At 71.7% G+C, this 115,343-nt stretch carries 96 protein-coding genes and 2 pseudogenes (2 of these 98 only partly in view); 50 read left to right on the forward strand and 48 right to left on the reverse strand.

Features of this window, described 5'->3' with window-relative positions:
- Positions 1–25, forward strand: partial view of a serine hydroxymethyltransferase gene (gene glyA / locus AB0P41_RS16785; protein WP_356711438.1) — the 3' portion only. The gene continues 1,235 nt to the left of window position 1, outside the view; 25 of the gene's 1,260 nt are visible here — the last part of the coding sequence; its start codon lies beyond the left edge, outside the window; the stop codon is at positions 23–25.
- A 156-nt stretch (positions 26–181) separates the two neighbouring features.
- Positions 182–1,567 (forward strand): L-serine ammonia-lyase, encoded by a 1,386-nt coding sequence (locus AB0P41_RS16790; RefSeq protein WP_356711440.1) that lies wholly within the window; start codon positions 182–184, stop codon positions 1,565–1,567.
- Here the strand turns inward: AB0P41_RS16790 and AB0P41_RS16795 are convergent.
- Genes AB0P41_RS16795 through AB0P41_RS16810 form a run of 4 tightly spaced genes read right to left on the reverse strand, consistent with a single transcriptional unit; the run spans position 1,564 to position 5,802 of the window.
- A complete protein-coding gene (locus AB0P41_RS16795; RefSeq protein WP_356711442.1) occupies positions 1,564–2,469 on the reverse strand; it encodes a class I SAM-dependent methyltransferase in 906 nt (301 codons plus the stop codon). The genes AB0P41_RS16790 and AB0P41_RS16795 overlap by 4 nt on opposite strands.
- A 56-nt stretch (positions 2,470–2,525) precedes the next feature.
- Complete coding sequence (locus tag AB0P41_RS16800) at positions 2,526–3,629, reverse strand: NAD(P)-dependent alcohol dehydrogenase (RefSeq protein ID WP_356711443.1); 1,104 nt, start codon at positions 3,627–3,629, stop codon at positions 2,526–2,528.
- Positions 3,630–3,631: 2 nt separating this feature from the next.
- Positions 3,632–5,038: an aldehyde dehydrogenase family protein gene (locus AB0P41_RS16805; RefSeq protein ID WP_365932834.1), complete on the reverse strand. Its 1,407-nt coding sequence runs from the start codon at positions 5,036–5,038 to the stop codon at positions 3,632–3,634.
- Between the two features lie 8 nt (positions 5,039–5,046).
- Positions 5,047–5,802, reverse strand: a complete 756-nt coding sequence (locus AB0P41_RS16810; protein ID WP_365932643.1) for a (5-formylfuran-3-yl)methyl phosphate synthase — start codon at positions 5,800–5,802, stop codon at positions 5,047–5,049.
- A gap of 395 nt (positions 5,803–6,197) precedes the next feature.
- Here AB0P41_RS16810 and AB0P41_RS16815 point away from each other — a divergent pair, with 395 nt between their 5' ends.
- The gene (locus AB0P41_RS16815; RefSeq protein ID WP_365932645.1) at positions 6,198–6,731 is read left to right on the forward strand and encodes an EF-hand domain-containing protein; all 534 of its coding nucleotides are present in this window, start codon (positions 6,198–6,200) and stop codon (positions 6,729–6,731) included.
- A gap of 161 nt (positions 6,732–6,892) precedes the next feature.
- Here the strand turns inward: AB0P41_RS16815 and AB0P41_RS16820 are convergent, their stop codons facing one another.
- The 6 genes from AB0P41_RS16820 to AB0P41_RS16845 form a co-directional block, all read right to left on the reverse strand.
- A complete protein-coding gene (locus tag AB0P41_RS16820) occupies positions 6,893–7,108 on the reverse strand; it encodes an EF-hand domain-containing protein (RefSeq protein ID WP_356711448.1) in 216 nt (71 codons plus the stop codon).
- Between the two features lie 103 nt (positions 7,109–7,211).
- Entirely contained in the window at positions 7,212–8,006 is a 795-nt protein-coding gene (locus tag AB0P41_RS16825) for a polysaccharide deacetylase family protein (RefSeq protein WP_365932647.1), read from the reverse strand.
- Positions 8,007–8,412: 406 nt separating this feature from the next.
- A complete protein-coding gene (locus AB0P41_RS16830; protein WP_356711452.1) occupies positions 8,413–8,928 on the reverse strand; it encodes an ATP-binding protein in 516 nt (171 codons plus the stop codon).
- Between the two features lie 251 nt (positions 8,929–9,179).
- Positions 9,180–9,947 (reverse strand): enoyl-CoA hydratase-related protein, encoded by a 768-nt coding sequence (locus tag AB0P41_RS16835; RefSeq protein WP_365932649.1) that lies wholly within the window; start codon positions 9,945–9,947, stop codon positions 9,180–9,182.
- A 79-nt stretch (positions 9,948–10,026) separates the two neighbouring features.
- On the reverse strand, positions 10,027–11,277 hold the full coding sequence (locus tag AB0P41_RS16840; protein ID WP_356711456.1) for an Ig-like domain-containing protein: 1,251 nt from the start codon (positions 11,275–11,277) through the stop codon (positions 10,027–10,029).
- A gap of 203 nt (positions 11,278–11,480) precedes the next feature.
- Positions 11,481–12,701, reverse strand: a complete 1,221-nt coding sequence (locus AB0P41_RS16845; RefSeq protein WP_356711458.1) for an Ig-like domain-containing protein — start codon at positions 12,699–12,701, stop codon at positions 11,481–11,483.
- Positions 12,702–12,969: 268 nt separating this feature from the next.
- On the opposite strand from AB0P41_RS16845, the gene glgX reads away from it, so the two are divergent.
- A complete protein-coding gene (glgX, locus tag AB0P41_RS16850; protein ID WP_356711795.1) occupies positions 12,970–15,090 on the forward strand; it encodes a glycogen debranching protein GlgX in 2,121 nt (706 codons plus the stop codon).
- A 15-nt stretch (positions 15,091–15,105) separates the two neighbouring features.
- Here the strand turns inward: glgX and AB0P41_RS16855 are convergent, their stop codons facing one another.
- The 4 genes and pseudogenes from AB0P41_RS16855 to AB0P41_RS16870 all read right to left on the reverse strand — a co-directional run bounded on the left by AB0P41_RS16855 (position 15,106) and on the right by AB0P41_RS16870 (position 18,772).
- A complete protein-coding gene (locus AB0P41_RS16855) occupies positions 15,106–15,762 on the reverse strand; it encodes a response regulator transcription factor (protein ID WP_356711460.1) in 657 nt (218 codons plus the stop codon).
- Positions 15,759–17,067 (reverse strand): annotated as a pseudogene (locus AB0P41_RS16860) (sensor histidine kinase). Before AB0P41_RS16860 ends, AB0P41_RS16855 begins: the two are co-directional and overlap by 4 nt.
- 20 nt (positions 17,068–17,087) lie before the next feature.
- A complete protein-coding gene (locus AB0P41_RS16865; protein WP_356711797.1) occupies positions 17,088–17,861 on the reverse strand; it encodes an ABC transporter permease in 774 nt (257 codons plus the stop codon).
- 2 nt (positions 17,862–17,863) lie between these two features.
- A complete protein-coding gene (locus tag AB0P41_RS16870) occupies positions 17,864–18,772 on the reverse strand; it encodes an ABC transporter ATP-binding protein (RefSeq protein WP_356711464.1) in 909 nt (302 codons plus the stop codon).
- Positions 18,773–18,924: 152 nt separating this feature from the next.
- Between AB0P41_RS16870 and AB0P41_RS16875 the strand changes: the two genes are divergently transcribed.
- The 3 genes from AB0P41_RS16875 to AB0P41_RS16885 all read left to right on the forward strand — a co-directional run bounded on the left by AB0P41_RS16875 (position 18,925) and on the right by AB0P41_RS16885 (position 25,116).
- The gene (locus AB0P41_RS16875) at positions 18,925–20,727 is read left to right on the forward strand and encodes an ABC transporter ATP-binding protein (protein WP_356711466.1); all 1,803 of its coding nucleotides are present in this window, start codon (positions 18,925–18,927) and stop codon (positions 20,725–20,727) included.
- Positions 20,724–22,595, forward strand: a complete 1,872-nt coding sequence (locus AB0P41_RS16880; protein WP_356711468.1) for an ABC transporter ATP-binding protein — start codon at positions 20,724–20,726, stop codon at positions 22,593–22,595. The genes AB0P41_RS16875 and AB0P41_RS16880 overlap by 4 nt, the downstream gene beginning before the upstream one ends.
- 472 nt (positions 22,596–23,067) lie before the next feature.
- Positions 23,068–25,116 carry a M4 family metallopeptidase gene (locus AB0P41_RS16885; protein ID WP_356711470.1) on the forward strand — a complete coding sequence of 683 codons (2,049 nt, stop codon included), beginning with the start codon at positions 23,068–23,070 and terminating at the stop codon, positions 25,114–25,116.
- Between the two features lie 103 nt (positions 25,117–25,219).
- Here the strand turns inward: AB0P41_RS16885 and AB0P41_RS16890 are convergent, their stop codons facing one another.
- Both AB0P41_RS16890 and glgP read right to left on the reverse strand, forming a co-directional pair.
- Complete coding sequence (locus AB0P41_RS16890) at positions 25,220–26,893, reverse strand: SpoIIE family protein phosphatase (RefSeq protein ID WP_356711799.1); 1,674 nt, start codon at positions 26,891–26,893, stop codon at positions 25,220–25,222.
- A gap of 326 nt (positions 26,894–27,219) precedes the next feature.
- A complete protein-coding gene (gene glgP / locus AB0P41_RS16895; RefSeq protein ID WP_356711472.1) occupies positions 27,220–29,898 on the reverse strand; it encodes an alpha-glucan family phosphorylase in 2,679 nt (892 codons plus the stop codon).
- A 729-nt stretch (positions 29,899–30,627) separates the two neighbouring features.
- Here glgP and AB0P41_RS16900 point away from each other — a divergent pair.
- From AB0P41_RS16900 to AB0P41_RS16925, 6 genes are all read left to right on the forward strand, one after another.
- A complete protein-coding gene (locus AB0P41_RS16900) occupies positions 30,628–32,724 on the forward strand; it encodes an alpha-1,4-glucan--maltose-1-phosphate maltosyltransferase (protein ID WP_356711474.1) in 2,097 nt (698 codons plus the stop codon).
- The gene (gene treS, locus AB0P41_RS16905) at positions 32,721–34,427 is read left to right on the forward strand and encodes a maltose alpha-D-glucosyltransferase (protein ID WP_356711476.1); all 1,707 of its coding nucleotides are present in this window, start codon (positions 32,721–32,723) and stop codon (positions 34,425–34,427) included. The genes AB0P41_RS16900 and treS overlap by 4 nt, the downstream gene beginning before the upstream one ends.
- A 261-nt stretch (positions 34,428–34,688) precedes the next feature.
- Positions 34,689–36,131: a maltokinase gene (locus AB0P41_RS16910; protein ID WP_356711478.1), complete on the forward strand. Its 1,443-nt coding sequence runs from the start codon at positions 34,689–34,691 to the stop codon at positions 36,129–36,131.
- Between the two features lie 49 nt (positions 36,132–36,180).
- The gene (gene glgB / locus AB0P41_RS16915) at positions 36,181–38,607 is read left to right on the forward strand and encodes a 1,4-alpha-glucan branching enzyme (RefSeq protein ID WP_356711480.1); all 2,427 of its coding nucleotides are present in this window, start codon (positions 36,181–36,183) and stop codon (positions 38,605–38,607) included.
- A gap of 183 nt (positions 38,608–38,790) precedes the next feature.
- Positions 38,791–39,183, forward strand: a complete 393-nt coding sequence (locus tag AB0P41_RS16920; protein WP_365932654.1) for a contact-dependent growth inhibition system immunity protein — start codon at positions 38,791–38,793, stop codon at positions 39,181–39,183.
- The gene (locus AB0P41_RS16925; RefSeq protein ID WP_365932656.1) at positions 39,180–39,806 is read left to right on the forward strand and encodes a hypothetical protein; all 627 of its coding nucleotides are present in this window, start codon (positions 39,180–39,182) and stop codon (positions 39,804–39,806) included. The genes AB0P41_RS16920 and AB0P41_RS16925 overlap by 4 nt, the downstream gene beginning before the upstream one ends.
- A gap of 14 nt (positions 39,807–39,820) precedes the next feature.
- Here AB0P41_RS16925 and AB0P41_RS16930 read toward each other — a convergent pair whose 3' ends face one another.
- Positions 39,821–40,291, reverse strand: a complete 471-nt coding sequence (locus tag AB0P41_RS16930; protein WP_356711486.1) for a hypothetical protein — start codon at positions 40,289–40,291, stop codon at positions 39,821–39,823.
- Between the two features lie 347 nt (positions 40,292–40,638).
- Between AB0P41_RS16930 and AB0P41_RS16935 the strand changes: the two genes are divergently transcribed.
- The 9 genes from AB0P41_RS16935 to AB0P41_RS16975 all read left to right on the forward strand — a co-directional run bounded on the left by AB0P41_RS16935 (position 40,639) and on the right by AB0P41_RS16975 (position 51,207).
- Positions 40,639–41,358 (forward strand): IclR family transcriptional regulator, encoded by a 720-nt coding sequence (locus AB0P41_RS16935; protein WP_356711488.1) that lies wholly within the window; start codon positions 40,639–40,641, stop codon positions 41,356–41,358.
- 306 nt (positions 41,359–41,664) lie between these two features.
- Positions 41,665–43,422: a hypothetical protein gene (locus AB0P41_RS16940; protein WP_365932658.1), complete on the forward strand. Its 1,758-nt coding sequence runs from the start codon at positions 41,665–41,667 to the stop codon at positions 43,420–43,422.
- Complete coding sequence (locus AB0P41_RS16945; protein WP_365932659.1) at positions 43,419–44,273, forward strand: hypothetical protein; 855 nt, start codon at positions 43,419–43,421, stop codon at positions 44,271–44,273. Before AB0P41_RS16940 ends, AB0P41_RS16945 begins: the two co-directional genes overlap by 4 nt.
- Positions 44,270–45,280, forward strand: a complete 1,011-nt coding sequence (locus AB0P41_RS16950) for a membrane dipeptidase (protein WP_356711494.1) — start codon at positions 44,270–44,272, stop codon at positions 45,278–45,280. The genes AB0P41_RS16945 and AB0P41_RS16950 overlap by 4 nt, the downstream gene beginning before the upstream one ends.
- A 169-nt stretch (positions 45,281–45,449) precedes the next feature.
- Positions 45,450–47,078 carry an ABC transporter substrate-binding protein gene (locus AB0P41_RS16955; protein ID WP_365932660.1) on the forward strand — a complete coding sequence of 543 codons (1,629 nt, stop codon included), beginning with the start codon at positions 45,450–45,452 and terminating at the stop codon, positions 47,076–47,078.
- 4 nt (positions 47,079–47,082) lie between these two features.
- The gene (locus AB0P41_RS16960) at positions 47,083–48,204 is read left to right on the forward strand and encodes an ABC transporter permease (protein ID WP_356711498.1); all 1,122 of its coding nucleotides are present in this window, start codon (positions 47,083–47,085) and stop codon (positions 48,202–48,204) included.
- Entirely contained in the window at positions 48,201–49,088 is an 888-nt protein-coding gene (locus AB0P41_RS16965) for an ABC transporter permease (protein ID WP_356711500.1), read from the forward strand. Before AB0P41_RS16960 ends, AB0P41_RS16965 begins: the two co-directional genes overlap by 4 nt.
- Positions 49,088–50,227, forward strand: coding sequence for an ABC transporter ATP-binding protein (locus AB0P41_RS16970; RefSeq protein ID WP_365932663.1), 1,140 nt, complete (start codon positions 49,088–49,090; stop codon positions 50,225–50,227). The genes AB0P41_RS16965 and AB0P41_RS16970 overlap by 1 nt, the downstream gene beginning before the upstream one ends.
- Positions 50,224–51,207 carry an ABC transporter ATP-binding protein gene (locus tag AB0P41_RS16975; RefSeq protein WP_365932664.1) on the forward strand — a complete coding sequence of 328 codons (984 nt, stop codon included), beginning with the start codon at positions 50,224–50,226 and terminating at the stop codon, positions 51,205–51,207. Before AB0P41_RS16970 ends, AB0P41_RS16975 begins: the two co-directional genes overlap by 4 nt.
- A gap of 84 nt (positions 51,208–51,291) precedes the next feature.
- Here the strand turns inward: AB0P41_RS16975 and trxA are convergent, their stop codons facing one another.
- The 4 genes from trxA to AB0P41_RS16995 all read right to left on the reverse strand — a co-directional run bounded on the left by trxA (position 51,292) and on the right by AB0P41_RS16995 (position 54,932).
- Complete coding sequence (gene trxA / locus AB0P41_RS16980) at positions 51,292–51,639, reverse strand: thioredoxin (RefSeq protein WP_356711506.1); 348 nt, start codon at positions 51,637–51,639, stop codon at positions 51,292–51,294.
- Positions 51,636–52,055, reverse strand: a complete 420-nt coding sequence (locus AB0P41_RS16985; RefSeq protein WP_356711508.1) for a MerR family transcriptional regulator — start codon at positions 52,053–52,055, stop codon at positions 51,636–51,638. The genes trxA and AB0P41_RS16985 overlap by 4 nt, the downstream gene beginning before the upstream one ends.
- Positions 52,056–52,199: 144 nt before the next feature.
- Positions 52,200–53,414, reverse strand: a complete 1,215-nt coding sequence (locus tag AB0P41_RS16990; protein ID WP_365932666.1) for a hypothetical protein — start codon at positions 53,412–53,414, stop codon at positions 52,200–52,202.
- A 153-nt stretch (positions 53,415–53,567) separates the two neighbouring features.
- Complete coding sequence (locus tag AB0P41_RS16995) at positions 53,568–54,932, reverse strand: cation:dicarboxylase symporter family transporter (RefSeq protein WP_356711512.1); 1,365 nt, start codon at positions 54,930–54,932, stop codon at positions 53,568–53,570.
- 154 nt (positions 54,933–55,086) lie between these two features.
- Between AB0P41_RS16995 and AB0P41_RS17000 the strand changes: the two genes are divergently transcribed.
- The 3 genes from AB0P41_RS17000 (at position 55,087) to AB0P41_RS17010 (ending at position 58,205) form a co-directional block, all read left to right on the forward strand.
- Positions 55,087–56,745 carry a sensor histidine kinase gene (locus AB0P41_RS17000; RefSeq protein ID WP_356711514.1) on the forward strand — a complete coding sequence of 553 codons (1,659 nt, stop codon included), beginning with the start codon at positions 55,087–55,089 and terminating at the stop codon, positions 56,743–56,745.
- Positions 56,742–57,416 (forward strand): response regulator, encoded by a 675-nt coding sequence (locus AB0P41_RS17005; protein WP_356711515.1) that lies wholly within the window; start codon positions 56,742–56,744, stop codon positions 57,414–57,416. The genes AB0P41_RS17000 and AB0P41_RS17005 overlap by 4 nt, the downstream gene beginning before the upstream one ends.
- A 165-nt stretch (positions 57,417–57,581) precedes the next feature.
- Positions 57,582–58,205 (forward strand): helix-turn-helix transcriptional regulator, encoded by a 624-nt coding sequence (locus AB0P41_RS17010; protein WP_365932837.1) that lies wholly within the window; start codon positions 57,582–57,584, stop codon positions 58,203–58,205.
- Between the two features lie 68 nt (positions 58,206–58,273).
- Here AB0P41_RS17010 and AB0P41_RS17015 read toward each other — a convergent pair whose 3' ends face one another.
- Positions 58,274–59,299: an ATP-dependent 6-phosphofructokinase gene (locus tag AB0P41_RS17015; RefSeq protein WP_073745343.1), complete on the reverse strand. Its 1,026-nt coding sequence runs from the start codon at positions 59,297–59,299 to the stop codon at positions 58,274–58,276.
- Positions 59,300–59,540: 241 nt separating this feature from the next.
- On the opposite strand from AB0P41_RS17015, the gene pta reads away from it, so the two are divergent.
- The 3 genes from pta to pyk all read left to right on the forward strand — a co-directional run bounded on the left by pta (position 59,541) and on the right by pyk (position 64,361).
- A complete protein-coding gene (gene pta, locus AB0P41_RS17020) occupies positions 59,541–61,613 on the forward strand; it encodes a phosphate acetyltransferase (protein WP_365932669.1) in 2,073 nt (690 codons plus the stop codon).
- A gap of 4 nt (positions 61,614–61,617) precedes the next feature.
- Positions 61,618–62,859, forward strand: a complete 1,242-nt coding sequence (locus AB0P41_RS17025; protein ID WP_365932671.1) for an acetate kinase — start codon at positions 61,618–61,620, stop codon at positions 62,857–62,859.
- Between the two features lie 74 nt (positions 62,860–62,933).
- Positions 62,934–64,361 (forward strand): pyruvate kinase, encoded by a 1,428-nt coding sequence (gene pyk / locus AB0P41_RS17030; protein WP_356711521.1) that lies wholly within the window; start codon positions 62,934–62,936, stop codon positions 64,359–64,361.
- 91 nt (positions 64,362–64,452) lie between these two features.
- Here the strand turns inward: pyk and AB0P41_RS17035 are convergent, their stop codons facing one another.
- The 4 genes from AB0P41_RS17035 to AB0P41_RS17050 all read right to left on the reverse strand — a co-directional run bounded on the left by AB0P41_RS17035 (position 64,453) and on the right by AB0P41_RS17050 (position 68,628).
- A complete protein-coding gene (locus AB0P41_RS17035; protein ID WP_365932839.1) occupies positions 64,453–65,760 on the reverse strand; it encodes a hypothetical protein in 1,308 nt (435 codons plus the stop codon).
- Positions 65,750–66,316: a DUF6114 domain-containing protein gene (locus AB0P41_RS17040; protein WP_365932672.1), complete on the reverse strand. Its 567-nt coding sequence runs from the start codon at positions 66,314–66,316 to the stop codon at positions 65,750–65,752. Before AB0P41_RS17040 ends, AB0P41_RS17035 begins: the two co-directional genes overlap by 11 nt.
- Before the next feature lie 92 nt (positions 66,317–66,408).
- Complete coding sequence (locus tag AB0P41_RS17045; RefSeq protein ID WP_104789203.1) at positions 66,409–67,050, reverse strand: DUF6230 family protein; 642 nt, start codon at positions 67,048–67,050, stop codon at positions 66,409–66,411.
- A 600-nt stretch (positions 67,051–67,650) separates the two neighbouring features.
- Positions 67,651–68,628 carry a tetratricopeptide repeat protein gene (locus AB0P41_RS17050; protein WP_365932674.1) on the reverse strand — a complete coding sequence of 326 codons (978 nt, stop codon included), beginning with the start codon at positions 68,626–68,628 and terminating at the stop codon, positions 67,651–67,653.
- A gap of 316 nt (positions 68,629–68,944) precedes the next feature.
- On the opposite strand from AB0P41_RS17050, the gene AB0P41_RS17055 reads away from it, so the two are divergent.
- Positions 68,945–69,580, forward strand: coding sequence for a TetR/AcrR family transcriptional regulator (locus AB0P41_RS17055; RefSeq protein ID WP_356711527.1), 636 nt, complete (start codon positions 68,945–68,947; stop codon positions 69,578–69,580).
- Between the two features lie 7 nt (positions 69,581–69,587).
- Here the strand turns inward: AB0P41_RS17055 and AB0P41_RS17060 are convergent, their stop codons facing one another.
- The 4 genes and pseudogenes from AB0P41_RS17060 to AB0P41_RS17075 all read right to left on the reverse strand — a co-directional run bounded on the left by AB0P41_RS17060 (position 69,588) and on the right by AB0P41_RS17075 (position 73,660).
- Positions 69,588–71,288 (reverse strand): methylmalonyl-CoA mutase family protein, encoded by a 1,701-nt coding sequence (locus AB0P41_RS17060; RefSeq protein ID WP_356711529.1) that lies wholly within the window; start codon positions 71,286–71,288, stop codon positions 69,588–69,590.
- Positions 71,289–71,372: 84 nt separating this feature from the next.
- Positions 71,373–71,705: a DUF3817 domain-containing protein gene (locus AB0P41_RS17065; RefSeq protein WP_356711531.1), complete on the reverse strand. Its 333-nt coding sequence runs from the start codon at positions 71,703–71,705 to the stop codon at positions 71,373–71,375.
- 63 nt (positions 71,706–71,768) lie between these two features.
- Positions 71,769–72,278 carry a MarR family transcriptional regulator gene (locus AB0P41_RS17070; RefSeq protein ID WP_356711533.1) on the reverse strand — a complete coding sequence of 170 codons (510 nt, stop codon included), beginning with the start codon at positions 72,276–72,278 and terminating at the stop codon, positions 71,769–71,771.
- 10 nt (positions 72,279–72,288) lie between these two features.
- Positions 72,289–73,660, reverse strand: a pseudogene (locus AB0P41_RS17075) (MFS transporter).
- Positions 73,661–73,729: 69 nt separating this feature from the next.
- Here AB0P41_RS17075 and AB0P41_RS17080 point away from each other — a divergent pair.
- Positions 73,730–74,716 carry a DUF5937 family protein gene (locus AB0P41_RS17080; RefSeq protein ID WP_365932677.1) on the forward strand — a complete coding sequence of 329 codons (987 nt, stop codon included), beginning with the start codon at positions 73,730–73,732 and terminating at the stop codon, positions 74,714–74,716.
- 45 nt (positions 74,717–74,761) lie between these two features.
- Here the strand turns inward: AB0P41_RS17080 and AB0P41_RS17085 are convergent, their stop codons facing one another.
- The 3 genes from AB0P41_RS17085 to AB0P41_RS17095 form a co-directional block, all read right to left on the reverse strand.
- Complete coding sequence (locus AB0P41_RS17085) at positions 74,762–76,144, reverse strand: glycosyl transferase (RefSeq protein WP_365932679.1); 1,383 nt, start codon at positions 76,142–76,144, stop codon at positions 74,762–74,764.
- A gap of 163 nt (positions 76,145–76,307) precedes the next feature.
- The gene (locus AB0P41_RS17090; RefSeq protein WP_015578763.1) at positions 76,308–76,601 is read right to left on the reverse strand and encodes an MTH1187 family thiamine-binding protein; all 294 of its coding nucleotides are present in this window, start codon (positions 76,599–76,601) and stop codon (positions 76,308–76,310) included.
- On the reverse strand, positions 76,598–76,948 hold the full coding sequence (locus AB0P41_RS17095; RefSeq protein ID WP_356711541.1) for a DUF3817 domain-containing protein: 351 nt from the start codon (positions 76,946–76,948) through the stop codon (positions 76,598–76,600). The genes AB0P41_RS17090 and AB0P41_RS17095 overlap by 4 nt, the downstream gene beginning before the upstream one ends.
- Before the next feature lie 213 nt (positions 76,949–77,161).
- Between AB0P41_RS17095 and AB0P41_RS17100 the strand changes: the two genes are divergently transcribed.
- From AB0P41_RS17100 to AB0P41_RS17115, 4 genes are all read left to right on the forward strand, one after another.
- Positions 77,162–77,794 (forward strand): AIM24 family protein, encoded by a 633-nt coding sequence (locus tag AB0P41_RS17100; RefSeq protein WP_365932841.1) that lies wholly within the window; start codon positions 77,162–77,164, stop codon positions 77,792–77,794.
- Entirely contained in the window at positions 77,794–78,444 is a 651-nt protein-coding gene (locus tag AB0P41_RS17105; RefSeq protein ID WP_356711543.1) for an AIM24 family protein, read from the forward strand. The genes AB0P41_RS17100 and AB0P41_RS17105 overlap by 1 nt, the downstream gene beginning before the upstream one ends.
- Positions 78,441–79,205 carry an AIM24 family protein gene (locus tag AB0P41_RS17110; RefSeq protein WP_356711545.1) on the forward strand — a complete coding sequence of 255 codons (765 nt, stop codon included), beginning with the start codon at positions 78,441–78,443 and terminating at the stop codon, positions 79,203–79,205. Before AB0P41_RS17105 ends, AB0P41_RS17110 begins: the two co-directional genes overlap by 4 nt.
- Positions 79,206–79,300: 95 nt before the next feature.
- Entirely contained in the window at positions 79,301–79,777 is a 477-nt protein-coding gene (locus AB0P41_RS17115; RefSeq protein WP_356711547.1) for a MarR family transcriptional regulator, read from the forward strand.
- 8 nt (positions 79,778–79,785) lie between these two features.
- On the opposite strand, the gene AB0P41_RS17120 is transcribed toward AB0P41_RS17115, so the two are convergent.
- Both AB0P41_RS17120 and AB0P41_RS17125 read right to left on the reverse strand, forming a co-directional pair.
- Positions 79,786–81,240, reverse strand: coding sequence for a HAMP domain-containing sensor histidine kinase (locus tag AB0P41_RS17120; RefSeq protein ID WP_365932682.1), 1,455 nt, complete (start codon positions 81,238–81,240; stop codon positions 79,786–79,788).
- A complete protein-coding gene (locus AB0P41_RS17125; RefSeq protein ID WP_356711550.1) occupies positions 81,237–81,896 on the reverse strand; it encodes a response regulator transcription factor in 660 nt (219 codons plus the stop codon). The genes AB0P41_RS17120 and AB0P41_RS17125 overlap by 4 nt, the downstream gene beginning before the upstream one ends.
- Positions 81,897–82,025: 129 nt before the next feature.
- On the opposite strand from AB0P41_RS17125, the gene AB0P41_RS17130 reads away from it, so the two are divergent.
- On the forward strand, positions 82,026–82,664 hold the full coding sequence (locus tag AB0P41_RS17130; RefSeq protein WP_365932684.1) for a PepSY domain-containing protein: 639 nt from the start codon (positions 82,026–82,028) through the stop codon (positions 82,662–82,664).
- 44 nt (positions 82,665–82,708) lie between these two features.
- Here the strand turns inward: AB0P41_RS17130 and AB0P41_RS17135 are convergent, their stop codons facing one another.
- From AB0P41_RS17135 to AB0P41_RS17150, 4 genes are all read right to left on the reverse strand, one after another.
- Positions 82,709–84,970 (reverse strand): PQQ-binding-like beta-propeller repeat protein, encoded by a 2,262-nt coding sequence (locus tag AB0P41_RS17135; protein ID WP_365932687.1) that lies wholly within the window; start codon positions 84,968–84,970, stop codon positions 82,709–82,711.
- Positions 84,967–87,435 carry a serine/threonine-protein kinase gene (locus AB0P41_RS17140; RefSeq protein WP_365932689.1) on the reverse strand — a complete coding sequence of 823 codons (2,469 nt, stop codon included), beginning with the start codon at positions 87,433–87,435 and terminating at the stop codon, positions 84,967–84,969. Before AB0P41_RS17140 ends, AB0P41_RS17135 begins: the two co-directional genes overlap by 4 nt.
- 155 nt (positions 87,436–87,590) lie before the next feature.
- Entirely contained in the window at positions 87,591–88,553 is a 963-nt protein-coding gene (gene meaB / locus AB0P41_RS17145; RefSeq protein WP_356711558.1) for a methylmalonyl Co-A mutase-associated GTPase MeaB, read from the reverse strand.
- A gap of 28 nt (positions 88,554–88,581) precedes the next feature.
- On the reverse strand, positions 88,582–89,784 hold the full coding sequence (locus tag AB0P41_RS17150; protein ID WP_365932691.1) for an acetyl-CoA C-acetyltransferase: 1,203 nt from the start codon (positions 89,782–89,784) through the stop codon (positions 88,582–88,584).
- Between the two features lie 134 nt (positions 89,785–89,918).
- On the opposite strand from AB0P41_RS17150, the gene mce reads away from it, so the two are divergent.
- The 7 genes from mce (at position 89,919) to AB0P41_RS17185 (ending at position 99,484) form a co-directional block, all read left to right on the forward strand.
- Complete coding sequence (gene mce, locus AB0P41_RS17155) at positions 89,919–90,347, forward strand: methylmalonyl-CoA epimerase (protein WP_365932692.1); 429 nt, start codon at positions 89,919–89,921, stop codon at positions 90,345–90,347.
- A 242-nt stretch (positions 90,348–90,589) separates the two neighbouring features.
- Positions 90,590–94,384 (forward strand): polarized growth protein Scy, encoded by a 3,795-nt coding sequence (gene scy, locus AB0P41_RS17160; RefSeq protein WP_365932693.1) that lies wholly within the window; start codon positions 90,590–90,592, stop codon positions 94,382–94,384.
- Between the two features lie 175 nt (positions 94,385–94,559).
- Positions 94,560–95,498: a cellulose-binding protein gene (locus AB0P41_RS17165; protein WP_356711566.1), complete on the forward strand. Its 939-nt coding sequence runs from the start codon at positions 94,560–94,562 to the stop codon at positions 95,496–95,498.
- 86 nt (positions 95,499–95,584) lie between these two features.
- Complete coding sequence (locus AB0P41_RS17170; RefSeq protein ID WP_365932694.1) at positions 95,585–96,595, forward strand: ATP-binding cassette domain-containing protein; 1,011 nt, start codon at positions 95,585–95,587, stop codon at positions 96,593–96,595.
- A 5-nt stretch (positions 96,596–96,600) separates the two neighbouring features.
- Positions 96,601–97,380, forward strand: a complete 780-nt coding sequence (locus AB0P41_RS17175) for an ABC transporter permease subunit (RefSeq protein ID WP_365932696.1) — start codon at positions 96,601–96,603, stop codon at positions 97,378–97,380.
- A gap of 113 nt (positions 97,381–97,493) precedes the next feature.
- On the forward strand, positions 97,494–98,624 hold the full coding sequence (locus AB0P41_RS17180; RefSeq protein ID WP_356711572.1) for an ABC transporter ATP-binding protein: 1,131 nt from the start codon (positions 97,494–97,496) through the stop codon (positions 98,622–98,624).
- Complete coding sequence (locus AB0P41_RS17185) at positions 98,621–99,484, forward strand: ABC transporter permease subunit (RefSeq protein WP_356711574.1); 864 nt, start codon at positions 98,621–98,623, stop codon at positions 99,482–99,484. The genes AB0P41_RS17180 and AB0P41_RS17185 overlap by 4 nt, the downstream gene beginning before the upstream one ends.
- A 14-nt stretch (positions 99,485–99,498) precedes the next feature.
- Here AB0P41_RS17185 and AB0P41_RS17190 read toward each other — a convergent pair whose 3' ends face one another.
- The gene (locus tag AB0P41_RS17190) at positions 99,499–99,828 is read right to left on the reverse strand and encodes an ATP/GTP-binding protein (protein ID WP_104789162.1); all 330 of its coding nucleotides are present in this window, start codon (positions 99,826–99,828) and stop codon (positions 99,499–99,501) included.
- Positions 99,829–100,042: 214 nt separating this feature from the next.
- On the opposite strand from AB0P41_RS17190, the gene AB0P41_RS17195 reads away from it, so the two are divergent.
- On the forward strand, positions 100,043–101,074 hold the full coding sequence (locus AB0P41_RS17195) for an LLM class flavin-dependent oxidoreductase (protein WP_365932697.1): 1,032 nt from the start codon (positions 100,043–100,045) through the stop codon (positions 101,072–101,074).
- Between the two features lie 89 nt (positions 101,075–101,163).
- Here the strand turns inward: AB0P41_RS17195 and AB0P41_RS17200 are convergent, their stop codons facing one another.
- The gene (locus AB0P41_RS17200; protein ID WP_104789158.1) at positions 101,164–101,556 is read right to left on the reverse strand and encodes an SCO5389 family protein; all 393 of its coding nucleotides are present in this window, start codon (positions 101,554–101,556) and stop codon (positions 101,164–101,166) included.
- Positions 101,557–101,813: 257 nt separating this feature from the next.
- Between AB0P41_RS17200 and nucS the strand changes: the two genes are divergently transcribed.
- The gene (gene nucS / locus AB0P41_RS17205) at positions 101,814–102,485 is read left to right on the forward strand and encodes an endonuclease NucS (protein ID WP_203182493.1); all 672 of its coding nucleotides are present in this window, start codon (positions 101,814–101,816) and stop codon (positions 102,483–102,485) included.
- 69 nt (positions 102,486–102,554) lie between these two features.
- Here nucS and AB0P41_RS17210 read toward each other — a convergent pair whose 3' ends face one another.
- The 4 genes from AB0P41_RS17210 to AB0P41_RS17225 all read right to left on the reverse strand — a co-directional run bounded on the left by AB0P41_RS17210 (position 102,555) and on the right by AB0P41_RS17225 (position 107,455).
- The gene (locus tag AB0P41_RS17210; RefSeq protein ID WP_365932698.1) at positions 102,555–105,023 is read right to left on the reverse strand and encodes an ATP-binding protein; all 2,469 of its coding nucleotides are present in this window, start codon (positions 105,021–105,023) and stop codon (positions 102,555–102,557) included.
- A gap of 248 nt (positions 105,024–105,271) precedes the next feature.
- On the reverse strand, positions 105,272–105,595 hold the full coding sequence (locus tag AB0P41_RS17215; protein ID WP_014154038.1) for an STAS domain-containing protein: 324 nt from the start codon (positions 105,593–105,595) through the stop codon (positions 105,272–105,274).
- 243 nt (positions 105,596–105,838) lie between these two features.
- Positions 105,839–106,687, reverse strand: a complete 849-nt coding sequence (locus AB0P41_RS17220; protein ID WP_365932699.1) for a 3-hydroxyacyl-CoA dehydrogenase family protein — start codon at positions 106,685–106,687, stop codon at positions 105,839–105,841.
- Positions 106,688–106,813: 126 nt separating this feature from the next.
- Positions 106,814–107,455 (reverse strand): helix-turn-helix domain-containing protein, encoded by a 642-nt coding sequence (locus AB0P41_RS17225; protein WP_356711582.1) that lies wholly within the window; start codon positions 107,453–107,455, stop codon positions 106,814–106,816.
- Between the two features lie 81 nt (positions 107,456–107,536).
- Here AB0P41_RS17225 and AB0P41_RS17230 point away from each other — a divergent pair, with 81 nt between their 5' ends.
- From AB0P41_RS17230 to AB0P41_RS17240, 3 genes are read left to right on the forward strand one after another with little or no spacing between them, the layout of a single operon-like run.
- The gene (locus tag AB0P41_RS17230; protein WP_356711584.1) at positions 107,537–108,316 is read left to right on the forward strand and encodes an ATP-binding cassette domain-containing protein; all 780 of its coding nucleotides are present in this window, start codon (positions 107,537–107,539) and stop codon (positions 108,314–108,316) included.
- A 7-nt stretch (positions 108,317–108,323) separates the two neighbouring features.
- Entirely contained in the window at positions 108,324–109,073 is a 750-nt protein-coding gene (locus tag AB0P41_RS17235; RefSeq protein ID WP_356711587.1) for an ABC transporter permease, read from the forward strand.
- A 51-nt stretch (positions 109,074–109,124) separates the two neighbouring features.
- Positions 109,125–109,697, forward strand: a complete 573-nt coding sequence (locus AB0P41_RS17240; protein WP_356711589.1) for a cob(I)yrinic acid a,c-diamide adenosyltransferase — start codon at positions 109,125–109,127, stop codon at positions 109,695–109,697.
- On the opposite strand, the gene AB0P41_RS17245 is transcribed toward AB0P41_RS17240, so the two are convergent.
- Entirely contained in the window at positions 109,698–110,255 is a 558-nt protein-coding gene (locus tag AB0P41_RS17245) for a hypothetical protein (RefSeq protein WP_365932701.1), read from the reverse strand.
- Positions 110,256–110,405: 150 nt separating this feature from the next.
- Between AB0P41_RS17245 and AB0P41_RS17250 the strand changes: the two genes are divergently transcribed.
- From AB0P41_RS17250 to AB0P41_RS17260, 3 genes are all read left to right on the forward strand, one after another.
- Entirely contained in the window at positions 110,406–111,602 is a 1,197-nt protein-coding gene (locus tag AB0P41_RS17250; protein WP_365932703.1) for a histidine kinase, read from the forward strand.
- Positions 111,599–112,240, forward strand: coding sequence for a response regulator transcription factor (locus AB0P41_RS17255; protein ID WP_365932705.1), 642 nt, complete (start codon positions 111,599–111,601; stop codon positions 112,238–112,240). The genes AB0P41_RS17250 and AB0P41_RS17255 overlap by 4 nt, the downstream gene beginning before the upstream one ends.
- A gap of 163 nt (positions 112,241–112,403) precedes the next feature.
- A complete protein-coding gene (locus tag AB0P41_RS17260) occupies positions 112,404–114,284 on the forward strand; it encodes a glycoside hydrolase family 18 chitinase (protein ID WP_356711596.1) in 1,881 nt (626 codons plus the stop codon).
- 229 nt (positions 114,285–114,513) lie between these two features.
- Here AB0P41_RS17260 and AB0P41_RS17265 read toward each other — a convergent pair whose 3' ends face one another.
- Both AB0P41_RS17265 and AB0P41_RS17270 read right to left on the reverse strand, forming a co-directional pair.
- On the reverse strand, positions 114,514–114,960 hold the full coding sequence (locus tag AB0P41_RS17265) for a DUF2550 domain-containing protein (protein WP_014154045.1): 447 nt from the start codon (positions 114,958–114,960) through the stop codon (positions 114,514–114,516).
- Between the two features lie 142 nt (positions 114,961–115,102).
- Positions 115,103–115,343, reverse strand: partial view of a F0F1 ATP synthase subunit epsilon gene (locus AB0P41_RS17270; protein WP_104789137.1) — the 3' portion only. 134 nt of this gene lie beyond the right edge of the window; only the last 241 of its 375 coding nucleotides appear in the window; its start codon lies beyond the right edge, outside the window; its stop codon occupies positions 115,103–115,105.

Below are 115,343 nucleotides of genomic sequence, written 5' to 3' on the forward strand. Positions count from 1 at the left end.
CCCGCTGTACCCCGGCATCAAGTAGTCACCCGCAATTTGCACGCAGGGTGGGGGCACCGCGCACACTGAACACAGTGAGCCCGGTGCCCCCACCCCTTTGCCCCGCGCTCCCGGGCCCACCGGCCCGTCCCCGCACCACCCGGCGGACAACGACGTCCACCAACGCCTTAGGAGTACTCCCGTGGCCCTCTCGGTCTTCGACCTCTTCTCGGTCGGCATCGGCCCTTCCAGCTCCCACACGGTCGGTCCGATGCGCGCGGCCCGCATGTTCGCCCGCCGCCTCAAGAACGAGGGCCTGCTGGCCCACACCGCCTCGATACGGGCCGAGCTGTACGGCTCGCTCGGCGCGACCGGTCACGGGCACGGCACCCCGAAGGCCGTCCTGCTGGGTCTGGAGGGCGAGTCGCCGCGCACGGTCGACGTCGAGGGCGCCGACGCCCGCGTCGAGGAGATCCGCGCCTCGGGGCGCATCAACCTGCTCGGCATGCACGACATCCCCTTCGACGCCGACGAGCAGCTGGTCCTGCACCGGCGCAAGGCCCTGCCGTACCACGCCAACGGGATGACGGTCCTCGCGTACGACCGCGACGGCGCCCCGCTCCTGGAGAAGACGTACTACTCGGTGGGCGGCGGCTTCGTCGTCGACGAGGACGCGGTGGCCGGCGAGAACCCGATCGTTCCCGACGACACCGTCCTGAAGCACCCCTTCCGCACGGGCGACGAGCTGCTGAGGCTCGCCCGGGAGACCGGCCTGTCCATCTCCTCCCTGATGCTGGAGAACGAGAAGGCCTGGCGGACCGAGGACGAGATCCGCGCCGGGCTGCTGGAGATCTGGCGCGTCATGCAGGCCTGCATCGCCCGCGGCATGTCCCGCGAGGGCATCCTGCCCGGCGGCCTGAAGGTCCGCCGCCGCGCCGCGAACACGGCCAGGCAGCTGCGCGCCGAGGGTGACCCCCAGACGCACGCGATGGAGTGGATCACCCTCTACGCGATGGCCGTCAACGAGGAGAACGCCGCCGGGGGCCGTGTGGTGACCGCCCCGACCAACGGCGCGGCGGGCATCATCCCCGCCGTCCTGCACTACTGGATGAACTTCGCGGCGAGCGGCTGCACCGAGGCCGAGAAGGACGACAGCGTCGTCCGTTTCCTGCTGGCCGCCGGCGCGATCGGCATGCTCTTCAAGGAGAACGCCTCCATCTCCGGCGCCGAGGTCGGCTGCCAGGGCGAGGTCGGCTCCGCCTGCTCCATGGCCGCCGGCGCCCTCGCCGAGGTCCTGGGCGGGTCCCCCGAGCAGGTGGAGAACGCCGCCGAGATCGGCATGGAGCACAACCTGGGCCTGACCTGCGACCCGGTCGGCGGTCTCGTCCAGATCCCGTGCATCGAGCGCAACGGCATGGCGGCGGTCAAGGCGGTCACGGCGGCCAAGATGGCGCTGCGCGGCGACGGCAGCCACAAGGTCTCCCTGGACAAGGTCATCAAGACCATGAAGGAGACGGGCGCGGACATGAGCGTGAAGTACAAGGAGACCGCACGCGGCGGGCTCGCGGTGAACATCATCGAGTGCTAGACCGACGGCCGGAGCTTGTTCGCGAAGACCCACCGGTTGCCCGCCAGGGCGTCGTTCGGCTCGGGCAACGGGCCGCGGCCGTGCCGGCGGGTGAAGTCGAAGGGGGTGTGGACCGCCGTGGACCAGCCCCTGCCCTCGAGATCACCGGCTGAGTCCGGCCGCGGCTCCCTGTCGAACAGGGTGAGCAGGTCGATGCCGATCTGCTGTGCCGTCGACGTGTAGAGCGGGCTGTCGCGGTACTCCAGCAGGTCCTTCTCCAGCTTGACCTCGTACGCCAGGGCGCTCCCTTCCGGGCTCATCCGGTCCACCATCTCGATGAGGTACGTCTCGGCGGCGGCGGGGAGGTAGAACAGCAGGCCCTCGGCCAGCCACACGCTGGGGGCGGCCGTGTCGAAGCCGGCGCCGGTGAGCGCCTCGGCCCAGTCGGCGCGCAGATCGACCGGGACGGGTACGCGCGCCGCCTGCGGGGTGGCCGACAGCCCGTCGAGCACCCCGTGCTTGAACTCCAGCACTCCTCCCCTGTCGATCTCGTAGACCACGCAGCCGGGAGGCCAGTCGAGCCGGTACGCGCGCGAGTCCAGCCCCGCGCCGAACAGCACCACCTGGCGGGCCTCCCCCGTGCGCACCGACCGGAGGAGAAAGTCGTCGAGGACTCTCGTCCGCAGACCGAAGTAGCGCGCGAATCGTCCCCACAGCGGGTTCGCGTCCCCGTCCGGGACCTGTTCCATCCGGACCGGCCAGCCGTCGGAGGCCGGTGCGGCGCGCACGAAGTGCTCCGCGTACACGTCCTGTGCCAGGGCGTCGTGGCGGTGGGTCTCGATCGCCCGTGCCGCGGCGACCAGGAGAGCGGTCACACCCACCCCTCCTTCCACACCGGTGCTGCGATGCGTCGCGCCGTTCACGTCTCCTCCATCGGTGGGTCGGGCCACGGGGCGGTGAGGGACTGGGGGTGCCTCACTCATCGGCTTCCTCCTCCTGGAATCAGTACGGGTTTGACCACGCGCCCCGCTTCGCAGTCGCGTTCGGCCTCGTTGATCCCGGCGAGTGGGTACGTACGGATCAGCTCGTCGAAGGGGAACCGCCCGGCCTGCCACAGCCCGGTCAGCCGCGGGATGAGCAGTCCCGGCACCGCGTCGCCCTCGCAGATGTGGGAGATCGTCCTGCCCTGGTCCAGCGCTCCCGGTTCGAGGGGCAGCCTGGTGCGGAGCCGTGCCACCAGGCCGAGACGGCCGGTCGGGCGCAGAGCCCGGAGCGCGTCGTTGATCAGCTGGGCGGAGGCTGTGGTGTCCAGTGCGTAGTGCGCGCCGCCGTCGGTCAGTCGCCGGATCCGGCCGGGCAGGTCGGGCGAAGCGGCGTTCAGCGGGGTCGCGCCGAAGCGTTCGGCGAGGGCCAGCCGTTCGGGGTACCGGTCGACGGCCACGGTCACCGCTCCGGAGGCGGCTGCCGCCATCACCGCGGCCAGGCCCACCGCGCCCGCGCCGAAGACCGCGAGGGTGTCGCCGGGTGCGACGCCGAAGGAGTTGAGGACCGCACCGGCGCCCGTGAGGAACCCGCAGCCGAGCGGGCCGAGCAGTTCGACGGGCAGCGAGGGGTCGACCCGCACGGCATTGCGCGCCGGGACCAGCGCGTACTCGGCGAACGAGGACTGCCCGAACCACCGGGGGGCCAACTCGCCCCCGGCCGCGTCGGTGAAGCGCGCCGCGTTCTCCTTGCGCCCTCCGAAGAGGTTGAGCGAGGCGAAGGAGTCGCAGTAGGCGGAGGCGGCGGCCAGGCAGTTCCGGCAGTGGCCGCAGGAGTCGAAGCTCAGCACGACATGGTCACCGTTGTTCAGGCCGGTGTGCGGGCCGCCCGTCTCCACCACGACCCCGGCGCCTTCGTGCCCGAGTACCGCCGGCAGCGGTGAGCGGCCCGCGGAACGCCTGACCGCGAGGTCGGTCCGGCACATTCCACAGCCCGCGATCTCGACCAGGACCTCGCCGGCGGCCGGCCCCGTGTCCAGGAGCACGTCCTCGATGGCGAAGGGGCTCTCGTACGAACGCAGCACCGCCGCGCCGAACCTCATCCTCACGCCTCCTGCGGACGGTGCACGACGAACGGCGCGAGGTTGCCGTACAGCCCCCATGGGCCGCCCGCGACGCCGACACCGCTCTCCTTGGATCCTGCGAAGGGCTGGTCGAGGGACAGTTCGGCGTGGTGGTTGATCCATGCCGTTCCGCACTCCAGCCGGCCGGCCACCTCCTCGGCCCGGTCGAGGTCGGTCCCCCATACCGAGCCGCCCAGCCCGAAGCCGGTGTCGTTGGCCGCCTCGACGGCCTCGTCGGTGCTCCCGTACGGCAGCACCGGCAGGACGGGCCCGAACTGCTCCTCCGTCACCACGGGGCTGGCCGCCGGGACATCCGCCAGGATCGTCGGGGCGAAGAAGTAGCCGGGCCGGTCCAGCCGGTGCCCCCCGGCCACGGCCCGGGCGCCGTCTGCCAGTGCCCGCGCCGTGTAGTCCCCGACCCGGGCCAGCTGAGGAGCGTTGTTGACCGGGCCCAGCTGCGTCGCCGGATCGAGGCCGGCTCCGAGGACGACGCTCTTCGCGCGCTCCGCAAGGGCCTCCACCACCTGGTCGTAGAGCCGGACGGGCGCATAGACGCGCTTCACCGCCATGCAGACCTGCCCGCAGTTGCGGAACGCCGCCCAGAACAGCCGGTCCGCGATCCGCTCCACCTCCACGTCGTCCAGCAGGACGGCCGCGTCGTTGCCTCCCAGCTCCAGGGTGACGCGGGCGAGTGAGGCCGCTGCGCCCTGCGCGACGGCCCGACCGGTGGGAACCGAACCGGTGAAGGTCACATGGCGGATGCCCGGGTGGGCCGCGAGGCGGGCGCCGAGAGGCTCGGGACCGGTGACGATGGTCAGTACGTCCTCGGGGAGGGCGGTGGAGACGACGGACCCCAGCAGGCGTGTGGCGAGGGGTGTGAAGGGTGAGGGCTTGAGCACCATCGTGTTGCCCGCGGCGAGTGCGGGCGCGAACTTCGCGGCGGCAAGCTGCAGGGGGAAGTTCCACGGGGTGATCGCGGCGACCGGCCCGAGGGGCCGCCAGCGGATCTCGCTGCGCATCGGACGGCCGTCCGTGAGGAGCCGGGGCCGGGGGGCCGTCCGCTCGGCGAAGTAGCGCAGGCGCGCCGCCGTGCGGGCGATCTCCGCGTAGGACTCGGCCAGGGGCTTGCCCTGTTCACGGGTGAGCAAGGGGGCGAGGTCCGTCCCTGCCTCCTCCACGGCGTCGGCTGCCGCGAGCAGTGCGGCCGAGCGGACGGCGGGGTCGGACCGCCAGCCGAGCCACGCCTCGTGGGCCCGGCCGACGACGGCGTCCAGTTCGCCCGGCTGCTGCCGGGGAGCCTCGTCGAAGACCTCGCCGGTCGCCGGATCGAGGACGTCGAAGCGCTCGCCGGGGGTCGCGGGCCCGTGCCGGCGCTGCTGCGCGGCCATCCTGGCGGTCAACGCGCCGCGCTGACGGCAGCCGTGTGCTCCCGGGCGTGCCGGTCCATCTCCGCGCGGAAGGCGGCCACCAGCTCCGGCTTGATCCTTCCGGAGTTGCGGTCGCCGCCCTCGCAGACCGCCCCGCGCACCCCCACGATGTCCGTACCGATGCGGTGCAGCACACCGAGGTCTCCCACCTTCACGCTGCCCGCGAGGGCTGCGAGCAGACCGGCTTCATGGGCCAGTCGCACGAAGTCCGCGCAGACATCGGGCGGCAGGTGGTCGAACAGCCGTGTCCCGTCCTTGACCGCGGTGTCGAGCATGGCCGCGTCGGAGCCCGAGCGCAGGGCGATGTCGGGCAGGGCGAGCGGGTTGACGCAGCCGATCCGGTGGGCGTCGGCGTAGCCCGAGGCGACGACGAAGGCATCCGGCCGGTAGTCCTTCACCGCGCGGACGACCCCTCGCATGACGTCGACCGCCTGCTCGGGCGTCGTGCATCCGTAGAGGCCGACCTTGATGTAGGTGGCTCCGGAGACGGCCGCACCGAGTGCCGCCTGCGCCACTGTGCCGGGCTTGTACGGCACGTCTCCCACGGTGGCGGACACCGGCTTGTCCGCCGGGACGGCCTCTCGGATCTCCCTGATGACCCACGGGAAGTTCGCGCCGAGCGAGCCCTCGTCGGGCTTCTTCACGTCGACGATGTCGAGGTGCTCCGCCGCCTTCGCACAGTCGAGGGCCTCCTCGACGCCGTCCGGGGAGATGAGAAGCAACAAAGTGGGCTCCTTCCACCGCGTGTCCACCTGACCGGGAAGCAGGTGTGCGGAGTCGCTCGGATTTCTTGCGGTCGGCTCATCTTCGGCGCGCCCCCTGACCGCCGGTAGGGCGCGGGGAGATCGAACGGGGCACTGCCGTATCCAGTGCGCCGTGCACGCCGGTTCTCAGCGGATCCCATCGGAACCGCACGGTCCGGCGGCCCGGCGGGCGTCGTGGGACACGGTGCCGGCAGTCGGCGGAGCGGCCGGTGTATGCGCGCCGGGCGGCAGGTTCATTCCTTCTGCTGAACGGCTGTTCCTTCCCGGAGATCCGGATGCCGCAGCCCGCATAGTGACAACACGACGGCCGTGCGACCGGCCGTCCCGTCTCCCGGTCCGACGAAAGGCGAGCACCCATGCGGAACGAAGCCATCAACCGAGTCAAACTCGTGTTCACCCTGTTCGACGCCGACGGCAACGGGGTCCTGGAGTCCGACGACTTCGAGCTGATGAGCAGCCGGGTCGCCGCTGCCGTACCCGGGGCCGACGAGGCACGGAAGCACGCCATGCGGGCCGGGTTCACGCAGTACTGGAACACGCTGGCCGGTGAGCTCGACGCCGATCACGACGGCCGGATCACCTACGACGAGTACCAGGCGTGCGTCCTCTCGCCCGAGCGCTTCGGCATGGCGATCGACCAGTTCGCGGCCGGCTTCGCCCGCCTCGGTGACCTGGACGGCAGCGGCACTGTCATCCGGCCGGTGTTCATCGGCATGATGAGAGGGGTCGGCTTCGACCTGCCGAACATCCACGCGCTCTTCGACGCCTTCGAGCCCGATGACGACGACCGGGTCCGGGTGGACGTCTGGGAGGCCGAGATCAAGAACTTCTACGCCCCCGACAAGGGCGGCATCCCCGCGGACCTGCTGGCAGCGACTCCGGCTGCCTGATCCGGCCGGCGACCGCGGCGACGCGGTCTCGCGGGGAGGCCCGCGGCGCGGACGGACGGCGCTGCGCACGCCGGTTCCGCCCGCTCCGCGGGCCGGGGGGCGTCGGCGGATCCGAGGCCCTTCGCCGGCGCGAAGGGCCGGACCGTCAGCTGCCGGGCGGGTCAGGCCTTGTTCTGCGAGGCCCAGAACTCGTCGAACGTGAGCTCGCCGTCGCCGTTGCCGTCGTGGGCGTTGATGACGGCCTGGGCGACCGTCTCGGTGACATAGGGGTCGCCGAGCTGCGCCATGGCGCTCTTGTACTCGGCGGCCGTTATGCTGCCGTCGCCGTTCTGGTCGAAGCGCTCGAATGCCGCTCGTGCCGACTCGATGTCCGCCACTGTTCCGCCCCTTCGTTAAGCGTCGTTGACGGAGGTCAGATTATCCGGCACCCCTGAGGGCGGATCCGGCGGGCGACCGCACCGGGCGAGGCTTCGGGGCGGATCAGGACAGCAGCTCCGTGGCGGTCACCGCACGCAGCCGGCGGCGGTCGATCTCGGTGAGGAGGAGGGGCAGTGCGGCGACGGTGTCCCGGTAGCCGAAGTGCAGGCTCACCACGGAGCCGTTGCGGAGTTCGCCGGCGACCTTGCGTGTGACGGCCGCGACCCCTGGTGAGGTGAAGTCGAGGGACTCGACGTCGTAGGAGAGGACGTGCGGGTAGCCGGCCCGGCGCGCGAGGTCCTGGACGAGCGGGGTGGCGTACCGGGCCCGCGACGGCCTGAACCAGGTGCCGATCGAACCGGTGAGCCGGCGCAGGCGCTGTGCGCAGCCGGTGATCTCCTCGTACGCCCGCGCCTCGTCCATCGCGTTGATGTCGAGACGGCTCTGCGTGTGGTTGCCGAGGTCGTGGCCCCCGTCGAGGATCCGGCGGGCCATGCCGGGGTGCCGGTCGAGCCAGCTGCCGACGGCCAGGACGGTGAGCCGGGCGCCGGCCCGTTCCGCTTCGGCGAGGACGGCCAGGGCCAGCGCCGGGTCTCCCTGGCCGTGGAAGGTGAGGGCGACCCGAGGTCGGCCGCGGGGGCCGTGCTCGATCTGCACCGGCTGCCCGGGGAAGCGCCGCGGGGTGGCGGCAGGACGGGCCGCGCTCCGGGTGCTCTCGCCGTTCCGCGCGGCCGCCGGGGCCGGGGACCGCGCTGCGCCGTCCTGTGCGCAGCCCGTCGCGGAGGTGCCCGCCAGGAGCGCTCCGGCCGCCGTACGCAGCGCACCGCGCCGGGGCACCGGTGTCCTGCGACCGCTCATGGGCGTCCACCTCGCGGGTCGGTTCGGGTGCGATTTTCGCCGGGACGCGAGACACAGTAAGGCGGAGCACGTGGAGATTCCGGGGCGGCGAGGTGTGGTCGCCTCCAGGAGGTGATCGATGAATCACCGAGCGAAGCGGACCGACACTGAGAGAATGCCAGGCGAGTGAACCATCACACCTGCGATTCAGAAACCAAATGGATGGCTTTATTGCGTAATGCCCGCTTTGAGGCTTTGGCTCCGAGGTCGCCCATCTGCCATAGTCGGGGGCACGACCTCCTCCGACCCGAGCCAGGTCCCCTGTGCGGCCGTGGACACACCCCCCATTCCACGGCCCCCTCAGAAGCCCCCGACACGCCACCACCCAGGCGGAACGGGGGCTTCTGCGTGTCAGAGGTCCGACGCGTCAGCGGTCGGCGGTGCGCATCTCGAACCAGGTGGTCTTCCCGCGCGGTAAGAGATCCACACCCCACCGGTCGGAAAGCTTGTCGACCAGGAAGAGACCCCGTCCGCTCACATCCATCTCACGGACGGGCATCAGACACGGCAGCCCGCGCGAGGGGTCGCGCACCTCGATCCGCACCCAGCCGCGGCGGCGCAGCATCCGCAGGCCGAAAACCCGCGCCCCGGTATGCCGCACCGCGTTGCCCACGAGCTCGGAGACCAGTAGCACACCGTGTTCGGCGGCCTGCGGAGGAAGCTGCCACTGACGCAGCATCACGCACGAGGTGATGCGCCGGGCGGTGGCGGCGGACTCCGGACGGGAGGGCAGACGGACTTCACCCTCCGTCGGATTTCCGAACAACTCCAGTGCTTTGAACGCCTGTTCGTCTTCGACGGCAGTCGTCCACCGCGCCGCTGTCGCGCCGCCGCGCTGTCGCGGCTGCTCCACACCCTCCAGGCCCGCCATGCCACCCATCATGGACGCACAGAACGCTCTCCGTGACCGTTCCGGCAGAATCCCTCTGCCGGAACCAGTCATTCCGCGCCGGTTCTCCGGCATATGCCAGCGGCAGAACGGACCCCTGTTCAGCCGTGTCCACCTGGGACGGGAGCAGGAGGCCGGGTAATTGCACGAGCCGAGCGGGCGGCACGCCTTAAGGTTCTCTTAAGGTCCCGCTAATCCGCCCGCACGGATGAACGTACGCGCCCCTGTACGCAACTCACGCTGGGTCAGAGGAACTCGGCCTTGCCGGGGCCCTCCTCCACGAAACTGCGCATGCCGCGCTCGCGGTCCTCGGTGGCGAACAGCCCTGCGAACCAGGTCCGCTCGATCGTGAGCCCGGTGTCGATGTCCGTCTCCAGCCCGGCGTCCACGGACTCCTTGGCGGCCCGCAGCGCCAGCGCGGGCCCCTTGGCGAGCCGTGCCGCCCAGGCGCGCGCCTGCTCGTACACCTCGGCCGCGGGCACCACGCGGTCCACGAGGCCGATCGCCAGGGCCTCCTCGGCCTTCACCTGACGACCGGTGAAGATCAGGTCCTTGGCCTTGGACGGCCCCACCAGCCGGGCCAGGCGCTGGGTGCCGCCGGCGCCGGGGATCAGCCCCAGCAGGATCTCCGGCTGGCCGAGCTTCGCGTTCTCCGCGGCGATCCTGAAGTCGGCGCAGAGCGCGAGCTCGCAGCCCCCGCCCAGGGCGTAGCCGGTGACAGCGGCGACCACGGGCTTGGGGATGCGCGCCACGGCGGTGAACGACTCCTGCAGGGCCCGGGAGCGTACGACCATCGCCGCATGGTCCATCGCCTGCATCTCCTTGATGTCCGCGCCCGCCGCGAACACCTTCTCGCCGCCGTAGAGAATCACCGCCCGCACGTCGTCGCGCCGGCCCGCCTCCTCGGCGAGCTCGCGCAGCCGGTCCTGGACGGCGACGTCCAGAGCGTTCATCGGCGGCCGGTCCAGCCGGATCGTGCCGACGTTGTCCTGTACTTCGAGGGTTACGGTCATAGGAGGCAGGTTAACGAGGACTAACGGCTGCGGGCCCGGTGCCGTTGGTCACAGCACCGGGCCCGCACCTGGAACGGATCTACTTGATCCACTCCGACCAGTCCATGTTCCAGCCGTTGAGGCCGTTGTCCGGCTGGATCACCTTGTCGTGGGAGTTCTTCACGATGACGACGTCCCCGATCAGGGAGTTGTCGAAGAGCCACGCGGCGGGCGTCTTGCTGTCCCAGGCGCCGCGCACGTCCCGCAGACCGACACAGCCGTGACTGGTGTTGGTCGAGCCGAAGATGCTGGAAGCGCCCCAGTAGTTGCCGTGGATGAAGGTGCCCGACGTCGACAGACGCATCGCGTGCGGCACGTCCTTGATGTCGTACTCGCCGCCGAAGCCGACGGTGTCACCGTTCATCCGGGTCACCTTGAGCTTCTCGCTGATGACCATCTGACCGTTGTACGTGGTCGTGGCGGGGGCACCCGCCGAGATCGGGATGTCCTTGATCTGCTTGCCGTCACGCACCACCTTCATGCGGTGGGAGCTCGCGTCGACCGTGGAGACCTGGCTGCGGCCGATGGTGAACTTCACGGTCTTGGCCTGCTTGCCGTAGACCCCCGGCCGCCCCTCGACACCGTCGAGGTCGAGCCGCACGGTCACCTTCGTGCCCGCCGCCCAGTACTTCTCGGGGCGGAAGTCGAGGCGGTCGTTGCCGAACCAGTGGGGCTCGACCCGCACGGCGGGCTCCGCCTTCACGCTGATCGCCTTCTCCACGGCCGCCGGGTCCGTGATCCCCCGGGTGAAGTGGATCGACACCGGCATGCCCACGCCGACGGTCGAACCGTCCTCGGGCGTGTACTGACCGATGAAGGTGTTCTGCGGTACCAGCGTCGTGAAGGTGGTGTCCTTCGCCGACTGACGGCCCTCGTCGTCCTTGGCGACCGCGTGCACGGTGTACTTGGTGGCGGCGGCCAGGTGGCGGTCAGGCACCCAGCTGAGACCGTCCGCGGCTATCTTGCCCTCGACCGCCTTGCCCTTGGGGTCCGCCACCTTCACCGTGCTCAGCTTGCCCTTGGCCGCCGAGACCTTCAGCGCCCCGCTGGTCGCCACGTCGTCGGCGCCGTCCTTGGGCGCGATCGTCACCACCGCCTGCGAGGCGCTGGTGTCGTCGACCTTCCCGCCCGCCTTGCCGCCGTCCTTGTCGGCGGCGTTCCCGTCGCCGCCGCACGCGGTCACCAGCAACAGCAGCGCACCCAGTCCCAGCGCGAGGACGCCCCGGGTTCCGCGCCCGCGCCGTCCCCCGCCCGCGTCGGTCCATGCCCCCGATATCGGCTGCCCGTTCAATGTGGTCGTCTCCCCTCGCACGGCCTGGCCCCGCCAGTGCCCGCACCCCCGCGCGCTGTACATGCACGCTCGGCGCAAGATAATCACACCGCACGTAAGGAGGAGTTCCCCGGAATGTCACTGTTCGGTCCCAAGTCGCGCCGCACTGCCCGAGGGTGGTCCCGGAGGGCTCACCTCCGGGACCTTCCCTGGTCGGGCGGGGGTCAGCGCAGGGCGGAGCCCGCCTTCCACCGGGGCCAGTCGATGTTCCAGCCGCCGAGGCCGTTGTCCGCGGCGACGGTCCTGTCGGTGGAGTTGACCACCTCGACCACATCGCCCACGAGGGTGCGCTCGAAGAACCAGCCGGCCGGGGTGTCCGAGCTGCCGCCCTTCACGTCACGCAGTCCGATGCAGCCGTGGCTGGTGTTCTCGGAGCCGAAGATGTCCGGGGACTCCCAGTAGTTGCCGTGCAGGAAGGTCCCCGACTTCGTCAGCCGGATGGCGTGGGGCACGTCCTTGATGTCGTACTCGCCGCCGAAGCCCACGGTGCTGCCGTCCATGCGGGTCACGTCGTGCAGCTCGGAGACCACCATCTTCCCGTTGTACGTGGTCGTCTTCGCGGCGCCCGCGGTGATCGGCACCGTGCTGACGACCTCGCCGTCGCGGCGTACCTCCATGGTGTGCGCCCGGGCGTCCACCACGGACGTCTGGGAGCGGCCCACCCGGAAGGCCACCTTCTTCCGCTGGCTGCCGTACACCCCCGGCGCGCCCTCCACATCGCGCAGGCCCACATCGACGGTGACCTCGGTGCCCGGCTCCCAGTAGCGGGCCGGGCGGAAGTCGAGCCGGTCCTCGCCGAACCAGTGGCCGACCACCTCGACGCGGGGTTCACTGGTGATCCTGATGGCCTTCTCCACCGCGGCCCGGTTCTTGACGGGCCGGTTGAAGTCGAAGGAGACGATCATCCCGGTGCCCACGGTGGACCGGTTCTCCGGCTTGAAGTAGCCGATGAACCGGTCCTTGGGGACCAGAGTGGTGAACGTGGTGCTGCGGGCCGAGCGATGGCCGTCCTCGTCGACGGCGACGGCCTCCACGCTGTACTTCCCGGCCAGCCCGAGCCGGTATCCGTCGTCCCGGGGGGCCCACGAACGGCCGTCCTCCGAGATCCGGCCGGGCACCTCCTGGTGTTCCGCGTCCTCCATCCGGGTCACCTTCACCCGCTCGATCCGTCCGTCGGGGACGGTCACTCCGAGCCGGCTGTCGGCGCCGACGTTCTCGGCGCCGTCCTTCGGGACGATCCGGATGGCGTCGCCGGGTGACCGGTCGTCCCCGAAGAGCGACGTCGCCTCGGTGCAGCCCGTCAGTACGGCCCACACGGTGAACAGTCCTGCCCATGTCAGCACGGCGGCCGAACCCGCCCGTGCTCTCTTCGCTACGTGGTTCACGCTCCCCCCAACGACGTGGCCGCCCCGGGGAAACGTGAGTGCGGGCCCGCCGATGGGCAGAACAGAGGGGAGGACACCGCTCGGAAGGCCGCGGCCGGGACGCCGCGCACTCCTACGGCGGGTGGCCGCTCCCACGAGCCGCAGGAGGCTAGAGGTGTCGAGCACAGCCGAGCAGGAGGAAACGCCGCGTACGACGGGGAGGCCGGAGCCGACCCGGCAGCCACGGATGGACGAACGGGACGAACCACCCGTATGGCCGGGTGCCCCGATGCCGTTGGGAGCACGCTTCCGGGTCGGTCCGGACGGTGTGGCGGGCACCAACTTCGCCCTCTGGGCGGGCGGCGCCGAGGCCGTCGAGCTCTGCCTCTTCGACGAGCGGGGCGCCGAGACCCGTCTCCCGCTGACCGAGCTGACGCATGAGATCTGGCACGGCTTCGTTCCCGGCGTCGGCGCGGGACAGCGCTACGGCTACCGGGTGCACGGCCGCTGGGACCCCTGGACCGGCGCCCGCTGGAACGCGGCGAAGCTGCTCCTCGATCCGTACGCCCGTGCGGTGGACGGATCGTTCACCCTGCCGCCCGAGGTGTACGGCCATGTGAGGGACTGGCCAGAGCAGCACGTCGCCGACACCGTGCGCGACGACCGGGACTCCGCGCCGTACGTCCCCAAGTCCGTCGTCGTGCATGACGACGACGACTGGGCGGAGGACCGCAGGCCCAAGACCCCGTGGGCGGACACGGTCATCTACGAACTGCACGTACGCGGTTTCACCCGGCTCCACCCGGACATCCCGCCCGAGCTGCGCGGCACCTACGCCGGACTCGCGCATCCCGCCGCGATCGGACACCTCCGCCGCCTCGGTGTGACCGCCGTCGAACTCCTCCCGGTCCACCAGTTCGCCCACGAGGACCATCTGCTGCGGCGCGGACTGCACAACTACTGGGGCTACAACTCGATCGGCTACTTCGCCCCGCACGCGGACTACGCGGCGAGCGGCACGGCGGGACAGCAGGTCGGCGAATTCAAGCAGATGGTGCGCGCCCTGCACGACGCCGGGATCGAGGTGATCCTCGACGTCGTCTACAACCACACGGCGGAGGCCGGCGAACTCGGCCCGATGCTGTCCCTGCGCGGCATCGACAACCGCGGCTACTACCGCCTCCAGCAGGACGCCCGCCGCTACGCGGACTACACCGGCTGCGGGAACACCCTGCACGTGGTGCAGCCGCAGGTCCTCCGGCTGATCACGGACTCGCTCCGCTACTGGGTGACGGAGATGGGCGTCGACGGCTTCCGCTTCGACCTGGCAGCGGCGCTCGCCCGCTCGATGCACGACGTGGACATGCTCTCCCCGTTCCTCGCGGTGATCGCCCAGGACCCGGTGCTGCGCCGGGTCAAGCTGATCGCCGAACCCTGGGACGTCGGCAACGGCGGCTACCAGGTGGGCGCGTTCCCCCCGCTGTGGACGGAGTGGAACGACCGCTACCGCGACGCCGTACGCGACTTCTGGCGCGGCGCCCTGCCCGACGTACGCGACATCGGCTACCGGCTCACCGGGTCGAGCGACCTGTACGCCTGGGGCGGCAGACGGCCGTACGCCTCGGTCAACTTCGTCACCGCGCACGACGGTTTCACCCTGCGCGACCTGGTCAGCTACGAGAACAAACACAACGAGGCCAACGGCGAGGGCAACCGGGACGGCACGAACGACAACCGCGCCTGGAACTGCGGCGCCGAGGGCGAGACCGGCGATCCGGAGGTCGACGCCCTGCGCCTGCGGCAGCTGCGCAACCTCCTGACCACGCTGCTCCTGTCGACCGGGGTGCCGATGCTGGTGGCGGGCGACGAGATGGGACGGACGCAGGGCGGGAACAACAACGCCTACTGCCAGGACAACGAGGTCAGCTGGCTGGACTGGTCGCTCCTGGAGGAGCCCCGCTGGCGGGAGCTGACCGAGCTGACCGCCCGGGTCCTGGCCCTGCGCCACCGCCATCCGGTGCTGCGCCGCCGCGCCTTCTTCGCGGGTACGCCGCAGGCCCCGGACGGCCTGCGGGACCTGGCCTGGTTCACCGCGCAGGGCACGGAGATGACGGAGGGCGACTGGTACGCACCGGCCGCGACGCTCGGGCTCTACCTCTCCGGGCGCGACATCCCGGGCCGGGACGCCCGAGGCGAGCAGATCACCGACGACAGCTTCCTGGCGGTCCTGCACGCGGACCACCGGCCCTGCGCGTTCCGGCTGCCCGGCCCGCCCTGGGCCCAGGCCTACGAACTGGTGCTGGACACCTCGCGCGAGGAGCAGGCCACAGGCCCCGGCACGCTCCACCGGGGCGGCACGGAACTCAGGGTGGAGGGCAGGTCGGTGCTGCTGCTGCGGGTGGCGGAGTGAGGGGCCGGGCAGGTATCAGCCGAGGATGCCGCGCTCGTAGGCGACGGCGACGGCCGCCGCGCGGTCCTTCGCGCCCAGCTTGGCGAAGACATGGGTGAGGTGGGTCTTCACGGTCGCCTCGCTGATGAACAGCTCGGCGGCGATCTCCCGGTTCGAAGTGCCCTTGGCGACGAGCCGGAGCACCTCGCGCTCACGCGTGGACAGCGACTCCTGACCGGGTCCGCCCGGGGCGCGCACCCGTGAGACGAGCCGGGAGGCGACGGCCGGCGACAGCACGGTGCGGCCGTCGGCGGCGGCGCGTACGGCGGTGAACAGCTCGTCGCGGGGCGCGTCCTTGAGGAGGTAGCCGGTCGCGCCCGCCTCGATGGCGGGCAGGGTGTCGGAGTCGGTGTCGTACGTGGTGAGGACGAGCACCTTGGAGCGGGCGCCGAGCCGGGCGAGCTCGGCGATGGCGGCCACACCTCCGCCGCCCGGCATCCGCAGGTCCATGAGGACGACGTCGGGGTCCAGGCGGGTGGCGAGCTCGACGGCGGCCACTCCGTCGGCGGCCTCGCCGAGCACCTCGAAGCCGGGGGCCGAGGCGAACATGCCGCTCAGGCCGTCCCGTACGACGGGGTGGTCGTCGACGAGCACGAGGGTGATGACGCGTGTGGTTCCGGTGGCCTCGTTCATATCGGCTCCAGATTATCGGTCGTGGGGCGCCGGACCAGCGGTACCCGGGCGGAGACGGCGGTGCCCAGGCCGGGCTCCGTCTCCACCTCGACGGTGCCCGCGATCCGCCCGGCGCGGGCCCGCATCCCGCCGAGGCCGAATCCGCCCGTGCCGCTGTGCGGGGGCAGGGCAGTCGGGTCGAAGCCGCAGCCGTCGTCGCGTATGTCCAGGGTGATCTCGTCGCCCATGTAGGAGAGGGTGACGCCCACCCGGGTCGCCCCGGCGTGCCGGGCGGCGTTGGCGAGGGCCTCCTCCGCGATGCGGAGCAGTGTGGCCCCGACCTCGTCGTGCAGCGGTTCGACAGTGCCGGTGACGGTGAACTCCGCGCGTATGCCGGCACGTTCGGCCCAGCCGGTGACCGTCTTCTTCAGCGCCCCGGGCAGGTCGTCGTCCTCCAGCGCGGTGGGCACCAGGTTGCGCACCGAGCGGCGCGCCTCCCCGAGACTGTGGCGGGCGAGCCCCGACGCGCGGTCGAGGTGCTCACGGGCCCGGGCGGGGTCTGTGGGTGGAGGTGCCGGCCTGGAGCTGGGCGATGATCCCGGTCAGGCCCTGCGCGAGGGTGTCGTGGATCTCGGCGGCGAGCCTGCGCCGCTCGTCGGCGACCCCCGCCTCCCTAGCCTGGAGCAGGAGTTGGGCGTGCAGGGTCGCGTTCTCGGCGAGGGCCTGTTCCAGCCGGGTGTTGGTGCGCTCCAGCTCGACGATGGTCTCGGCCTGGATCCGGGCCTTCTCCTCCTCACGCATCCCGACGTACCAGAAGAAAAGGGCGAGAGCGGTGTTGATGACGTACAGTGCGCCGAAGGCGAACCAGTTCATCAGAGAGGCTGGCGGCAGCCCTCCGCTCTGTGAGCCGGCCAGGGTGGCGGCGGTGGTGAGCAGCCCGATGCGGATGGCGCGCTTGGGCAGGAGAGGCTCGACGTCGAAGTAGCCGAGGGCCGCGTAGATCGCGAAAAACGGGTTGAGCCATGACAAGGCGAAGGCCAGGACGGTCCGCAGAGCGTAGTAGGCCACTGCGGCCGGCGCTGCCGGCGCGGTACGCGGGCGAGCCCAGCCCCATACGGCCTGGAGCCCGTACGCCGCCGCGACCAGCGCCCCGGTCACGTACATCTCGCCACGGGTCATGAGCAGGTCGGCGGCGACGGCCGAGACGAGGGTGGCCAGGGTGAGGACCGCGTAGGGCCCGTACCGGTAGAACTGCTCCCACCTCTGCTCGACCGTGGTCCTCCCGGCCACCCCGCTCCGCAGCGGCGGCGTACGCGCTTTCGTCATGCCGTCAGTCTCCTCGCCGGTCACTCCCAACGGAACAGACGCGTTGCCACCTTGCCCAGCACGGCGGTCCACAGGGCCATGACCAGCAGATGCGTCCAGCCGGGCCAGTTCCCCGAGGCCGCCTGGTCCATGGCCTGGGAGGCGGCACCGAACGGGGTGAGCTCGACGATCCGGCGCAGCAGGTCCGGCATGGTCTGGACGGGCACCCAGACCCCGGCGGTGAACATCATCAGCAGGTAGGCCACCGAACCGACGGCGGTCGCGGCCTTGGACGTCCGGGACAGTGCGCAGATGGTCGCGCCCAGGGCCAGGACGCACGCGACGGCGAGGAGGAGTGCCAGCAGGTAGCCGGGCACCTGCCCGGGCAGCCGCACGCCGAAGGCGGTCCGTCCGACGGCCATGACCAGTACCGCCGAGCCCAGTGAGGCCGCGCCGTGCAGCACGATCTGCGCGGCGAGCAGGGCCGAGGGGCGCACCGGGGTGGCCGACATCCGGCGCAGGATGCCGCGTTCGCGATAGCCGGTGAGGACCGGCGGCATGGCCTGCAGACCGGCCATGATCATCGCCAGCAGGACGGCCACAGGTACGTACAGGTCGATGACGCTGCGGCCGCCGAGGGTGTCGTCGGCCTCCCGGAACGACGGGATCAGGCCGAGGATCGTCATCAGGGCCGTCGGGAAGACGAGGATCCAGAACAGGCTGCCGGGTTCACGCAGGAAGAGCCGGGTCTCCGTCCTGAGGACGGCGGCGAGCGGGGTGGGGCGGGAGGCGGTCGTGGTGACGGTCGTGGTCATGGTCATGAGGCCTGTTCCGTGAGGTCGAGGAATACGTCGTCCAGGCCGGCCTCGACGACGCGCAGCTGCCGGGCGGTGACGTGGTGGCGGGCGAGCAGCGTGATCACGGCGTTGGCGGTGTCGTCCGTGCCGTGGATGACGACCCGGCCGCCGGGATCGGTCACGTCCACGGAGACGGCGCCCGGCAGCGCCTCGAGTTCGGCGTACGCGATCGGCTCCGAGGGTGTGAAGGAGATGGCCGTCGATCCCGCGGCGCCGCCGATCAGCCCGCCGGGAGTGTCGAGCGCCACGACGCGGCCCTTGTCGATCACCGCGACCCGGTCGCAGAGCCGCTGGGCCTCCTCCATGAAGTGGGTGACCAGCAGGACCGTCACCCCGCTGTCCCGGATCTCCTCGATGAGCCGCCAGGTGTCCCGGCGGGCCCGGGGGTCGAGGCCGGTGGTCAGTTCGTCCAGCACGACCACGCGCGGGTTCCCGATGAGGGCCAGCGCGATGAACAGGCGCTGCTTCTGGCCGCCGGACAGCTTGGCGAACCGGCGGTCGAGGTGGTCGTCGAGACCGAGCCGCGCAGCGAGCGCCAGGGGATCGGCGGGGCGCGGATAGAAGGCGCTGTAGAGCTCCAGCGCCTCGCGCACGGTCAGTTTGGGCTGGAGCTCGCTCTCCTGGAGCTGCGCGCCCAGCAGCCGGGTGACGGCCCGGCGGTCCACGGCGGGGTCGAGTCCGGCGACGCGGACGCTGCCGGAGTCGGGGATCCGCAGTCCCTCGACGCATTCGACGGTGGTGGTCTTGCCGGCCCCGTTGGGGCCGAGGATCCCGAAGATCTCCCCCTCGTCGACGGTGAAGCCCACCCCGTCGACCGCGGGGCGGCCGCCGTAGGCCTTGTGCACCCCGTGTACTTCGATGATTGCCATGTCCGTAAGAATTCCGGCGGGCGGGCGGCGCCGGTATCCGCCGTCACGCCCGTACGGCATCAGCCGATCGGTTGACCGGTCACTGCGACCAGCGGCGTGTGACCGGAAAACCACGTGAGGGATGTCAGTGGTGAACCATAGGGTCGGTCCTGATGCCCGAAACACTTGCAGAGCCCACGGACCGGTCCGCCGTGCGCTCCCTCCTGCGCCTGTGGCCCTATGTCAGACCGGTGCGTGCGCGCTGGATCAGCGCGGCGCTCGTCGCGGTTCTCGCGTCCTGTCTCGCACTGGTGATCCCGCTGGTCCTGAAGTGGATGGTGGACGGTCCCGTCGCGGACCGCGACCCGGGCGGCGTATGGCTGGGGGCGTTCTGGCTGCTGCTGCTGGGGATCGTCGAGGCCGGGCTCTTCGGGCTCCGCCGGTGGCTCGTGGCCCGGCCGCTGGCCGGCGTCGAGGCGTCGATGCGTGCCGACCTCTACCGCCATCTCCAGCGGCTGCCGGTGGCGTTCCACGACCGCTGGCCCTCGGGGCAGCTGCTTTCGCGCGGCACGACGGACCTGATGCTGCTGCGGATGTTCCTGGCCTTCCCGCTGACGTTCCTGCTGGTCAACGCCACGACGATTCTGGTCGGTTTCGTCATCCTGTTCGCCCAGGAGTGGTCACTGGGGCTGGTGCTGCTCGCGCCGGCCGTCCCGCTGATGGTCCTGTGCTCGCTCTTCGAGACGAAGTACGCCCTGGTGGCGCGCAAGGCCCAGGACCAGGTCGGCGATCTGACGACGGTCGTCGAGGAGAGCGTGCTGGGCATCCGGATCGTCAAGGGCTTCGGCCGCAACCGCAGCCAGGCGCTGGCCTTCCGGGCGCTCGCGCGGCGGCTGCGCACCACCGAGCTGGGCAAGGCCCGGCTGCTCGCGGGGATCTGGGCGCTCATCACGGCCATCCCGGAGCTGGCGATCGGTGCGGCGCTGGTGCTCGGCACGATCGAGGTCGCGGACGGCAGTCTGTCCGCGGGCACCCTCGTCGCGTTCCTGTCGACGGCCCTGGCGCTGCGCTGGCCGGTCGAGTCGATCGGCTTCCTGCTGGCGATGAGCCAGGAGTCGGCGACGGCAGCCGACCGCTACTTCGAGGTCATGGACGTCGCGGAGGAGCCGGAGTCCGGGGCCCCGGGGGAGGCGTCCCGGAAGGCCGGTGAGGGCATGGTCTTCGAAGGCGTGGAGTTCCGCTACCCCGACGCCGAGCCCGGTTCACCGCCGGTCCTGGCCCGCATCGACCTCCGGATCCGGCCCGGCGAGACGATGGCCCTGGTGGGCGCCACGGGCTCCGGGAAGACGACCCTGACCGCTCTCGTCCCCCGGCTGCACGAGGTCACCGCCGGCCGCATCCTGCTGGACGGCGAGGACATCGCGGCCATCGAGCGGCCCCGGCTGCGCGAGCTGGTGTCGGTGGCCTTCGAGGAACCCACCCTCTTCTCGGCGACCGTCGGGGAGAACGTACTGATGGGCGCGGAGGGCGCGGGCGAACAGGAGTTGCACCGGGCCCTGTCGGTCGCGCAGGCCGACTTCGTGCACGAGCTGCCGCAGGGCGTCGACACCCAGGTCGGCGAGCAGGGGCTGAGCCTCTCCGGCGGTCAGCGTCAGCGCCTCGCGCTGGCCCGCGCCGTGGTCGGCCGGCCACGCTTCCTGGTGCTCGACGACCCGCTCTCCGCCCTGGACGTCCATACGGAGACGCTGGTGGAGGCGGCGCTGCGGCGGGTGCTGGAGGAGACGACGGCCGTGGTCGTCGCCCACCGGCCGTCCACGGTGATGCTGGCGGACCGGGTGGCCCTGCTGTCCGAGGGCCGGATCAGCGCCGTGGGTACCCATCAGGAACTCCTGCGCACCAACGCCGAGTACGCCTGGCTGATGTCCGGCGACCGGAACACCGGTGTTCTCGTCCCCGAGGAGGGCAGCACCCGATGACCAGTACGACTGCCGACGGCCCCGCCCTCGCCGACGAGGACCTTCCCGGGAGGGAACCCGGTCCCGCCGGGGGCGACGGGGACGCGTTCGACGCCGACGCCCTGCCCGCTCCCCCGGGCGCCACCCGGGCGCTGCTGACCTCCCTGCTCGCACCGCTTCGGGCCAGGGTGCTCGTGGCCTCCCTCCTGCTGCTCGTCCAGCAGGCCGCCGTGCAGGCGGGGCCGCTGCTCGTCGCGTACGCCATCGACAGCGGTGTGCCCGCGTTCCGCGACCACGACTACGGCCCGTTGGCCGCCGTGGGCATCGGGTACGCGGTGTGCTCGGTCGGTGCGGGACTGCTCCAGTACGCCTTCATCCGGGCGGCCGCCCGGATCAACCAGGACGTGCTGCTCGATCTGCGCGGCCGGATCTTCCGGCACGCGCAGGCGCTGAGTGTGGACTTCCACGAGCGCTACACCTCGGGCCGGCTGATCTCCCGCTCGACCACGGACGTGGAGTCCCTCCGGGAGCTGCTGAGCGAGGGCCTCCAGGAGCTCATCGGCGTAATCCTGTCGTTCGTCTCGATCTCCCTGATGCTGCTCTGGCTCGACCTCGGCATCGGCGCCATCGCCGTGGCGTCCTTCGCCCCGCTGTACCTGCTGGTGCGCACCTACCGGCGCCGGGCGGCCAAGGCGTACTCGGCGCGTTCGTCGGCGATCGCGGCGGTCATCGTGAAGTTCGCCGAGACGATGAACGGGATCCGCCCGGTGCAGGCGTTCCGCAGGGAGCGCGCCAACGACGAGGACTTCGCGGTGTTCAACCGCCGTCACGAGCGGCGGAACGGCGACGCGCTGCTGGAGATGGCCCGTTACGTCGTGGGCTCCCGGCTCGTCGCCAACACGGCGGTGGCGGCGATGGTGCTCTGGGGCGCCCACCGGGTGGCGTCGGACACGCTGGCGCTCGGTGTGCTGGCCGCCGCGGTGCTCTATCTGCGGCGGCTGTACGACCCGATCGACCGGCTCGCGATGTTCCTCAACTCCTACCAGTCGGCGGCGGCTTCGCTGGAGAAGATCGCGGGTCTGCTGGCGCAGACACCCTCGGTGCCCGAGCCCGTGGCCCCGAAGGCGCTGCCGGCCCTCGCCGGCGAGCACCCGGGCCGGGAGGTCGTCTTCGAGGGGGTGCGGTTCGCCTACCGCACGGGCGGCGAGGTCCTGCCGCGCTTCGATCTGACCCTGCCCGCCGGCCAGACCGTGGCCGTGGTCGGTTCGACGGGTGCGGGCAAGTCGACGCTGGCCAAGCTGCTGGCGCGCTTCTACGACCCGACGGAGGGCCGGGTCCTCCTGGACGGCGCCGATCTGCGCGAGCTGGCGACGGCCGAGCTGCGGCGGGGCGTGGTGATGGTGACCCAGGAGGCGTTCCTGTTCTCCGGGACCATCGCGGAGAACATCGCGATCGGCCGCCCGGAGGCGACACCGGAGGAGATCGAGCACGCGGCCAAGGCCATCGGGGCGCACGACTTCATCAGCTCCCTGCCCGACGGGTACGACACGGATGTCCGTAAGCGGGGAGGCCGGATCTCCGCAGGCCAGCGCCAGTTGGTGGCCTTCGCGCGGGCGCTGCTCGCGGACCCGGCGGTGCTGATCCTCGACGAGGCCACGAGTTCGCTGGACATCCCCGGTGAGCGGGCGGTGCAGCGTGCGATGGACACGGTCCTGCACGGCCGCACGGCGGTCGTGATCGCGCACCGCCTGTCGACCGTGGAGATCGCGGACCGGGTCCTGGTGATGGAGCACGGCCGGATCGTGGAGGACGGCTCACCGGCCGAACTCATCGGCGGTACGGGGCGGTTCGCGGGCCTGCACCGCGCGTGGCGGGAGAGCCTGGCCTGAGGGCTTCGACGACGACGGCGCCGCGCCGCGCCCCGGCCGTGCCTCCCCGGCCCGGGGGCTCGCGGCGCCCGCCGGCCGGCCTGCCACGCCCGGCCCCATGCTGCACGCACCGGGCCACTCTCCCGCTCCGGCCCGGAACCGGCCATACCCTCACGCCGTCTCAGCCCGTGGTCCCGTCCGCTTCCGCCCGCACGCGCCGGGTCCGGAGGCTACCGACGGAAACCCCTCTCTGCCCTGCGATGTACGGCGGATGACGATCCCAGCAACCTCCTGCGCCACACAGACGACACACGGCGAAACGTCCGCTTAACGAACATGACCATTCCGGCAACGGACGACTTCCGGCCAATGTGTTGACGCGGTCCTGACATACCCCTGTTCCGGCTGACACTCTTCCCCCGTTCCACGCACCGCCTGCTCTGCCCGGCCGGCTCACCCAGTCGACCGGCTCCCCCTCGCAGAAGGAGTCCGCGTGAGACCCACGCCCAGCCGTCGTGCCACCGCGACCGGCGCTCTGATCGCAGCAGCAGCCCTCCTCGCCGTCGGAATGCAGGGCGGTGCCGCAACGGCCGCCCCCGAAGCCGCGAGCGCCGCCCCGGCGGCCGCGGTGAAGGGCGCCGACCCCGGCGCGCTCCCCGCGAAGCTCTCCCCCGCCCAGCGCGCCGAACTGCTCCGCGAGGCCAACTCCACCAAGGCGGCCACCGCCGAGGAGCTCGGTCTCGGCGCCACGGAGAAGCTCGTCGTCCGCGATGTCGTCAAGGACGTCGACGGCACCACGCACACCCGCTACGAGCGCACGCTCGGCGGCCTCCCCGTCCTCGGCGGCGACCTGGTCGTGGCCGAGTCGAAGTCCGGCACGACCGAGGGCGTCAGCAAGGCGTCCAGGGCGACCGGCGCGCAGCTCAAGGCGGTCGGCACCACCGCGGACGTCGCACCGGCCGCCGCCGAGAAGCAGGCGATCACCGCGGCCCGGGCCGACGGATCGAAGAGCACCGAGGCGAGCAAGGCCCCGCGCAAGGTCGTCTGGGCGGCGAGCGGGACCCCGCAGCTCGCCTACGAGACCGTGGTCGGCGGCCTCCAGCACGACGGCACCCCGAACGAGCTGCACGTCATCACCGACGCCTCCTCCGGCGCGAAGCTCTACGAGTGGCAGGCCATCGAGAACGGCACCGGCAACACGCAGTACAGCGGCACGGTCACGCTGGGCACCTCGGGCTCGGGCAGCTCGTACAACCTGACCGACTCCGCGCGCGGCAACCACAAGACGTACAACCTGAACCGGGGTACCTCGGGCACCGGGACGCTCTTCTCCGGCACCGACGACGTCTGGGGCAACGGCAGCCCGTCCAACGCCGAGACGGCGGCGGCCGACGCGCACTACGGCGCCGCGGAGACCTGGGACTTCTACAAGAACGTCATGGGCCGAACCGGCATCAAGGGCGACGGCGTCGGCGCGTACTCCCGCGTCCACTACGGCAACAGCTACGTGAACGCCTTCTGGTCCGACAGCTGCTTCTGCATGACGTACGGCGACGGCAGCGGCAACGCCGCGCCGCTCACCTCGCTCGACGTGGCGGCACACGAGATGACGCACGGCGTCACCTCCAACACGGCCGGGCTGAACTACAGCGGTGAGTCGGGCGGTCTCAACGAGGCCACCTCGGACATCTTCGCGGCGGGCGTCGAGTTCTACTCGGACACCGCCGAGGACCCGGGCGACTACATGGTCGGCGAGAAGATCGACATCAACGGCGACGGTACGCCCCTGCGTTACATGGACAAGCCGAGCAAGGACGGCGCGTCCAAGGACTCCTGGTACTCCGGCCTCGGCGGGGTCGACGTCCACTACTCCTCGGGGCCGGCCAACCACTTCTTCTACCTGCTCTCCGAGGGCAGCGGCGCCAAGACCGTCAACGGTGTCTCGTACGACTCCCCGACGTCCGACGGGCTCCCGGTGACCGGCATCGGCCGGGACAAGGCGCTGCAGATCTGGTTCAAGGCGCTCACCACGAAGTTCACCTCCACCACGAACTACGCCGCGGCCCGCACCGGCACCCTCGCCGTGGCCGGTGAGCTGTACGGCACCACGAGCGCCGAGTACGCCGGAGTCGCCAACGCCTGGGCCGCCATCAACGTGGGCTCCCGTCCCGGCGGCGGCACCGACCCCGACCCGGGCGGCACGGTCTTCCAGAACACGACCGTCAAGGCCATCGCCGACCGGAGCACCGCCAGCTTCCCCGTCGTCGTCAGCGGAGTCTCCGGCAAGGCGCCCAGCGACCTGTCGGTGGCGGTGAACATCAGCCACACCTACCGCGGTGACCTCGTCCTCGACCTGGTCGCCCCGGACGGCACGGCCTACCGCCTGAAGAACTCCTCGTCGAGCGACTCCGCGAACGACGTGGTGGCGACCTACACGGTCAACGCGTCGTCCGAGACGGCCAACGGCACGTGGAACCTCAGGGTCCAGGACGTCTACTCGGGCGACACCGGCACCTTCAACAGCGTCAAGCTCACCTTCTGAGCCCCGTACGGGGACGCTGACCAGGGCGTCGCCACGGAACGCGCGCAGGCAGCAGCGGAACAGCCCCGGGGAGTGCCTCCCCGGGGCTGTTCCACCTCTCAGTTCAGTGCGGGGGGTTCCCGTCCCGGCCGGGGATGTTCTGCTCGGCCCAGACGATCTTGCCGGTCGCCGTACGGCACGAACCCCAGCTGCGGCACAGCAGGTTGATGAGCTGGAGCCCTCTGCCTCCCTCGTCGCTGAGGTCGGCGTGCTGGATCTGCGGCAGGTCGGGCCCGGTGTCGGCCAGCTCCACCTGGAGCCGCTCGTCGCAGAGCAGCCTGAGCCGGCCGGGTCCGCCGCCGTAGCGCAGGGCGTTGCCGACCAGTTCGCTGACCACCAGCTCGGTCACATCGGCGAGTTCGTCCAGCCCCCAGCTCGCGAGCTGCTCGGTGACCAGCTTGCGGGCGGTGGAGGCGGGGTTGCCCTCCGTCGGCAGGTCCCACTCCCGCAACCGCACGTCGGGGGTGAGCTCGTGGCCCCCCGCGACCAGCAGGACCGCCTCGTCGAACCGGCCGTCGTCCTGGCGCGGCGAGGTGAGCGGGCCGCCGGCGTCCAGTTTCGCGGGCGCCATCGCCGCCACGGAGGCACGCAGGCCCTCCAGTTGTACGTCCACGTCGTCGGTGCGGGTCTTGATCAGCCCGTCGGTGTAGAACACGAGCCGGCCGCCGGCCGGTCCGCGCAGTCTCAGCGGGTCGTACGGGATGACTCCGGCGCCCAGCGGCGCTCCCACCGGCACGTCGGGATAGCGGGCGGTCCCGTCCGCCTCCACGAGCAGCGGCGGCGGATGCCCGGCACTCGCGATCGTGTAGCTGGAGTCCGCCGGGTCGTAGACCGCGCACAGGCACGTGGCGACCTGGTCGTCCTCCAGGTCGCGGGTGGCCAGGTCCAGCCGGGCGAGCAGCCGGTCGGGGGCGATGTCCAGCATCATGAGCGTACGGGCGACGGTCCGCAGCCGGCCCATCGTGGCGGCGGCGGGCAGACCGTGTCCGGTGACGTCGCCGACGACCAGCGCCGTGCGCCCGCTGGGGAGCGCGACCACGTCGTACCAGTCACCGCCCACCCCGTGCGCGTCGACGGCCGGGGCGTAGTGGGCGTGCACCCGCAGCCCCGGGGTGTGCGGTGTGGCGCGCGGGAGCAGGGAGCGCTGGAGCGAGACGACGTGCTCGCGCTCGCGTCCGTAGAGCCGGGCGTTGTCTATGAACACCGCGGCCATCGAGGCGAGTTGGTTCGCGAGTTCCAGGTCGGCCCGGTTGAAGGGCGGGCTGTCACCGGCGCGTACGAAGTCGGCGGAGCCCAGCAGGACCCCGCGGGCTGTCAGCGGCACGGCCATGTAGCTGTGGACACGCTGCCGGCGCATCGCCTCCGCCGCGCTGGGCGTCGGCGCGACGCGCTCGTAGTCCTCCGGGGTCATCCGGCCGACCAGCACGGGCCGGCCGTTGCGCAGGCACTCGGTGGTCAGCAGCGTCTCGCGGCGTTCCCGGCGGTCGACGACCTCGCCCACCGGGGCGGGTTCGAGTTCGTCCAGCGCCGCGATGGCGCGCACGGCCATCGCGCGGGTGACGGGCACCGCCGCGCCGGTGACGCGCTCGCCCTCCTCGCCGCGCAGCACGGACTCCAGCAGATCGACGGCCGCGGCGTCGGCCAGTCGGGGCACGCTGTACGCGGCCAGTTCGCTGGCCGTCCGCTCCAGGTCGAGCGTCGTGCCGATCCGGGTGCTGGCCTCGTTGAGCCAGCGCATCCGGGCCGCGGTGGTGAAGCGGTCGGCCCTCGGCGGTCCCGCGGGTTCGGGCCGGCGGAGGTGCAACTGCCGTGATGTGCCGTTCTGCGCGGCCAGCCGACGGGTCAGGCGTCTCGCTCGGCCTCCGCCGCCGTTCACCGTGCTGACCTCCACTCGCGCCCGGGGGGACGCCTCGCTGTCGTGTCGGTGGCCTCGGGGCCACACCGGCAGGGCTGTCATGTTAGCGAGATCACGCCGGATGCACCCCTGCCGGTACCCGGTGGACCGCAGGGCACGCGGGTGGGCCCGGTGCGCGAGCACCCCGGGCCCACCGTGAGCGGGGGGAGTCAGCGCAGGAGCACCCCGCCGCCGTCGCCCGTGGTCGCGTTCGGCACCGCGACCAGACCCAGCTCCGCCCCCGAGGCGAGCAGCCGGTGCGAGGGCAGGACGCGCACGGTGTAGCCGTAGGGGCCCGTACGGTCGAGGGCGAGCGGGCCCTCGTACAGCCAGCGGTCCTCCAGGTCGTGGCCGCCCGCCGGTTTCAGTGGATACGTCTGGGCCTCCGCGATCGCGTCCGCGGAGTCGACCCGGCCCGCGACCACCTGGACCTCCACGTCCTCCGGGTCGAGGCCGCCCAGAGCGATCCGGACCCGGAGCGCCAGGGTGGAGCCGAGCTCGGCGGAGCCACCGACGACCGTGTCGGCGGAGGCTTCCACGTGGTCGACCGCCACCTGCGGCCAGGCCGCGCGGACCTTGGCCTTCCAGGCGGCGAGCTCGCGGGCGGCCGCCGGCTCCAGCACCCGGCGGGACCGCGCCGCGGGGGCGTAGAGCCTCTCGACGTACTCCCGCACCATGCGGCCCGCGAGGACCTTGGGCCCCAGGGTGACCAGGGTGCGGCGGACCATCTCGATCCACCGCTGCGGCAGGTCGTCGGCGTCGCGGTCGTAGAAGCGGGGGGCGACGCGGTCCTCGATCAGCGCGTAGAGGGCGTTGGCCTCCAGCTCGTCGCGCCGCTCCTCGTCGGTCGCGGAACCGTCGGCGGTGGGGATCGCCCAGCCGAAGTCGGGTTCGAACCACTCGTCCCACCAGCCGTCGCGCACCGAGAGGTTGAGACAGCCGTTGAGCGCCGCCTTCATGCCGCTGGTGCCGCAGGCCTCCAGGGGGCGCAGCGGGTTGTTGAGCCAGACGTCGCAGCCGGGGTAGAGCTTCTGGGCCATCCCCATGCCGTAGTCGGGCAGGAAGACGATGCGGTGGCGGACCCGTGGGTCGTCCGAGAAGCGCACCAGCTCCTGGACGAGCCGCTTGCCGCCGTCGTCGGCGGGGTGGGCCTTGCCGGCGACGACGATCTGGATCGGGTGCGTCGGGTGGAGCAGCAGCTCACGGAGCCGGTCGCGGTCGTGCAGCATCAGCGTCAGCCGCTTGTACGAGGGCACCCGGCGGGCGAAGCCGATGGTCAGCACGTCCGGGTCGAGCACACCGTCGATCCATCCCAGTTCGGCGGTGCCGGCACCGCGGCGGCGCCAGGAGGCGTAGAGACGCTTGCGCACCTCGGTGACGAGCTGCTCGCGCAGCCCTCTGCGGAGGTCCCAGATCTCGCGGTCGGGGACCGCGGTCACGGCGTCCCAGCGCCTGGGGGTGCCCGCCGCCCCGCTGTCGCCGCCGGCCTCGGTGCCGACCTCGGCCCCGGCGAGGGCGTTCTCCGCGCGCTCCGCGCCGAATGTGCCGGCGCCGAGCCGGAGGACCTCGGGCGCGACCCAGGTCGGGGCGTGCACCCCGTTGGTCACCGAGGTGATCGGCACCTCGGAGGGGTCGAATCCCGGCCACAGCCCGGAGAACATCTCCCGGCTGACGGCCCCGTGCAGGGTGGAGACCCCGTTGGCGCGCTGGGCGAGCCGCAGCCCCATCACCGCCATGTTGAAGAGGTCGGGCTCACCTCCGGGGTAGGTCTCCATCCCGAGGCGCAGGATCCGCTCCACGGCGACCCCGGGCAGCTCGCCGTCGTCACCGAAGTGACGGGCCACGAGCTGCCGCTCGAAGCGGTCTATCCCGGCCGGGACCGGGGTGTGCGTGGTGAAGACCGCGCCGGCCCGCACGACCTCCAGGGCGGCGTCGAAGTCCAGACCGGTCTCGGAGAGTTCCCGGATCCGCTCCAGGCCGAGGAATCCGGCGTGCCCCTCGTTGGTGTGGAACACCTCGGGGGCCGCGTGCCCGGTCAGCCGGCAGTAGGTGCGCACGGCGCGCACCCCGCCGATGCCGAGCAGCATCTCCTGCAGCAGCCGGTGGTCGCTGCCGCCGCCGTAGAGCCGGTCGGTGACGTCACGCTCGCCCGGCGCGTTCTCCTCGACGTCGGAGTCGAGGAGCAGCAGGGGGACACGCCCGACCTGGGCCTGCCAGACCGCGGCGTACAGGGACCGGCCGCCCGGCAGGGCGAGCACCACCTTGCTGGGGGTGCCGTCGGCCTCCCGCAGGAGGGTGAGGGGCAGCTCGTTGGGGTCCAGGACGGGGTAGTGCTCCTGCTGCCAGCCGTCCCGGGACAAACTCTGGCGGAAGTAGCCGTGCCGGTAGAGCAGGCCGACCCCGATGAGCGGTACGCCGAGGTCGCTGGCGGCCTTGAGATGGTCGCCGGCGAGGATGCCGAGCCCGCCCGAGTACTGGGGCAGAGCGGCGGTGACGCCGAACTCGGGTGAGAAGTAGGCGATGGCCGCGGGGAGCTCCGCGCCCTGGGAGAGCTGGTTCTGATACCACCTCGGGCCGGCGAGGTAGTCCCGGAGGCCCTCGGACACCTCGGTGAGCCGGCGCATGAAGTGCTGGTCCCCGGCCAGCTCGGCGAGGCGTGCCGCGGGGACGGCGCCGAGCAGACGGACGGGGTCGGCGTCCGCGGGGCGCCAGCCCTCCGGGTCGGCCGCCTGGAAGAGCTGTTGGGTCTCGGTGTGCCAGGACCAGCGCAGGTTGCGGGCGAGGTCGCTGAGCGGTCGCAGGGGTTCGGGGAGGACGGGACGCACGGTGAATCGACGAATGGCCTTCACGTATCCCACCTTTACAGGGGACGTACGGATCCGAGGGGACGCACGACGGTGGGCGCCCTCTCCGTCACCCTCGACGGTAGCGGCGTGCCGCCGTACGCGACCACGGCGCGCGACCGGCTCAGTGGGTACGGCGCGGGGCGGCCCACCCGCTCCGGGTCCCCGTGCCGCACCGCGCGCGCCCTCCCTCCGGCGGCTCCTGGATCTCCCTTGTCACGGGGGCCCCGCCGCCCTCTCGGGACCCTCCCGCCCCATGGGCCAGATGCGCCAGTTACGTACCCTTCTGTCACGGGCGATATGGCTGATTTCCTCACCTCACGCGGACTTGTGGCACCCAGCACCTCAGGGAAGGCTTCGGAGGTGCCCGCTCGTCGGCCGGGGGACCGGCGCGCGGCCCACAGCGCGTGCTCCGGTTGCACCCAGGAGTTGACACACCGCCGGGTTGGCCGCCCGAAAACGGTGGGAAGGCTCCCCCGGGAACGACCTGGCACCAGGTCGAGAGCCCCGCGCTGCACATCCTCAGGTGCCCCGGTCGGAGCACGGATCCCCCGCGCGCCTGCCATTCGAGTGCCATTCGAGTGAACGCGGACAGGAGCGGCCATGCCCACAGCCCGCCAGCCGACAACCGAGCAGCTACAAAGGACGCAACCCCACCATCGCGGCGCGCGCGGTCAGCCCTTCACGCCCACGTCGCACGCCGTGCATGCCGAGCTCCGACCCCCAGGTGATTCCATGATCGGTCGCATTCCCGTCCTGGACGTCCGTCCGCTCGTCGACTGCGGCAGGCGGCCCGCCAAAGCCGTCGCGGGCGAGACCTTCGAGGTCAGCGCCACCGTGTTCCGCGAGGGTCACGACGCCGTGGCCGCCAATGTCGTCCTCTGCGACCCGGCCGGACGGCCCGGCCCCTGGACGCCGATGCGCGAGCTCGCCCCGGGCACGGACCGGTGGGGCGCCGACGTCACCCCGGGGTCGGAGGGGCACTGGACGTACACCGTCGAGGCGTGGAGCGACCCGGTCACCACCTGGCGCGCCCATGCGCAGATCAAGATCCCGGCGGGCATCGACACCGCGCTGGTGTTCGAGGAGGGGGCCGAGCTCTACGCCCGCGCCGCCGAGGGCGTGCCCAAGAAGGACGGCCGCGAGGCGGTGCTGGCCGCCGTCGACGCGCTGCGCGACACGCAGCGCCCGGCGGCCTCCCGGCTCGCCGCCGCGCTGACCGCCGAGGTGGACGAGGCGCTCGGCCGCCACCCCCTGCGCGAACTGGTCACCGCGTCCCGGCCGCTGCCGCTGACCGTGGAGCGCCGGCGCGCCCTGTACGGCTCCTGGTACGAGATGTTCCCGCGCTCCGAGGGTGCCCGGCCGGAGCCGGTGGAGCCCCCGAAGCCCGCCCGCAAGCCACGGGCCACGAAGACCGCGAAGACGGCCGCGACCGGCAGGAAGGCCCCGGCTGTTGTCACCGAGCAGCTCCCGGCGCCGGCTCCCCGGATGCTCAGCGGCACGTTCCGGACCGCCGCCGAGCGGCTTCCGGCCGTCGCCGCGATGGGGTTCGACGTCGTCTATCTCCCGCCGATCCACCCCATCGGCACCACCCACCGCAAGGGCCCCAACAACAGCCTCACCCCCGGGGCCGACGACCCGGGCGTGCCCTGGGCGATCGGTTCGGCCGAGGGCGGGCACGACGCCGTCCATCCGGATCTCGGCACGATCGAGGACTTCGACCACTTCGTCGCGACGGCCCGCACGCTGCGGATGGAGATCGCGCTGGACTTCGCCCTCCAGTGCTCCCCGGACCACCCGTGGGTGACGGAGCATCCGGAGTGGTTCCACCACCGCGCCGACGGGTCCATCGCCTATGCCGAGAACCCGCCCAAGAAGTACCAGGACATCTATCCGATCGCGTTCGACAAGGACCTGCCCGGGATCGTCGCGGAGACCGTGCGCATCCTGCGGTACTGGATGGGGCACGGCGTACGGATCTTCCGCGTCGACAACCCGCACACCAAGCCGGTGGTCTTCTGGGAGAAGGTGATCGCCGACATCAACCGGACCGACCCGGACGTGATCTTCCTGGCCGAGGCGTTCACCCGGCCCGCGATGATGCGCACGCTGGCCTCGGTCGGCTTCCAGCAGTCCTACACGTACTTCACCTGGCGTAACACGAAGCAGGAAATCACCGAGTACGTCATGGAGCTTTCGGGCGAGAGTTCCTCGTACATGCGGCCCAACTTCTTCGTGAACACGCCCGACATCCTTCCCGGTTACCTGCAGGACGGCGGCCGTCCCGCCTTCGGTGCCCGGGCCGTGCTGGCCGCGACCCTGTCCCCCTCCTGGGGCGTGTACGCGGGCTTCGAGCTGTACGAGAACACCCCGGTGCATCCCGGGAGCGAGGAGTACCAGGACTCCGAGAAGTACCAACTCAGGCCCAGGGACTGGGAGTCGGCGGAACGTGAGGGCCGCTCGCTCGCTCCCCTGATCACCTCCCTCAACAGGATCCGGCGTCGCCATCCGGCGCTCCAGCAACTGCGCGACGTCCACTTCCACTCGGTCGACAACGAAGCGCTGATCGCATACAGCAAGCGCTCGGGTTCGGACATCGTTCTGGTGGTCGTCAACCTCGACCCTCACCACACCCAGGAGGCCACGGTCTCGTTGGACATGCCGCGTCTCGGCCTCGACCGGCACGAGAGCGTGCCGGTGCGCGACGAGCTCACCGGCGACACCTATCACTGGGGCAGGACCTTCTATGTGCGTCTGGAGCCGGGCGTCACACCCGCGCACATCGCGGTCCTGCGACCGTCCCCGCCGACCGGAGGGTCACCCACACCATGATCGTCAATGAGCCTGTCCACGACCTGTTCGAGGACACTCCCGCCAAGGACCGCGATCCCGACTGGTTCAAGCGCGCCGTCTTCTACGAGGTACTCGTACGGTCCTTCCAGGACTCGAACGGGGACGGCGTCGGTGACCTCAAGGGCCTCACCGCCAAGCTGGACTATCTGCAGTGGCTGGGCGTCGACTGCCTGTGGCTGCCGCCGTTCTTCAAGTCACCTCTGCGCGACGGTGGTTACGACGTATCCGACTACACGGCCGTGCTGCCCGAATTCGGCGACCTCGCCGACTTCGTGGAGTTCGTCGACGCCGCGCACCAGCGCGGCATGCGCGTGATCATCGACTTCGTCATGAACCACACGAGCGACCAGCACGACTGGTTCCAGCAGTCCCGCACCGACCCGGACGGGCCGTACGGCGACTACTACGTCTGGGCCGACGACGACAAGCAGTTCCCGGACGCACGGATCATCTTCGTCGACACGGAGACGTCCAACTGGACCTTCGACCCGGTACGCAAGCAGTACTACTGGCACCGGTTCTTCTCGCACCAGCCCGATCTCAACTACGAGAACCCGGCGGTGCAGGAGGAGATCATCTCGGCCCTGCGCTTCTGGCTGGACCTCGGAATCGACGGCTTCCGCGTCGACGCCGTGCCCTACCTCTACCAGCGCGAGGGCACGAACTGCGAGAACCTCCCGGAGACCCACGGCTTCCTCAAGCGGGTCCGCAAGGAGATCGACGCCAACTACCCGGACACCGTGCTGCTGGCCGAGGCCAACCAGTGGCCGGAGGACGTCGTCGACTACTTCGGCGACTACACGGCCGGCGGCGACGAGTGCCACATGGCGTTCCACTTCCCGGTGATGCCCCGCATCTTCATGGCCGTACGGCGTGAGAGCCGCTACCCGGTCTCGGAAATCCTGGCGAAGACCCCGGCGATCCCGTCCGGCTGCCAGTGGGGCATCTTCCTGCGCAACCACGACGAGCTCACGCTCGAGATGGTCACGGACGAAGAGCGCGACTACATGTACGCGGAGTACGCCAAGGATCCGCGGATGCGGGCCAACATCGGCATCCGCCGGCGTCTCGCGCCACTCCTGGACAACGACCGCAACCAGATCGAGCTGTTCACGGCGCTGCTGCTGTCGCTGCCCGGCTCCCCGATCCTCTACTACGGGGACGAGATCGGGATGGGTGACAACATCTGGCTGGGCGACCGTGACGCCGTGCGCACCCCGATGCAGTGGACGCCCGACCGCAACGCCGGTTTCTCCTCCAGCGACCCGGGGCGGCTCTACCTCCCCACGATCATGGACCCGGTCTACGGCTACCAGGTCACCAACGTCGAGGCGTCGATGGCCTCGCCGTCGTCGCTGCTGCACTGGACGCGTCGGATGATCGAGATCCGCAAGCAGAATCCCGCCTTCGGACTCGGTTCGTACAGCGAACTGCCGTCGTCGAACCCCGCGGTGATCGCGTTCACGCGTGAGTACAAGGACGACCTCGTGCTGTGCGTCCACAACTTCTCGCGGTTCGCGCAGCCGACGGAGCTCGATCTGCGGGCCTTCGACGGGCGTCATCCGGTGGAGCTGATCGGCGGGGTGCGCTTCCCGGCCGTGGGTCAGTGGCCCTACCTGCTGACCCTCGCGGGGCACGGTTTCTACTGGTTCCGGCTGCGGAAGGACGCTCCGGTCGCCTGACCGGAGACGGTGGACGGCTGACGGCGCCTCACCTCCGGGGCGCCACCCGCGGGGCGGTTTCCGCCGCCCCGCACGGGGCACTCTCCCCGATATCGAGCACTTCCTGGCTCTTCCGGGCACTTGTGGCCCATTGATCGAGCATTGATCGAGTCCATACGGACATTTCCTCACCCGACACGTCCCGCACAGCCGGACAGCCATTGCCGCAATCCGGGACACTCTTCGCATCCTGTGGTGTGCCCGGGGAAAGGACGCGATGCCATGTCGGAGGCTGCATCCACTCGAGTCGCCCTGGCGAAGAGCACAACATCAAGAAAGACGACAAGAAGACATTCGACGAGCGACACGGGCACCACCGCCCTGCTGCCGTCGCTCGCCCCGCTGCTCCACGAGTGGGTGCCCCGGCAGCGCTGGTTCGCGGGCAAGGGGCAGCCCGTCACCGGCTTCTCCCTCGTCGCGGCCACCGAGATACTGCCTCTGGACGCCGCGGGCGCGGGCCCCGGTCTGCTGCATCTGCTCGTCCGGGTGCACCAGCCGGGCGGCCGCCCCGCCCCCGCCCAGGGGGACTGCTACCAGCTGCTGCTCGGCGTGCGCACCACGCTGCCCCCGCGCCTGGCCGGAGCCCGCATCGGGCAGGTCACGGACGGGCCGCTGGCCGGCCGCACCCTGTACGAGGGGCTGCACGACCCGCGCGTCGCCGACCTCCTGCTGGAACGATTCCGTAACCCCGGGTCACTCGGCCCCCTCCGCTTCGACCGGGCGGAGCCGATCCCGCCGGGCCTCACCCCGCGCGTCCTGGACGCCGAGCAGTCCAACTCCTCGCTCGTCTTCGGGGACGCCTTCATCCTGAAGATCTTCCGCAGGGTCTTCCCCGGCACCAACCCCGATCTCGAACTTCCGCTCGCGCTCGGCCGCGAGGGCTGCGGCCGGGTGCCCGCCCCGGTGGCCTGGTTCGAGGCGACGACGAGCCCGGAGCCGCTCACGCTCGGGGTGCTGCAGCCCTTCCTGCGCGGCGCACAGGACGGCTGGCAGCTGGCGCTCGCCGCGCTGGCCGCCGGACGGGACTTCGTACCGGAGGCGCACGCGCTCGGCCGGGCCACCGCCGAGGTGCACACCGCCCTCGCCGCCGCGTTGCCGACGCCGCCCCTGGCCCACGACCGGACCAGGGACCTGGTGGCCGGGATGGTGGAGCGGCTGGAGGCCGCCGCCCAGGCGGTCCCCGCCCTCGTCCCGTACGTGCCGGGGCTGCGCACCGCCTTCGACGCGGTCGCGGCGCTCGGGGACGCGGAGTGCGGCTGGGCGGCGCAGCGGATCCACGGGGACCTGCACCTCGGCCAGACCCTGCGGGGGGACGACGGCTTCTGGTCGCTGATCGACTTCGAGGGCGAGCCTGCCAGGCCGCTGCCCGAACGGCGCGCCCCGCAGCCGACCGTGCGTGACGTCGCGGGGATGCTCAGGTCCTTCGACTACGCGGCCCGCTCGCACCACCCGTGGAACCCCGAGTGGGCGGCCCGCTGCCGTGCCGCGTACTGCGAGGGCTACGCCCGCGCGGCGGGTTCCGACCCACGCGCCGAGCCGGAGTTGCTGCGCGCCCACGAGACCGACAAGGCGGTGTACGAGGTGCTGTACGAGGCCCGCCACCGTCCCGACTGGCTGCCGGTCCCGATGGCGGCCATCCAGCGCCTGGCCGGCACGACCGTGTGACCTCCGCTCCCACCACCCACCCCCCGAGCCTTTCGAGGAGGCAGTCTCTGTGACCGCCCGCAAGCCGTCCCGCAAGCCGTCCGATCCCATCGAGGTCCCTCCCACGGCCAAGCCGGTGACCACCGAGGTCACCGCGCCCGCCGCGGCTCCCGTCCCCGCCGAAGCGTCCGCGGACGCCTCCGCGGACGGGCCCCCGCCGCCCCCGGCTCCCCCGGTGAAGCGCGCCCGGGCCAGGAAGACGACGGCCGCGGCCGCCGGCGCCCCGCCCCGCCCCCGGCGCGGCGGGGGCAGCAAGAGCGTGCTGCCCGCCACCGCCCTGGACGAGGCGGACCGGGGCCGGCTGCTCGCCGGTGAGCACCACGATCCGCACGGGCTCCTGGGTGCGCACCCGACGTCGGGCGGCGTCCTCTTCCGGGCTCTGCGCCCCTACGCCCGCTCGGTGACGGTGCTGGCCGGGGGCAAGCGGGCCGAGCTGCAGAGCGACGGTGACGGCTTCTTCTCCGGGATCCTGCCGCTGCCCGCCGTGCCGGACGGATACCGCCTCCAGGTCGCGTACGACGACAACACGATCGAGGTGGACGACCCGTACCGCTTCCTGCCCGCCATCGGCGAACTCGACCTGCACCTGATCGGCGAGGGCCGGCACGAGGAGCTCTGGAAGGCGCTCGGCTCGCAGCCGATGGAGCACCAGGGGGTGTCCGGCACCCGGTTCACCGTCTGGGCGCCGAACGCGCGCGGGGTCCGCGTCACGGGCGACTTCAACTACTGGGACGGCACGGCCTTTCCCATGCGCTCGCTCGGCTCCACCGGTGTCTGGGAGCTCTTCCTCCCGGGCGTCGGCGAGGGCGCCGTGTACAAGTACGACATCTGCCGGCCCGACGGCTCGCACACCCAGCGGGCCGACCCGATGGCCCGGCACACCGAGGTCCCGCCCGCCACCGCCTCGGTGGTCACGGCCTCGCGCCACGAGTGGCAGGACGCGGACTGGATGGCCCACCGGGGCGACCGGCCGGTCCACGAGTCCCCGTTCTCCGTCTACGAGATCCACCTCCCCTCCTGGCGGCCGGGCCTCAGCTACCGCCAGCTGGCCTCGCAGCTCCCCGCCTACGTACGCGAACTCGGCTTCACGCACGTGGAGTTGATGCCGGTCTCCGAGCACCCCTTCGGCGGCTCCTGGGGCTACCAGGTCACCGGCTTCTACGCACCGACGTCCCGCATGGGCACCCCGGACGACTTCCGCTTCCTGGTCGACGCGCTGCACGCGGCGGGCATCGGCGTCCTCATGGACTGGGTGCCGGCGCACTTCCCGCGCGACGACTGGGCGCTCGCCGAATTCGACGGCCGCCCGCTGTACGAGCACTCCGACCCGAACCGGGCCGCACACCCGGACTGGGGCACCCTGGAGTTCGACTACGGCCGCAAGGAGGTCCGTAACTTCCTGGTCTCCAACGCCACTTACTGGTGCGAGGAGTTCCACATCGACGGGCTGCGGGTCGATGCCGTCGCCTCGATGCTCTACCTCGACTACTCCCGCGAGGACGGCCAGTGGTCGCCGAACGAGTTCGGGGGCCGGGAGAACCTTGACGCGGTCGCCTTCCTCCAGGAGATGAACGCGACGGTCTACCGGCGCAATCCGGGCGTCGTCACGATGGCGGAGGAGTCGACCGCCTGGGACGGGGTCACCCGCGCCACGGACCACGGCGGTCTGGGCTTCGGCCTGAAGTGGAACATGGGCTGGATGCACGACTCCCTCGTGTACATGTCCAAGGAGCCCATCCACCGCAAGTACCACCACAACGAGATGACCTTCTCGATGGTGTACGCCTACAGCGAGAACTACGTGCTGCCGATCTCGCACGACGAGGTGGTGCACGGCAAGCAGGCGCTGGTCACCAAGATGCCCGGCGACTGGTGGCAGCGGCGGGCCAACCACCGCGCCTACCTCGGTTACATGTGGGCCCATCCGGGCAAGCAACTCCTCTTCATGGGTCAGGAGTTCGCCCAGGGCGCGGAGTGGTCCGAGGGCCACGGCCCCGACTGGTGGCTGCTCGACGAGACGTACGAGGCCTCCGGCGACCACCGGGGCGTGCGCTCCCTGGTCACGGACCTCAACGCGGTGTACGGCGCGCTGCCCGCGCTCTGGCAGCGGGACACCTCCCCGGAGGGCTTCAGCTGGATCGACGGCGGCGCGGCGGAGGACAACGCGTTCGCGTTCGTCCGCTACGACGCGGACGGATCACCGCTGATCGCCGTCTCCCACTTCTCCCCGGTGGTGCGGCAGGACTACCGGATCGGTGTGCCGGACGGCCCGGAGACCTGGGTCGAGGTCCTGAACACGGACGCGGCCCGATACGGCGGCAGCGACGTGCGCAACGAGGAGCCGCTGAAGCCGGAGGCCGTACCGGCGCACGGCAGGGACACCAGCATCACGCTGACGCTCCCACCGCTGGCGACGGTCTGGCTGCGGCCGGCCTGACGGACGGGGAAGGGGCGGTGCACCCGGAGGCTCGGTGTACCGCCCCTCTTCCCTCGACAACGCCTCCCCCTCGTCGCGTTACCCTTCGGCGTGCACAAATCAGCAGCAGCGGCCCGTGGAACGAGCGGTCCACGCGCCCTCCGCGGGCCCGGTGGGAAGACGGCCGGGCCGACGTTCCCCGCCGTGCACGAGCGCACCCTGGAGCAGCTTGAGGGCGCCGTGTGGCCGGACCCGCCACCTCGTTCGACCGGGCTCGCCAGGGCCGTGCACGCCCTACGCCGCCGTCCGGTCGGCGAACTCACTCCGCACGAGCCGGCCCGTCTCATCGGTCAGCAGGTCAGCCTGCCGTGGCTTCTTCCATCGGCCGTGCGTCACCTGCACGAAACAGCGCCCGGACAGGCGACGGGCGGTTTCTACGACGACGATCTGCTCACGGCGGTCCTCGCGGTGAGCCCGGAGATCTGGTCGGCCGAGCCGGAACTTGCCCGCGGGCTCAGGGACGCTCTCGGGTCGCTGGCCGACCTCGGCCCGCACTTGACCGAGGCGGCGGAAGATTTCCTCCGGGCGAACCCGTGACACGCCCCGGTGAAGCGCCACCGCACGCCCGGGTGCGCTGCACGCTGCAGATCTACGAAGTCGAGTACGGCGACGATCACGGAGGCGTCTGCGTGGTGCGGTGCCTCGGCGGAGTCGTCCGGACCGGTCAGGTGTTCCTCGCCCCCACCGCCACCACGGAGCCCGCGCCCGCTGTCACCCTCACCACAACGAGGATCGAGTGCTACGGCCGCGAGGTCCCGTTCCTGGACCCTCCCCACACCGCTCGCGTCACGCTCTCCGGAGGGCCGGTCGCCGGCCTCGCGAGGGGAACGGTCCTCTCGGCTGCCCTGTGGCCCGTCGGCCCGCCGGTCTCCTCAGCGCTGGTGAACGACCAGGAGGCCGACGTCACCGTGACCGCGGTGGCACCGGTCGGTTCCGCGGTGGAGGTGGCCGGGGTCGCCGTCCCCGGCTTCATCGACCAGGCGAAGCACCCCTCGTGGTGGTCCGAGGAGGTGCCGCCGCCACGGGTCGGCGACCAGCTGCGGGTGGTCGTGCTGGACGATTCGCGGAGCCCGGTGCGCCTCAGCGCCCTCCGGTCCGACATCGGGATCGCGCGCGGACGTCGCGAGACCGCCGCCGCGCACCCCGCACCCCCTGACTGAGCGCGTCCCCCTGCCTACTTGAGCGTGTACGAGCAGGGCTTGCCCGTCTTGCCGCCCTTGTTCTCGACGACCGTCCTACCGTCGACGGTGATGGAACACCCCGCCGCGACGAGCATCCCGTCGGCCGCGGTCGTGTTGCCCGGCGTCACGAGCACCAGCCGGCCGACCTCTCGCTCCGCGCCCCGCGGGGCGATGGTGGCCGTCTTCGTCCACGGCAGTTCCACCTCCGCGAAGTCCGAGTCGTCGAGGGTGTACATGACGGTGCTCTTGCCCGTCCCCTCGACCTTGATCGTCACCTCGTGCGAGGCGCCTTCCGCGACGGCGCCGCCGCCGGCCTCCTCCGACTTCGCGGGCTCCTGAGCGGCGGGGCTGCTCCCCTTGCCCGTGTCGGCGGGCTTCTCCGCGTCACCCCCGCAGCCGGTCAGCAGAGCGGCCGCCAGTACGAAGGCCGTCGCCGTGAGCGTCTTGCGCATTGCTTCCCCCATGATCGGTTTCCCCCCGGCGCGCTCGACACGCCCCGGGTCCGGGAAGATCGTAGTCAGCCGCGCCACCAGGCCTCCCGACGGCCTCGGCCGAAGGCACGAGGTGATGCGCGCCCCACGACGTCTCCGTATGGAAGACAGGTGTAGATGGCGTGCCGGACCCGCCGGATCCTCATATTCGCAAGCCGGGCGGGCTTGTGGGGATGAAATCGAAGGCACAGGCAGGTGAACAGAGCATCTGATGGGGTGTCTGTTGTTTTTCTTCGGACAGCCATTGACGGCCCGCCGAGCTCGGTGTTTTAGTGACGCATCCCGATCGGAGACAGTGTCCTCTTATAGGAGACAGCGCATTGGCCACCCAGATTCTCACCTCCTCGCTCAAGACGCTGGAGGTCCTCGCCGCCCTCGCCGACGAGCCGCAGGGCGTGGGGGTCTCGGAGCTGGCACGTCGTACGGGCGGCAGCCGGGGCTATGTGCACCGGCAGCTGGTGACCCTGTGCGCGGGTGGGTGGGCCGAGCAGGCGGAGGACGGGACCTACCGGCTCAGCCTCCGGGTCTCCCGGCTCTCCGACGCCGCGTTCGCCCAGGCCGGGCTCGGCCACCGCGCCACCGCCGCGATGGAGGAACTGGCCGCCCTGGTCGACGAGACCGTGTCCCTGGCCGTCCTCGACGGCGACTCGGCGCGGATCGTGCAGCGGGTCGAGGTGGACCGGCTGCTGCGCGTCGACTCCCGGATCGAGGCACGGATGCCGATCTCCGACACCGCCTCCGGCCGGGTGCTCACCGCCTGGGCACTGCCGCACGATCTCGCAGCGCTGCGGGAGGCGGGCGTGTCCACCGCCGGTGACGCGGAGTTGGAGCACATCCGGGAGATCGGTTACGCGATCTCGCTGCCGAACCGGCTGGAGCCGACGGTCGCCGTGGCGGCCCCCGTGTTCGACGCGAGGCGCCGGGTGATGGCGGCTCTGTCGGTGGTCGGCCCCATGGTCCGCTTCGACGCCGAGGCGGCTGCCGGTGACGCCGTGGCCTGCGCGGCACGCGTCACCAAGATCGTCTCCGGGAGCAGGTGACCGCCGCCGTCCGACCCACCGCTGCCAGGCCCTGATCCCCTGCTCCCGTAGTTCCGGCCCTCGTCCGCCCGGACCCGGCCGCCCACGGCTCCCCGGCGCCGCCGCCCCCGACCGGGGCGTGCCCCGCCGCGCCGCCAGCCTCGTGCACCACCTCTCGACCGGACCTCACCCCCTGCCGGCCGCGCCCCCGTACCTCCGCATGCCTGGCTCCGGGCTGTCCTCCGCCCTGCCCCGGAGCCTCCCCCTCGCCTCAAGAAGCCGGATCACCGGCACCGCACAGCGTGACCCGCACGAAAGGAACCATCCGTGGCACCACAGCCCAGTCCGGCCGGGCCCTCCGGCCGGCCGGCCGCCGAGATCATGACCTCGACCGCTCTCGCCTCCCTGCAGGCCGGGCGCCTCTCGTCGGCCCGATCCCTGGTCAACCGGATGCTCCGTGAGGGCTGGCGCGTCGAGCGCCGCTCACTGACCGTCGAGGCGGACGGCAGCGGCGAGGCGGTCTACCGCGTCCACACCGCGGACCGGGTGATGGACTTCGTGGCCTTCGCCTTCCCCCCGTCGTCGCAGGAGCGCACCCTGCGCATCTTCGACCTCGGCTGGGACATGATGGGCGCCCTCCTCGACGGTCCCGCCACGGCCGAGGACGTCGAGCACACCCGCAACGAGATGCCCCGCCTCTACCACGGCCGCGCCACCGCGCACACGCTCACCTGGTGCCGGGCCAACCGTTCGCTGCGCGTCTTCGAGCACGTCGTGGAGGCGCTGGCCGCCGGCCGGCAGCCCGACACCGTCGCGCTCGCCCGCGTCGGGTATCTGATGCGCAACATCGGCCTCGACGGCAACGGCACCTTCGGCACCCGTACGTTCCTCGCGTACGGCGACGACCACCCGCTCGCGGTGCCGTACCACGCCCAGTTGCTGTCCGCCTACCTGATGCGTGAGCTGAGCGCGGACCTGGTCGAGGCGCTGGCCGCCCGCCGTTCGAAGACGGCCGTGGCCCTGGATCCGCAGGTGCGCCGCTTCCTCGGCGTCGGCAACAGCTCCGCGCTCGGCCTGGTCCTGTGGGTCGGCAACCACCCGGTGCTGGTGGACCGTTGGATCTCGCTGCGCGAGCAGGCCCTCGCCCACGCCCGTGGTCTCGCGGCGGCGCCCGGCTCCGGTGTGGCGGACACGCTGGTCGCCCTGCTGGAGCGGGCCGCTCGCTACCAGAGCGAAGACGTCAACGAGTACACCTGCTTCACTCCCGCCGCACGGATCGTCTCCGACCTTCGCCGTGTCCTCGACGCGGTACCCGTACGCGCCGCGGCGGCCGGGGCGGACGGCCGGGTGCCGACGGTGGCCGAACTGGTCGACGGTGTCGAGGGCGTCTGCGACGAGGCCGCCGAGGTGGTCAACTCGGTGCTCACCGAGCTGGATCCGGCGGAGTCGGACCGGCTGGCGGCCGGGCTCACGGTCAACGAGACGTTCCGGCGGGACGGTTCGATGTCCGCCGGTGAGCTGCGCGCCCTGCTCGCCGACCGGTACGCCTGGGCGCTCGCCGTCGACCGGACGGCGCCGGGCGCGGTCGCCAACACCTGGTACAAGTCCCGGTCCGCGGAGGAGCCCCGGTGCGGCGCCACCGCCGAACTGCCCGAGGGCACCGTCGATCTCACCGTTGACGTCCCCGGCATGGTCCAGCACCTCGACGGCGTACTCGCCGCCGAGGACCCCGCCCTGCCCGTCGGACGCCTGCTCGCCCGCCGGCCCGGCCTGCGGGGAGCCGTCGAGCGCCTCCAGTCCCTCGCCGGACACGCGTACGCCGTACCGCACACCAACATCCGTGACGCCGACTTCGTGCCCGCGCGGATCATCCGCCTGGCGAACGCCGCCCTCTACGGCCTGGAACGCACCAAGGACTACCTCGGCCGTGACCTGCGCGGCGTGATCTTCCAGGGCGCCCCCACCGCGGCCGACCTGGGAGGTGCCGGCACCGGCCCGTGGTTCTGGCCCGCCGTGCCGCGCCCCGCCGGCACCGTCGTCCTCGACCCGTCCGCACCCGCCCCCTCGAACGGAGCCGCCCGATGACCTCCGCCACGCTCACCAGCGGCCCCGGGAGCGACGGCGCCGCCGACCGCCTCGGCCGCACCTGGCAGAACGCCTCCGACGCCGAGACCCTCCGCCTGTCGTTGCGCGAACTGCGGCTCATCACCGAGCGCCTGCTCCAGGCCCAGGGCCTCGCCCTCGGCGCCGTACCCGCCGTGCGCGACCTGGTGCTGCACGCCCAGGCCGCCGGGCTGCCCGCGCTGCGGTTCCTCGCCGAGGGGCTCAGCGCCGCCGACCGTGCCGGTTCGGGCCGGGTGGAGATCGCCGCCGAGGCCCCGGGCACGCTCGTGGCCGACTGCCTCGGACAGAGCGCCCTCGTCGTGGCCCCCGCGCTGCTCGACCTGCTCCAGGCCGAGCCCGGCGAGCGGGTCACCCTGTGGGCGGGGCGCGTCGAGCGCGCCGGACTCGCCGCCGTGCTGGAGCACCAGGGCACCGACCGGGGTGTGGTCCTCACGGTGACACCGACGACTTCGGACGCCGCACAGGCGGCCGGGCTGCCCCCGCTGCCCGAGGGCCTGGCAGGTGAGAGCGTACTCCTCGTCATGGAGCGCCGCGCCCCCGAGCTGCCCGACGACCCCGAGCTGTTGCGTCTCCTGCCGCTCGTGGGCTCGCTGCCCGCCGCCCGCGCGGTACACACCGGGGTGGAGGCCCCTGCCGCTCTGTGGTGGTCGCTGTTCGAGGACTCCGCACGTGCGCTGGCCACGGAGTCGGTGACCTCTCTCAAGCACGCGGGCGCCACCGCCGTCGACGAGAACGGCGTGATCGAACCCGACCTCACCGACGACGTTGACTTCGTCGGCGGCACGGCCACGAACAACGAGGAGCAGCGATGAACATCGACGGACTCGAGTGCGGCGTCTTCAACCGGACGGTCTTCGAGGAGCTGCGCGCCGGGCGCGTGGACTGCGTGACCAACACCATCGCGTTCTGGGAGAACGCGGCCGAGACCATGCAGGCCCTCGCCGACTGGTACGGCATGGAGCGCGACAACGCCGATCTCATACGGATCGCGTACTCCACGGCCGACATCGAGGCGGCTGCGGCCGAGGGCCGTACCGCCGTCCTCATGGGGACCCAGAACGCGTCCCCGATCGAGGACCGGCTCGACCACATCGAGCTGTTCGCCCGCATGGGCCTGCGGGTCATGCAGCTCACCTACAACATCCAGAACACCCTGGGCGCGAGCTGCTACGAGACCACCGACGCCGGCCTGACCCGCTTCGGCCGCAACGCCGTCGAGGAGATGAACCGCTGCGGCGTCGTCGTCGACTGCTCTCACGTCGGCGACCGGACCTCGTACGACGCGATCCACGCCTCGGCCGTGCCGGTGGCGATCAATCACGCCAATCCGCGCGAGTTCTTCGACCACGCCCGCAACAAGCGGCCCGAGGTCATCGACGCACTCGCGGAGCGGGGCGGGGTTCTCGGCCTGACGATGTATCCGAACATCGCCGGTGAGTGGAGCGAGAGCGTCGAGAGCTGGTGCGAGCTGGTCGCCCGCACGGTGGAGCGGATCGGCGTCGATCACGTCGGTGTCGGTTCCGACCTCGGGCGCTTCCTCACCGAGGAGCACATGGTGGAGATGCGCAAGGGCCACTGGACGCGGGGCCCCGAGTACGGGGCGGGCAAGCCCGGCCAGTCGCCTGTCGTGCCCGACCCGGAGTGGTTCGAGACGGCGGCCCAGTTCGGCAACATCCCCGACGGGCTGGCCAAGGCCGGCTTCTCACCCGCCGAGGTCGAGAAGCTGTGCGGCGGCAACTGGCTGCGCCTGTACCGGCAGACCATCGACGTGGACCTCCGGGGCGGCCCGCCGGCCGTACCCGTGACCGCCTCGGCCTGACCGCCTCGGCCCGGCGCGGTCCCGGACCCCGCCGGGCCGTGGCCGGGCCCGTACGCCGAGGGCACCCGCAACCCGCCGAACGCACCCGGTGCGAGCCACGCCCCGGGACGCCACCAGGAGTGACTTCCCCGACTCCTCCCCCTGCCGTCTCTCCGAGCGGAGACCCCCGATGCCCCCTCGCTCCCTGCCGCCCCGGCCCCGGCGGCGCCCCCTCGCCGCCCTCGCTCTGGCCGCCGCCCTGACCGCCTCGCTCACCTCCTGCGCGACCGCGGGTGTGTCCGTCGAGGCCGCACGCCACACCCTCGTCGTCGACACGGCGTTCAACGCCAAGTCCATCGACCCGGCGCGTGTCTACCAGCCCACCGACTACCTCGTCGACCACGCGCTGTACGAGACGCTGACCACCTACCGGGGTGACGACCTCCGCACCCCGGTGCCCGGTCTGGCCGCGTCCTGGTCCGACTCCGGGGACGGACAGTCCTGGACGTTCACCCTGCGGGAGGACGCCCGCTTCTCCGACGGCACCCCCGTCGAGGCGAGCGACGTCGTCTTCTCCTTCGACCGGCTGCGTCACGTCGAGGCCAGCCCGGCCTATCTGATGGCCGGGATCACCGTGGAGGCCGAGGGCGCACACACCGTCGTCCTCACCACCGAGACACCCCGCGCCGACGTGCCCGCCATGCTCGCCACCCCGCAGTTCGGGGTGCTCAACGCCGACGCGGTGCGCGCGCACGGCGGCACCGACGCGGAGGACGCGGTCACCGAGGACAAGGCGGAGACCTGGCTGAACACGGCGTCGGCGGGCTCCGGTCCGTACCGGCTGAAGAGTTACAGCAACTCCTCGCAGATCGTCCTGGAGGCCAACCCGGAGTACGCCGGTGACGCACCGGCGTACCCCAGGGTGATCATCCGGAACGTGCCGTCGGCGCAGCAGCAGCTGCTCGGGGTGCAGTCCGGTGACTCGCAGATCGCCCTCGACATCTCGGCGCTGCAGACCAAGGGCCTGCACGGCGACAACCTCACGGTCGACAACAGCCGGGCGGCCGAGGTGCTCTACCTCGCGGTCAGCCGCGCGAAGAACCTCCCCACCGCCTCCGACGACGTGCGGAAGGCGATCGGGCTCGGCATCGACCACGAGGGCCTCGTCGAGATCGCCGGGCCGGGTTCCTCCCAGGCCACCGGCATCCTGCCGACCGTCTTCACCGGGGGTCTCGGCAAGGCGGACGCCACCGCGTACGACCCCGGGGCGGCCCGCGCCCTCGTCGAGAAGGCCAAGAAGGAACAGGGTCTGCGGAAGATCGAGCTGACCCTCGACTACGCCAGTGACTACCACCGGCTGGCCGGCCTCGACTACGGCGTGATCGCCCAGCGCATCCAGAGCGACCTGGGGAAGATCGGCATCACGGTGACGCTCCGGCCCTCGCCGACGTCGACGTCCCTTCAGCGGTACGTGGACGGTGAGACTCAACTCGCCCTGTGGTCCTACCCCCCGGACTACCTCGACCCGCAGAACGTCCTCGGCTTCGCGCCCGGCGACTTCCTCTCCAAGCGGGTGCACTGGCCCGCGAAGGACGCCCCCGGGCTCGCCGCCCTCACGGAGAAGGCGTACGGCTCGGTCGACGAGAAGGACCGGCTCACCGCGTACACGGCCTGGAACCGGGCGATGAACGAGGACGGCCCCTTCGTCCCGCTGCTGGAGCCGAACTTCGTCACCGTCGCCTCGTCCGAGGTCACCGGACTGGTCCGCAACCCGCTCTACTACCTCGATCTGGCCACGCTCGGCCGCTCGGAGGGGTGAACTCATGACCGACACCGCCCCCGGCACGGCCCTCGCCGGACCGGCCCCCGCACCGGCGGGCCCGCCGGACCCCGCGAAGGACGCTCCCCGTGCCCGCCGCAGGATGCCGCCCCTGGCGGCGTACGCGGTGCGCCGCGTCGCGTCCTCGGTGCTGATCGTCCTGGGCGTCACCCTGGTGACCTTCCTGCTCAGCTCCGTCGTACCGGCGGACCCCGCCACGGCCAACCTCGGCCAGCGCGCGCTCGACGACCCCGAGATCGTCGCCCGCTACCGAGCCGATCAGGGCCTCGACCGGTCGTTGCCCGTGCAGTACGCCTCCTACCTCGGCAATCTGATCACCGGAGACCTCGGCACCTCGCAGCAGACGCAGCGCCCGGTCCTGGACGACCTCGCCGAGAAGCTGCCCGCCACCCTCGAACTGGTCGTCGTCGCCACCGTGATGGCCCTCGTCGTCGGTGTGCTGTTCGGCGTACTCGCGGCGAAGGGACGCGGTGGCCGCCTCGACCGGATCGCCCGCACCCTGTCGCTCACCGGGGTCTCCCTGCCGACCTTCTGGATCGGCATGGTCGCCGCCGTGCTGTTCGTCAAGAACCTCGGCATCCTGCCCGGTTCCGGGCGACTCGCCCCCGCCCTCGACCCACCGGCCCAGATCACCGGCTTCTACACGGCCGACGCGCTCCTGGCCGGGGACCTGGACGCCTTCGCCTCGGCGTCCGCCCATCTCGTCCTGCCGGCATCGGTCCTGGCCCTGTCCGTCATCGGCATGGTGCTGCGCTTCACCCGCAGCGCCGTACTCGAAGCGCTCTCCTCCGACTTCGTGAAGGCCGGGCGCGCCAAGGGACTCCGGGCGCGCGCTGTCCTGTGGGGCTATGCGGTGCGCTCGGCGTCCGGCCAGCTGATCACCGCCACCACCCTCTCCTTCAGCCTGCTGCTCGCGGCGACCGTCTACATCGAGCAGCAGTTCTCCTGGAACGGCATCGGCCAGTACGCCTTCCGCAGCTCGACCAACCTCGACCTGCCCGCCGTGATGGGCGTATCCATCCTCATCGCCCTGGTCTTCGTCGTGGTCAACCTGGTCGCCGACCTGCTGTACGCCGCCTTCGACCCGAGGATCCGCCTGTCATGACCGCCACCCTCACCCCGGTCACCGCACCGGGCCTCCGTACGGGCCGGGTGGCCGGCGCCTGGCGATGGGCACGCCGCAACCCGGCCCAGGGCGCCGCCGTCGGCGTGCTGCTCCTGTGGCTGCTCGTCATCGTCCTCGCCCCCGTGCTCGCACCGTACGACCCCCTCGACCAGAGCGCGGTGCCCCTCGAAGGCGCGTCGTCCGCACACTGGCTGGGGACCGACCCCGCCGGGCGCGACGTGCTCTCCCGGGTCCTGTACGGCGCCCGGCTCTCCGTCCCGGTCGGGCTGCTGCTCATCACCGCGACCGCCGTGATCGGCACGGTCGTCGGTCTCGTCGCCGGCTTCTTCGGCGGCTGGGTCGACGAGGTCCTGATGCGGATCACCGACGTGGTCTTCGCCTTCCCCGTGATCATCCTGGCGATGGCGGTGGCCGCCTCGCTCGGCCCGTCCCTGCCCAACTCCGTCCTCGCGGGCGCCCTCGTCTGGTGGCCCGGGTACGCGCGCACCGTGCGCTCCACCGTGCTCTCGCTGCGCGAGTCGGACTTCGTGCACGCCAACCGGCTCGCCGGGGTCGGCTCGGTCCGCTCGATCCTCGTGGACCTGCTGCCCGGCGTCGCCGGCTCGCTGCTCGTGCTCGCCATGCTGGACGTCGGCGGCGCGATCCTGCTGCTCGCCGGGCTGTCCTTCCTGGGGCTCGGCGCCAGGCCGCCGGCCGCCGAGTGGGGATCGATGATCTCCGAGGCGTCGCAGTACTTCAACCAGTGGTGGCTCGCCGTCGTCCCCGGCCTCGCCATCGTCACGGTCGTGGTCGCCTTCAACGTCCTCGGCGACGCCCTGCGCGACCGGCTCGACCCCAAGCTCTCGACGGCTGGAGAACGATGATGAGTGGGGACAACGTCCTCGGCGCGCGCACCCCCCTGGATTCCCGCGCGGGTACGGGCACGGCCCGCACCGGTACGACTGATCCCGGTACGGCAGTGGAACCTCTGCTGCGCGTACGGGACCTGACGGTCACCCTGCCCCGCGCCGGACGGGACATCCGGCTCGTCGACGGCGTCGGTCTCGACGTCCGTCCCGGCGAGGTGCTCGGCATCGCCGGGGAGTCCGGCAGCGGCAAGACCGTGACCGGCATGACCCTGGTCGGCCTCGGCCCCGACCGGGCCTCCGTCACCGGCTCGGTCCGCTTCGACGGACGGGAGCTGGTCGGGCTCCCCGACAAGGAGTGGGAACGCGTACGCGGCCGGGACATCGCGGTCGTCTTCCAGGACCCGTCCTCCGCGCTGCACCCGATGCTCACGGTCGGCCGGCAGATCACCGACCATGTCCGCCGCCACCAGGGCGTCAGCCGCAAGCAGGCGGCCGCCCGCGCCGCCGAGCTCCTCGACCTGGTACGGATCCCCGGCGGGAACTCGGCAGCCGCCCGCTACCCGCACCAGTTCTCCGGCGGCATGCGTCAGCGCATCGCCATCGCCTCCGCCCTGGCCTGCGGCCCGCGCCTGCTCATCGCCGACGAGCCGACCACCGCCCTCGACGTCACCGTCCAGGCCGGGATCGTCGAACTCCTCGACGAGCTGCGGCGCGAGACGGGCATGGCCGTCGTCATGGTCACCCACGACCTCGGCGTCCTGTCCTCCGTCGCCGACCGGATCTCCGTCTTCTACTCCGGCCGCGTCATCGAGACCGGCACCGTCGGCGAGGTCATCGGCGCACCCCAGCACCCGTACACACGCGGCCTGTTGCAGGCCCTCCCGCACGCCTCGCTCGGCGAACGCTCCGCCGTCGGGCACGCCGTACCGCTGCGCCCCATCCCCGGTTCGGCCCCGGCCGCCGACGCGCCGCTACCCGGCTGCCCGTTCCACCCGCGCTGCTCGTCGGCCGTCGACGGCTGCGCCCGTACGCGCCCCGTACCGGTCAGCATCGGCCCGGCCCGTACGGTCGCCTGCGTACTGGCCGAGCCGGGCACCGCCCGCCCCGCCGACAGCCCTGCCACCGCCCCCGCCCCCGCCAGGAGGAAGGCATGACCGTGACCACCGTCCACCCGGCCGCACCACTGCTCCGCGTCGAGGACGTGGTCGTCGAGTACCCCCGTAAAGGGCTGCCCCCGATGCGCGCCCTGGCCGGGGTCGGCCTGGAGATCGCCCCCGGTGAGATAGTCGGCATCGTCGGCGAGTCCGGCTGCGGCAAGTCCACCCTGGCCCGCGCCGTCACGGGGCTGGCCGCCGCGCACACGGGCTCGGTGACCTTCGACGGCGCTCCGGTCGGCGCCGTGGGGCGGCGTCGCCGCGCCCCCGGCCTGCTGCCGCTGCAGATGGTGTTCCAGGACCCCAACGCCTCGCTCAACCCGCGGCGCACCATCGGCGCGCAGATCCAGGAAGTCGTGGTCGCCCGCGAGCGCGCGCGGGGCGTCAGGCGCGGCCGCCGCGACCCGGAGACCGCGCGCGAGGCCGTCGAGGCGTTGCGCCGGGTCGGCCTTCCGGACGGAGCCGCGGAGAAGTACCCGCACGAGTTCTCCGGCGGCCAGCGGCAGCGGGCGGCGATCGCGCGGGCGCTCGCCTCCCGCCCGAAGATGATCGTCGCGGACGAGCCGGTGTCGGCCCTCGACGCCTCCGCGCAGGCGGCGGTGGCGAATCTCCTGCGGGACCTGTCGCGCGAGGAGGGCATCGCCCTCGCGTTCATCTCGCACGACCTGGCGGTGGTCGGCGCGCTCGCCGACCGGGTGGTCGTCATGTACCTGGGCCGCGTCGTCGAGACGGGCACCGTCGAGCAGATCTTCAACACACCCCGGCACCCGTACACACAGGCCCTGCTGGCCGCCGTACCGGTACCGGACGGCACCGGCGCCCGCCCACAGGCGCTGACCGGCGAGGTCCCGGACCCCGGCAGCCCCCCGCCCGGCTGCCGCTTCCACCCGCGCTGCCCGCTGGCCGTCGACCGCTGCCGGACGGACGAGCCGGCCCTGCGGCCCGCCGCCGGCTCCGAGGCCGCCTGCTGGCTGGCCTGATCCGGTCGGTGGGAAGCTACGGACGTCCAAATCGGGACATACAGCCCCGCGAGGTGTCCGTAGCTTCCCAATGACCGGCCCTGGTCACACCGCGGCCGGGAGTACGTCCTCCAGGTCCTGGAGGAGGCGGCGCTTGGGGCGGGCACCGACCATCGACTTCACCGGTTCGCCGTCCTGGAAGACCATCAGCGTCGGCATCGACAGCACCGCGTACCGGGCGGCGATCCCCGGGTTGTGGTCCACGTCGATCTGGACCACCTTCACGCGGCCGGCCTCCTCCCGGGCGATCGCGCTGAGCACCGGGGCGAGCTGGCGGCAGGGGCCGCACCAGTCGGCGGTGAACTCGACCAGGACCGGCAGGCCGGCGGCGCTCAGGACCTCCGCGTCGAATGTGGTGTCGGTGACCTCGGCTACGCCTTCTGCGTGGATCATCGGTTCCCGTCCTCCCAGTTCAGTTCACATCGTGGTTCGGGGCCGCCGGGCACCTCGGCCGACGCCTCCAGTTCGGCGCGGGCCAGCTGTGCGCCCACCTCCGTACGGACCGACCGGAGCCGGCCGATGAGGGCGTCCAGTTCGCCGAGCTTGCGCCGGTAGACGGCCAGCGAGGCAGGGCAGGCGTCACCCGCCGGGTGGCCGGCGCGCAGGCAGTCGACGAAGGGGCGGGTCTCCTCCAGGTCGAACCCGAAGTCCTGAAGGGTCCGGATCTGCTGGATCAGCCGCAGGTCGGTGTCGTCGTACGTGCGGTAGCCGTTCTCCGCGCGGCGTGCGTGCAGCAGGCCCCGTGACTCGTAGTACCGCAGCGTCCGTGTCGTCGTTCCGGCGCGTTCGGCCAGTTCCCCGATTCGCATACCGCGACGGTAATCCTTGACGTCGGCGTCAAGGCAAGCACCGTGGGCGCCGGGAAGCAGTCGGTCGTCCGGGAACCAGTCCGTCGTCCGGGAAGCAGTCGGTCGTCCGGATTACGGTCGGCCGACGGCTGAGCGGGCCATGGCTCAGCGGGCCAGGGTGAGGAAACAGGTGTAGTAGCCCTTCACCGTCGTCTCCGTCCCGTTGCCGGGTTCCCCGTCCATGGCGACCGACACGCTCACCTCGGGCTCTCCCAGCACGCTGAACCCGTCCGCGTAACGGCCGCCGCGCCGCCAGTCCTCCGGCGCGGCGGCATCGACGCTCCGGCACTCCTCATTCGCGTAGCGGCCACCGTTCCCGACGTCCGGCTGGCCGGGGAAGACCCGGTCCACCTCCACCTGGCCCAGTACCCGGATGTCGTGCCGGTCCGCGCAGTCCACGGGCCGGACGATCTCCTCGGTGCCCAGTCCCGTGCCGCCGGTGGTCGCGCACCGGCCGGGCGTCAACGTGTCGACGGTCGCCAGCACCTCGACCGCGTCCTCGACCGGCTCGTCGTCAGCGAACGGCCTCTTCACCGGCTTGCCGAAGGCGGTGAGTTCGTACGTCGCCCGCAGCCGCTTCACCTCCGGGAGCATCCCCTGGTCGTGCAGCGCGGCCAGCACGGGTGCGAGGTCGGCGGAGGCCGAGGTCAGTCTGCCGTCGGCGTCCAGCCTCACCGTCAGCCCGACGGACTCCGTCCCCCAGGCGTCGCCGGCGCCCCGCAGGTGGCGCGGGAGGAGTTCGCCCGCGACCTCGGGCAGCAGGTCCACCCGGTAGACCCGGCTGCCGTCCGCGCGGCGCTCGGGGGCCTCCCGGGGGATCGTGCGCGGAACGAGGTCCGCGAGCGTCCCGCTGTAGGGCGCCGCGTCCCCGGCCGCGTGCCCGGCGACGTCGGCCGTGGCCTCGCCGAACCTGCTGACGGCCGCGGGGCCGTACTTCAGCCAGGCGGAGCGGCCGTGGCGGACGTAGACGTCGTCGTCCTCGGTGGCCAGCACCTGCCTGCCCTCCGGAGCTGCTCCCCTCAGGAGCCCCAAGGTGCCCTCCGGAAAGGTCCGGGGAGCGTCGAGGGCGACGTCCGCACGTGAGGTTCCCCGCCCGTAGTCCTGGCTCCCCCGCGCGCGCTGCACGGCATCACCGCCCGCCGCCCCGTAGGTCAGCGTCGACACGAAGGCCGCGGTGCCGGCCTCGCGGGTGGCGTCCGTCGCCGCCTGGAACTGCTCGGCGAGCGGCAGAGCGTAGACCGCCTCCCCCGCCGGGGCCTTCTCGCCGGCGCCGCAGCCGGCCGTGCCGACGAGGGCCGGCAGCGACAGCAGCGCGGTCAAGGCTCTTCGGCGTCGTACGGTCTTCAATGTCCCCACCCCTTGTGCCTGGTCAGGACATTGATGTTCCACACATCCGTCTCACAGCGCCAGCACGGAACGATCACGGGAAAGCGGCCGGTACGGGATTCCCGTACCGGCCGCTCCGAGCGGTCCTTACGCCTTGACGAGCGAGGGCTGCTCCTCGCCGCCGTCCCTGGCGTCCGGGACGTGCGGCTCGCCGCCGTGGGCGTCGTCCGTCATCGTCTGCTCGTCGAACGGGAGGGCGCCGGAGAGGACCTCGTCCACCCGGGCCCGGTCGATCTCCTTGGTCCAGGTGCCGACCAGCACCGTGGCCACCGCGTTGCCCGCGAAGTTGGTCAGGGCGCGGGCCTCGCTCATGAAGCGGTCGATGCCGACGATCAGTCCGACACCGTCGACCAGTTCGGGGCGGTGCGACTGGAGGCCGCCCGCGAGGGTGGCCAGGCCGGCGCCGGTGACGCCCGCCGCACCCTTCGAGGCGATCACCATGAAGACCAGCAGCGAGATCTGCTCGCCGATGGACAGCGGGTCGCCCGTCGCGTTGGCGATGAAGAGCGAGGCCATCGTGAGGTAGATCGCGGTGCCGTCGAGGTTGAAGGAGTAACCGGTCGGCACGGTGATGCCGACGACGGGCTTGCTGACGCCCATGTGCTCCATCTTCGCGATCAGCCGCGGCAGGGCCGACTCGGACGACGAGGTGGAGAGGATCAGCAGGAACTCACGGCCCAGGTACTTCAGCAGGGAGAAGATGTTGACCCCGGCCACCAGGCGCAGGATGGCGCCCAGGATCAGGAAGACGAAGAGCGCGCAGGTGACGTAGAAGCCGATCATGATGATCGCGAGGGACTTCAGCGCGTCCACGCCGGTCTCGCCGACCACCGCCGCCATCGCACCGAACGCACCGACCGGCGCCGCCCACATGATCATGGCGAGGATGCGGAAGACGAGGCGCTGGATGTGGCCGATGCCCCGCAGGACGGGTTCGCCGGCCGAGCCCATGGCCTGCAGCGCGAAGCCCGCGAGCAGGGCGATGAGCAGGGTCTGCAGGACCTCGCCCTCGGTGAAGGCCGACACCATGGTCGTGGGGATGATGCCGAGCAGGAAGTCCACGGTGGACTCGCTGTCACCCGCCTGCGCCTCACCCGCGGCGCGCGTCGCCTCCGTGATGTGGAGGCTGGAACCGGGCTCCAGAAGGTTGCCGACGACCAGGCCGATGGCCAGGGCGACGGTCGACATCACCAGGAAGTATCCGAGGGCCAGACCACCGACGGCGCCGACCTTGGCGGCCTTCCGTACGGAGCCGACCCCCAGCACGATCGTGCAGAAGATGATCGGCGAGATCATCATCTTGATGAGGTTGACGAAGCCTGTGCCGATCGGCTTCAGCTCCACGGCGAAGTCCGGAACCACCAGGCCGACCGTGATGCCGAGCACCACGGCGGCGATCACGGCGATGTAGAGATAATGGGTGCGGTCCCGTCGTGCGGCTTTCTCTGCCACGGGGGTCTCCTCGGGTATGCGGCTGCTCCCCGTCCCTGGGGGCCCCGGTGACTATTCACTTCCCTGTGACGGCCGTCACCCTTGCGTTCATATCGTTCACGGACGTTTTCGAGCCACCTTGGGCGCGCGGCCCCCGCCAGGCAGACTGTGAGGCATGCGCCTGCCCCGTACCCTTCCCCGCAGCCTGGCCGGCCAGCTCTTCGCGATGCAGGCCCTGCTCGTGGCCGCGGTGGTGGCCGGGTGCGCGTTCTTCGCGTACGCGTCGGGCCGTTCGCAGGCGGAGGAGACCGCGGCCCGCCAGGTGCGGGCGGCCGCCCTCGCCATGGCCGAATCGCCGTCGGTGCGGGAGGCGATCCGTACCCCGGATCCGTCCGCCGTACTCCAGCCCTACGCGGAGCGGGTCCGCGAGGACACCGGGATCGCGTTCGTCACGATCATGAATCCGGAGGGGGTCCGCTGGACCCACCCCGACCCCACCCAGATCGGCAGGAGCTTCATCGGGCACACCGAGCGCGCGCTGCTCGGCGAGACGTTCGAGGAGACCTACGCCGGCACCCTGGGGCCCTCGATACGGGTCGTCACGCCCGTCCGGGACGGTGACAGGATCGTCGGCCTGGTCAGCGCGGGCATCACCGTCGAGCGGGTCTCCACCCAGGTGCGGGAGCAGCTCGGGGCCCTGGGGACGGCCGCGGGCGCCGCCCTGGCGCTGGGCGCGCTCGGGACGTACGTGATCAACGCCCGGCTGCGGCGGCACACCCACGGGATGAACGCCGGGGAGCTGAGCCGGATGCACACGTATCACGAGGCCACGCTGCACGCGGTGCGCGAGGGGCTGCTCATGCTGGACGGGCAGCGCCGGGTCGCGCTGATCAACGACGCGGGCCGGGAGCTGCTGGGGCTGGCTCCGGGGTCGGTCGGGCGCGGGGTGGACGAGCTGGCGCTGCCGGCGGCGCTGACCGGGGCGCTCCTGGCGTCCGAGCCACGGGTGGACGAGGTGCACCTCACGGCGGAGCGGGTGATCGTCGTCAACACCAGCCCGGTGGTCGGCGGCGAGCGGCGCGGGACGGTCGTGACGCTGCGGGACCACACGGAGCTGCAGGCGCTGTCGGGCGAGCTCGACTCGGAGCGCGGCTTCACCCAGGCGCTGCGCTCGCAGGCGCACGAGGCGGCGAACCGGCTGCACACGGTGGTGTCGCTGATCGAGCTGGGCCGGGTCGACGAGGCGGTGGACTTCGCGACGGCGGAGCTGGAGCTGGCGCAGGTCCTCACCGACCGGGTCGTCGGTGCGGTCGCCGAGCCGGTGCTCGCCGCGCTGCTGCTCGGCAAGGCGGCGCAGGCCAACGAGCGCGGTGTGGAGCTGGTGCTCGCCGAGGACAGCCTGATCGACGACGGCGCCCTGCCGCCCTCGCTGGCGCCGCGGGATCTGGTGACGGTCCTCGGCAATCTGATCGACAACGCGGTGGACGCCGCGTCGGAGGCGGCGACGGGCCAGGCCGGCGCCCCCGTCCCCGCGCAGCGCACCGCGACGCGGGCCCTGGTCACCGTGACCGCGCGGACGGACTCCGGCGAGCTGCTGCTGCGGGTGGCGGACACGGGCGCGGGGATCGGCCCGGACGAGGCGGACGAGGTGTTCCGGCGCGGCTGGACGACCCACGGCACGGGCCGGGGCCTGGGTCTGGCGCTCGTCCGGCAGGCGGTGCACCGCAACGGCGGGACGGTGGCGCTGGGCCGGGCGGAGGGCGGCGGCGCGGAGTTCACGGTGCGGCTGCCGCTCGCCGGCCGTACGGCGACGACGGAGGTGGTGGCGCCGTGATCCGGGTGCTGGTCGTGGAGGACGATCCGGTGGCCGCGGACGCCCATCAGCTGTACGTGGGCCGGGTGCCGGGTTTCGAGGTCGCCGCCGTCGCCCACTCCCGGGCGGAGGCCGTACGGGCTCTGGACCGGACGGAGGTGGACCTGCTGCTGCTCGACCTGTACCTGCCCGACGGGCACGGGTTGCAGCTGCTGCGCTCACTGCGGGCGGCGGGGCACGGCGCGGACGTCATCGCGGTGACGTCGGCGCGCGATCTGGCGGTGGTGCGGGAGGGTGTCTCGCTCGGCGTCGTGCAGTACGTGCTCAAGCCGTTCACGTATCCCACGCTCCGGGACCGGCTCGTCCGGTACGCCGAGTTCCGTGCGGCGGCCGGTGAGGCGAGCGGCCAGGAGGAGGTGGACCGGGCTCTGGGGGCGCTGCGGGTCTCGGACCCGGCCTCGCTGCCCAAAGGGCTGAGCGGTCCCACGCTGGAGGCGGTGACGCGGGCCCTGCGGGAGGCGCCCGAGGGGGTGACCGCGGCGGCCGCCGGGGAGGAGCTGGGGATCTCCCGGATCACCGCCCGCCGCTATCTGGAGCATCTGGTGACGGTGGGCCGCGCCGTGCGGCGGCCCAGCTACGGTCAGGTCGGCCGGCCCGAGCTGCACTACCACTGGGTGGCTGAAACCCGCTGATGGTCCTGCCCGCCCCCGGGGCGGCACACTAGGAGGATCATACGAAGGGTGAACTGATAGGAACAGCCTGTAGCCAGGCCGTTCCCGGCCTTCTACGGTGGGGCCGTGCACCCCACCCCGCCCTTCAACGCCCCCGCCGCGCGCCGCCTCCGCGAGGCGCTGGGAATGGCTCCCGGACATGTTGCGTACGGGCTCGGCGCCCAGTACGGACTTCAAATCACCGCCGAGACCGTGATGGCCTGGGAACGCGGCACGGCGCTGCCCGGCGAACGCGAACTGATGGCGCTGGCCGGAGTGCTGTGGTGCGCGCCCGGCGAACTGCTGGCCGCGGCGAGCACCTTGCGCGAGCACCGGATCGCCCGGGACGTCGCGGTGGACGATCTGGCGCGGACCCTCGGGATGACGGCCGCCGCGTACCAGCGGATCGAGGAGTCGGGCCGCTGGCGCGGCAACGAGCGCCAGGCCCTGGCGCTCTGCGTCGCGCTGGACATGTCGGCCGCGCAGTTCCTGACGGCGACCGGCCGGAACGGGGAGCTGGCGGACCTGCTGACCAGGGCGGTCACGACGCGTTGGCAGGCGTACGTACGCCCGGTGGACAAGCTCGTGCCGCTGGACCGCATCCTGGTCCAGAACGTGCTGGAGCAGTTGCACACCGACTACCAGTCGCTGATGGTGTCGACGCTGAGCTGGAACACCACGGGCCGGGACCGGACGGGGACGGCGGGCGAGGAGGGGCGTGAGTTCCTGGACCGCGTGGTCGAGGAGTTCTGGCGCACGGCCGGCATCTGAGAGCGTCCGGACGTACGCGTGGGACGGCCCCGGCCGTCCGGGGAGGACCGGCCGGGGCGGGCGGAGCGTCAGAAGACCGACTCGGCCTCGTACATCCGGTCGCTGGGGACGGTCTTCAGCCGGGTCACGGCGTCCGCCAGCGGGGCCATCACGATCTCGGTCCCGCGCAGCGCCGTCATCCGGCCGAAGTCGCCTCGGTGCACGGCCTCCACGGCGTTCCACCCGAAGCGGGTCGCGAGCACCCGGTCGTACGCGGTCGGCGTGCCGCCGCGCTGCACATGACCGAGAATGACCGGCCTGGCCTCCTTGCCGAGGCGCAGTTCCAGCTCGGCGGCGAGGCGGTTGCCGATGCCCTTGAAGCGCTCGTGGCCGAACTGGTCGATCTCACCCTTGGCGTACGGCATGGAGCCCTCGGCCGGGTGCGCCCCCTCGGCGACGCAGATGACGGCGAACTTCTTGCCGCGTGCGAAGCGTTCCTCGACCATCTTGACCAGGTCGTCGACCTGGAAGGGCCGCTCCGGCAGGCAGATGCCGTGGGCACCGCCGGCCATGCCGGACTCCAGCGCGATCCAGCCCGCGTGGCGGCCCATGACCTCGACGACCATGACCCGCTGGTGCGACTCGGCGGTGGTCTTGAGCCGGTCTATGGCCTCGGTGGCGACGCCGACGGCGGTGTCGAAGCCGAAGGTCCGGTCGGTGGCGGAGATGTCGTTGTCGATGGTCTTCGGGACGCCGACGACGGGCATCCCGGCGTCGGACAGCATGCGGGCCGCGGTGAGCGTGCCCTCGCCACCGATCGGGATGAGCGCGTCGATGCCGTAACGGAGGGAGAGTTCCGCGCAGTTCTCGGCGGCCTCGCGCAGCCGGTCGCGCTCCAGCCGCGCCGAGCCGAGGATCGTGCCGCCGCGGGCCAGGATGCCGCTGACCGCGTTCAGGTCGAGGGGCCGGAAGTGGCCGTCGAGCAGCCCCTTGAAGCCGTCCTCGAAGCCGATGACCTCATCGCCGTGGCCCACCACGGCGCGGTGCACGACCGACCGGATCACAGCGTTCAGGCCTGGGCAGTCGCCGCCTGCGGTGAGAATTCCGATGCGCATCCTGCTCTGTCTCCTGCTCGCTAGTGCCATGCATTCCGGGGACCGTCGTGAAACCCCCGTACCGTGAGCCACGACGATTGTCCCACGCCGAGCCGGGCCCCCGCGCTTCCGACCGCGTCGCACGGAACCGTACGGGCCCGGTGCCGGCCCGTGGCGGGCACCCTGCCCGGCGGGCGGCTCACCTGCCCCGGTAGGTATCGTCAAAGGGACAATGCCAGCCAAACAGGACGGGAGACCACGCGTGGCGCGCAGTGTGTACGTGACCGGGATCGACCGGGGAGACGGCCGCCAGGTCGTCGATCTGGGAGTCATGGAGCTACTGACGCGTCAGGTCGACCGGGTCGGTGTCTTCCGGCCGCTCGTCCACGACGGACCCGACCGGCTGTTCGAGCTGCTCCGGGCCCGCTACCGGCTCTCGCAGAGTGCGGAGACGGTCTTCGGTCTCGACTACCAGGAGGCCTCCGCCGTCCAGGCCGAGAAGGGGACGGACGAACTGGTCTCGCTGCTCGTCGAGCGCTTCCACCGGGTGGCCCGCGACTACGAGGTGGTGCTGGTCCTCGGCAGCGACTTCGCCGCCACCCAGCTCCCCGACGAGCTGGCACTGAACGCGAGGCTCGCCAACGAGTTCGGCGCCTCGGTGATCGCGGTGGTCGGCGGCAAGGACCAGGACGCCGAGTCCGTACGGGCCGAGACGCGCAACGCCTACCGGGCGTACGCCGGCCTCGGCTGCGACGTCCTGGCGATGATCGTGAACCGGGTGGCGTCCGAGGACCGTACGGACATCGCCGAGCGCCTGAAGGCGCAGCTTCCGGTCCCCTGCTCCGTGCTGCCGGACGATCCCGCGCTCTCCGCGCCGACGGTCGCCCAGATCACCACCGCACTGGGCGGAACGGTTCTGCTCGGCGACGACTCGGGCCTGGCCAGGGACGCGCTGGACTTCGTGTTCGGCGGCGCCATGCTGCCGAACCTCCTCAAGGCCCTGACGCCGGGCTGCATGGTGGTGACCCCCGGCGACCGCGCGGACCTGGTCATCGGCTCGCTGGCCGCGCACAGCGCCGGCACCCCGCCCATCGCGGGCGTCCTGCTGACCCTGAACGAGCGTCCCGGCGAGGAGATACTCCGGCTGGCCGCCCGCCTCGCGCCGGGCACCCCGGTCGTCGCGGTGACCGGCGGGTCCTTCCCCACGGCGGGTGAACTCTTCGCCCTGGAGGGAAAGTTGAACGCGGCGACGCCCCGCAAGGCGGAGACCGCCCTCGGCCTCTTCGAGCGCCATGTGGACACCGGTGCGCTGCTGGAGCGGATCTCGGTGGCCCGCAGCGGCCGGGTCACCCCGATGATGTTCGAGCACGAGCTGCTGGAACAGGCGCGTTCGGACCGGCGCCGGGTCGTCCTGCCCGAGGGCACCGAGGAGCGCGTCCTGCGCGCCGCGGACGTGCTGCTGCGCCGCGACGTCTGCGACCTGACCCTCCTCGGGGACACCGACGTCATCCGCAAGAAGGCCGCCGACCTGGGCATCGACCTCGCGGAGACACAGCTCGTCGATCCGGGAACCTCCGAGCTGCGCCAGAGCTTCGCCGAGCGGTACGCCGTGCTGCGCGCGCACCGCGGGGTGACGGTGGAGCTGGCGTACGACGTCGTCTCGGACGTCAACTACTTCGGCACCCTGATGGTCCAGGAGGGGCTGGCCGACGGCATGGTCTCCGGCTCGGTGCACTCCACGGCGGCCACGATCCGGCCGGCGTTCGAGATCATCAAGACCAAGCCGGAGGCGTCCATCGTCTCGTCGGTCTTCTTCATGTGCCTCGCCGACAAGGTCCTGGTCTACGGCGACTGCGCCGTCAACCCGGATCCGGACGCGGAGCAGCTCGCGGACATCGCGGTGCAGTCGGCGGTCACCGCCGCCCGCTTCGGCGTGGATCCCAGAATCGCGATGCTCTCGTACTCGACGGGCACCTCGGGCACGGGCGCCGACGTCGACAAGGTGCGGGAGGCCACGGAGCGGGTACGCGCCTCACGGCCGGACCTGAGGATCGAGGGCCCGATCCAGTACGACGCGGCGGTCGAGCCGACCGTCGCCGCGACCAAGCTGCCTGCGTCGGAGGTGGCGGGCCGCGCGACCGTTCTGATCTTCCCGGACCTCAACACCGGCAACAACACCTACAAGGCGGTCCAGCGTTCGGCGGGCGCGGTCGCGGTCGGCCCGGTCCTCCAGGGGCTGCGCAAGCCGGTCAACGACCTCTCCCGCGGCGCGCTGGTCCAGGACATCGTCAACACGGTGGCCATCACCGCGATCCAGGCCCAGGGCGAGGAATGACGCGATGACCACCGACCCGACCAGCGGAGGTTCCCGCTCCATGAATGACGCGCACCGCGTACTCGTGCTGAATTCCGGCTCCTCGTCGGTGAAGTACCAGCTGCTGGACATGCGCGACCGGTCGAGGCTCGCCACCGGCCTCGTCGAGCGGATCGGCGAGTCGTCCTCCCGGCTGGTGCACACACCGATGAAGGGCGGGGAGACCCGCGAGCGCACCGGCAGGATCTCCGGCCACGACGAGGCCCTGAAGGCGGCGGCCGACGAGCTGGCGGCCGACGGTCTTGGCCTGGACTCCCCCGAACTGGCGGCGATCGGCCACCGGGTGGTGCACGGCGGGCTGAAGTTCAGCGAGCCCACCGTGATCACCGACGAGGTGCTGAAGGAGATCGAGCGGCTCGTCCCCGTCGCCCCGCTGCACAACCCGGCGAACATCACCGGGATCCGTACGGCGCGGGCACTGCGCCCGGACCTGCCGCAGGTCGCCGTCTTCGACACGGCGTTCCACACGACGATCCCGGAGCACGCGGCGCGGTACGCGATCGATGTCGAGACCGCCGACGCGCACCGGATCCGCCGCTACGGCTTCCACGGCACCTCGCACGCGTACGTCTCGCGCAGGACGGCCGAGCTGCTGGGCCGGCCGGTGGCCGACGTGAACGTGATCGTGCTCCACCTGGGGAACGGCGCCTCGGCCTCCGCGGTGGCGGGCGGCCGGTGCGTGGAGACGTCGATGGGACTGACCCCCTTGGAGGGGCTGGTCATGGGTACGCGTTCCGGGGACATCGATCCGGCCGTCACCTTCCACCTGAAGCGGGTGGCGGGTATGTCGGCGGACGAGATCGACGTCCTGCTGAACAAGAAGAGCGGCCTGGTCGGTCTCTGCGGCGACAACGACATGCGGGAGATCCGGCGCCGGGTGGACGAGGGCGACGAGCGTGCCGCGCTCGCGTTCGACATCTACATCCACCGGCTGAAGAAGTACATCGGCGCCTATTCGGCGGTCCTCGGCCGGGTGGACGCCGTGGTGTTCACGGCGGGGGTCGGGGAGAACTCGGCCCCGGTGCGGGAGGCTGCGCTCGCGGGACTGGAGGGTTTCGGCCTGGCCGTGGACGCCGGCCGCAACGCCGCGCGGTCGGGCGAACCGCGGCTGGTCTCGCCCGACGGCGCCCGGGTGGCGGTCGCCGTCGTGCCTACGGACGAGGAGCTGGAGATCGCCGGCCAGACCTTCGGTCTGGTCCACAACTGAGCGGGGCCGCGCCCCTTTGTATCTTCCACCAGACGGAATATTCCGCAGTGAAACAAACCGATAGGATCCGCCTCATGCGCCGTTCCAAAATCGTCTGCACCCTCGGTCCCGCCGTCGACTCCCATGAGCAGCTCGTCGCTCTGATCGAGGCCGGCATGAGCGTGGCCCGTTTCAACTTCAGTCACGGATCCCACGAGGAGCACCAAGGCCGTTACGACCGCGTCCGCAAGGCCGCCGCCGAGTCCGGCCGCGCGGTCGGCGTGCTCGCCGACCTCCAGGGCCCCAAGATCCGCCTCGGGAAGTTCGCCGAGGGTCCGGTGGAACTGGTCCGCGGGGACGAGTTCGTCATCACCTCGGAGGAGGTCGCCGGCGACAAGTCCATCTGCGGCACCACCTACAAGGGGCTGCCCGGCGACGTCACCAAGGGTGACCCGATCCTGATCAACGACGGCAACGTCGAGCTGAAGGTCGTCTCGGTCGACGGCCCCCGGGTGACCACCATCGTCATCGAGGGCGGTGTCATCTCCGACCACAAGGGGATCAACCTCCCCGGTGCGGCGGTCAACGTCCCCGCGCTGTCCGAGAAGGACGTCGAGGACCTGCGGTTCGCCCTGCGGATGGGCTGTGACCTGGTCGCGCTGTCCTTCGTGCGGGACGCCGAGGACGTCAAGGACGTGCACAAGGTGATGGACGAGGAGGGCCGCCGGGTCCCCGTCATCGCCAAGGTCGAGAAGCCGCAGGCCGTCGAGCACATGGAGGGCGTCGTCGCCGCCTTCGACGGTGTGATGGTCGCCCGTGGTGACCTCGCCGTCGAGTATCCGCTCGAGAAGGTCCCGATGGTGCAGAAGCGCCTCATCGAGCTGTGCCGCCGCAACGCGAAGCCGGTGATCGTGGCGACCCAGATGATGGAGTCGATGATCACCAACTCGCGCCCGACCCGCGCCGAGGCGTCCGACGTCGCCAACGCGATCCTGGACGGCGCGGACGCGGTCATGCTGTCGGCGGAGTCGTCCGTCGGCGCGTACCCGATCGAGACGGTCAAGACGATGGCGAAGATCGTCGTCGCCGCCGAGGAGGAGCTCCTGTCCAAGGGCCTCCAGCCGCTGGTGCCGGGCAAGAAGCCGCGCACACAGGGCGGTTCGGTCGCCCGCGCGGCCGCCGAGATCGCGGACTTCCTGGACGGCAAGGCGCTGGTGGCCTTCACCAAGTCCGGTGACACGGCCCGCCGCCTCTCCCGTTACCGCGCCGCGCAGCCGATCCTGGCCTTCACCACGGAGGAGTCGACCCGCAACCAGCTCGCGCTGAGCTGGGGCGTGGAGTCCTACGTCGTGCCGCACGTGGACAACACGGACGCCATGGTCGACCTGGTGGACGCGGAGCTGCTGAAGCTGAACCGCTACAGCGACGGCGACACGATGGTCATCACCGCCGGCTCGCCTCCCGGCGTCCCCGGCACCACCAACATGGTCCGGGTGCACCACCTGAGCGGCGAGCGCGCCTGACGCGCCGTACGCCACCGACGACCGTGGCCCGCACCCCCGTTCTCACGGGGGTGCGGGCCACGGCGTCGTGCGGCTCCCGGACGGGTCCTGACTAGCTGTTGCCGCCGGTGAAGTAGTTCTGCAGTCCGGGGACCTTGAGCGAGCCGCCGAACTGGCCGGCCTGGGTCACCGTCGCGTCGGTGAAGAAGGCGAAGGGCACGTTCAGCGGCGGCGGGGTCTCCGGGCTGAAGGTGACGGGGATGAGGCCGAAGAGGTTGCCCTCCAGGCTCTCGGTGTACATCGTCACCTGGCCGTTGCGGATGGTGGAGGTGGAACCCTCCTCCGCCTTGACGTGCCCGGTGGTGCCGGCCGGACCCTTCGTCAGCTGGTGCAGGTCCTTGATGTCGATGGTGTCCGCGGTGAACTTCAGCACCTTCTTGATGCTGCCGCTGTACGTCTTCACCTCGACGATGCCCGCGTAGTCCAGCCCGGTGAGCGTGAGCTTCGAGGTCTCCAGCGTCCACGGGTCGTCCGGGAGCAGCGGGAGTCCCTCCTCCAGCTCGGCGGCGGCGAGCGCCTCGGGGTCGGGGGTCGGGCAGGGGAAGCGCTCCTTGGCGCCGTCCGGGATGTCCTCGTCCTTCACCGGGTCGAGGCCCTTGACGTCGTCGTCGAGCTCCTCGACCTCCTCGCCCGCCTTCTCGGCCGCGTCGCGGATGGCGTCGGCGGTCTTGTCGACCGTGTCCTCCACCGCGTCCGTGGCCTTCTCCGCGGGCTTCGTGGTGGCGCTCTCCGTCGGCTTCGGGGCCTCGGTGGTGGCGCTGGGGGACGGCTCGGCCGTCTCCTTGTCCGGTCCGTCGAAGAGGTCCTTGAGCGCGTCGCCTACTCCCAGCGGGTCGAGGGGGTTCTTCGACTCCGTGGGCGTGGGGGCGGCCGAGGTGGCGGCCTTGTCCGCGGATGCCTCCGTGGACTTCGCGTCCTCGTCCTCGTCCTCGTCCTCGGACGCGCCGGCGCTCGCACTCGCGGAAGGGGCCGGGGACGCGGTCGCGTCGTCCTTGCCCGCGTCGTCCTTGCCCGCGTCGTCCTTGCCCGCGTCGTCCTTGCCCGCGCCGTCGGACGGCGAGGCGCTCGGGGTCGGCTCCGTCTCCGGTTCCTCCGACTCGGACGGCTCGTCGGAGCGGGTGACACAGGGCCCGGGTGCGAACGGTATATCCGAGTTGTCGTCGGCCATGGCCAGCTTGGGGGTGAGTCCCATGCCCACGAAGACGGCCGTCGGCATCGCGGCGAGCGCGAACGCCTTCTTGCCCGCGGGCATGTGCAGCTTCGTCAGGAGTGACTTCCTGGGCGCCGCGTGGCGGGGCCCGCTCCGCTCCGGAACGTCGTCCGGACCGAAGTCGTTCGTCTGCCTGCCGTCACCCCGCACGATGCCTCCCACCGTCGGCCTCCGCCGCCGTCTCGAAGAGCATCGGCCTCCGCGGGGCCTCAGCCGTGTCGTGGGGCTCCTGGCGGCGCTCAGGCGTCCCGGGGGCGCCGTCCCTGGACACCTGCGCCTCCGGACCCTCGGAGGCCGGGACACTCCTCTCCTCGGCCGGGGCCCAGGAGATCGAGAGTGCTCCGCCGAGGAGGGCGAACAGGAAGCCGATGATGAAGCCGCCTATGTTGGCGACCGGTATGGAGATCAGCGCGAGCAGGATCGCGGCGACGCCTGCGAACACCCGCACGATGTGGTGGAACCACATCGTGAATCCCAGCGTGATCAGCAGGATCCCGATGATCAGCGAACCCGCACCCGCGGTGGTGGACATCGCGATCGTCATGTTGCCGAGGTGCATGTTGGCGTACGGGAAGTACGCGATGGGTAGACCACCCAGGATGGTGAACAGGCCCGCCCAGAACGGCCGGTTACCCCGCCAGGTGCGGAATCCCCGCCGGTAGACGGTGAGGTAGTGCTCGTTCTGCCCTGTGGACTCGGGGCTCATGGAAAACAGCTCCCTGGAACCGGTACTGCTGTGAGAAGAGAAGGGGTGGGCGGCCGAGGCCCCTCACGGAGCTCCGGCCACCCGGGCGAGTGCTAGAAGCACTCCTTGACGCCCTTGTGCAGCTTCAGGCTCAGGTTGCTGAGCTTGAAGGTGCCGGCGGTGGTCGCCCACGCCGTCTGCTCCACGTTGGACAGCGTGGCCGTCTCGGCACGCTGCGCGAAGCCGTTCGGGTTGACGGCCTTCTCTGTGCCGGGCTGGATACCGGGCTTGCCCACCGAACCGGCGGCGACGCCGATGTCGATGTTCTCGAAGTACGCGTCCGCGTCGAGCTGTGCGACGTCGAGGTACAGGTTCGTCGCCTCGACGGGCTTCTTCGGGTCGGTACCCGCATTCAGCTCCAGGCTGACGCTGCCGAGACCGAACGGAAGGTCAGGCGTGACCACCGACTGGCACATGTTGGTGATCGTGGCGCTGCTGAAGCCGGAGACGGCGACCGGGTGCGCCGCATCCTTGCCCTTGAGGTCCTTGCCGACAGCTACGCTGCCGTACTGGACGAAGTCCTTACCGACGAGCTTGTCGGTGGAGACCTTGAAGCTCTGGCCGGAGACGCTGAAGGACGCGGCCAGCGCGCCCTGCGCCAGACCGACGCCGACCGCTGCGGTCGCGACGACGCTCGGCACCATGACCAGAGCGAAACGCTTCCATCTGGTACCACCGCGAACCTGCGAACTCATAAATTTCCTCCTTCTCGGACGTACATCTCCGGTACGGGCATGGTGCCCGCCCTGGGATGGGAGAAGTGCTACGTCCTCGGGAAGGAGAGCGCCCGGACCGGAGGCGCGTACCGCATCCGAATCACCGGCGATCACCCCCGAGCGACAACCACTGGCCGCGCGTCTGCGCAACCGGTTCGGACAGGCCCTGCCCAGGGGCAGGAACCCCCCTGTCCGCGATCGGCGCCACTGCCGCCGACCACCCGGTGGGGACCCAAAGGACCCGCCTGCACCGACTGGCCGCCGGACTGGGGGGTATTGGACCGAGCGTGGCCGATCGTGGTGCATTCGCGGCCCGGACACAAGGGGGGTCGTTACTGACTAGTAACGACCCGATAACCAGGACACGACAGGGGGGCACCGCCCGGCCACACAGGGTGGCCCCGGGGCGGCGGGCGAACGGCGGGATTACGGCCCGAAACCGGACAGACCTTCGGAGGTGATTTACTGCGAGTAACAGCAGTGTTCTTTATCAAGTTTTGGTAAAGCGGACGTGTCCGTTGTCGTTCGCCCGCGAAAACGGCCGTGGCGCCCGGAGGGCTCCACGGCCGTGTTGTCACATCAGAACAAGACGCGCGCCAGGGCCGTCCGCGCCGCGGTGACCCGGGGGTCGTCGGGGCCGATCACCTCGAAGAGCTCCAGGAGCCGCACCCGTACGGCGTCGCGGTCGTCGCCGACATTACGGCGGACGGTCTCGACGAGCCGGCCGAAGGCGTCCTCGACGTGTCCGCCCACCAGGTCCAGATCGGCCGCGGCCATCTGCGCCGCCGGCAGTTCCGGATTCTCCGCGGCCTCCTTGCGGACCTGTTGCGGATCCATGCCCGCGACACGGCCCAGCAGTTCGGCCTGGGCGAGACCCAGCTTCGCCTCGGTGTTGACCGGGTCGACGGCCAGGACGCTCCTGTAGGCCTGGACCGCGCCGTCGAAGTCATTGGCGTCCAGCGCCTGCGCGGCGGCTTCCAGCTGCGCGTCGTACGGCCCCGCCGGCACCTCCGCGGGGGCGCTCTCCTCGCCACCCGCCCCGGCGTCCGCGTCGACGGCGATCCCGGTCAGACCGAACCGCTCCTCGCCGACCTGGATCAGCTGGTCCAGCGTCTGGCGGATCTGGCTCTCGGGGGCCGCGCCCTGGAAGAGCGGGAGCGCCTGTCCGGCCACCACGGCGAAGACCGCCGGGATGCCCTGGATCCCGAACTGCTGCATCAGCATCTGGTTGGCGTCGACATCGACCTTGGCGAGCACGAAACGGCCGTTGTACTCGACGGCGAGGCGCTCCAGGAGCGGGCCGAGCTGCTTGCACGGCTCGCACCACTCGGCCCAGAAGTCGATGACGACCGGGACTTCGGTGGAGCGCTGGAGGACGTCGGTCTCAAAACCCGCCTCGTCGACGTCGATCACCAGGGAGGCGGGGGTCACGGCACCGCCGCCCCCCTGCCGGGCGGACTCGGCGCGGGCCTGCTCCGCCTTCGCCTTGGCGTCGCCGGCCGCCTTCACAGCGGCGAGGTCGACGACGCCGCTCATGGACATGTTCCTAGGCTGCATACGTACATCCTCCCCCCTGCGCGCACTGTTCCGGAAAGCGATCCGCGAACCGGCTCCGCCCACAGCCGCGCCGGTGTGCGCGACGGGCGGACGGAAACGGTCCCGGGGCCCTGAAAACCCCGTGTCGGCGCCGGGTCCCCACCCGGTGCCTGTGGCTGTCGATCGGTCGTGGCGTGACGACGGACGGACCGTCGCTTCTTTCGCTACGGGTCGTAGCGTAACTGGCAGTACCCCCTCCGGGGCAAGAGCGCCCGGTGATCTGTCTCACGGGCTCCCGGCCCGGTCAGCAGTACTTACCGGCCGGTATGGTCGCCGCATGCTGAGCCGCAGCCCAACCGGACCCTCCCGTTCCGGACGACCCCGCAGTGCTGAAGCCGATGCCGCGATCCTCGAGGCGACCCGTGCGTCGCTGGTCGACCTCGGCTGGTCGAAGCTGACGATGGGCGATGTGGCGACGAGGGCGGGGGTCGCCAAGACGACGCTCTACCGCCGCTGGGCCGGCAAGAACGAGCTGGTGGTGGACGCGGTCGCCGTCCTCTTCGACGAGCTGGAGCTGCCCGACCTCGGCAGCCTCGCGGCCGACGTGGAAGCCGTGGTCCTCCAGTTCGCTGCGCTGCTGGAGCGGCCGGAGACCAAGACGGCGCTGATGGCGGTGGTCGCCGAGTCGACGCGGGACGAGGCCCTGCGGGACCGTATACGCGGTTCGATCGTGACCCGGCAGAAGCACCTCGTGCTCCAGGGACGGGAGCGGGCGCAGCGGCGCGGCGAACTGCCCGTCGAGCCGGACGCGGTGGTGGCGGCCCGCACCGCCGACCTGATCTTCGACGTGATCGCGGGCGCCGTGGTGCACCGCGCGCTGGTGAGCGCCGAGCCCGTCGACACCGACTGGGCCCAGCGCTTCACCCTGCTGCTGCTCTCGGGACTGGGAGCGGCGGCGACGCGGGAGGACTGAGCGCGCCTCAGAAGCCCGGCGGCTCCGTGTAGACGCCCCACTCGTCGCGCAGGACCCCGCAGATCTCGCCGAGGGTCGCCTCCGCCCGTACGGCCTCCAGCATCGGCGCGATCATGTTGGAGCCGTCGCGTGCGGCGGCCAGCATCGCGTCCAGCGCGCCACGGACCTTCGCCTCCTCGCGGCCCTCCTTGCGCCCGGCGAGCTCGCGCACCTGCTCGCGTTCGACCTCGTGGCTGACGCGCAGGATCTCCAGATCGCCGGTGACGGACCCGTGGTGGACGTTGACGCCCACGACCCGCTTCTCGCCCTTCTCCAGGGACTGCTGGTAACGGAAGGCCGATTCGGCGGTCTCGCCGGTGAACCAGCCGTCTTCGATGCCGCGCAGGATCCCGGAGGTCATCGGCCCGATGGGGTGCTCGCCGTCCGGGTGCGCCCGGGTGCCACGCTCCTTGATCTGCTCGAAGATCTTCTCGGCGTCGGCCTCGATGCGGTCGGTGAGCTGCTCGACGTACCACGAACCGCCCAGCGGGTCGGCGACGTTGGCGACCCCGGTCTCCTCCATGAGCACCTGCTGGGTGCGCAGCGCGATCTCGGCGGCCTGCTCGGAGGGCAGGGCGAGCGTCTCGTCCAGGGCGTTGGTGTGCAGGGAGTTGGTGCCGCCCAGGACGGCGGAGAGCGCCTCCACGGCGGTGCGTACGACGTTGTTGTACGGCTGCTGGGCGGTGAGCGAGACACCGGCGGTCTGGGTGTGGAAGCGGAGCCACTGCGCCTTGTCGGTCTGCGCGCCGTACGTCTCCTTCATCCAGCGGGCCCAGATCCGGCGGGCCGCGCGGAACTTGGCGATCTCCTCGAAGAAGTCGAGGTGCGCGTCGAAGAAGAAGGAGAGCCCGGGGGCGAAGGTGTCGACGTCCAGGCCCCGGGAGAGACCGAGCTCCACGTAGCCGAAGCCGTCGGCGAGGGTGTACGCGAGCTCCTGTGCGGCCGTGGCCCCGGCCTCGCGGATGTGGTAGCCGGAGACCGACAGCGGCTTGTAGTCGGGGATGTCGCGGGCGCAGTGCTCCATCAGGTCACCGATGAGCCGCAGATGGGGCTCGGGCTGGAAGAGCCACTCCTTCTGTGCGATGTACTCCTTGAAGATGTCGGTCTGGAGCGTGCCGTTGAGCACGGCCGGGTCGATGCCCTGGCGCTCCGCGGCGACCAGGTACATGCAGAAGACCGGGACGGCGGGCCCGCTGATCGTCATCGAGGTGGTGACGTCGCCGAGCGGGATGCCCCGGAACAGGACCTCCATGTCGGCCGCGGAGTCGATGGCGACGCCGCAGTGGCCGACCTCGCCGAGCGAGCGGGGGTCGTCGGAGTCGCGGCCCATCAGGGTCGGCATGTCGAAGGCGACGCTGAGTCCCCCGCCGCCGTTGGCCAGGATCGTCTTGTACCGCTCGTTGGTCTGCTCGGCGTTGCCGAAGCCGGCGAACTGGCGGATCGTCCAGGTACGGCCCCGGTAGCCGGTCGGGTGGAGCCCCCGGGTGAAGGGGTACTCGCCGGGCCAGCCGATCCGCTCGAAGCCTTCGTACGTGTCGCCGGGGCGCGGCCCGTACACCGGCTCCACCGGGTCGCCGGAGAGCGTGGTGAAGTCCGCGTCGCGCTTGCGGGCCTTGTCGTAACGGGCCTGCCAGCGGCGGCGGCCTTCCTCGATCGCATGAGCGTCCATGGAGACAAATTTACTAGGACGTCCTAGTAAATGTCGACGGCAAACCGCCCGGCGCTTCGCGCGGGGCGGTCCGGGCGGTGCGGATCAGGCCTTGACGGCCTGCGGGGAGCTGTCGGCGATCAGCGGCTCGACCTCCCGGACCACGGTGCGCTCGACGAAGAACGCGGCGGTCGGGATCGTCCCGGAGACCAGAACCCAGAGCAGCTTGCCGACCGGCCACTTCGCCTTGGAACCGAGGTCGAAGGCGAAGATCAGGTAGATGATGTAGAGGACACCGTGGACCTGCGAGACGACGAGTGTCACGCTCTCACCGGTGTCGAAGCCGTACTTGAAGACCATGGACACACACAGGATCAACAGCATCACGGCGGTGACGTAGGCCATCACCCGGTAGCGGGTCAGCACACTGCGTTTCATGACATCGAGCGTAACCGGGAGGCCGGGGCGATCTTGCGGCGCCCTGCCCCTCACGGAAGGGCCCTACTTGTCCTCGAAGTCCTGCGCGGCCACCCGCAGCGGGCGCAGCATGGCGAAGATCTCGGCGCACTCCTCGTCGTCGTACGCCCCGAGCCCGAAGTCCATCGCCATCAGGTCCTGGCTGGCCGCCTCGACGACCTCCCGGCCCTTGTCCGTGATGGAGGCCAGGGTTCCGCGGCCGTCGTTGGGGTTGGGGCGCTTGTCGACCAGCCCCGAGCGCACCAGCCGGTCGACGGTGTTCGTCACGGAGGTGGGGTGCACCATCAGGCGCTCGCCGATCTTGGACATCGGCAGCTCGCCGGCCTGGGAGAAGGTGAGCAGGACCAGCGCCTCGTAGCGGGCGAACGTCAGCCCGTACGGTTTCACCACCGCGTCCACCTCGGCGAGCAGGATCTGCTGCGCACGCATGATCGACGTGATCGCGCCCATCGAGGGCACCGGCCCCCAGCGCCGGTGCCAGAGTTCCTCGGCGCGGGCGATGGGATCGAAGGGGAGGCTGAGCGGCTTCGGCACGGCAACGACCTTACCCACTGGTCACATGGCGGTCAGCCCCGTCTCGCACTTCGGTACCGGACGCGAGTTCTACGCACCTCGACGACCAGCAGGAGCGTGCAGGCGGTACCGATCGCCCCGGAGTACGCGACCACCTGGTGCACCGGGAGGAATTCGGCCGCCAGCCCCGCGAGGGCCATACCGAGTCCCTGGAACGTCATCAGCCCGGCGGTGAGGAGCGTCATCGCCCGGCCCCGCAGATGTTCGGGTACCGCCTCGACGAACCACTGGTCGAGCCCGATGACGTAGGCCGCCCCGGCCCCGGCCAGCACGAGGGCGGCCACGGCCAGGGCGGTCCCCGGGCGGACCGCGTACACCACTAGGGGCAGCAGCCCCAGCGCGGCGGCCGGCAGCACGATCCGGGAGCGGGAGCGGGGGCCGAGCGCGGTCGCCACGTACAGCTCGGCACCGATGTGGCCCACGGCCATCGCGCACATCAGCAGTCCGACGACGGCCGGGCCGGCGCCGATTCCGGCGGCGTACGGCGCCGCGAGGGCCTCCGGGGCGACCACGAAGAAGGCCGGCACCCAGAAGAGCAGGAGCAGACCCCGGATCCCGCGGTCCCCCAGGACGGCGCGGGCCCCGGCGAGCGACTCCTTGAGAAGCGTGCCGTCGGCGTCCCCACCCGTGCGGGCGGGCCGGTTCCGGGTGCCGAGGCGCAGCAACGCGGCCGAGCAGACGAACGTCACGACGGTGACCGTGATCGCTCCGCGCGGGGACAGCGCGGTGAGCAGCATCCCGCCCGCACCGAAACCGATGAGCATGGCACTCTGCGAGACCAGACGCAGCAGTGAGCGGCCCAGGACGTAGAGGTCGCCCTCGCCGAGGATGTCGGTGAGGGCCGCCGTCCGTGTCCCGGTGAAGACGGGTGCGACGGCGGCCACGAGGCAGCGCAGCGCGAGAAGCCCCGCGACGGGCGTGCCGGGGAGCACCATCACGGCGACGCAGCCGGCGCAGACCAGGTCGCAGACGACGAGGACGCGGCGGGCGGGGTACCGGTCGGCGACCCCCGCGAAGAGCGTGCCGCCGACGATGTACGGCAGGAAGCCGAGAGCGAAGGTGAGGGCGGACAGGAGGGGTGAGCCGGTGAGGTCGTAGACCAGCACGGTGAGCGCCAGCTCGCTGACGACCACGCCGAGGAGGGAGAGCAGATGGGCGGCGAAGACCGCCCGGAACTCCCGTACGGCGAAGACCGCGCGGTAGCCCTTGGCTCGGGGTTCTGCCTCCGGAGCGGGGCCCGGGTCGGACGAGGAGTTCCGCTCCGGAGGCAGGGCCGGTGACAGCGCCTCGACGGCGGGCGCTTCGCGGGGTGTTCCCGCCGGGGTGGTGGTGTCTTTCGGCATGGACGCAGCGTGGCGCAGCCGCCCGGCCCCTCCGTAGACTTTCGGCTCACGCCGAATCCCGAGGGCCTCATGCCGTTCCATCTGTACTTCGACGAGCGCGATCTGCTCCGCTGCCGATTCGCGCTCTCCCCGCTCTGGGAGACGCAGGAGGCCGTGCGCACCCTCGGCCGTCCCGGCCGGCACGGCTACCACCTGCCCTGGCTCCGGCGGGTCAAGGAGGACGCCGCCGGGCTCGACCTCGCGCCGCTGTGGCTGCTGATGCCGGAGCGCGGCCACAACCCCGACTTCATCTGCCCGCCGCCCCTCGGGCCGCTCACCACCTTCGCCGAGGAGGTGGCGGCCGTACGCGCCACGGATCCGGCGACCGCCCGCGAGGACATGGCGCTCGCGCTCGCCGACACCCCGGGCGCCCTGCGCTCCCCCGCCGGCCGGCGGATGCTGGCCGACCCGGCCCGCACGGTGCAGGAACTGGCGGACCTCCTGGAGCGTGCCTGGCAGGTGATGGTCGAGCCGCACTGGCCCCGGCTGCGCGCCCTGCTGGAGGCAGACATCGCTTACCACTCGCGCCGCCTCGCAGAGGTGGGTTTCGAGCGGCTGCTCGGCGAGGTGAGTCCCCGGCTGCACTGGGCGGACTCGACCCTGACGGTGGCCGGCACCAGCGGGAACCACAGCCGTGTCCTGGGCGGGCAGGGGCTGGTCCTGATGCCCAGCGTCTTCGTCTGGCCGGATGTGGTCGGCGGCTACGAGCCCCCCTGGCAGCCCGCGGTGATCTACCCCGCGCGTGGCATCGGCGGGCTGTGGACGGAGTCCGCCGACCGGACGCCGGACGCCCTCGCCCGGCTGCTGGGGAGGGCCCGCGCCGACGTGCTGTGCGCCCTCGGCGAACCGGCCGGGACGAGCGCGCTGGCGCACCGGCTCTCGCTCGCCCCGTCCTCGGTGTCCGCCCATCTGTCGGCGCTGCGCGCGGCGGGCCTGCTCACCTCGCGGCGCTACGGGCACCAGGTGCTCTACGAGCGCACCCCGCTGGGCATCGCGCTGGCGGCGCAGGAACCGTAGGCCGCGGCGCCCGGGCGGGGCGGGGCGGCGAGACGGTCCGCCGGGTCAGGCCCCCGCGGCCGGGGTCCCCGCCGCGGTGGCGAGCGCGGGCTCCGTCTCCTGGCCCGCGCCGGTCGCGCGGGGCCGGTCCGGTGCGCCCTCGCCGTACGCGCGTTCCCGCAGCAGCGTGAACGCGCGGGCCGCGAGCGGCGCGAGGGCGATCAGCAGGGCGAGCACCGCCCAGCCACGGGCCGGCGCGTGGACGGTGGCCGCCAGGCAGCCCAGCGCGCCGAGCAGCCCGGCGGCGGTGGCCAGGGGATGGTGGACGAGGAGCAGGGTGTAGCCGACGAGCCGGCCGGGCGGCACCCGGAACAGCGCCTTCCCGTACTCCCGCAGCAGCTCCGCCCTGGGCCGGTCCGGCCGCCGGCCGTGGCGGTCCGCCGGGGTGGCGTGCCCCTCACGGCAGGCCGGCGCGTCCGGGGTGTGGACGGAACGCCAGTACTGCCCGGTCCCCGGGTTGAGGCGCCGGTGGATCTCCAGGCCGGTGGCCGTGTCCTCGGTGCCGGAACCCTGGAAGCCGCCGGCCTGGCGCAGTGCGGTGACGCGTACGACGCTTCCGGGGCCGGCGAGCACGGGCGCGCCGTAACGGTTGCCCGCGCTCTGCGCCAGGGCGTGGAAGTCCTGGCCGCCGGCGAGCCTCGGGCCGACGACGAACGCGGTGTCCGGGTCGCGGAAGTAGCCCGTCGTCCGCTCGAGGAAGCCGGGCAGCGGGACGTGACCGGTGTCCACCGAGGCGAGGAGGTCGTACCCGTCACCGTGCTTGGCGATCCAGGCGTTGAGGTTGCCGTGCTCCGTGCCGGCCTGGTGCGGGCCCGCCTCCTGGTTCCACTCGGGCACCCCGAGGCGGGTGAAGTGGTGCACGCCCAGCTCGGCGCAGAGCATCCTGGCCTCCGGGTCGTCGCCCTCGTCGAGCAGCCAGAGGTCCAGCGGCCCTGGGTGCCGCATCCGTGCCGCGCCCTCCAGGCCGGCCCGCACCGCGGAGAGGGGCTCCCTCCCGGGTACGTACGTGGTGAGGAAGGCGACCCGGGTGCCGGGCTCCGGCGTCACCGGAACCGGGTCCCTGGCCACGGCCACGGCGTGCACGGCCAGGGCGAGGCCGACCGGTGCGAGCACGGCGACCAGGCCGAGGGCGGCCACCGTCACGGCGTCGGCGAGACCGGGCCACGCCTCATCGCTCCCGCGCGCGGCCCGGTGGGCGGGCAGGACCAGGAAGAGCAGCACGAGCCCTGCGGACACGGGGGCGAGCGCCGACGGGAGCACCGCTCGTATTCGGTGCCACCCGGTGCGTGGCAGGCCGCGGTACCGCACCCGGTACGGCGTCGCGGGCTCCGCGAGCGGGCATGCGGGCAGGCTGCCGCCCGCGCCCTGGTCACGTCTTTCCGACGGCATCGCGCCTCCAACGGTCGGATATGCCGGTGTCCCCACAGAAGGGGAGAACCGGCGGGGCGGCGACCCGGCTGGTCCGAGTGAGCGGATTTCTTCGCCCGAACGGAACGGGCCCCCCGGCGCCGGACGGCGTCGGGGGGCCCGTGGTACGCGTAGGGACGGGGCGTCAGCCCGCCAGGTGCCGCTCCACCGTCTCGACCTTGGAGGTCAGACCGTCGGTGACGCCCGGCCGGATGTCGGCCTTCAGTACGAGGGAGACGCGGCCCGCACGGGCCTCGACGGCGGCGACGGCACGCTTCACGACGTCCATGACCTCGTCCCACTCGCCCTCGATCGAGGTGAACATCGCGTCCGTGCGGTTGGGCAGCCCGGACTCGCGGACGACACGGACGGCGTCGGCGACGTACTCACCGACGTCCTCGCCGACGCCCAAAGGGCTGACGGAGAAGGCGACGATCATGCGCTGACCGTCCCCTCGGCGCGGGCGCGGGCGGCGATGACGCCGTCGGCCTCGTACTTCTTGAGCAGCTTCTCGCCGTAGAGCCCGCCGAAGGGGATCACCGCGAGGACGAAGAACAGGGCGACACGCTTGAACGGCCACTTGGCCTTGTGCCACACGTCCAGCAGGAACACCAGGTAGATCGTGAACAGGATGCCGTGCAGCGCGCCGAGCGGCGGCATCAGGAAGTCGATGTCCGAGACCCGCATGAGCAGCGAGCCGAAGATGAGCAGCGCCGGGAAGGACAGCGCCTCGGGAAGCGAGATGAGGCGCAGCCGGTGCAGGGCGGAAGCGGTCTTGATGTCCACGAGGGCACCTTCGGTGGGTGGGAGGGGCGTGTCGGCTTGTGAAAGCAGGCACAAGCAGGTCCATTGTGGCATCGCCCCCGGCTCCCCGGGGCAGGGGGGCCGTGTCCGGGCTCCCGGCACGTATCCGCGCATATCAGGGTCATGTCGGGGTCGGGATCGGCCGCCGGGCCCTGTCGGGCCGGGCTCCCCTGCGGCTAACGTCGCACTGTGGCGATGTTCCGACTCCAAGGCAGCAAGACGCTCGCCGTCGACCTGACAGGCGACGCCGTCAAGGCGAAGAACGGCTCGATGGTCGCGTACGACGGCCGGATGGCGTTCAAGAAGATGTCGGGCGGCGGTGAGGGCCTCCGCGGGATGGTGACCCGGCGGCTGACCGGCGAGCAGATGGTGATGATGGAGGTGAAGGGGGAGGGCACCTGCTATTTCGCAGACCGGGCGAGTGAGATCAACCTAGTCTCGCTGCACGGCGAGACGCTGTACGTCGAGTCCAGCAACCTGCTGGCCACCGACGCCGGGCTGCGCACCGGCACCACCTTCACGGGCCTCAGGGGCGGGGCGAGCGGCAACGGCCTGTTCACCACGACCGTCGAGGGCACCGGCCGGGCGGCGATCATGTCGGACGGCTCCGCCGTGGTGCTGCGGGTGACACCCCAGTACCCGCTGAACGTCGACCCCGGCGCCTACATCGCCCACCAGGGCAGGCTCCAGCAGCACTTCCAGTCCGGGGTCAACTTCCGGACGCTCATGGGCGAGGGCTCCGGCGAGTCCTTCCAGATCCGTTTCGAGGGCGACGGCCTGGTCTACGTACAGCCCAGTGAGCGGAACACCGTCGGAGGCGACGTCTGATGCCGTTCCGTGAGATCAACTCGAAGATGGTCGAGGCCGTGGTGGGCCCCGGCCGGACGCTGTACAGCCAGCGCGGCGCGATGCTCGCCTACCGGGGCGACGTCTCGTTCACCCCGAACATCCAGGGCGGGCAGGGCGGCCTGGGGTCGATGATCGGCCGGCGGGTGGCGAACGAGGCGACCCCGCTGATGACCGTCGAGGGCAACGGCACGGTGATGTTCGGCCACGGCGGCCACCACATCCAGGTGATCGACCTCGCGGGCGACACCTTGTACGTGGAGGCGGACCGGCTGCTCGCCTTCGACGGGACGCTCCAGCAGGGCACGATGTTCATGGGCTCGCAGGGCGGCGTGATGGGCATGGTGCGCGGCCAGGTGACCGGGCAGGGCCTCTTCACGACGACGCTCAAGGGGCACGGCGCGGTCGCCGTGATGGCGCACGGCGGGGTCGTCGAGCTGCCGATCACGCCGGGCAGGCCGGTCCATGTCGACCCGCAGGCGTACGTCGCCCACCACGGGGACGTGACGAACAAGCTGTCCACCGCGCTCGGCTGGCGCGACATGGTGGGGCGCGGTTCCGGTGAGGCGTTCCAGCTGGAGCTCAGCGGCAACGGAGCGGTGTACGTCCAGGCGTCGGAGGAGAAGCTGTGAGCACACCGGTGATTCTCGACCCGATGACGCTGCCGTCGGACGACAACGTCAACGCGTACACCTTCTGCGTGGAGCTCAAGGGGAGCCAGTGGTTCCTGCAGAAGGGCAAGATGATCGCCTACTACGGGCAGATCGAGTTCAACGGCATCGGGCACGGTCGCTTCGAGCGGCTGATCCGCACCAGCTTCCACTCCCCGCTGCACGCGAGCGACTGGGTGGTGGCCGAGGGCAGCGGCAAGATGCTGCTCGCCGACCGGGCCTTCGACGTGAACTCCTTCGACCTGGAGGACGGCAACCTGACGATCCGGTCCGGCAATCTGCTGGCCTACCAGCCGACGCTGGCGCTGAAGCAGTCGATCGTGCCGGGCTTCCTGACCCTGATCGGTACGGGGAAGTTCGTCGCCGCGTCCAACGGTCCGGTGGTCTTCATGGAGCCGCCGCTGCGGGTGGATCCGCAGGCGCTGGTGGGATGGGCGGACTGCCCCTCACCGTGCCACCACTACGATCACGGCTACATGACGGGCGTGATGGGCGGGCTCCGCTCGCTGACCGGGATCGGCGGCACCTCCGGCGAGGAGCACCAGTTCGAGTTCGTCGGGGCGGGCACGGTGCTGCTCCAGTCGTCCGAGGTGCTGATGCCGGAGCAGGCGACCGGCGCCGTCCCGCACGAGCCGGGTGTGCCGGGTGGCGGAGGTCAACACGGCTCCGCACCTCGCATGCCCGGTCAGCTGGGGGACCTCCAGCGTCGCTTCGGGCTGTGAACGGTAGTCTGCGGAGTGTGACGCCCGGCAGTGCGTGCGAGGAGTCACACCCCCAGACTTCGTCCGGCTTTCAACATCTTAGGTAGAATCCATACATGGAGACCGAGACGGCCACCCGCTGGCTGACCGATGCGGAGCAGTGCGCCTGGCGCACCCACCTGGACGTCAGCAGGCTGCTGACGCATCAGCTGGAGAAGGACCTCCAGCCGTTCGGCCTGACCATGAACGACTACGAGATCCTGGTCAACCTCTCGGAGTCGGAGGACCGGCGCCTGCGGATGAGCGATCTCGCCGCCGCCACCCTGCAGTCCAAGAGCAGGCTCTCCCACCAGATCACCCGCATGGAGAACGCCGGCCTGGTCCGGCGCGAGCACTGCGAGTCCGACCGGCGGGGGCTGTTCGCGGTCCTCACCGACCTGGGCGGCGAGACGATGCGGAAGGTCGCGCCGCACCATGTCGAGTCGGTGCGGCGGCACTTCATGGACCTGCTCTCCCCCGAGGAGCTCGCCGCACTGCACGCGGCGCTGACCCCGATCGCGGAGCACCTGCGCGGCAGGCGCGGCAAGCCGTAGACCGGACCTCAGCCGCCGGCGTCCGTTCCAGCCCCGGGCCGCCCCGGCAGCCGCAGGGTGAACCGCGCGCCGCCGCCCGCCCCTTCGCCCACCGTGAGTGTGCCTCCGTGCCGGGAGGCCACATCACGGGCGATGGCCAGGCCGAGCCCGGCCCCGCCGTCGTCGCGGCTGCGGGCGTCGTCCAGGCGTACGAAGCGCTCGAAGATCCGGTCCCGTTCGGCCTCGGGCACACCCGCTCCGTCGTCCGTGACCTCCACGAGCACATCGGCCCCGTCCGTCCGCACCGAGACGGCGACCGAACTCTCCGCGTGGCGCTCGGCGTTGTCCAGCAGATTGCCGACCACCCGCGCCAACTGGCCGCGTGATCCGCCGACTTCGAGCGTCCCGGTGTCCGCCACGGAGACCTCCGGTGCGATCCGGTCCGCCGCACGCCGATACACCTCCTCGCGGACCAGCGCGCCCAGGTCGACCGCCGTACGCCCCGGGCGCTCCCCCGCGTCCAGCCGGGCGAGCAGCAGCAGGTCGGCGGCGAGCACCTGCAGCCGTACGGTGTCGGCGACGGCTCCGGGCACGTCCAGCAGCTCCGGGTGGGCCTCACCCACCTCCAACTGGGTACGGAGCGAGGCGATCGGGCTGCGCAGCTCGTGGGAGGCGTCGGCCACGAAGCGCCGCTGCCGGTCGACCGAGGCCTCCAGCACCGTGAGGGTCTCGTTGGTCGTACGGGCCAGCCGCGCGATCTCGTCCCGGGAGTCCGGCTCGGGCACGCGGCGCCCGAGGTCCTCGGACGCGGTGATCGCGGCCAGCTCCCGCCTGATGCCCTCCACCGGGCGCAGTGCGCGCCGGGTGACCAGCCAGGTCACCCCGGCGACGACGAGCAGCATGACGGGCAGTCCGGTCAGCATGGAGTTGCGTACGGTGTCCACGGCCTCCTGCTCGGCCGCGAGCGGGGCGCCCGCATGGACGGTCAGGGTGACGCCCTCCCGCGTGGTCACCTCGACGGCGGCGAAGCGGTAGTCCGCCCTCTCCCCGTCGACCGTGGCGGTGCCGTTCGTGAAGTCCGGCGGGTCGGAGGAGACCTCGCTGCGGGGCGGGTCGGCCCCGTCGTCGTCATCGTCGTCGTCATCGTCCCCCGGGACGGTGGCCGGCGCCGGGGCGACCGGCACGACCTGTGCCGTGCCCGTCCCGGAGATCGCCTCCAGGTCCTTGGAGACGGCCACCACGCGCCCCTCCTCGTCGGTGACCTGGACGGGGTGGCTGTCCTCGTCGCCCGCCTCCAGCTCCGCGTACGCCGTGCCCAGGGCCAGCTCCCCCGCCACCTCCCGCGCGGTCACCTCGGCCTCCAGGCCCGCCCGGTCCGTCAGGTTGCCGCGCAGCACCAGCAGCACGGCCAGCCCGGCGACGGTCAGCGCGACGGCGACGACGAGGGTGGCGCCCAGGGCGGCCCTGGCCCGTACGGACCTCACAGCGCCTCCAGCCGGTAGCCCGCGCCCCGTACGGTGCGGATCGACGCGGCGCCGAGCTTGCGGCGCAGCGTGCTGATGTAGACCTCGACGATGTTCGGGTCGCCGTCGTAGGCGAAGTCCCAGACGTGTTCCAGAATGTCCGCCTTGCTCACCACCTCGCCCGTCCGCAGCACGAGCTGTTCCAGGACGGCGAACTCCTTGGCGGTGAGGGTGACTTCCTCCTCACCCCGGTGGACACGGCGGGCGGAGGTGTCCATCCGCAGCGTGCCGGCGGTCAGCACCGGCGAGGCGGAGCCACCGCGGCGGCGCAGCAGCGCGCGGATCCGCGCGACGAGCACGACGTACGAGAACGGCTTGGTCAGATAGTCGTCGGCGCCGGTGTCCAGGCCCTCCGCCTCGTCGTACTCCCCGTCCTTCGCGGTCAGCATCAGGATCGGCATCTCGTGCCCCGCGGCGCGCAGGGCGGCGCAGATCCGGTAGCCGTTCATCCCGGGCAGCATGATGTCGAGGACCACGAGGTCGTGGACGCCCTGACCCGCCAGGTGCAGCCCCTCCAGGCCGTCGTGCACGACGTCGACGGCGAAGCCCTCGGCGGTGAGTCCCCTCGCGAGGGACGTCGCGAGACGCTTCTCGTCCTCCACGATCAACAGGCGCATGGGGACAGCTTCGCAAACCGAACCTGAAGACGTCTTCAGGTGGCTTCAGGCTGCGTTCAGCATCGGCGGGCCAGTGTGGTTCCCGTCGCTCAGCACAGCACAGCACATCCCATCGGGGAGGAACCCACCATGAAGCGCAACATCGCCATCGCCACCCTCACCGCGGCCGTACTGGTCGGCGGCGGACTCGCCACGACCGCCGCCTTCGCGGACTCCGACAGCGGGGGCACGGACGACCGGACGGCCGCGGCGGACCGGGCGGCAGGCGGCAGCGGGGAGCAGAAGAGCGGACGCACCACCGTCGGCGAGGCCGCCGGCGCCGCGCTGAAGGCCGTCCCCGGCACCGTCACCGAGGCCGAGCTGGACGATGACGACGACAGCGACCGTACGGTCTGGGAGCTCGACGTGTACGGCTCCGACAAGGCCTGGCACGACGTGACCGTGGACGCGGCGAACGGCAAGGTGGCCTCGGCCCGCGAGGACGACGACAACGACGACCGCGACCGGCACGCGCCCCGCTCGGCGGCCGTGTCCCTGGACGCCGCGGTGAAGGCGGCGCTCGGCGCGCAGCCCGGCACGGTGACCTCGGTGGACCTGGACGACGACGATGACGACGACGGCAAGCGGGGTGCGCTGCGCTGGGACGTCGATGTCACGGGCAAGGACGGCAAGCAGCACGAGCTGCACGTCGATGCCGGGAGCGGCAAGGTCACCGTGGACCAGGACGACGACGACAACGACGACGGTGACGACGGCGACGACGACTGATCCGTCCCCCGGTCACGGACCCCGCGGTTCTGTCCGGCTCCGCCTCACGGCGCGAAGCCGGACAGGACCGTGCCGTCGGTGAAGGACAGGAAGACCACGTCACCGGCGGCGAGCACGTCGGACTCACCGTCGACGGGGCCGGCGAAGAACTTCGAGTCGGTCTCCTGCCTGCCGTCCCCCGACGCCTTCACGTCGTAGGCGTCGACACTCGACCCCCTGGTGAACAGGACGCTGTCGCCCGAGATCAGCACGTCGTCGACCTCGAGGTCCAGGCCGTACTCCTCGACGGTGCTCCAGAGCCGCCGGCCGTCGGCGAGACCGTACGCGTACGCCTCCTGCCCGGTGGACACCACGACCGTGCCGTCGCGCGAGACTGCCGGCTTGACGCGGATCGTCACCTCCTCGGCGATCCTGCGGCGCTTCGACGGATCGGTGAGATCCAGCACCGTGAGCCCGTCCTCACCGGAGCAGAGCAGTTGCTTCCCGGCCAGCACCGGGTATCCGCAGCCGGTGTACCCGTCGGCGGCCCGGGTCTCCGGCCGGCCCGTTTCCGGGTCGAAGACGTCGATGCCGCTCCCGACCGCCACCAGCAGGCCACCACCGGCGACCAGCGTGAAATCGAACTCGGCATACGGTCTCCGCCACTTCTCCGGACGGTCGGCCGTCAGCCGCTGGGCGACGAGCGTGCCCCGGTCGCCGCCCTGCTGCTGCTCGACGTAGTAGAGCACTCCGTCCGCGTACAAGGGGCCCATCCCGATGTGTCCCTCGGGCAGTGCCTTCCGCCACACCCGCTTGCCGTCGCCGAGCCGGAGGCCCACGAGCGCGTCACCCATGAACGCGTAGACGGTGTCCGCCCGGACAGCGGCGATCGAGTGGCCCGCGGTGCCCGGGGTCGCCGCGCCGCGTGGTTCGGGCACGGTCCAGCGCTGCTCGCCGGAGGAGGCGTCCAGCGCGGTGACGCCCCGTTCGCCCGAGCAGACGAGCACGGGGCCCGCGAGGACACAGCCGTACTCGGCGACCTTCTGCCCGTGCTTCCAGGGCCGCCAGCCCGCTGGGCGGACGGCCTCGTCGGCGCCCCGGGCCCCGAAGTCGCCCGTGCGCCCGGCGTCCGCGCCGGAGATCACGACGCCCGCCGCCGGGGTGCGGGAGGCCGCGGGCCGGGGCGTCGCGGTTCCGCCGCCCGCCGCGGGTGTCCCGCCGCCGCTCCCGTCGAGGAGGCGCGGCACCAGGACGACAGCGAGGACCGCGCAGACCGTTGCGGCTGCCGCGGCGAGCACCGGCCACCGCCGGCCGCGCCTCCCGGCAGCCGTTCCGCCCGAGGGCCCCGGTCCCACCGTGGGTTCGTGGGCGGCCGGTGGGGCCGTCCACGGGATCTGTCCGGGGCCGGCCGCTTCCGCGCACGCCACGGCCGCCGCCGCGTGGGCGGTGAGCTGCTCCGCCACCCGTCCGTTCCAGGGGAAGGGCTCGGGCGGGTCGTCCGGCAGCAGGAGGCGGGCCAGCTCCGCCGGCTCCGGCCGGTCCTCGGCACGTCCGCCGAGGCACTGCTCGATCACGCCGCGCAGTCCCGCCGGCACCGAGTCCAGTTCGGGTTCGCCGTGTGCGATACGGAAGATCACGGCGGCCATGTCGGAGTCGTCGAACGGGCCGCGCCCGGTCGCGGCGAAGGCGAGCACCGCGCCCAGGCAGAAGACGTCGGAGGCGGGGACCAGGGCCCGGGAGCCGTTGACGTGTTCGGGCGAGATGTAACCGGGAGTGCCGACCACCACCCCTGTCCGGGTCAGCTGGGTGGCCTCGAAAGCCTGGGCGATACCGAAGTCGATCACCTTCGGCCCGTCGGCACCGAGCAGGACGTTGCCCGGTTTGAGGTCGCGGTGCAGGACCCGCACGGCGTGCATGTCGGCGAGTGCCAGGGCGAGGCGCGAACCGGCGGCACGGACGACGGCCTCGGGCAGCGGGCCCGTACGGGAGACCGCCTCGGCGAGCGACGGGCCCGGCACGTACTCCGTGGCGAGCCAGGGGGCGGTGCCGGTCGCGTCGCCCGCGACGAGAGCCGCCGTGTGCGGACTGCGCACGGCACCGGCCGCCTCGATCTCCCGGCGGAAGCGGATGCGGAAACCGTCGTCGAGGTCGAGTCCGGCGAGCACGGTCTTGAGGGCGACCAGCCCGGCGAGGGGTGCGCCGGGGACCGCGGGGGCGTGGTCCGGCCGCGCCAGGTACACCTCGCCCATGCCTCCCGCGCCGAGCAGCCCCAGGAGCCTGTACGGGCCGATGCGGGTGCGGCTGCCGGGGGGCAGGGGCCCGATCACGAGGCGTCCGGACCGGGCAGCCCGACGGAGAGGACGACGCCCTGGTGGTACACGACGTGGACGGCTCCGCCGGTGGGCAGGACCTCGGGCGGCAGGATCTCCTTGTCCATCCGCACACCCCATTCGAGTACGTCGTACGCCGGCTCGGCGGCGGGTCCGGGCGAGCCCGCGAGTGCGGTCCGGCGGACGGGGCCCGGTGTGCCCCCGTCGTTCAGCGCGACGGTGTACAGGTGCGTGGTGTCGGCCCAGAGCAGGGTGTCCTCGGTGATCACCGGAACCGACGCCGGGTTGGTCGGCGAGCCCGCGGTCCTCCTGTCCAGCGGGTAACGGCCCAGCACCTTGTCGCTGTCCCGCCGCATCACGACGATCTCGGGACTGCCCGGGTCGTCCTCCCAGGGGAGACCGCCGCGCACGAGGACGCTCACATGGTCGTCGACCGCCACCAGCGGTGCCTCGTTGACCTCGGCGGAGGGCACGGAGATCTGCCCGGTGACGTCCAGGGAGTCCGCGTCGAGCCGGTTCAGCGTGGCGCCACCGCCGGAGTACGAGCCGCAGTACACGAAGTCGGGACGTGCCAGCGCCCCCCTGCACCGGTTGTCCTCGTCGGTCATCCGGCCGAGTTCCGCTCCGTCCTTGGTCCGCAGGGCCCGCAGCCCCTCCTCGTTGCGGATGTAGAGCACACCGTCCCTGGTGGCCAGTGGCCAGAAGTTGTCCTCCTGGGCCTTCGCCAGTCCTTCGGCGACGAGGGGTTTCCGCCAGACCTCCTTACCGGTCCGCAGGTCGAAGGCGGCGACCTCCGAACCGCCGGGCCGGTCACCGATGTCGGCGAACACCAGCCCGTCGGCGACGAGCGGGGCGCTCTCCAGCAGAAAGGCCCCGCCGGACCGGATGTCCCAGCGAGGTTTCCCCGTCAGGGCGTCGACCGCGACGAGGCGGTTGCCGGTGGCGAAGAACACCGTGTCGTCGTGGACCGCGGGGCGGGTCGACCCGCCGGGCATGAAGAACTGCCCGGTGGGACTGATGCGGGCGCCCACCGACTGCTCCTCGTCCGTCGCGTACTCCCACAGCCGCTCGCCGTCCGCCGCCGACACCGCCTCGTACGACCCGTCCACCCGCCGGCACACCAGCACGTCCCGGCCCGCGGCGCAGCCCAGCGGGGTACCGGCGAACTCGCCCTTCCACGGTTTCCAGCCGGTGGGGCGGACCTCACGGCCGTAGGACACGGTGCCGGAGTTCTCCGGCCCGCCGCCCGTGTCGACGCCCGCCACGATCCGGGCGGGGGCCTTTCCGCCCCCGCCGCCCCCATCGTCCGCGCCCCCGCCACCGCCGTCGCCGTCGTCCCGCAGCGCGAGCAGACCTCCCGTGGCCGCCCCGGCCAGGACGATCGCGGCCAGGGCCGCTCCGAGGAGGCGCCGGCGGCGGGCAGAGCGGGCGGGAGCGTCTCCGGGCGGCAGCCCGGGCCCCTGGGTGGGCAGCCGGCCGACCCGTACCGGCCCCGGCCCCTGCGTGGGCAGCTGGTCCAGGGGTGTCCTGCTGCCCGTGGCCGCCTGCGTCGGGGTGTATCCCGGCAGCAGCGGCCCGCCCAGCGCCCGGACGGAGGCGAGCTCGCGCTCGTACTCGGCGATGTGGGCCGCCACCGGGCCGGGCCACCCCACCGACCCCTCCGGGGCCAGCCGGGCGGCGAGTTCGGCGGGGGTGGGGCGGGCGGAGGGGTCGGCAACCAGGCAGTCCTGGAGCACCGCGCGCAGGGCGCCGGGCACTGCGTCGAGGTCGGCCTCGACGTACTTCACCCGGTACAGCACCGCGGCCACCGGGCCGTCGCCGAACGGGTCGTGGCCCGTCGCCGCGAAGCAGAGGACGGACGCGAGGCAGAAGACGTCGGAGGCGGGCACCACGCGTCCGCTGCCCGCCACGTGCTCCGGGGACATGAAGGCGGGGCTGCCGATCATGCGGCTGGTCGTCGTGAGCGGGGTGGCGCCCGCGCCGCGGGCGATCCCGAAGTCGATCAGGCGCGGCCCGTCGGCGGCGAGCAGGACGTTGCCGGGTTTCACGTCCCGGTGCACGACCCCGGCCTCGTGGACGGTGCCCAGGGCCCTGGCGAGCCGCGCCCCGAGCATCCGGACCTCTTCCTCCTCCAGGGCGCCCGACCGGCGCACCGCGGCCGACAGGGTCGGGCCCGCGACGTAGCCCGTGGCCAGCCAGGGCACGTCGGCGTCGGCGTCACCGTCCAGAACGGGGGCCAGGGCGGGGCCGGTCACCGACCGGGCGACCTCGATCTCGCGGCGGAAGCGTTGCCTGAACCCGGGGTCCTGGGCCACGTCGCGCCTGACCGTCTTGACCGCGACGGGAGCGACGTCGTCGCCGGAGCCGTCGCGCAGCCCGAGGAACACCTCACCCATGCCGCCGGCGCCGAGCCTCGCCAGCACGGCGTACGGCCCGATACGTCTCGGTGCGTCCTCGCGCAACGGCCCCAGCATGCGTCCCCCCGAGGTGCATGACCGGCGCGCACCGCACGCGCCCCGTGCGCGGCATCTTTTCACGCCCCGTCAGGCGGGGAGAACGGTCCTTCCGGACACGGCGGCAGCGGCTCCCGGGCGGCCCGCACGCCGCCCGGGGGCCGTCAGTTCGCGCCGGTGAGTCCCGCGACCAGCTCGTCCGCCGCGGCGTACGGGTCGAGGCCTCCGGCCACGATCCGTTCCGCGAGGGCGTCCAGCCGGCGGTCGCCGTGCAGATCGGCGATCCGCTCGCGGAGCGCGGTGACCGCGATCGTCTCGACCTCGCGGGCCGCACGCGCCGTGCGCCGCTCGGCCAGAACGCCGTGCTCCTCCATCCACGCCCGGTGCTTCTCCAGGGCCTCGACCACCTCGTCGAGCCCCTCGCCGCGGGCGGCGACCGTCTTCACGATCGGCGGCCGCCAGTCACCGGGCCCCCGGGACTCGCCCAGGCCCAGCATGTGGTTGAGCTCGCGCGCGGTGGCGTCCGCGCCGTCCCGGTCGGCCTTGTTGACGACGTACACGTCGCCGATCTCCAGGATTCCGGCCTTGGCCGCCTGGATGCCGTCGCCCATGCCCGGGGCGAGGAGGACGACGGAGGTGTCGGCCTGGGAGGCGATCTCCACCTCCGACTGGCCCACCCCCACCGTCTCCACCAGGATCACGTCGCAGCCCGCCGCGTCCAGCACCCGGATCGCCTGCGGCGCCGACCAGGCGAGGCCGCCCAGGTGCCCCCGGGTGGCCATCGAGCGGATGTAGACGCCCGGGTCGGAGGCGTGCTCCGACATCCTGACCCGGTCCCCGAGGAGCGCGCCCCCGGAGAACGGCGACGACGGGTCGACGGCCAGGACGCCGACCCGCTTGCCGGCCTTCCGGTACGCGGAGACCAGGGCCGAGGTCGAGGTGGACTTCCCGACACCCGGCGATCCGGTCAGGCCGACGACGTAGGCGTGGCCGGCCAGCGGTGCCAGGGCGGCCATCACCTCACGCAGCTGCGGCGAGGCACCCTCCACCAGGGAGATGAGCCGGGCCACCGCACGCGGCCTGCCCTCACGTGCCTGCTCGACCAGGGTGGGGACGTCCACCTTCACGCTCGGCCTCCTCGCTCGCTCGTACGGACTACTTGCCCGGTACGCGGATGATCAACGCGTCGCCCTGGCCGCCGCCGCCGCACAGCGCCGCCGCCCCGGTGCCGCCGCCGCGTCGCTTCAGCTCCAGCGCCAGGTGCAGCACCACACGGGCGCCCGACATGCCGATGGGGTGGCCGAGCGCGATCGCACCGCCGTTGACGTTGACCTTGTCGGAGGTGACGCCGAGGTCCTTCATCGACTGGACCGCGACGGCCGCGAAGGCCTCGTTGATCTCGATGAGGTCGAGGTCCTCGACGCCGATGCCCTCCTTCTTCAGGGCGTGCCGGATGGCGTTGGACGGCTGCGACTGGAGCGAGTTGTCCGGGCCCGCGACGTTGCCGTGGGCTCCGATCTCGGCGATCCAGTCCAGGCCCAGCGCCTCGGCCTTCGCCTTGCTCATGACCACGACGGCGGCGGCGCCGTCGGAGATCTGCGAGGAGGTCCCCGCCGTGATCGTGCCGTCCTTGGTGAAGGCCGGGCGCAGCTTCCCCAGGGACTCGGCGGTCGTTTCGGGGCGGATGCCCTCGTCCTTGGCGAAGAGGACCGGGTCGCCCTTGCGCTGCGGGATCTCGACGGGCGTGATCTCGGCCTCGAAGATGCCGTTCTTCTGCGCGGCGGCGGCGCGCTGGTGGGACTGGGCCCCGATCTCGTCCTGGTCGGCGCGGGTCAGGCCCAGGCGGGTGTTGTGCTTCTCGGTGGACTCGCCCATCGGGATGTTCTCGTAGGCGTCGGTCAGGCCGTCGTACGCCATCGAGTCGAGCATCTCGACCGCGCCGTACTTGTATCCCTCGCGGGACTTCGGCAGCAGGTGCGGGGCGTTGGTCATGGACTCCTGGCCGCCGGCCACCACGACGTCGAACTCACCGGCGCGGATCAGCTGGTCCGCGAGGGCGATCGCGTCGAGCCCCGAGAGGCACACCTTGTTGACGGTGAGCGCGGGGACGTTCAGCGGGATGCCGGCCTTGACGGCCGCCTGGCGTGCCGGGATCTGCCCTGCCCCGGCCTGGAGCACCTGGCCCATGATCACGTACTCGACCTGGTCCCCGCCGATGCCGGCCCGGTCCAGCGCCGCCTTGATGGCGAAGCCGCCGAGGTCGGCTCCGGAGAAGCTCTTCAGCGAGCCGAGGAGACGGCCCATGGGCGTCCGCGCGCCCGCGACGATCACTGAGGTGGTTCCGGTCGTTCCTGACATGAGGCACAGCCCCTTGATTAGGTTGTGAACGAGGGTTTACTCGAATGTACTGAGCGGTACGGCGCCCGTCATCCGGCTGTCGGTGTGATCGCGCGCACGTTGCGTAACCATCCCCGGAGCGCTGCACTGGTTCCATGCTGACGCGAATCGACCACATCGGAATCGCCTGTTTCGACCTCGACAGGACGGTGGAGTTCTACCGCGCGACCTACGGCTTCGAGGTGTACCACTCCGAGACCAACGAGGAGCAGGGTGTGCGCGAGGCCATGCTGAAGATCAACGACACCTCGGACGGCGGTGCTTCGTACCTCCAGCTCCTGGAACCGACCCGTGCGGACTCCGCCGTCGGCAAGTGGCTGGAAAAGAACGGTGAGGGTGTGCACCACATCGCGTTCGGGACCGCCGACGTCGACGGGGACGCCGCGGACATCGGCGGGAAGGGCGTGCGGGTGCTGTACGACGAGCCCAGGACCGGGTCGATGGGCTCCCGGATCACCTTCCTGCACCCCAAGGACTGCCACGGTGTGCTGACGGAACTGGTCACCTCGGCGACCGAGGCCTGACCCGGCCGGTATCCGGCCCGGTAGAGTGGGCGGCTCCGGGCCGGGGCCGGGCCGGGGCCGCGCCGCGTCCTCGCCGTTGATCTGTCACCATTCCCCGGGGGACCGCTCGCCGGCGGGCGGTCCTCGTATGGAGAATTGCGACCAGGGTTGGGGTCTCCCCTGCTCGAACGCAGTGGAGAGCTCGGGTTGGGGTGTCCCCTGCTCGAACCAGTTGAGAGCTCGGGGAAGGATGGGACCGCGCAGTGCGGGGCTACGAAAGCCAGCAGAGCCACCGAGCTGAAGACGACCATCTCTCGCGGTTCGAAGCCGAGATGGACCGGCTGAAGACCGACCGGGAGAAGGCCGTCCAGCACGCCGAGGACCTCGGTTACCAGGTCGAGGTCTTGCGTGCCAAGCTGCACGAGGCCCGGCGCAACCTCGCGACCCGTCCCGCACACGACAGCGCGGACATCGGCTACCAGGCCGAGCAGATGCTGCGCAACGCCCAGATCCAGGCCGACCAACTGCGCACCGACGCCGAGCGCGAGCTGCGCGAGGCCAGGGCGCAGACGCAGCGGATCCTGCAGGAGCACGCGGAGCACCAGGCCCGGCTGCAGGCCGAGTTGCACGCCGAGGCCGTGCAGCGGCGGCAGCGGCTCGACCAGGAGCTGGCGGAGCGCCGGCAGACCGTCGAGTCCCACGTCAACGAGAACGTCGCCTGGGCCGAGCAGTTGCGGGCCAGGACCGAGTCCCAGGCCCGCCGCCTCCTGGACGAGTCGCGCACGGAGGCCGAGCAGTCGCTGGCCGCCGCCCGCGCCGAGGCCGCCCGGCTCGCGGACGAGACCCGCCGGCGCGTCAACTCCGAGGCCGAGTCGGCCCGTGCCGAGGCCGAGGCCACGCTGCTGCGCGCCCGCAGGGACGCCGAGCGGCTGCTCGACGCGGCCTCGACGCAGGCCCAGGAGGCGACCACTCACGCCGAGCGGCTGCGTTCGGCGGCCACCTCCGAGACCGAGCAGACGCGGCAGCAGACCGCGGAGCTGAACCGCACCGCCGAGCAGCGCATGCAGGAGGCGGAGACCCGGCTGCGCGAGGCCCGGCTGGAGGCGGAGAAGGTCCTCGCCGAGGCGAAGGACGCCGCGGCCAAGCGGCTGGCCGGCGCCGAGTCGCAGAACGAGCAGCGCACCCGTACGGCCAAGTCCGAGATCGCCCGCCTGGTCGGCGAGGCCACGAAGCAGGCCGAGACGCTCAAGGAAGAGGCCGAGCAGGCGCTCGTCGACGCCCGGGCGGAGGCCGAGCGGGTGGTCGCCGAGGCGGCCGAGAAGGCCCGCACGCTGGCCGCCGAGGACGCCGCGGCCCAGCTCGCCAAGGCCGCCCGTAGCGCCGAGGAGGTCCTGACCAAGGCCTCCGACGACGCGAAGTCGACCACCAAGGCCGCCGGTGAGGAGGCCGACCGGATCCGCCGCGAGGCCGAGGCCGAGGCGGACCGGCTGCGCGGCGAGGCCGCCGAGCAGGCCGACCAGCTCAAGGGCGCGGCCAAGGACGACACCAAGGAGTACCGGGCCAAGACCGTCGAGCTGCAGGAGGAGGCCCGCCGGCTGCGCGGCGAGGCCGAGCAGCTGCGCTCCGAGGCCGTCGCCGAGGGTGAGCGGATCCGTGGCGAGGCCCGCCGCGAGGCCGTCCAGCAGCTCGAGGAGGGTGCCCGCACCGCCGAGGAGCTGCTCACCAAGGCCAAGGCCGACGCCGAGGAGCTGCGTACCTCCGCCGGCACCGAGAGCGAGCGCGTCAGGACCGAGGCCGCCGAGCGCGCCGCCACCCTGCGCAAGCAGGCCGAGGAAGCGCTGGAACGCAGCCGCGCCGAGGCCGAGAAGGTGCGCGCCGAGGCCGAGGAGCAGGCGGCCGCCCTGACCGCCGCCGCGGAGACCGCGGCCGCGTCCCTGCGGGAGGAGACCGAGCAGGCCATAGAGGCCCGCAAGGCCGAGGCCGCCGACGAGCTGACACGGCTGCACACCGAGGCCGAGTCCCGGGTCACCGCCGCGGAGGAGGCGCTCGGCCAGGCGCGTACGGAGGCTGAGCGGATCCGCCGCGAGACGAGCGAGGAGTCCGAGCGGCTGCGCGCGGAGGCCGCGGAGCGGATCCGTGCGCTCCAGGAGCAGGCCACGACGGAGGCCGAGAGCCTGCGCACCGAGGCCGCCGCCGACGCCGCCCAGTCCCGTGCGGAGGGCGAGTCCGTGGCCGTACGGCTGCGCAGCGAGGCCGCGGCCGAGGCGGAGCGGCTGAAGACCGAGGCGCAGGAGAGCGCCGACCGGGTCCGCTCCGAGGCGGCGGCAGCCGCCGAGCGGGTCGGAGCGGAGGCGGCCGAGGCCCTGGCCGCCGCCCAGGAGGAGGCCAACCGCCGCCGGCGCGCCGCGGAGGAGGCACTCGGCTCGGCGCGTGCGGAGGCCGAGCAGGAGCGCGAGCGCGCCCGCGAGCAGAGCGAGGAGCTCCTCGCCTCCGCCCGCAAGCGGGTCGAGGAGGCCCAGGACGAGGCCCAGCGGCTGGTCGCGGAGGCGGAGAGCCGGGCCTCCGAGCTGGTCTCGGCCGCCGAGCAGACCGCTCAGCAGGTGCGGGACTCCGTGGCCGGACTGCAGGAGCAGGCCGAGGAGGAGATCACCGGGCTGCGTTCCGCCGCCGAGCACTCGGCGGAGCGGACGAGGACCGAGGCGCAGGAGGAGGCGGACCGGGTCAGGACCGACGCCTACGCCGAGCGCGAGCGGGCCACCGAGGACGCCAACCGCGTCCGCCAGGTCGCGCACGAGGAGGCGGACGCCGCCAAGGCCCTGGCCGAGCGGACCGTGTCGGAGGCCATCGCCGAGTCGGAGAAGCTGCGCTCGGACACCTCGGAGTACAGCCAGCGGATGCGTACGGAGGCCTCCGACGCCCTCGCGTCGGCGGAGCAGGACGCCTCCCGTGCCCGCGGTGAGGCCCGTGAGGACGCCAACCGGATCCGCTCCGAGGCCGCGGCGCAGGCCGACCGGCTCATGGCCGAGGCGACGACCGAGAGCGAGCGGATCCGCGCCGAGGCGACCGAGCAGTCGGAGCGCTTCGTCGGAGAGGCGACCGACGAGGCGGAGCGGCTGCGCGCGGAGGCGGCGCAGACCGTCGGTTCGGCCCAGGAGCACGCGGCCCGCACCCGCGAGGAGTCGGAGCGGCTGAGGGCCGACGCCGAGGCCGCGGCGGAGCAGTTGCGCGCCGAGGCCCGCCAGGAGGCGGACCGGCTGCTCGACGAGGCGCGCGAGGCCGCGGCGAAGCGCCGTGCCGACGCTGCCGAACAGGCCGACCAGCTCGTGGCGAAGGCCCAGGAGGAGGCGCTGCGCGCCGCCACCGAGGCCGAGCAGCAGGCCGACAGCATGGTCGGCGCCGCGCGCAACGAGGCGGTGCGGATCACCTCGGAGGCGACGGTCGAGGGCAACACCCTGGTGGAGAGGGCCCGTACGGACGCGGACGAGCTGCTCGTCGGCGCCCGCCGGGACGCCACCGCCACCCGGGAGCGTGCGGAGGAGCTCAGGGCCCGGATCGAGAGCGAGATCGAGGAGCTGCACGAGCGCGCCAGGCGTGAGACCTCCGAGCAGATGAAGACCGCCGGGGAGCGCGTCGACAAGCTGATGAAGGCCGCGACGGAGCAGCGCGCCGAGGCCGAGGCCCAGGCCAAGGAGCTGCTGGCGGACGCGAATTCGGAGGCGAGCAAGGTCCGTATCGCCGCCGTGAAGCGTGCCGAGTCGCTGCTGAAGGAGGCCGAGACGAAGAAGGCCGAGCTGACCCGGGTGGCCGAGAAGCTGCGCGCCGACGCCCAGGCCGAGGCGGAGCAGATGGTCGACGAGGGCCGCCGGGAGCTGGACCTGCTGGTCCGCAGGCGCGAGGACATCAATACGGAGATCTCCCGTGTCCAGGACGTCCTGGAGGCGTTGGAATCTTTCGAGGCTCCGGGGGGAACGGGTAAGGCGTCGGGCGGCGCTTCCGGGGGCGTCAAGGCCGGTGCGGCGGCGGGTAACCGGTCGGGCGGCAAGGCGTCGGACGGGTAGCCGCACCCGTACTTCGCCATGAACATTCAAACCTTCGGGTCGCAAGCCCTCCGGGCGTCAGCCACTCAAAAGGGGTGTCATTCTCCATACCAAAGCGGCATCTTCACGTTGACACGCCGTTCCGGCCCCTAGGATTCCCCCTAACACCTCACCGGTCTCATTCGACAGGAACCCCATGAGCGACCCTTCCTCCCCCTTCGGCTTCGAGCTCGTGCGACGTGGATACGACCGCGGTCAGGTGGACGACCGCATTACCAAAATCGTCGCCGACCGTGACAGCGCTCTCGCACGGATCACCTCTCTGGAAAAGCGCATCGAGGAGCTCCACCTCGAAACGCAGAACGCCCAGGCCCAGGTCAACGACGCCGAGCCGTCGTACGCCGGGCTCGGTGCACGCGTGGAGAAGATCCTCCGTCTCGCCGAGGAGGAGGCGAAGGACCTGCGTGAGGAGGCCCGCCGCGCGGCCGAGCAGCACCGTGAGCTGGCCGAGTCGGCCGCCCAGCAGGTGCGCAACGACGCGGAGACGTTCGCCGCGGAGCGCAAGGCGAAGGCCGAGGACGACGGCGTCCGCATCGTCGAGAAGGCCAAGGGCGAGGCGAGCACGCTCCGCACCGACGCCCAGAAGGACGCCCAGCAGAAGCGCGAGGAGGCGGACGCCCTCTTCGAGGAGACCCGCGCCAAGGCCGCCCAGGCCGCCGCGGACTTCGAGACGAACCTCGCCAAGCGGCGTGAGCAGTCGGAGCGCGACCTCGCGTCCCGTCAGGCGAAGGCCGAGAAGCGCCTCGCCGAGATCGAGCACCGTGCGGAGCAGCTCCGCCTGGAGGCCGAGAAGCTCCGTACGGACGCCGAGCGCCGGGCCCGTCAGACGGTGGAGACGGCTCAGCGTCAGGCCGAGGACATCGTGGCCGACGCGAACGCCAAGGCCGACCGGATCCGCAGCGAGTCGGAGCGCGAGCTGGCGGCGCTCACCAACCGCCGCGACTCGATCAACGCCCAGCTGACCAACGTCCGCGAGATGCTGGCGACGCTGACGGGTGCCGCGGTCGCCGCCGCCGGCTCCCCGGCGGAGGACGAGTCCGCCACCCGTGGGGTCCCCGCCCAGCAGACCCGCTGAGCGACACCTACATCAGCTGTACCCCTTGCGCGCCCGGTTCCGCCTTTGTGGTGGCGCCGGGCGCGCGGCCGTTCTAGCGTGAGCGCATGATCGAGCTCGACGGCCTCACCAAACGCTTCGGCAACAAGGTTGCCGTCGACCATCTGTCATGCCGGGTCAGACCGGGCATGGTGACGGGTTTCCTCGGCCCCAACGGGGCGGGGAAGTCCACCACCATGCGGATGATGCTCGACCTCGACAACCCGACCAGCGGCACGGTGCGGATCGACGGCCGTCACTACCGCGACCTCCAGGAGCCGCTCAAGCACATCGGGGCCCTGCTGGACGCCAAGTCGATGCACGGCGGGCGCAGCGCGTACAACAACCTGCTGTGTCTCGCCCAGAGCAACCGCATCCCGGCGAGCCGGGTCTCGCACGTGCTGGACACGGTCGGTCTGACCGCGGTGGCGAAGAAGAAGTCCAAGGGCTTCTCCCTCGGTATGGGACAGCGGCTGGGTATCGCGGCGGCGCTGCTGGGCGACCCCGAGATCCTGATGTTCGACGAACCCGTCAACGGGCTGGACCCGGAGGGAATTCACTGGATCAGGAATCTGATGAAGACCCTCGCTGCGGAGGGCCGGACGATCTTCGTCTCCTCGCACCTGATGAGTGAGATGGCGTTGACGGCGGATCATCTGATCGTCATCGGGCAGGGCAAGCTGCTCGCGGACACCTCGATGGCGGACTTCATCCACGAGAACTCCCGCAGTTTCGTGCGGATGCGCTCCCCGGAACAGGAGCGCCTTCGCGACCTGCTGCACGCGGAGGGCATCGTCGCGGTCGAGTCGGGCAACGGCACGCTGGAGATCGACGGGGAGGCCCCGGAGCGGCTCGGTGACCTCGCCGGCCGGGAGGGGATCGTGCTGCACGAGCTCAGCGCCCAGCGGGCCTCGTTGGAGGAGGCCTTCATGCAGATGACCGCAGGCTCCGTGGAATACCACGCCCACTCCGAACAGGGCGGTGACCGGCCGCCACCGCCGGTGGGCCCGCACTGGGGCGACCAGTGGAACCAGCAGCAGGCCGGCGGCGTCGCCGGCGGCGGCACGAAGGGGGTGTGACGGCGATGGCATCGGTACCCGCGGTCCTGAATTCCGAGTGGACCAAGATCCGTACGGTCTCGTCGACCACCTGGACGCTGATCTCCGCGTTCGTCGTCACGGTCGCCATGGGCGCGGCCCTGAGCGCGCTGCTGAACAGCCAGTTCGACGATCTCTCCGCAGCCGAGCAGGCCACCTTCGACCCGACCTTCGTGAGCTTCTCCGGCATGGTCCTGGGCCAGCTGGCGATGGTCGTCTTCGGTGTCCTGGTGGTGGGTACGGAGTACAGCTCCGGCATGATCCGCACCTCGCTCTCCGCCGTGCCGCAGCGCGGGTCGTTCCTCTTCAGCAAGATCGCGGTGGCCGGCGTCCTGGCGCTGGTGGTCGGTCTCGCCACCAGCTTCGTGACGTTCTTCCTCAGCCAGGCCCTGCTGGGCGACCGCTCCACGGGCATCGGCGAGGAGAACGTGCTGCGCGCGGTCTTCGGCGGCGGCATCTACATGGGCCTGATCGCGATCTTCTCGATGGGCGTGGCCACGATGCTGCGCAGCTCCATGCTGTCGCTCGGCATCCTGATGCCGTTCTTCTTCCTCGTCTCGCAGATCCTCTCGGCGGTCCCCGGTGCCAAAGGCGTCGCCCGCTACTTCCCCGACCAGGCCGGCTCCAAGATCATGCAGGTGGTCCCGGACGCCATGAACAGCGACCCGGCGCCGTACGGCCCGTGGGCGGGGCTGGGGATCATGGCGCTGTGGGTGGTGGCGGCGCTGGCCGGCGGCTACCTGGTGCTGAGGAAGCGGGACGCGTAGCACCCGTACGGCTTGGCCGGAACCGCCTGCGGCTGGTTATCCTCCTAACTCTTACGGGGGCGTGCGGCCGCGGGCCTGGGCCCCGACGACAGATAAGCCGATGGGGCTGGAGAATGATCGAGGCAGTCGGCCTGACGAAGCGCTACGGCGCCAAGACGGCCGTGCACAACCTTTCCTTCCAGGTGCGGCCGGGTGCCGTCACGGGTTTCCTCGGTCCCAACGGGTCGGGCAAGTCCACCACCATGCGCATGATGCTCGGCCTGGACCGGCCGACGTCCGGACATGTGACGATCGGCGGCCACGCCTTCCGCAGCCTTCCCAACGCCCCGCGCCAGGTCGGGGCGCTGCTCGACGCCAAGGCCGTGCACGGCGGGCGCAGCGCGCGTAACCACCTGTTGTGCCTGGCCCAGCTGGCCGGTATCCCGGCGGCCCGGGTGGACGAGGTCCTCGGCGTCGTCGGACTCCAGGACGTCGCGAAGAAGCGGTCCAAGGGCTACTCGCTGGGGATGGGCCAGCGGCTCGGTATCGCGGCGGCACTGCTCGGCGACCCGCAGGTGCTGCTCTTCGACGAACCGGTCAACGGTCTCGATCCCGAGGGCATCCTCTGGGTCCGCAACCTGATGAAGCAGCTGGCCTCCGAGGGACGCACGGTCTTCGTCTCCAGCCATCTGATGAGCGAGATGGCGCTGACCGCCGACCATCTGATCGTGATCGGGCGCGGGCAGCTGCTCTCCGACATGAGCATCAAGGAGTTCATCTCCGCCAACTCGGCGGACTTCGCGCGGGTGCGGGTCCCGGACGACCGGCCCCAGGAGCGGGAGAAGCTGACGGCCTCGCTGGCGGAGGCGGGCGCCGGGGTCATGCACGAGCCGGGCGGCGCCCTGCGCGTCACCGGGCTGCCGCTGCCCCGGATCAGTGAGCTGGCCCACGCGTCGGACGTCCGGCTGTGGGAGCTCTCGCCGCACCAGGCGTCGCTGGAGGAGGCGTACATGCGGATGACGCAGGGCGCCGTGGACTACCGCTCGACGGCGGATGCCAAGGAAGGTCTCCAGCCGCCTCCGCCCCCCGGCTACGGCCCGACCGGTCACGTGCCCGTCCCACCTCCCCCGGAGGTCCCGCAGCAGGGCTGGTACGCCCCGCCGCCCCCGGGGCAGAACCCGTACGCCGCCGCACCGCCGGCCGGACCCGCGCCGGCGCAGACCGCGGACCGGCCCGAGCGCAGGACCAGCGAGGACCCCCGATGACGACGCCGCCGCCCCCGCAGGCGCACCAGGCTCCCCAGCCGCCCCGGCCGGGCCAGGGCGGCCTGCCCGGCCTGTACGCCTCACCGATCCCCGTGCGCACCCCCGGCCTCGGTGACGCCATCGCCTCCGAGTGGACGAAGATCCGTTCGGTGCGCTCCACGGTGTGGACGCTCGGCGTGATGATCGTGCTGCTGGTCGGCATCGGGCTGCTCACCGCGTTCGCCGTGAGCATCTCGGACGCGCCTCTGGACGACACCCCCGTGCTCAGCCTCGGCTTCTTCGGCGTGCTGCTCGGCTCGATCTGCGTGATCACTCTCGGCGTGCTGACCATCGCGTCGGAGTACGGCACGGGGATGATCCGTACGACGCTCACCGCGTGTCCGAGCCGGGCGCGGATGCTGATCGCGAAGTCGATCGTCTTCTTCCTGCTCGCCTTCACGATCACCACGGTCACCACGGGAATCGTCGGCGTCCTGCAGACGGCCATGCTGGACGGCGCCACCCCGGACGCCGGCTACTGGGTGCGTTCCACGGCGGGCGTCGGTCTCTACGTCGCGACGCTCGGGCTGCTCTCGCTCGCGCTCGGCGCGCTCATCCGGCACTCGGCGGGCGCCATCACGATCATGATCGGGGTGGTGCTGCTCCCGCTGGTGCTGGCGATGTTCATGTTCTCGCCGACGCTGGCCTCCGTGCAGCAGGCGCTCTTCGAGTACTCGATCCCGAACCAGCTCGGCGCGATGTACGAGGTGTCGGTGACCTCGTCGGGCCCGGCCGGCTGGGAGCCGCTGTGGATCATTGTCGGCGTGACCGCGGTGGCCATGGCCGGCGCCCTCTTCTCGCTCGACCGGCGGGACGTCTGACCCGAGGCCGTCGCTCAGTAGCGCGGAGCGTTCCTGGACCGCTGCACCCGTGTGGTGCGGCGGTCCTTCGCGTTCCAGCAGGCCTTGTGCCAGTGTCTGCGGTCGTCGATCCCGCCGAACTCGGGCCAGGCGACGAGGTGCGGGACCCCCGACGGGATCTCCTGATCGCAGCCGGGGCAGCGATAGCGCTTGCCCGCCGCGCTCGCGCCGCTCACCGGGCGCACCGACCACTCCTCGCCCTGCCAGCTCTCCGTGGCGCCGCCCCCTCCGTACCGCTCCCCCGCCTCTCGTGGGCTGCCGGTAGGACTCTCGCCGCCTCGGGGGCGGTTGCGGCGCGGGGACACGGGACACCTCACGGGGCGGGCACGGGCGGATTGTTCCGTCCAGCCTAGAGCCACCGGCGGCTGACCAGCGTCGGGAGTGGCGGATGTCTACCCGAGGGGCGGGTGGGTTACCGGAAAATCGCAACAACTTCGCCCTGGACCGTGCCTTTGGCACGTGTCAGACGTTGTTGCCGGTAGAGGGACAGCCGCGTCGGCCGCAAGGAGGTAACAGGCGATGCGCGTAGGAACGTTCGTACTGGCAGCTCAGTTTCCGGGCCAGGGGCAGGGTGAGGCCCTGCACCGGGCGGTCCGCTCCGCGGAGGTCGCGGAGGAGTCCGGGCTCGACTCCGTCTGGCTGGCGGAACACCATTTCGTGCCGTACGGGGTGTGCCCGTCCGCCACGACACTGGCCGCCCTGCTGCTCGGCCGCACCCGCAGGATCCGCGTGGGCACGGCGGTGAGCGTGCTGCCGAACCAGCATCCGGTCGCGCTCGGCGAGCAGGCCGCGCTGCTGCATCTGACCAGCGGAGGGCGCTTCTCCCTCGGCGTGGGGCGCGGCGGGCCGTGGGTCGACCTGGAGGTGTTCGGCGGTGGCCTCGACGCGTACGAGAAGGGCTTCCCGGAGGCGCTGGATCTGCTGCTCGACTGGCTGGACAAGCCCCGGGTGGCGGGGGGCGGCGAGCGTTACGGCTTCCGCGAGGTGGCCGTGGTACCCCGCGCCGACGAGCTCCTGGGGGACGGTCCGCCGGGGCCCGAGGTGATCGTCGCGTGCACGTCGCCGAAAAGCGTGAAACTCGCCGCTGAAAAGGGTTTGCCGATGCTCCTCGGGATGCATTGCGGCGACGAGGAGAAGGCCGACATGGTCGCTCTCTGGCGTTCGGCGGCCCGGGAGGCCGGTCAGCCGGCGGAGGTCGCGGAGCGGGTAGCACATGTGTCCGCAGGGGTGGCCCAGATCTCCGACCGTCCGGCGGACGCCGTGGAGACGCTCGTGAAGGCGATGCCGGGCTGGCTGCGTCAGGGCCTCGACGCCCATGTGACGGTCGACGGACGGCGCCGGGTGATGCGCGACCCCGTGGCCTACACGGAGTTCCTCTGCGGCCTGCATCCGGTGGGGCCGCCCCGCTTCGCCGCCGACCGGCTCGCGGCCACGGCGGAGCGCACGGGCATCACCCGCTTCGCGCTCATGGTCGAGGGCTCGGGTGATCTCGCGGCGACGGAGACCAATGTGGAGCGGCTGGGCACGGAAGTGCTGCCGTTGCTGGTGTGAGCAGTTCACGCCGGTGGTCCTGGTGGTGCGGGAGCTGCCGCTCCGGAGCCAGTTGCACCTCCCGCGGCCCGAAGCGGCAGCAGAAGCGCTCAGCAGTCCCGCAGCTCAGGCGACTGGTTGAGCAACTGGCCCCTCACCGAGGTGAATCGGGCAAGCCGCTCGTCGACCGAGTCGTCCAGCGGGAACACCGCGACGCGGTGGCAGTTCTGGAATGCCAGACGCACCCCGAAGTGCCGCTGCAGCGCGCCGCGTATCGCATCACTCGCGAGCGCACGCAGCAGCTGACCACGTGCCTGCTCGTCCGGCGGGGGCGTCTGGTTGTCGGCGAATTCTCCGCCGTCGACCTTCAGCTGGGCCACCAGAGAGCTGATCATCTCCCATGCGTAGGGCAGGGAGGTCCGGACGCAGTCGACGAAGTCGGCTTCGTCGACCTCGCCTCGCTCGGCCTGTTCCAACAGCGCCGGTGAGACGTCGAGCGACATGGGTTCTCCTCTCGCGACCCCGGCGGAGCGCCGGGGCCTTACGGGCAGGGCAGGACGGCGACGCTGTGTACACAGACGGCGACCTCCTGCTTCCACGTTAAGCGTGCGGTCCGGGCCGCACCAGGAGATTGGGAACACAACCGGCCAATAACGAACGGTCGCAAAGAGGGACAAGACCGATCGGTCCCGATCGGGAGGTGCCCCTGAGGAGGGCGGGAATCGCGTGGACCGTGGGTCGTCGAGTAGCGTTGCCGACCATGCGTCTCGTCATCGCCCGTTGCTCCGTCGACTACGCGGGCCGGCTCACCGCCCACCTGCCCTCCGCCCCCCGTCTGATCCTGGTGAAGGCGGACGGCAGCGTCTCGATCCACGCCGACGACCGGGCGTACAAACCTCTCAACTGGATGTCGCCGCCGTGCACCCTGAAGGAGGGCGCCGACGACAGCGCGGGCGTCTGGACCGTGGTGAACAAGGCGGGCGAGAAACTGATCATCACCATGGAGGAGATCCTCCACGACTCCTCGCATGAGCTGGGTGTCGACCCGGGGCTCATCAAGGACGGTGTCGAGGCGCATCTCCAGGAGCTGCTCGCCGACCGCATCGAGACGATCGGCGAGGGCTACACCCTGATCCGGCGTGAGTATCCGACGGCGATCGGCCCGGTCGACATCCTGTGCCGGGACGCGGACGGTGCGACGGTGGCCGTGGAGCTGAAGCGCCGGGGTGACATCGACGGTGTGGAGCAGCTGACCCGCTATCTGGAGCTGCTCAACCGTGATCCGCATCTGGCGCCGGTGCGGGGTGTGTTCGCGGCGCAGGAGATCAAGCCGCAGGCCCGGGTGCTGGCGACGGACCGCGGGATCGGGTGCCTGGTCCTCGACTACGACGCGATGCGGGGCATCGAGGACGACAAGCTGCGGCTGTTCTGACCCGGGGCCGCCGCCCGCTCACCGACCGCCGTACGGCCCGGTCTCCGGAGCCGTACGGCGATTTCGTGTTCAGGCCACCGTCGGGGACGCCGTTCCGCTCTTCGTCGCCGAGGCCGTTACGGTCTCCGCCGGGCCGCTCGCCGAGTTGGAGGTCTCCGGCTCCGTCGGGGCCGGCTCCGTGGTGGGCGGGTCGTCGGTCGGGGTTTCGGTCGGCGTCTCGGTCTCGTCGGACGGCGTGGTGGTCGGCGTCGTCGGCTCGTCCGTCGGCTCGTCCGTCGGCTTCTTCGTCGGCGTGGGGCTGTCGTCCTGTGTCGGCGAGTCACTGGGACTCCCGCCGGCCGAGGTACTCGATCCCGGGCTCGAGGTGCCCGGGGACGGGCTGCCGCTCCCGGTCGGGGCGGTGGTGCCTGACGGGCTGGGGGACTCGGATCCGTCGGCCGTGCCCTCGTCGGTGGCCGGGTCACCGGTCGCCTCGTCGGCGGGGAGACCGTTCTCGCTGTCGTCCTCGTCCGCCGTCTGTTCGGTCGTGACGTTCTGGCCGTCCGGCTCCTCGCTCCCCGAAGTGGCTCCCAGGGTCACGACCGTGCCGAGCACGGCTGCCAGCAGCGCGCCCGCGCCCACCGCGACGAGATTGCGCCGGGCGCCCCGGAGCACTCCCATGCGCCCGGCGGGCGGACCGGGGGGCGGCGGGACCTGACGGGCGATCAAGGTCGCGGACGTCTCGGTCAGCCGGGGGAAGAGGGGCAGGGCCGCCGGGACGCCGCCGGGGGGCGAGGCCGACTCGTCGAGGCGCGGGGCCGGCACCTCCTCGCCCGCCGGGGTGCTCTGTATCGGTTCGCCCGAGCGGTCACCGACGAGGGCGAGCGCCCGGCGTCCGGCCACCGCACCGGGCTTGTCGGCGAGCGCCCCGCGCATGCCGATGGATGCCTCCAGTTCGGCCCTGGCGCGGTCCAGATTGCCGGCGCAGAGCGCGAGGACTCCCAACTCGTGGTGGAAGTACGCCTCTTCCGCGACCTCACCGGCGATCCTCGCGGCCTCCAGGCCGGCCCTGAGGGCCTTCTCCCAGGCGCCCCACTGCATTCCCGCAGCGAAGGCGGGAGCGGCGCTGCGGGCCAGCAGGACGGCCACGCTGGCCTGTCCCGGTGCCTCGCCGGGGACGAGACGGGTCATCGAGGCGAGGAGGGCGTCCGCCTCGGCGACCGCGCGCTCCGGGGTGACGGAGGGGTGGCCCGCCCACCAGGCGTAGTGCTGGGCGGCGCTGCGGGCGTGGGCCTCCGCGCTCTCGTCGTATCCGCTCGCCTCCAGCTGGGCCAGCACCCCGGCGGCCAGCCGGTAGCGGGGGCCGGCCGGGGAGAGCAGGCCGCTGAGGGCCAGCTCGCCCAGTGCGGCGTCGGCGTGGGTGTCGCCCACCAGGGCCGGCAGGTGCGCCTGGTGCGGCACCTCGCCGCCGAGCGCGACGGCGAAGCGCAGGGTCTCGCGGGCGGCCTCGCTCAGCCGGGACGCGAGCAGGGCCGCGGGCGCCGCGCCCTCGCCGAGGCTGGGGAGCGGAAGGCTGACGTCCTCGGCCCGGCCGAAGGGGGCGTCGGCCGGGTCGTCGTCGTACCCGTCGAACGCGTCCTTGACGGGGCGCAGATCGTCGCGCTGGCGCAGCAGGGCGCCCGCCTGGACGAAGCGCAGCGGCAGCCCCTCGGACTCGAACCAGAGGTCTCCCGCCCAGTTCGCCTCCTCGTCGGTGAGCGCGCGCTCCACGACGTGTTCCATCAGCTCGATCGAGGCGCTGCGGCCGAGCCCGGTGAGGAAGACCTCTTCGAGGTTCGCGTCGGGTCCGGGCGCGGGCACCTCGGGGGTCGCGCCGAAGAGGAAGGCGCACTCCGGGGTGGCGTCGAGCAGCTCCTGGAGCGCCGCGCCGCCGAGCTCCAGGTCGTCGACGACCACGACGGCGCCGATGTCGTGGACGAGCGCGAGGAGCCCTTCGCGGTCCGGCCGGTGCAGCGGCGCGCGGTGGACGGCCTCGAAGAGCCCGTACAGCAGCTCGTTGGCGGTCCGCTTGTATCCGGAGAGCCGTACGACACCGTCGGGTGCCAGGTCCGCGCAGTCGGCCGCGACTGCGTCCAGGAGGGCCGTGCGCCCGGACCCGGCCGGCCCGGTGAGGCACACCGAGCGCCCCCGGGCGAGCAGCCGTACGAGTCGCTCGCGCTCCTCCTGGCGTTCCAGGAGGGGTGTCTGCGGGGCCGGCGGTCCTGGGGGGACCGGCGGCGCGGCGGCGCGCTCGCGCTCCACACGCTGGGCGGCGGTGTGCCGTACGGGCGGGTCGGGCCGCTCCCCCGGCGGGCAGGGCTCGATCTCGCTGCCGTCGACCGGGTTGACGGTGAGCAGGAAGTCACCCGAGATCAGCTGCACCGTGCGCGACTGCTGAGGTGTCTGGTGCCCGAGGTCGGGCGTCAGCGGGTCGCGGGACTGACGCCGCCGCCCGGCTTCCTCGCCGGGACGGTCGGCTCCGTGGCCGTACTCCTCGGGTCCCCGGTTGGTCGGGTCCATCGTCTAAGTCCCCCAGACGCGCAGCGCGCGGTTGCACCCTCCGGCCTCGCACGCCCCGCAGTCGCTCCCGGTCCGGTGTCCGCCAGTGGGTCCTCGTCGATCGGCTGACGGCCGAACCCTAAACCTTCGCACAGTATCTACGATCCGGTGGGGGGCCGCGCGGCTCCCCACATCACATTCTCGTGAGGATTGTGCGCGTATTTCCGCTCCCGGGCGGCGCGGGCCGGGCGCGGGCCCCGCGGTTCCCGTCAGACGCGTGGCAGGGAGTCCGCGGCGAGCCCGCCCTCGATCGCCAGGATCCTGTGCAGCCTCGTCGCCACCAGCAGGCGCTGCATCTGCGGCGGCACACCGCGCAGTACGAGCCGCCGGCCGGCCCGGCCGGCTCTGCGGTGCGCGCCCATGATGACGCCGAGTCCGGTGGCGTCCCACGAGTCCAGCTCGGTCAGGTTCAGCACGAGGTCGCCGGCTCCGTCGTCGACGGCCGAGTGCAGAACCGTACGGGCGTCCGCCGCGCTTCGGACGTCGAGGCGGCCCCCGACGACCAGCTCGGCGTGGTCGCCCCTGATGTGCATATGCGCTCCCCGGAACTCTCCGCAGCAAGGTCGGTCTGTCTGGTTTCTCTTTCTGTCTCTGCCACAACTGACTGCCGCAGCGACAGGGAAGTTGCCGTCTGTAAGCGAACCGATACCGAATTCACCCCGAGGGGTGAAGCAGGTCCGGCGGTACCCGCTGGATCCGGGCGCCGGACGGCGTCGGATCCCGGATCCCCCGGCTCTGACTGACGGCGCATCAGGCAGCCGGGGACCCGGTCGTGATCAGTAGGTGTAGAAGCCCTGCCCGCTCTTGCGCCCGATGTCACCTGCGTCGACCATCCGGCGCATCAGTTCCGGAGCGGCGAACTTCTCGTCCTGGGACTCGGTGTAGATGTTGCCGGTCGCGTGCAGGAGGATGTCCACGCCGGTCATGTCGGCCGTGGCGAGCGGGCCCATGGCGTGACCGAAGCCCAGCTTGCACGCGGTGTCGATGTCCTCGGCGGACGCGACGCCCGACTCGTACAGCTTGGCCGCCTCGACGACGAGCGCCGAGATCAGCCGGGTCGTGACGAAGCCCGCGACGTCGCGGTTGACGACGATGCAGGTCTTGCCCACGGACTCGGCGAACTCCCGCGCGGTGGCGAGCGTTTCGTCGCTGGTCTTGTAGCCGCGCACCAGCTCGCAGAGCTGCATCATCGGGACCGGCGAGAAGAAGTGCACGCCGACGACGCGCTCCGGGCGCTCCGTCACGGCCGCGATCTTGGTGATCGGGATGGCGGAGGTGTTGGAGGCGAGGACGGCGTCCTCCCGCACGACCTTGTCGAGCGCGCGGAAGATCTCGTGCTTGACCTCGAGCTTCTCGAAGACGGCCTCGACGACGACGTCGGCGTGCGCCACGGCGTCGAGGTCGGTGGTCGTGGTGATCCTGGCGAGCGCGGCCTCGGCGTCGGCCGCGTCCAGCTTGCCCTTGGCGACGAACTTGCCGTAACTGGCCTCGATGCCGCCGCGCCCCCGGGCCAGGGCCTCGTCCGTGACATCGCGCAGCACGACGTCCCAGCCCGCCTGGGCGGAGACCTGCGCGATACCGGACCCCATGAGTCCGGCGCCGATGACGGCGAGCTTCCTGGCCACGTTCGCACCCCAATGCTTCTCAGTCGTTCGCATGCTCTCCGGCGGAGATTAGTACCCGTGAGGGGCCCTGAGGCCCCGAAGAGATGCGCGTCACGTCTCACATGACGGACATCACACCGGCCGGTGTCACGCGGCGGCGCGCCGCGCGTAGTTGAGGACCTTCTCGCCGAGGAGGTCCTCCATGTCGTCGAGCAGGGCGAGCGCGTCGCGCGAGACCTCCTCCGGCTTGCGGCCCGCGACCATCTCGCGGCCGATGTACGCCATGAGCGTGCTGTGCACCCAGGAGAGCTGACCGGCCACCAGATCCGGGACCGGGTCGCCGGCATCCGCCCCGGACTCCCCCCGCATGGTCGTCTCCAGCCGGAGCTGGGCCTCCTGACCGATGTGCCAGAGCCGGGCCTTGAGGGTGTCGGCGCCTTCGATGACCCGCATGAAGCTCGCGTAGCCGTCCATGAGGCCGACCGTCGGCGAGACGCCCTCCACCTGGATGCGCAGTTCACGCAGGACGGCCTCGGCGGCCGACTCGCCCGTGTCGCGGCCCCGGACACAGCGCGGGAGCCGGTCGACGATGCCGCTGCTGCGGTCCAGGAAGAGGTCCTCCTTCGCGGGGAAGTAGTTGTAGACGGTGTTCACCGAGACGTCGGCGGCCTGGGCGATCTCGGCGATCGTGACCGCGTCGAAGCCCCGCTCCACGAAGAGCCCGGTGGCCACGTCCGAGAGGTGCTGCCTCGTCCGGCGCTTCTTCCGCTCCCTCAGTCCCTCAGCCATGGACCCATCCTAGGATGTCGTGGTGTCCCTATAATTTTGGAGGGATTGCAATTTTTAAGTCACTCTGTTTTTGTGGTCGCTATGCCAATCATCAGCACGTCCGGGCTCGCCCGGACCTTCACGACCAAGGCCGGGCCGGTCCATGCCGTGCGTTCGGTCGACCTGGCCGTCATGCCCGGCGAGATCGTCGGCCTGCTCGGGCCCAACGGCGCGGGCAAGACCACCACCCTGCGGATGCTCACCACGCTGCTCGCCCCCACCGGCGGCGCGGCCACGGTCGCCGGCTGCGATCTGACGGCGGACCCGGCGGGCGTCCGCGAGAAGTGCGGTTACGTCGCGCAGTCCGGCGGGGTGGACCCGCACGTCACCGTGCGGGAGGAGCTGGTGACCCAGGGGCGGCTCTACCGGCTGGGCAAGGCCGACGCGGTCGCGCGCACGGCCGAGCTGGCGGCCCGCCTCGGCCTGGACGGCCTGCTCGACCGCAGGACGGCGGCGCTCTCCGGCGGCCAGCGCCGCCGCCTCGACATCGCGATGGGCCTCACCCACCGCCCGGCCGTGCTCTTCCTCGACGAGCCGACCACCGGGCTCGACCCGGGCAGCCGGGAGGACCTGTGGGACCTGGTCAGGGGCCTGCGGGACGACTTCGGCACGACGGTCGTTCTCACCACCCACTACCTGGACGAGGCCGACGCCCTCGCCGACCGGCTGGTCGTCATCGACAGCGGCCGGGTCGTCGCCGAGGGCGCGCCGGCCGCGCTGAAGACCGAGCACGCCGGCTCACCCGACGCCTCGCTCCATGAGACCTTCCTCGCGATCACCGGGCGCACCCCGGCCGCCGAGGCCGCCCCCATCGCCGTATAGGACGCCCATGCTTCTCCACGACACGTCGCTGATCTTCGGCCGGTACGTCCGGCAGACCCTGCGCTCCCGGTTCCAGATCTTCTTCGGGATCCTGATGCCGCTGCTCCACCTGCTCTTCTTCGGCCCGCTCCTCACAAGTCTCCCGCTCGGCTCCACCGGTGACTCGTGGCAGGTCCTGGTGCCCGGGCTGCTGCTCCAACTGGGCCTTTTCGGCGCCTCGTTCGCCGGTTTCTCGATCATCATCGAGAAGTCGACGGGGGTCGTGGAGCGCATGCGCGTGACCCCCGTCAGCCGGCTGGCCCTCCTGCTCGGGCGGGTCCTGCGGGACGCCCTGCTGTTCATGTTCCAGGCCCTGCTGCTGGTGCTCGCCGCGCTGGTCATGGGGCTGCGCGCGCCGCTGCCCGGGGTGGTCATCGGCTTCGCGTTCGTGGGCCTGCTGACCGTCTCGCTGGCCTCGCTGTCGTACGCCCTGGCCATGAAGGTGCGTACGCCGCAGGAGTTCGGGCCGGTGATCAACTCGCTGACCATGCCGGCGATGCTGCTCTCCGGCCTGATGCTGCCGATGACGCTCGGCCCCGCCTGGCTGGACGTCCTGTCGCACTTCACGCCGTTCCGCTACCTGGTGGACGCGGTGCGGGACGCGTACGTCGGCTCGTACGCCACGGCGCACATGCTGTACGGGGTGCTGGTGGCGCTGGCGTTCGCCCTTCTGGCGGTGACGGTCGGCACGCGTGTCTTCCGCAGGGCCGGAGCCTGACCAGGGCCTCTCGTCCGGGCCAGGCCGGGCGAAAGACCCTACTCTGGCCCCATGGTCAATCTGACGCGCATCTACACCCGTACCGGCGACAAGGGCACCACCGCCCTCGGCGACATGAGCCGGACCGCCAAGACCGATCTGCGGATCTCGGCCTACGCCGACGCCAACGAGGCCAACGCCGTCATCGGTACGGCCATCGCGCTCGGGAACCTCTCCGAGGACGTCGTGAAGGTCCTCGTCCGGGTGCAGAACGACCTGTTCGACGTGGGCGCCGACCTGTCCACGCCGGTGGTCGAGGACCCGAAGTACCCGCCGCTGCGGGTCGAGCAGTCCTACGTCGACAAGCTGGAGGCGGACTGCGACACCTTCCTGGAGGAGCTGGAGAAGCTCCGCAGCTTCATCCTCCCGGGCGGGACCCCCGGGGCGGCACTGCTGCACCAGGCCTGCACGGTCGTCCGGCGGGCGGAGCGGTCCACCTGGGCGGCGCTGGAGGTGCACGGCGAGGTGATGAACGCGCTGACGGCGACGTATCTGAACCGCCTCTCCGACCTCCTGTTCATCCTCGCCAGGACGGCGAACAAGGAGGTCGGCGACGTACTCTGGGTGCCGGGCGGCGAGCGCTGATCAGCGGCCCGCCCCCACCCGGTCCCTGGGCTCCTGCTTGGGCCACACCGTGTAGCCGACGGCGATGACCAGGTTGATCCCGATCACCCAGAGCATCTTCTGCTGCCACGCCTCCAGCGAGCCGGTGTCGCCGTCCCCGCCGACGTACCAGATCGCCGCCTGGAGCAGGGCCATGGCCGTTCCCGCGGCCACGGTCCAGCGGGCCGCGGTGCGCCACTCGTGGGCGGCCCGCGCCATCCCGTACTTCGGGGGCTTCACCGGCGGCGGGCCGCCCGCGAAGCGGTGGGCGACCCTGGCGTCCACCCACTTGATGGTGGAGTGGCCGAGCCCCACGGTGAAGCCGATGTAGACGGCGGCCAGGCCGTGCTTCCAGTCCGGCTCCGCCCCGTTCTTCAGGTCCATCGCCGTCACCACCAGCAGGACGACCTCCAGCAGGGGCTCGCACAGCAGGACAGCGGCGCCCAGCCGCGGCTTCCGCGCGACGTACCGCAGCGCGAGTCCGGCGGCCAGCAGCACCCAGAATCCGACCTCGCAGAGCACGATCAGTGTGACGATCACGGCACTTCCCCTTCCGTCCCCTCCAGGCTCCCTTCCGTATGGCGCCGGATCGTCGTCGGCAGTGACGAAACGTGACTGCATCCTTCGATGTATCCGCGCCTCACCCCGGCTACGGACGTGGTGCGGGCCGGCGCCGTGTTGGATGAGGGAGTGTTCTCCCTTGCGCGCCCGCATCGCGACGACGTCCTGCTCGCGGTCACCGGGCTGTCCGGCGGTGTGATCCTGTGGCTGATCGGTGTCCACATCCAGAACGGCCGGCTCTTCGACGCCCCCTCGGTGTCCCTGCTGCCGCTCGTCGTGATGTCGGGCCTCGAACTGCTACGGCGCAGCGCCCCGCTCACCGCTCTGGCCGTCGGCACGCTGGCACTGGTGGCCGACCAGTTCACGGTGGGGAGCCTCGCGACCCTGCTGCTGTTCACGGACCTCGTGTACGCGGCGGTGCTGTACTCCACGCCCGCCGCCTCTCGTCGCATTCCGGTGATCACGTTGCTCGTCACGGTCGCCACCACGGTCGGCTTCACCGCCTGGGCGCCGTCGGCGGACGCCGTACTCATCGGGATCGTCGTCGGCATGGTCTCCTTCGGCCCTGCCCTCACCGGCGCCGCCGTGCGCAACCACCGGGACGCCGCCGAGGCGGCCCGGCTGCGCGCCGACCAGACCGCGCTGCTGGCGGAGATGGACCGGGCTCAGGCGGTGACCGCCGAGCGTTCACGGATGGCCCGGGAACTGCACGACATGGTCGCCAACCATCTCTCCGCCATCGCCATCCACTCCACCGCCGCGCTCTCCATCGACGATCCGGGCACCTCCCGCGAGGCCCTCGGGGTGATCCGGCAGAACAGTGTCGACGGGCTGGCCGAGATGCGGCGTCTGATCGGGCTGCTGAGGGAGAGCGGCGCGGCCGGGCCGCCGAGCGCGGCTCCGACCCTCGCCTCCCTGGACGTCCTCGTCGGCCAGGCGAGCGCGAACTCCGCGTCCAGTGGGCTCACCGTCACCCTGGACGACGTCCGCGAGGAGTCCGGGCCGCTGCCGGCACCGGTGGAGCTCGCGGCGTACCGCATCGTGCAGGAGTCGCTGACGAACGCGTTGAAGCATGCGGCACCCGGTCCGGTGGCGGTCCGGCTGGAGCGTTCGCGTGAGGTGCTGAGGGTCGAGGTGAGCAGCGTGCTGGGTGATCGGCCGGGGCCGCGCGCACCCGGTTCGGGGGCCGGTCTGGTGGGGATGCGGGAACGGGTGGCGCTGTTGGGCGGGAGTATCGAGGCCGGGCCGGAACCCCGGGGCGACGGAACGAAGATCTGGCTGGTGCGGGCCGAACTGCCCGTCGAGGAAAGGACGTACCGCTCATGACGATCCGGGTGCTGGTCGCGGAGGACCAGTCGGCGGTGCGCGCGGGGCTGGTGCTCATCCTCGGCAGCGCTCCGGACATCGAGGTGGCGGGCGAGGCGGCCGACGGGGAGGAGGCCGTGCGCCTGGCCCGTCAACTCCGGCCGGATCTGGTGCTGATGGACGTGCAGATGCCCCGGCTCGACGGGGTGTCCGCGACGCGGCAGGTCGTGGGTGAGGGGCTGGCGGACGTGCTGGTGCTGACCACCTTCGACCTGGACGAGTACGTCTTCGGCGCGCTGCGCGCCGGCGCGTCGGGCTTCCTGCTGAAGAACACCGACGCGAGGGACCTGCTCGACGCGGTGCGCACGGTGGCACGGGGCGAGGGGCTGATCGCCCCCGCCGTGACACGCCGCCTGATCGCGGAGTTCGCCGGGGCGGCGCCCGCGCGCACGGCCGATCCCGCGGTGCTGGACGCGCTGACCCGGCGGGAGCGCGAGGTGCTGGGCTGCCTCGGCGAGGGGCTGTCCAACGCCGAGATCGCGGGGCGGCTGTCGATGGCGGAGGCGACGGTGAAGACACACGTCAGCAGGCTGCTCGGCAAGCTGGAGCTGCGCAGCCGGGTCCAGGCGGCCGTACTAGCTCAGGAGTTGGGGCTCTGAGGAAGGTTCCGGAACTTTGGTCTGGACCTCTTGACGATTGGTCCAGACCTTCCTAATCTCACCGGACACACGCTGCGGTGAGTACGCCATGACAAAGCGGGCTCAGGGCGACGCAGGGTTTGACGGACCACCCCGATTGCCGGACCTCACCCGAGGAGCACCGTTGAGCACTGACAACCCCGTACGCCTCTCCCGACCCAGATGGAGACGCGCAGCCTCCGCCCCCGCCAGGTCGAGGACGGTCGCGGCTCTCACCGCACTCCTGCTCCCCCTCGCCGCGATGGTCGGCCTGGCCTCTCCGGCCGAGGCCGCCACCTCCGCCACCGCCACCTACGTCAAGAAGTCCGACTGGGGCAGTGGCTTCGAAGGCCAGTGGACGGTCAAGAACACCGGCACGACCGCCCTCTCCTCGTGGACGATCGAGTGGGACTTCCCCTCCGGCACCGCGGTCGGCTCCGCCTGGGACGCCGCCGTCACGAGCTCCGGAACCCACTGGACCGCCAAGAACCTCGGCTGGAACGGCACGGTCGCCCCCGGCGCCAGCATCAGCTTCGGCTTCAACGGCACCGGCACCGGCTCCCCCACCGGCTGCAAGCTGAACGGCGCCTCCTGTGACGGCGGCAGCGTCCCCGGCGACAACGCCCCGTCCAAGCCCGGCACCCCCACCGCGAGCGGCATCACCGACACGTCGGCGAAGCTCAGCTGGGCCGCCGCCACCGACGACAAGGGCATCAAGAACTACGACGTCCTGCGCGACGGCGCCAAGGTCGCCACGGTGACCACGACGACGTACACCGACACCGGCCTCACCAAGGGCACCGACTACTCGTACACGGTGCAGGCCCGTGACACCGCCGACCAGACCGGCCCGGTCAGCGCCTCGGTCGCCGTCCGCACCACCGGCACCACGGACCCGGGCCCCGGCCCGGGCGACAAGGTCAACCTCGGCTACTTCACCGAGTGGGGCGTCTACGGGCGCAACTACCACGTCAAGAACCTGGTGACCTCCGGCTCCGCCGAGAAGATCACACACATCAACTACGCGTTCGGCAACGTCCAGGGCGGCAAGTGCACCATCGGTGACGCCTACGCCGACTACGACAAGGCCTACACCGCCGACCAGTCGGTCGACGGCGTCGCCGACACCTGGGACCAGCCGTTGCGCGGCAACTTCAACCAGCTCCGCAAGCTGAAGGCCGAGTACCCGCACATCAAGATCCTCTGGTCCTTCGGAGGCTGGACCTGGTCCGGCGGCTTCGGTGCCGCGGCGCAGAACCCGGCCGCGTTCGCCCAGTCCTGCCACGACCTGGTGGAGGACCCCCGCTGGGCCGATGTCTTCGACGGCATCGACATCGACTGGGAGTACCCCAACGCCTGCGGTCTGACCTGCGACACCAGCGGCCCCGCCGCGCTGAAGAACCTCTCCTCGGCGCTGCGCACGGAATTCGGCTCGGACTACCTCGTCACCGCCGCCATCACCGCGGACGGTTCCGAGGGCGGCAAGATCGACGCCGCGGACTACGCCGGCGCCGCGCAGTCCTTCGACTGGTACAACGTGATGACGTACGACTTCTTCGGCGCCTGGGCGGCCAAGGGCCCGACGGCCCCGCACTCCCCGCTGAACTCGTACAGCGGCATCCCGCAGGAGGGCTTCAACTCCGCCGCCGCCATCGCCAAGCTGAAGGCCAAGGGCGTCCCGGCGAAGAAACTGCTGCTGGGCATCGGCTTCTACGGACGCGGCTGGACCGGCGTCACACAGGCGGCACCCGGTGGCACGGCGACTGGGGCGGCCCCGGGTACGTACGAGGCGGGCATCGAGGACTACAAGGTCCTGAAGAACAGCTGCCCGGCCACCGGCACGATCGCCGGTACGGCGTACGCCCACTGCGGCACCAACTGGTGGAGCTACGACACCCCGGCGACGATCACGTCCAAGATGGCCTGGGCGAACAGCCAGGGTCTGGGCGGGGCGTTCTTCTGGGAGTTCAGCGGCGACACCGCGAACGGTGAGCTCGTGAGCGCGATGGACAACGGCCTCAACTAACCCCTACGAGGCAGTCGCACCCCCCCGAAAAAGCGCCGGGGAGACAGGTCCGCCCCCTGTCTCCCCGGTTTTCGCATGCCCTCAGGCGACCTTCCACCTAAGCCACATTGACCCTCCCCCAGACTTCGCCCGGGGGCGCCCCAAACCAGCGAGAACCCTCTGACTAAGCCACATTGACCCTCCCCCAGACTTCGTCCGGGGGCGCCCCCAACCAGCGAGAACCCTTTGACTAAGCCACATTGACTCGCTGGCCGGGCGGGGCCGCCTCCAGCCAGGCGAGGAAGCCCGTCAGGGCGTCCTCGCTCATCGCCAGCTCCAGGCGCGTCCCCCGGTGGAGACAGCCGAGCACGACGGAATCGGACAGGAGTGCCAGCTCCTCCTCGCCCTCGGGCAGCCGGCGCGCGACCACCTCGATGGCGGAGCGCTCGAGACCGCGGCGCGGACGGGGCGAGTAGGAGAAGACCCGGAACCAGTCGACACGGTCACCGCTGTAGCGGGCGACCCCGTAGACCCAGCCCTTGCCGGACGGATCCGGCTCCTCGGACACGTCCCAGCGCAGGCTGCAGTCGAAGGTTCCGCCGGAGCGCTGGATCAGCCGCCTGCGGAGGCCGAAGACGAACAGACCCACCGCGACCAGTACGACGACCAGACCGCCAACCCACAGAGCGAGGACCATCTCCACCGACCTCCTCGCATCGTCGAGTAACGGATACCGAAACCGGCCGAACCGGACTGCACCTGCATCGCCTCAGCCGCGACACGGTCTGGATCTCTCCAGCTCGGGCCGCGGCTGAGTCAAAAACTCCTCGTGGGGACGCTCAGTGCGCCGCCACCGCACGCAGTCGCACGTCCGCGCGGCGCTCGGCACCGGCGTCCGTCTCCGACTTCGCGCGCTCCAGCGCACGCTCGGCGCGCTGGACGTCGATCTCGTCAGCAAGCTCGGCGATCTCCGCCAGCAACGAGAGCTTGTTGTCCGCGAACGAGATGAAACCGCCGTGCACAGCGGCGACAACAGTCGCGCCGTCGCTCGTACGGATCGTCACGGGGCCCGATTCCAGC

The organism is Streptomyces sp. NPDC079167 (genome assembly GCF_040686735.1).
In the GTDB taxonomy this organism is placed as follows: Bacteria; Actinomycetota; Actinomycetes; order Streptomycetales; family Streptomycetaceae; genus Streptomyces.

Excerpts from the sequence above, each read along its gene's own strand:
- AB0P41_RS17130 (WP_365932684.1), top strand. The coding sequence starts at position 82,026 with ATGAAGCGCAACATCGCCATCGCCACCCTCACCGCGGCCGTACTGGTC.
- AB0P41_RS17080 (WP_365932677.1), top strand. The coding sequence starts at position 73,730 with ATGCCGTTCCATCTGTACTTCGACGAGCGCGATCTGCTCCGCTGCCGA.
- AB0P41_RS17240 (WP_356711589.1), top strand. The coding sequence starts at position 109,125 with ATGGTCAATCTGACGCGCATCTACACCCGTACCGGCGACAAGGGCACC.
- AB0P41_RS17085 (WP_365932679.1), bottom strand. The coding sequence starts at position 76,144 with ATGCCGTCGGAAAGACGTGACCAGGGCGCGGGCGGCAGCCTGCCCGCA.
- AB0P41_RS17060 (WP_356711529.1), bottom strand. The coding sequence starts at position 71,288 with ATGGACGCTCATGCGATCGAGGAAGGCCGCCGCCGCTGGCAGGCCCGT.
- AB0P41_RS17010 (WP_365932837.1), top strand. The coding sequence starts at position 57,582 with ATGGCTCCCGGACATGTTGCGTACGGGCTCGGCGCCCAGTACGGACTT.
- AB0P41_RS16970 (WP_365932663.1), top strand. The coding sequence starts at position 49,088 with ATGAGTGGGGACAACGTCCTCGGCGCGCGCACCCCCCTGGATTCCCGC.
- AB0P41_RS17050 (WP_365932674.1), bottom strand. The coding sequence starts at position 68,628 with ATGCAGCCTAGGAACATGTCCATGAGCGGCGTCGTCGACCTCGCCGCT.
- AB0P41_RS17015 (WP_073745343.1), bottom strand. The coding sequence starts at position 59,299 with ATGCGCATCGGAATTCTCACCGCAGGCGGCGACTGCCCAGGCCTGAAC.
- AB0P41_RS17000 (WP_356711514.1), top strand. The coding sequence starts at position 55,087 with ATGCGCCTGCCCCGTACCCTTCCCCGCAGCCTGGCCGGCCAGCTCTTC.
- AB0P41_RS16830 (WP_356711452.1), bottom strand. The coding sequence starts at position 8,928 with ATGATGGGTGGCATGGCGGGCCTGGAGGGTGTGGAGCAGCCGCGACAG.
- AB0P41_RS17150 (WP_365932691.1), bottom strand. The coding sequence starts at position 89,784 with ATGTCAGGAACGACCGGAACCACCTCAGTGATCGTCGCGGGCGCGCGG.
- AB0P41_RS16955 (WP_365932660.1), top strand. The coding sequence starts at position 45,450 with ATGCCCCCTCGCTCCCTGCCGCCCCGGCCCCGGCGGCGCCCCCTCGCC.
- AB0P41_RS16865 (WP_356711797.1), bottom strand. The coding sequence starts at position 17,861 with ATGACCACGACCGTCACCACGACCGCCTCCCGCCCCACCCCGCTCGCC.
- AB0P41_RS16950 (WP_356711494.1), top strand. The coding sequence starts at position 44,270 with ATGAACATCGACGGACTCGAGTGCGGCGTCTTCAACCGGACGGTCTTC.
- AB0P41_RS16930 (WP_356711486.1), bottom strand. The coding sequence starts at position 40,291 with ATGGGGGAAGCAATGCGCAAGACGCTCACGGCGACGGCCTTCGTACTG.
- AB0P41_RS17265 (WP_014154045.1), bottom strand. The coding sequence starts at position 114,960 with ATGGTCCTCGCTCTGTGGGTTGGCGGTCTGGTCGTCGTACTGGTCGCG.
- AB0P41_RS16835 (WP_365932649.1), bottom strand. The coding sequence starts at position 9,947 with ATGACCGTAACCCTCGAAGTACAGGACAACGTCGGCACGATCCGGCTG.
- AB0P41_RS16855 (WP_356711460.1), bottom strand. The coding sequence starts at position 15,762 with ATGAACGAGGCCACCGGAACCACACGCGTCATCACCCTCGTGCTCGTC.
- trxA (WP_356711506.1), bottom strand. The coding sequence starts at position 51,639 with ATGATCCACGCAGAAGGCGTAGCCGAGGTCACCGACACCACATTCGAC.
- AB0P41_RS17115 (WP_356711547.1), top strand. The coding sequence starts at position 79,301 with ATGGAGACCGAGACGGCCACCCGCTGGCTGACCGATGCGGAGCAGTGC.
- AB0P41_RS17230 (WP_356711584.1), top strand. The coding sequence starts at position 107,537 with ATGCCAATCATCAGCACGTCCGGGCTCGCCCGGACCTTCACGACCAAG.
- AB0P41_RS17195 (WP_365932697.1), top strand. The coding sequence starts at position 100,043 with ATGCGCGTAGGAACGTTCGTACTGGCAGCTCAGTTTCCGGGCCAGGGG.
- AB0P41_RS16975 (WP_365932664.1), top strand. The coding sequence starts at position 50,224 with ATGACCGTGACCACCGTCCACCCGGCCGCACCACTGCTCCGCGTCGAG.
- AB0P41_RS16965 (WP_356711500.1), top strand. The coding sequence starts at position 48,201 with ATGACCGCCACCCTCACCCCGGTCACCGCACCGGGCCTCCGTACGGGC.
- AB0P41_RS17200 (WP_104789158.1), bottom strand. The coding sequence starts at position 101,556 with ATGTCGCTCGACGTCTCACCGGCGCTGTTGGAACAGGCCGAGCGAGGC.
- AB0P41_RS17125 (WP_356711550.1), bottom strand. The coding sequence starts at position 81,896 with ATGCGCCTGTTGATCGTGGAGGACGAGAAGCGTCTCGCGACGTCCCTC.
- AB0P41_RS17100 (WP_365932841.1), top strand. The coding sequence starts at position 77,162 with ATGTTCCGACTCCAAGGCAGCAAGACGCTCGCCGTCGACCTGACAGGC.
- AB0P41_RS17210 (WP_365932698.1), bottom strand. The coding sequence starts at position 105,023 with ATGGACCCGACCAACCGGGGACCCGAGGAGTACGGCCACGGAGCCGAC.
- AB0P41_RS17180 (WP_356711572.1), top strand. The coding sequence starts at position 97,494 with ATGATCGAGGCAGTCGGCCTGACGAAGCGCTACGGCGCCAAGACGGCC.
- AB0P41_RS17170 (WP_365932694.1), top strand. The coding sequence starts at position 95,585 with ATGATCGAGCTCGACGGCCTCACCAAACGCTTCGGCAACAAGGTTGCC.
- AB0P41_RS17255 (WP_365932705.1), top strand. The coding sequence starts at position 111,599 with ATGACGATCCGGGTGCTGGTCGCGGAGGACCAGTCGGCGGTGCGCGCG.
- AB0P41_RS17025 (WP_365932671.1), top strand. The coding sequence starts at position 61,618 with ATGACCACCGACCCGACCAGCGGAGGTTCCCGCTCCATGAATGACGCG.
- AB0P41_RS17185 (WP_356711574.1), top strand. The coding sequence starts at position 98,621 with ATGACGACGCCGCCGCCCCCGCAGGCGCACCAGGCTCCCCAGCCGCCC.
- AB0P41_RS17045 (WP_104789203.1), bottom strand. The coding sequence starts at position 67,050 with ATGAGTTCGCAGGTTCGCGGTGGTACCAGATGGAAGCGTTTCGCTCTG.
- AB0P41_RS16960 (WP_356711498.1), top strand. The coding sequence starts at position 47,083 with ATGACCGACACCGCCCCCGGCACGGCCCTCGCCGGACCGGCCCCCGCA.
- AB0P41_RS16910 (WP_356711478.1), top strand. The coding sequence starts at position 34,689 with ATGTCGGAGGCTGCATCCACTCGAGTCGCCCTGGCGAAGAGCACAACA.
- AB0P41_RS16800 (WP_356711443.1), bottom strand. The coding sequence starts at position 3,629 with ATGAGGTTCGGCGCGGCGGTGCTGCGTTCGTACGAGAGCCCCTTCGCC.
- AB0P41_RS17055 (WP_356711527.1), top strand. The coding sequence starts at position 68,945 with ATGCTGAGCCGCAGCCCAACCGGACCCTCCCGTTCCGGACGACCCCGC.
- AB0P41_RS16880 (WP_356711468.1), top strand. The coding sequence starts at position 20,724 with ATGACCAGTACGACTGCCGACGGCCCCGCCCTCGCCGACGAGGACCTT.
- AB0P41_RS17175 (WP_365932696.1), top strand. The coding sequence starts at position 96,601 with ATGGCATCGGTACCCGCGGTCCTGAATTCCGAGTGGACCAAGATCCGT.
- AB0P41_RS17105 (WP_356711543.1), top strand. The coding sequence starts at position 77,794 with ATGCCGTTCCGTGAGATCAACTCGAAGATGGTCGAGGCCGTGGTGGGC.
- AB0P41_RS16900 (WP_356711474.1), top strand. The coding sequence starts at position 30,628 with ATGATCGGTCGCATTCCCGTCCTGGACGTCCGTCCGCTCGTCGACTGC.
- AB0P41_RS16945 (WP_365932659.1), top strand. The coding sequence starts at position 43,419 with ATGACCTCCGCCACGCTCACCAGCGGCCCCGGGAGCGACGGCGCCGCC.
- AB0P41_RS16825 (WP_365932647.1), bottom strand. The coding sequence starts at position 8,006 with ATGAGCGGTCGCAGGACACCGGTGCCCCGGCGCGGTGCGCTGCGTACG.
- AB0P41_RS17215 (WP_014154038.1), bottom strand. The coding sequence starts at position 105,595 with ATGCACATCAGGGGCGACCACGCCGAGCTGGTCGTCGGGGGCCGCCTC.
- pyk (WP_356711521.1), top strand. The coding sequence starts at position 62,934 with ATGCGCCGTTCCAAAATCGTCTGCACCCTCGGTCCCGCCGTCGACTCC.
- AB0P41_RS17225 (WP_356711582.1), bottom strand. The coding sequence starts at position 107,455 with ATGGCTGAGGGACTGAGGGAGCGGAAGAAGCGCCGGACGAGGCAGCAC.
- treS (WP_356711476.1), top strand. The coding sequence starts at position 32,721 with ATGATCGTCAATGAGCCTGTCCACGACCTGTTCGAGGACACTCCCGCC.
- AB0P41_RS16870 (WP_356711464.1), bottom strand. The coding sequence starts at position 18,772 with ATGGCAATCATCGAAGTACACGGGGTGCACAAGGCCTACGGCGGCCGC.
- mce (WP_365932692.1), top strand. The coding sequence starts at position 89,919 with ATGCTGACGCGAATCGACCACATCGGAATCGCCTGTTTCGACCTCGAC.
- glgX (WP_356711795.1), top strand. The coding sequence starts at position 12,970 with ATGCCGTTGGGAGCACGCTTCCGGGTCGGTCCGGACGGTGTGGCGGGC.
- AB0P41_RS17165 (WP_356711566.1), top strand. The coding sequence starts at position 94,560 with ATGAGCGACCCTTCCTCCCCCTTCGGCTTCGAGCTCGTGCGACGTGGA.
- AB0P41_RS17235 (WP_356711587.1), top strand. The coding sequence starts at position 108,324 with ATGCTTCTCCACGACACGTCGCTGATCTTCGGCCGGTACGTCCGGCAG.
- AB0P41_RS16805 (WP_365932834.1), bottom strand. The coding sequence starts at position 5,038 with ATGGCCGCGCAGCAGCGCCGGCACGGGCCCGCGACCCCCGGCGAGCGC.
- AB0P41_RS16985 (WP_356711508.1), bottom strand. The coding sequence starts at position 52,055 with ATGCGAATCGGGGAACTGGCCGAACGCGCCGGAACGACGACACGGACG.
- AB0P41_RS17040 (WP_365932672.1), bottom strand. The coding sequence starts at position 66,316 with ATGAGCCCCGAGTCCACAGGGCAGAACGAGCACTACCTCACCGTCTAC.
- nucS (WP_203182493.1), top strand. The coding sequence starts at position 101,814 with ATGCGTCTCGTCATCGCCCGTTGCTCCGTCGACTACGCGGGCCGGCTC.
- AB0P41_RS17090 (WP_015578763.1), bottom strand. The coding sequence starts at position 76,601 with ATGATCGTCGCCTTCTCCGTCAGCCCTTTGGGCGTCGGCGAGGACGTC.
- AB0P41_RS16815 (WP_365932645.1), top strand. The coding sequence starts at position 6,198 with ATGCGGAACGAAGCCATCAACCGAGTCAAACTCGTGTTCACCCTGTTC.
- AB0P41_RS16890 (WP_356711799.1), bottom strand. The coding sequence starts at position 26,893 with ATGCGCTGGCTCAACGAGGCCAGCACCCGGATCGGCACGACGCTCGAC.
- AB0P41_RS17065 (WP_356711531.1), bottom strand. The coding sequence starts at position 71,705 with ATGAAACGCAGTGTGCTGACCCGCTACCGGGTGATGGCCTACGTCACC.
- AB0P41_RS16875 (WP_356711466.1), top strand. The coding sequence starts at position 18,925 with ATGCCCGAAACACTTGCAGAGCCCACGGACCGGTCCGCCGTGCGCTCC.